Source organism: Erysipelotrichaceae bacterium 66202529, assembly GCA_017161075.1.
Lineage (GTDB): Bacteria > Bacillota_I > Bacilli_A > Erysipelotrichales > Erysipelotrichaceae > Clostridium_AQ.
The window spans coordinates 4,094,675-4,210,017 of record CP046174.1 but is presented as its reverse complement, the minus strand read 5'-3'; the positions used below and the strand labels follow the sequence as shown (position 1 = coordinate 4,210,017).

Below are 115,343 nucleotides of genomic sequence, written 5' to 3'. Positions count from 1 at the left end.
TGAGTGAGCAAAGCCAGCTCTCTTGCATAGGGAATAGCCAGGATATCATCCCTGTGGGAAATCATATTCCAGGTTTGCAGTGTCACATGCCAGCTTCCATCTTTTTCATAAGGGATTGCAGTCACATGCGTACCGATATGGGAAACACCTCCCGTAAGCAGAATCACAATATCATCCCCCATATACTGCATCCTTCTTTTCACATGAATTTTTCTCATATAGCACCTTCTTTCTGTATCGTTCACAGGCTGTTATCTGCATACCTGTTTCCTTTTTCGACGTTTATTAGATTCCTGTATTCGCTGTTCTTTTTATGTACAATAGATGGGAATCCTATGTTGCCCTATATTCCATGTGATAGCTGTAACGCTTACTATTTTGTCTCACAGATTCATACCTTACATATAAACCAAATGCAGGGCTTAAAGCTTAATACGATCCTCCTTTATCTTCTCTATTTTATTTGAGATTCTATACATGAGCAATTCAAGTTATGGTATAATATATTCCAGAATGGAATAGGTGAATTATGCAGATAGAACAACTTCGTTATTTTTGTATGATTGTGGAACAGAAGACATTTTCCGAAGCGGCTTTTCTGCTTCATATCTCCCAGTCTTCGTTATCGAAACAGGTCATGAAGCTGGAGCAGGAGCTGGATACGGTTTTATTTAACCGCAGCAGAAGACAGGTATCCCTGACAAAGGAAGGGCAGCAGGTGTATGAGGATGCGTTACGCCTGCTTGCAGAATATGATACCCTGTGTGCTAATCTGAAGCATATGAAGCAGCAGGCATGTGAGAAGCTTCGTATTGCTATGCTTCCGGTCTTTTCCCAGTACTCCCTTGGGCATTCAATACAAGGCTTTTTGAAACATCATAATGTGCAGGGCAATATTCAGGAAATAGAGGAACGCGATCTTCCTGCAGCGTTGCAGGAACAATTTGATCTGTATATCCTGCGGGGAGAATATGAGGCATTTAAAGAGTATTCTGCATATAGAAGCAGTGAGGATGAGCTTGTTTGCGTTGTCGCAAAGCAGCATCCACTGGCGAGAAAAAGGCAGCTTGCGTTTTCTCAGCTTCAAAACGAAAAGCTTTTGCTGTTTCCCAGTTATACGGTTGTCGCAAAGCTCTGTGTCCGTGCCTGTGAGGATGCTGGGTTTCAGCCGAAAATCGAACGTCATGGCAGGCTGGAAACTCTTTTAGGAGCCGCAAGAGAACAAGAAGGCGTCGTACTTGCTATGAAAGGCTCTCTGGCACAGTATCAGCTTTCCAAGCTTTGCATCATACCGCTGCAGGACACCCTGAAAAGCTGTCTGTATGTATATGTGAATCCTTCCTCAATAAAGAAAGCCGGTCTGCGTGAGCTGCTGGACTATCTGCAGAATGAGGGAGAAATCAAACCTGTGGAAGGCTCATAGAAATGCATTTGCTTTTCATGTCCTATGAGCTATCCGGGAAGTGTAAAGAATAGAAACAGTTTCATATCATTATTTATGGAGGTAAGGTATGCAATATTTTCTAATGAATCTCGCAGTACATGTTGTTTCCTTCATGCTGAGCTTCTGGGCTTTGAGCTGTGTCCGCTTTGAAGCCTTTACGAATGTGAGAAAGCCGGGACAGGTTCGTCTGCTTTTACTGCTGCTGTCCTTGGGGCTTGGCTATCTTGTTGCACAGTTTCTTCTTGCTATTTCTGTATTTAACGGACTGTAGGACGACAAGAGTATGTTAAGGGGAAACAGGAATCTGCTGCGCAGAACGGATATAAAAACAAGGCTGACACTGGCATTTATTTTTGTGCCGCTATGCCTGTTAATTGTGGTTTTCTTTATCTATTATTCCTTCAGTACGAACATGATCAAAGATAAGAATGAACAGACCTCTGCACAGGTTGTCGCGATGTCGGAGGAAATATTTCATTTGAATGCCGACAAGCTGAATAAACAGATTGATAATCTGGCTGCATCCACCTACGTGCGCAATTATCTGTACTATCCCAAAGACGCAGCAATACGCCGTGCCTTTTCTCACAATCTGCATGCAAATGATCTGCTTGTGGAACGCAAGGGCTTGCAGCTGTATGATGCGGCAGGGAAGCTCCTTTATGAAGAGGGAACCTTATTTTCCGCTGATCTGAAGGCATATAAAAAGGAAATTCAGGCACAAAAGCAGGGTGGCTTCTGGCTGTATGATCCGGATACGCATTTGATTATGCTCACCAGAGAAATCCGCAACCTCTACGATCAGCCTCTGGGCTATGTATTTTGCAGCTTTGAAAAGGATTTCTTTAACGAATCCTTAGCACAGTTCACTCAGCCGGGGAATATCATGCTGGTGGCGGATGCAAAGGGACAGGTGCTGTTTGGCAGCAATTCGGAAAGGATTCATGAAGCTGTGGATGTAAAGGCATCTGCTATTACAGTGAACAAGCAATCCTATTATGTGACCAGTAAGAAAATCGAGGGTACCCCCTGGTATGCAGTATACCTGTGCGATGAGGACTACGTGCTGGAGGAAATTCATAATTTCCGTAATATGCTGTTACTATACGGTATTGTTTTCTTTGTATTGCTTGCCCTGATTGCCTACTTTGTATATCACAGCATTTACGATCCTGTGCATAATATCCTGCATTCCATGCGTACACTGGATGAGAATAATCTGGCAATGAACCGGGTGCTGGATGATGGCCGTGATGAAATTCACGAGCTTAGCATGAACTTTAATGATTTGCTGGATCGGGTACAGGAGCTGCTATATACGGTGCATCAGGAGCAGGAACAAAAACGTGAAACCCAGTTTCAGCTGCTTCAGGCACAGATCAATCCGCATTTTTTATTCAATACACTGAATACTCTGCATTATCTGGCAATTCTAAATGAGGATAAGCCGGTAAGCGAGGGAATCACTGCGCTTGCCCGTCTGTTACGCAATACCATCGTGGACAGTAAGGAAGTGGTAACGGTGGAGGAAGAAATAGAAAATCTAAAAAATTATATCATAATACAGAAGCTTCGCTATGGTGATGTATTTGAAACGGTATATAATATAGATGAAAATGTACGTGATTGTGCTATCCTGAAATTTCTGCTGCAGCCGATAGCAGAAAACAGCATCCTGCATGCCTTTGAGGAGGATAAGGAGCATCAGATACTGACAATTCGTGCAAAGGCGGAAGGAAAATATCTGAAAATCGAAATCGGTGATAACGGTAAGGGTTTCGCTTTGGATATACAGGAAAACCGCAATAAAAAGCTCAGCGGTATCGGTATAGGAAATATCCAGGAGCGTATACGACTGATGTATGGTGAGGATTATTCCATGGACATACAAAGCGTGGTGGGGACAGGGACAATCGTGACCCTGCTGCTTCCATATAGAAAAACAGAGGGGAGGTAAGCCTCATGTATAAGGTTCTGATTGCGGATGATGAACGTCTGATTCGAATTACGCTGAAAAATATGATTGACTGGAGAGCGCTTGATTGTGAGGTGATTGCAACTGCGAAGGACGGCGAGGAGGCATTTAACATCTTCATGGATATGCAGCCGGAAATCGTGATAACCGATTTGAAAATGCCGGGTATGGATGGTATTGAGCTTATCGGAAAAATCAAGGAAGTAAATAAAAACACACAGGTCATTGCACTCAGCAATTATTCTGATTTTGAATATGTGCGAGATGCCATGAAGGCAGGTGCCTTTGATTATCTGTTAAAGGTTACACTGGAGAAGGAGGAGCTGCAACGCATCATTGTACAGGTTAAAGAGTCCTGCGTGGAAAGCAGCATGAATGACCACGAGGAATATGAATCTGCATTAAAGGAGCTGCAGCAATGTCTGATTCTTACTAAGAATGAACATATACTGAGCAGGAAGGAATTTCAAAGCGCACTCTCACAGCAAATTTTTGAACCCTATCAAAAGGGCTTCCAGATGGCATATTTTCGTGTGGATAACATCAATCACTTATATCAGACCAAGCTGAAGGATCATGCGGCTCTGCATAAGCATTTGCAGGATCTGATTCGCGAATCTATGCCGCTGGCTGTCCATCATCATCTGATTTTTATGAGTAATCATTCCGGTATCCTGATGTTTGATAGCCGTGAGAAGCTGCGAATTCTAAATTTATGCAACAGCATCATTCGTAATATAACACAGTATCTGAATATCCATATGTCCATCACTCTGTCAGATGTCATACCGACTTTGGATGAATTTTATGACCAGTTTGAGCTGCTTTTAAAATCACATGAGCGTAGGTTTTACGCAGGAGAAGGCAGTCTGATTCAAAGTGAGGAGTACGATGCCTTTCAGGAGCTGGATATGAATGAGGTGAAGTTTCATTTAGAGCTGCTGGAGGCAGTGCGCGGTAAGGATTTTGATACTGTGCATCAGAAGCTGAAGGAAACACTGGAATATATGAGAACGCATGACATTGAACCGCATGCCGTAATTGAATACTTCATTTTTGTGTTTCATAATATTGAAGGCAATGAGATGGAACGGGGAATCCGTCAGGCCTTTCCTTTCGATACGATTACAGCAAAGCTGCGGCTGTGTGAGACTGCAGATAAGCTGGAGGAAATTGCACAGGATTCCTTTGATAAAATAGAAGCGTGGATGAATGACCGCGCCAGCAGACGATACCGTAAGGAGATTCTGGATGCTATGGAATATATTAACGCCAATATGAACCGTAAGGTGACGTTAAAGGAGATTGCGGATAGCATTGGTATGAATGAAAGCTCGTTAAGTCGAATGTTTAAAAGTGAAACCGGGGTTAATCTGAATTATTATATCAATGAAAAGAAGATGAAGAAGGCCATGGAGCTTTTAAGCAGTGAATCCAGTATGATCAAGGATGTTGCGGCAGCCATCGGAATGGATGATCAGTTGTACTTTAATAAGGTTTTCAAGAAATACTATAATGTATCACCAAGTGAATTTAAAAAGAAGCTGCATCCGGATACGGAGGAATAGGACGTTACAGGCATAGGGAATTATAGGACAGTGCGGTACTATTTCAGATGGTATTTTGCAAAGTATAGTATTGTAAATGTATGAAATATCAACGGCTATGCTAGATATGATAAATAAAGAGTACAGCTTTACAGTGCTTTTCGATATTCAATGATTACTGCTTTTGAATAATCCGTGCTATACAATAGAGAATGCTTCTCTGTGATTGTGCTTTTCAATGGAAAGTGCATTCCAATCATCAATGCTTTCCTGCTCAACAATTTCCAAAGAATATAAATTATGCCTGTTGTGCAAAATCACACCTATCTTTTCTATATCTTGCAAATACTGAAACAAAATCGTATAGGAATAAGCACACATCCTCTTTCATACAGTGTAGGGAGGGTGTGATTTTTTTGAAGATAGCTGTGAAGTTTCTCCTTGTACTCTCCATAATTCTTGTCTCTTTTTTTCTCTGGCTGAATATGGGCACATCCTCACCGATTTTATGGAATACAGGTAAAGAATCGGTGCAGGAGCAGAATAAGAAGGAAAAGGATAAAGCAAAGGACAAAGAACAAACCGTACATATTACAAGACAGGACGGCACCAGCCTCAAGCTGCCTCTGGAAACCTATCTGGAGGGTGTGATCGGCTCAGAAATGCCGGCTTCCTTTGACATGGAGGCATTAAAGGCACAATGTGTCGCAGCAAGAACCTTTGTGACAAAGCGCGGATTTGAGGTGGATGATACAACTAGGACACAGGTATATCATGATGATCAGCAGATGCATCAGATCTGGGGTGGCTCCTATGATAAACTGCATGCAAGGGTGGTTCAGGCGTTAAAGGAAACAGAAGGTGAAATCATGACATACAAGGGAGAAGCGATTTCTGCCGTATTTTTCAGTGGTTCCTGTGGAAGGACGGCAAACAGTGAGGAATACTGGAGTGAAAAAACACCTTATTTAAGAAGTGTGGATTCACATTGGGATAAGGATGAGGATGGGTATGAACAGACGACAGTGATTACAGAAGAGGATTTTCATACACTGCTGGGCTTTGAAAATACGGTGAAGGAAATAGGAAAGCCGGTATATTATGATTCCGGTTATGTGAAATCCATAACGATTGATAAAATCACTTTCAGTGGCAGAGTGTTTCGTGAAAAGCTGAACCTTCGCTCCTCGAGCTTTTCTGTCAAGAAAACAAAGGAGGGATATGCGATTACCACAAAGGGCTTTGGACACGGGCTGGGGATGAGTCAGTATGGAGCACAGGGGATGGCACAGGAGGGAAAAACTTACAGGGAGATTCTAAAGCATTATTATACAGGCATACAGATTGTAAAAGAATGATGTATAAAGAAAAAAGGGGCGGGCATAATCATCACTAGAGGTGATGAAATGTATAGCTATACAAAGGAAAAGAAATTTCCGAAACGCAGACTGATTGTTTCCTTGAGCTGTTTGCTGATTGCAGCAGCTGCCTTTCTGACATATGAATATTCCATGAAGAATACTGCGCAGGATACATCCGTTTTCAAGGAAGATGCAACACCGGTGTTGTCACTTCCAAGCTCTGCAGCGGAAGAAAAGGGCATTCAGCCATTCGCTGTGAAAGCAGAGGTCGTCCTCGATTATTTCGATGGAAAGGACAGCAAGGTTGACAGCATGACAAAATTTGAAGGTGTCTACCGTGCCAATCAGGGAATGGATTATTCCTTCAATAAGGAGGCATTTGATGTTCTGGCCAGCTTCAGCGGTGAAGTGAGCGATGTTAAGGAAGATAATATCTTCGGTAAAAGTGTTACGATTACCAGTAAGGATTTGAGTATAACCTACCAGAGCCTGTCCGATATTACTGTGAAAAAGGGCGATAAGGTTACACAGAAGGATCCGATAGCAAAAGCGGGAACAAATATCTACAATAAGGAGCTGGGTAATCATCTGCACATTGTCGTAGAGAAAAACGGCAGGATCATGGATCCGGAGCTGATGTACGGAAAAACAGTCGGTGAGATCAAATAGTACCCTTCGTGGTACTATTTTCATGTATAAAAGCCCAACCATACATATTACGGAATTTTAAGAAAAGGAAAGGCATATTAACACTTTTACATTTTGGATTTTGTGTTATAATGGTAATTGCTTGAAATTGAGTATAAATAGTGTACAGGAACGCTGAATTCTGAGAAATCCTGCGGAAATCAGAAGCCTGTATGGACTACTGTAAAAACATGCGGATTGGATTCTTATATGAAGAGGATCAACGCACGAAAGGAATGAAGGACAATGTTTTCAAAAGAAGTAGGAATCGACTTAGGAACAGCAAACTTACTAATGTATGTAAAAGGTGAAGGCATCGTAATTGACGAGCCTAGTGTAGTTGCGATAGATGCAGAAACAAAGAAATGTCTGGCTGCCGGACAGGATGCAAAGGATATGCTTGGTAGAACACCGGGCAGAGTGCTGGCAATCCGTCCGCTGAAGGATGGAGTTATTGCGGATTTCGAGGTAACGGAAATCATGTTGAACTTTTTCTTCAAGAAGCTGGCAATCAAGGGGATGTTCAAGCGTCCCACTATTTTGATCTGCTGTCCAAGCAACATTACCAGTGTGGAAAGAAATGCTATTCGTGATGCAGCTTACCGTGCCGGGGCAAAGAAAGTGTATATCGAAGAGGAGCCAAAGGTGGCTGCTGTCGGTGCCGGACTGGATATCGGAAAGCCTAGCGGATGTATGGTGCTGGATATCGGAGGCGGTACGACCGATGTTGCGGTAATCTCTTTAGGTGAAATCGTTAGCAGTACCTCTTTGAAGATTGCAGGCGATACACTGGATCGTGATATTATCAAATTTGTTAAGGAAAATAAAAAGCTGCTGATCGGTGATCGTACAGCAGAGGAAGTTAAGAAACAGATTGGTACGGCATGGAAGGGCAGCATGCATGAAACGATTGAAGTAAGCGGACGTGACCTGGTAACCGGTCTGCCGACTACTATCACACTGTCCAGCGAGGAAATTCAGGGCAGCATGGCAGAAAGTCTGCAGGATGTAGTTCGTGCCTGCAAAACTGTTCTGGAACAGACACCTCCTGAGCTGGCAAGTGATATTGTGACAAGAGGTATTGTGCTGACCGGCGGTGGAGCGCTGCTGCATGGTATTGATGAGCTGCTGCGCAATGAGCTGCACATTCCGGTATACGTTGCGGAAAACGCACTTCGCTGTGTAGCGGAGGGAACAGGCATCCTGCTGGAAAATCTGCATCTTGTTCAATAGAAAATAAAAGCGAGGTATCTATATGGATTGGCTGAAATATCTGATTATTCCATTGGCCTTATCCGCACTGATTACTCCTTTTCTGAAAATCGTTGCCTATCGGCTGGATATTTATGCACAGGTAAATGAGCGGACAGTACATAAAGGGAAAATTGCAAGAATCGGCGGTGTTGCCATTTATGTATCGTTTGTTGTGTGCATGGCGGTTTTCATGAAGACGGATATGACCATCAACGGCATTCTGATTGGTGGGTCAATCATGTTCATAGGCGGTTTGATCGATGATATGGTCAATCTGAAACCGAAATATAAGCTTGCATTTGAAGTGGTTGCTGCTATCGTACTGATGACAGTAGGAAAGGTTTCACTCGATGTGATCCGCCTGCCGATGGGGATTTCCATTGATATGGGACTGGTATCCTTTGTTGTGACCTTTGTGTGGATTATTGGAATCACCAACGCGGTGAATCTGATTGATGGACTGGATGGTCTGGCAGGAGGAATCTCTGCAATCATTTTGGTTGTCATTGCATGTCTTTCTGTGATTGAGGGACGTCTGGATATACAGACGATGTCCTTAATTCTGGCAGGGGCGACGATGGGCTTTCTCCTTTATAATTCCCATCCGGCGAGCATTTTCATGGGTGACTGCGGAGCGCTGTTTTTGGGCTTTATCATCTCTGCAATCTCATTGCTCGGATTCAAAAGCTCGACGATTATGACGCTAGCGCTTCCGATTCTTTTGCTGGCAGTGCCGATTGTGGATACCATTGGTGCAATTTTGCGTAGAAAGCTGAGCGGCCACAAGTTTTCAGAGGCTGATAAAAACCATCTGCACCATTTGCTGATGCAGCGCTTTGGACACCGCAACACGGTTATTATTTTATATGTAGTGACAGCTCTGTTCGGATTCACTGCATATATTTATCTCGTGAATAAAGCGACAGGCTTTCTTGTTTTATTTCTTATAGCATTAGTTGTGGAGTTGTTTATTGAGTTTTCCGGAATGATATCCAAGCAGTATCATCCGCTGCTGTCAATTGCGAATACGATTCAGAAGAGGGCCAGAAGGCTATATAAGAAGTTTTCAAAAAGGAGTCCGAATACGAAAAGCTAGGAATCCTGCTGAAGCTACAAGATTGATGTTAATAATAATTCTTATAAGGGAATTCAAAAGTGCTTATAAAAAGCAGAAATTGGATTCCCTTTTTTGTATTGAAGATTGCTGTTTGTAAATACCACTGTACGAAATTATCATAGGTAGTATTAGGTAATCCCCTTGTTATGATTTATAGCACGGTGTGGAAAATTTGATAAATTGTACCTGCACAGTTGCTATTTCAAAAAATTAACAGAAATAAAGGCTTTGCTTTATTAAGCGTTAATCATGCCGCTTTTATCTATTCTTGCTTTACAGGAATTCATAAGGATACACTGAAAAGGACTGAAAATCGTCTCAGTCCTTTTACTTACTATCAATGAATTATTTAGTTACATCAGGAGCATGTCAACGCATCCAAGATAACAGGTCGAATATCAGCTTCCACACCAAGCATATCCATTGCTTTCTCTGCATTGACGCCGGCTGCCAGCATCAGGTTTTTTACATGAAGCAATGTTGAATCTATCTTACCCTGAGCCAGTCCCTGAGCCATGCCCTGTTGTAAACCTTTCATAATGCCTCTTTCTTCAATACCGTCACTTAAGTTGCACATATTCTGAACCTCGCTTTCTATTTCTTTCGTCATTATTATATCATATTTTTGCAGCTGTTCTTCCATATCCTTTACAGGAAGTTTGGCAATAAACAGGATGTTCAACAATTCCAGCAGGCTGTGCAAATGCTCGTCTGTATGATCCTTTTTGTGGTCATATTGTTTTCCCGGATATATCATGATGGCAGTCATGAGATCATATTGCTCTTTAGGGGCATTCCAGGGTTTCATATGACAGCTTTCATGAATGGCATAGGTATTGACTACATCATTCTTATAGTCGGAATGCTGGATGCAGATCCATATGGAATACACCTTCTTTATGTTTTCAAACTCTGAATGCCGGAAGCCATCTGCTGCGTTTTTCTGCTTTGCCACCAATCTGCTGCAGTAATATAACGCTCTGCTCACCAGGGGATATCCCGGATTATCCTTATTTTGTGCTTCCAGATTGATAATCAAACAGACCTTGTTCCCTGCGGATGATGTTGTAGTCTTTTCATTTTTTGTATTTACATCCTGCGGCAGAGCTGCTTCAAACAAGAGGTCATATTTTATCAGCGCTCCCGGTATTGCTTCATCCTCTATATTCCTGCCATTGATATTTTCATTCATGTCTGTATCTGTTACAGAAAAGGCTTCAATGTATTGCGGAATGGCTTCCAGAGCTAAATCAGCGTATTCTGGAACGCATCCCTTTAGAATATAGGCTAGAATCTGCTTGTTTGATAAGATTTTTTTACAATAGGCGTCATAGCTTCGCTTATCCTGATGCTCTGTAAGGATAGAAGCTATCAATGAATTTTCGTTCATAATCATATTCCTTCTTTCTTTAAAAAACATCTTTGTGTAAGAAATATGATAGGGGCGGCCCTCTTTGATAAGCTCTATAAGGAAAACCGAAATCAAATGAGAAAACGCGGTCATGAACAATAGGCTTCTGTCGTACAGGCGGTTCACCATGTCCGGGGATACCCTGGATACATGGATTGCTTATGTAGACTGGTTATGGTACATAATATAAATGTGTGTCTTGTGAAAGTTGAATCAAGAAAAGAAAAGCTGTCTTTAACAGGATAAAGAAACGCAGAGGTACCGGGGCTCTTGCGGATATGAAACGAAGCTGCTTCTGAAATATCTAATATTTGTTACCAAGAAAACCCCTCCTCGTATAATGAATTATCTACAGTGTAGCATAAATGAATATAAAAATACAGAAGGTTGTTTACGTATATATCCTTGTTGATTTGATGCTGAATATATGCGAAATATAGGGATGATAAGGAAAATATCTCGTATTTTTGTAATTTTTTTAAATTAGAAAGGAAAAAAATCCGCAAATACAGGATTTTTTAGGAATCCGCCTTTTTTTTATCGTATGTATATAGTGAGGTGAGAAGAATGGAAGTTAAAAGATTATATGAAATGGTAGATGAAGATCAAAAGGAGGGAGCACTGGGAGAAAAGGCGTATTGGAAGGACTTGTGGAAATGTTATATTGAGGAAAAGAGCATGGATTATGCTGCTTTGAGCGTAAAGGAGGCAATACCCAGACTTGTATCCGAACAGAATTTGAGAGAACGCCGTCATGCGGGAAGCTGTGGAGAGCTTGGGGTGGATATTCGTGTCGGAGATATCTGTTACATAGATTTCGGAGAAGCGTATATTAGTGAAATAGGATACCAGCATTTCGGACTGATTATAACAATTTTTCACAACAAGGCATTTGTTGTTCCTATGAGTGGTAATCATGCAGCGTATCTGCAGGCATATAGTAAAGAAAATCCGAAAGGGAAACGCCATCTGATGCGTCTTGGTAAAATAAAGGGAATGAATAAGGAATCCGTACTGTTTATCAATGATGCAAAATGGATCAATACAGCAAGAATCATAGATGTAAAAGCACATTTAAGAAGGGATAGTGAATTGTTTTGTGAAATCAAGGATCGTGTAAAAAATTGTCTAGACTGATTTGAATGCATCGAGACGGTCTATAAATAATAGGAACATGATCTGCTTGCGATGTTCTGTAAAAATGGAAAAGGAAAGCAATTTTGCATATCAGACAAAATATGACAGAATCCATGCGAATTGTCTTCTACAATAACGCATGAAAGAGGTGGTTTTGTTTGGAAAAGGTGATGAATAAAAGACTGAAGGGGAAATTTTCCATTCATGCGGAAGATTTAGCCTGTGCCGGTATTTCCATTATTCTCGGTACACTGGCTTCTCCGCTTAGCTATACACTTGCATTTTTGTATGTATCCTATTCCTATATGCGTACGATCAGGGAAGCGATGATCAGCGTATTTTTTATTCTGTTGTGCTCTTTATCCAGAGGTGTTCTTCCGGCATACAGCTATGCCCTTGGCTTTGCCTGTTACTTTGTTATCATACATATGGTCAAGGTTATGAATCAGAATTTATATCAGTGGATGCCATATCTGACGACAGTTTTAAGTGCGGCGTTCAGTATTCAGCAGTACGGTCTGCATAATACTGCACTGATTCTTCCGGTTCTCAGCTTTGTACTGATGCAGGAGCTGTTTGCGGATTATACATGGATACAAAAGGGCATGCTGCACAATGCATGTATGCGGGGGATTTTGCTGTTTACGATTGGACTGTTCCTTGTTGAACTGATTCCAGTATATGCACAGGAAGTCGCAATGATAACCATGTTGTTGATTGCATTAGCCTGCAATGCATGGATAACCGTCACATTGGCATTGATGGTTTACTTTCTTCAGGATATCCGTATACTTCCTGCCTTGGTGCTTACTGTGCTGCTGAGTATCTTAAAAAAAGACCGAAAAAGCGCCATGCTGCTGTTGCTGGGGGCATGCTTTCTGTATCCGGATAACATGGAGGATTTGATTTATCTGCTATTGTGTATGAGCGGTGTTTTGCTTGTGCGAACGGAGAACGGCTCTATACATATGAGTAATGAATTGTTAAATGAGCAGGAATACCGTCTGTCTCAGACAAGTATGCTGAAACGACAAATGCAAAACTATGCCAATATTTTTCAATCACTGGCAGAGTATTATGCACAGATCAGTGATGTACAGGCGGAGCTGCTTGCCAATATGTCCAATGCCCTGCAGTATAATGCGGACGCCATACGGAAGATTGACGGATATGAAAAGGATACCGTACGGGTTGCGAAGGCACTGGAAGGCTATCAGTATGATGTGCGTGAGCTGAGCATTGAGGAACCAAAGGAAGGGTGTATCCAGGTTTGTGTGGAAATAGCCAATATCAAACGGGGAGAAATCCGCACAACACTGCTCCCTCTGCTGGAGGTGCTATTGCATCGCAATTTACAGATTGCTGATATCCGCAACCGGAAGTTCATGCGCGGCTATCATTCTATAACGGTATGTGATGATATCCCCTTTGTCATCGATGCCTATGCCGACAGCGTAAAAAATTCATATACATCCAGTGGAGATACGTTTTCCATCTTTAAATTTCGTCAGAGTCTGGTGTGTATGATTTCCGATGGGATGGGAAATGGAGATCGGGCTGCGCAGAGCTCACGGCTGATTACGAATATCTTTCAGCGCATGATGGTAAGCGGAATTCCACAGGACAGTGCAATTAAATGTATCAATAAGCTGATTCAAAGTGACACCTATGCGACACTTGATGTGATCTGCTTTAACCGATCACAGGGTGTTGCTTACATATCAAAATCCGCAGCCTGTCCTACCTTTCTGTTAAGAGATGACCAGATATATGAAATTAACGGAAGTGCGCTTCCTGTAGGAATTATCAGTCAGATGCAGCCGGATTGTTTCCAGGTGGATTTAAAGGCTGGGGATGAATATCTGATGATTTCCGATGGCATTTATATGAATGAGATTTACAAGTGGCTCAATCAAAGGACACAGGCAGGTGTAAAGGAGGATGTAGAAAGCTTTACTGAGCTTCTGAAAAAGACAAGAAGGAAGGATGATTCCACGATTGTACTGGCTAGGGTGGATGAGGTATGATAGGAAAATAAAATAATTATATAAAATTTTGTTTTCTATGTCTTTCATTATGCAATTTTTATGATAGTATGTAAGTAGATAAGGCAAGGGAGTGGATTGAAATGGTTATGATAAACAGCTTATAATAGAAGGTTTGACAGTATCATACAATTTCATATAAATCGAAAGGATGCTATCATGAAAAGCTTATGGAAAAGATCATGTGTAAAGACAACAGACATACGTAATTTTGCAGGCTGTAGTATACATATGAGATTGGGCGTATTGGGGAAGATAATTTTTCTAAAGCACAACGGAGCAATGATGATAATCAAAAATAAAAAACAAAAGAGAATACTTCTTGTTTGTATGTTGTCATTGTGCTGTATAAGCGGATGTATGCATAAGACGGTGGAAAAATATGAAGCTGAGATAAATGATCAAATAGTTTTAGTAGAATCAAAAACAGAGGCACTCTACAAAAATAAAGAGCTGATTTTTACACTCAAACAACCAATTACAGAAGAATACAGTGTTTTATACAAGTGCAGCAGTGTCATAAATGAGCAGGGACTACTGGTATCGGATCAGGGGCTATCCGTCTTTACCTCTATCATGAAGAATGATACTGTTATTGCAAATGATTTGAATCATGTAGGAATCGCCAATATCGACAGTAAGCTGTCAGTAAATGATAAAAATCAGCTGATTCTTCAAACCTCTGTGAATTATGATCATAATGCCGGCGATATTGCATTCCATTATCTGAAATTCATAACAATCGCGCTTATACAGGAAAAGGATACGTATACAATCCGGATAGAAGATGTAAGGGGTGATTGATGCTTTTCTGTAAAGGATAGGTATAACGAATTCAATTTTAATCTGCTGGTGTAAACGTATGTACATATAAAGAGAAGACTTATTGATAGCCGGTGCATTTTATTGTCTGTAATAAGTCTTCTTTTATTTTTCCTAGCCGATACGTTACATACCTTACTTTTATCCTTTCCTAGTTTTTTTAAATAGCAATTTTCTAAATTTGAAATGATATACATTTGTTTACGCTTTGTTGGTATTGGTTTCCAGAATGAAGAAATAGGGATATGATGCTTTAAAATGAAGTCAGGTGTATATGAATAGTCATAGGCTAATCATATACCAGAATGGTGTTTTTTGTAGCCGATATGTTATAATACATTAGAACATGAGCTGATTATATGAAATCTCTGCCAATTGGAATAGATAATTTTAAAAAGCTAATCGACAAAAACTGTTATTATGTAGATAAAACTTTTTTATAAAAGATGTTTTGAAAGAAGAAGTGGCACTATATACAAGACCTCGGCGCTTTCACCGAAATAGTGTCGATACCTTTGGCATCCGACAAGAGGCGCGCTAGTAGCGGGTAAAACATTGAATATGAGTAGGCGGTGCCCGCTCAGGCGTGCTTTACTATTTTTTCTCTATTAAGCAGAAAGAGAATGCCTATATCTTTAATGGTTTGAATATTCTCAATGAAAGAGATGCTTTACAGCATCAAAATCAGTATCCAGTTATATTTATCACGTTAAAGGATATGAAAAATAATTCATTTGAAAAGCAGAAAACGATGTTTTCTATCTTAATACAGGAAATTCTACGTAGTAATCAGGAATTACTAAATAGTAAACAAATAAATGAATTTGATAAAGAACAGATTATAAATCTCTATCGTCGCACGCAAAATGAGGTCGAATTGCAAAATGCCTTAAAATTTATTTCAGAATGTCTAAAGCAGCATTACAATAAAAAAGTTATTATTTTAATCGATGAATAGGCGGTGCCCACCCTTGGTGCGATGTTCCGTTACAAAGTGCTTATCTTAATGGATATTATAATGAAATGGTAGAATTTCTAAATAATACATTCAGTGCAGCATTGAAAACGAATGATGCATTAGAGAGAGGAATACTCACGGGATGTTTAAAAATCGCAAAAGAGTCGACACCACAGGCGGACTTTAGCCTTTTTACAGGGTTAAATAATTTTAATGTTTTTTCAATATATGAAAATTTATCTAGCTCATGTTTTGGGTTTACGTCAGAAGAAACAATGCAATTATTAAAGGATTATGATATACAATCTTATGAAACACGATAAAAGAATGGTAGTCGGTGCCCACCCATGGTGTGACGGTTATCTCTTCGGTGATACTGAAATATATAATCCGTGGAGTGTATTGAAGTATGTCAATAAAAATCGTCATGGAAATGATATACCGGAGTCCTTTTGGGCTAATACAAGTGGAAATGATATAATATATAAGTATGTACAAAAAGGCAATTCACAAATGAGAGATGATTTTGATGTTCTGACATCTGGAGGAGTTATTGAAAAAACGATTAAACGCGATTTAACTTATCGGGAAATGGATCAGGTTAATAATATTTACAGTTTTTTACTATTCACAGGTTATCTTAAAACTGTTAAATGCATTGATGAAGATAAGGCTATTTATCAGCTTATGATACCTAATAAAGAAATCAATAGAATTTATACCACGATATTCAATGAATGGTTTCAAGAACAGGTAATGAGAAAAAGCTCTGAATTCGTAGAAGCGCTACTGAATATGGATGTGGAGACAGCAAATAAGGTTTTGAATGCTGTTTTATTTCAATCAATCAGTTATTTTGATTATGATGAAAAATTTTATCATGGCATTTTGATTGGATTGTTAAGCGATTATCAGACATTATCTAATCAGGAATCTGGTGAGGGATGATATGATGTTGCTGTCCTTCCAATATACAATAAAGATAGAGGGCTGTTATTTGAATTGAAAGTTGCGAAAAGTAATGAAGATATAATAGATACAGCAGAGCTGGCCTGCAAGCAGATTAAGGACATGAAATATTCGAAGGTTTGAATAAAAAGGGCTATACAGATATCGTTGGCTATGGTATTGCCTTCTATAAAAAATCATGTACTATTGTAAAGGCTGATAAGCAGCTGTAGGTATGGAAATGATGACTTTTATTTGGCAGTATAAGAAAAAGAGAATTCAAAAACTGTTGTTATAAACAATAGATTTGGATTCTCTTATTTATTACCGGATTTAAGAAATATTTTTATATAGAAATCCTAAATATTATGAGAAAATAATTATATTTCACTGCTTTTCATATCACAATTATGCACATACTCAATAGTTTAGATTTTGTGTAATATTTATAAATACTATTGTTTCTTATGAAATATACCCTTCCAGTTTATATTCCATGTTGCCTAATTATCAGATTTACCGTATAATAGCCGCATGAAACATATGAAGAAACTGGAAAAAGGAACCTATATCATCGGTGTCAGCGGAGGCCCGGACTCTATGGCACTGCTGGATATGTGCAGAAAAGAAGGATTGCGGCTGGTTGTTGCGCATATGAATTATCAGAAGCGTGATACAGCGAATCGGGATATGGAACTGGTGCGCAGCTACTGTGCACATTTTCATATTCCTTTTGAAGCCAGGCTGCAGACAAAGCCCTGTGTTGGAAACTTTCAGGCATTTGCCAGAGAAGAACGCTACCGTATGTATCAGGAGCTGCTGAAGCAATACGATGCATCTGCTGTTTTACTGGCGCACCATCTGGATGACCATCTGGAAACCTATCTAATGGCGAAGGAGCGCGGCAGTATGAAGGAATATCTCGGCATACAGGAAGAAGCTTTTATTATGGGCTGTAGGATCATCCGTCCGCTTATGGCGTATAGCAAACGTGAACTGGAAGCATACTGTAGAGAGAATGCCGTACCCTTTGGGATTGATGAAAGTAATCTCAGTGATCATTATGCGAGAAACAGAATTCGGCATGAAATAGTAGAGCGCATGTCGGAAAAGGAAAAAGAAACGCTGATGGAAACCATTTCCCGGGAAAACATCCGCATGCAGCAGCTGCGAAAGGATTGCCGTGCTTTTCTGGATGCGTGGGACGGTACTTTGAAAAGCTTACGTATGCTGGACAGCTATTTTCTGGAACAGGTATTGATTACCTGGATTCATGACACCTGTAACTGTTATCTGTCTCTACATGAGATACAGGTGCTGCGGGAACTGATTATGAACAATGCAAACTATTGGACACGGGATATCGGCAGCGGGTATGATATATACAGCGAATATGGAAAGCTGGTTATTGATACATGTGTAGAGGTCAGCTATTCCTATCAATACGAAAAGCCTGTATTTGAAAAAACACCGTACTTTGAAACAGCATCTCAGGGTATGCGTGTGGATGCGGTAACCTTACAGGAGGAAGACTGGCCGATTACTATACGAAATGCACAGCCGCAGGATGCTATACAGCTTCGATTTGGCGTAAAAAAGCTGAATCGCTGGTTCATCGACCGCAAAATTCCCAAAAAGGAACGCAAATTATGGCCGGTTGTTGTGAATGCTGCGGGAAATGTGATTTTGGTGCCTAAAATTGGCTGTGATATTGCACATTTTTCTAACAATCCGACGCTATTTGTGTTAAAATAGTAAATAGCTGTATTAGGAGGATTTTGCATGCACGACGTAGTTGAGAAAGTACTGGTGTCCGAGGAAGACATCGTAAAAAGAAGTATAGAATTAGGTAAGCAGATTAGTGACGATTACCGAAAAACAGGGACGGCACCACTGCTGGTGGCTCTGTTGAAGGGCAGTGTTCCTTTTCTTGCGGAGCTGATTAAGCATATAGATTTGGACATTCAGTTTGACTTCATGGATGTATCAAGCTATGAAGGAACAGAGTCTATTGGAGATATTAAAATTGTGAAGGATCTGGATTGTTCTGTAAAGGGTGTGCCGATTCTGCTTGTGGAGGATATCGTTGATACCGGACGCACGCTGAAGGAAGTGACACGCCTGTTGAAAAACAAGGGGGCAAGCGATGTAAAAGTCGTATCTCTGTTAGATAAACCGGATCGTCGTGTTGTTGATATAACTGCAGATTATGTAGGTTTTGAAATACCCAATGAATTTGTTATAGGGTTTGGTCTTGATTATGACCAGCATTACCGCAATCTGCCTTATATAGGAGTGTTAAAGCCTGAAGTATACAAATAAACGTTAGGAGGACGATTGAATGAACAATAAAAAGTTTATAAGCTTTCTACCTTATATCTTAGTCCTTGGTATCATGCTGCTTCTGATTTCTTATGGATCAGCGGGGGATACAAAAAACTTTAACTATAACGAATTTATGACAAAGGCGGATTCCATGACATTTACCAAAGCAGAGATGTCGATGGGAACGACAGTTATTGATGTAAAAGGATCGTATAGTGAGAAAGGCAAAGATGTAAACTTCACTGTTCGTGTGCCAAATACGGAAAAGAATGTTTCTTATTTGACAGACGTATTCAAAAAAAGCAAGAGTACCAATTTACAGGTAAGCGATCCAAACAGGGAAAGCCTGTTAATGAAATTTTTGATGAACGTATTTCCTTTCCTGCTGATTGCAGGTGTTGCGTTCTTTATGTTTTCAAAAATGAATGCGGGAGGAAACAACAAGGCATTTGAGTTCAGTAAATCCCGCGCGAAGATTGAAGGAAATATCAAAGTCCGCTTTAAGGATGTGGCGGGCTGTGATGAGGAAAAGGAAGAGGTTAAGGAAATCATTGATTACCTGAAGGATCCGAAACGGTTTACGGATATGGGTGCTCGTATTCCGAAGGGTATGTTAATGGTAGGCCCTCCGGGAACCGGTAAAACACTGCTGGCAAAGGCAGTTGCTGGGGAAGCGGATGTACCGTTTTTCTCTATTTCCGGTTCAGATTTCGTTGAAATGTTTGTCGGTACCGGTGCAAGCCGTGTGCGTGACATGTTTAAGAAGGCACAGCAAACCGCGCCATGTATCGTGTTCATTGATGAAATCGATGCCGTCGGAAGACAGCGTGGAGCCGGTATGGGTGGCGGAAACGATGAACGTGAACAGACCCTGAACCAATTACTTGTCGAAATGGATGGTATGGGCGAAAACAAGGGTATTGTTATCATTGCGGCTACCAACCGTCCCGATGTTTTAGACCCTGCATTGCTGCGAAGCGGTCGATTTGATCGTCAGATTACAGTAAATCTGCCGGATAAGCGCGGACGTTATGAGATTTTAAAGGTTCATGCAAGAAATAAAAAGCTGGCGCCGAATGCAAATCTGGAGGGTCTGGCTAAACGAACTCCTGGATTCTCAGGAGCCGATTTGGAAAACGTATTGAACGAGGGTGCTATTCTGGCAGTCCGTGACAAACGAAAAGTGATTACCATGGAGGATCTTGACGAGGCGATTGACCGTGTTATGATGGGGCCTGCTAAGAAATCCAAGAAATACACAGACAGAGAAAAGCGTCTTGTAGCATTCCATGAAGCAGGACATGCAGTTATCGGCTTGAAGCTGGATGATGCTGATAAGGTGGAAAAGGTTACGATTATTCCGCGTGGTGAAGCTGGCGGCTATAATCTGATGACACCGAAGGAAGAGAAAATGATGCCGACGAAAGCAGACTTCATGGCACAGATTACCGGACTGATGGGTGGTCGTGTTGCCGAGGAGGTTATGTTTGACGAGGTATCTGCCGGTGCAAGCAATGATATTCAAAAGGCTACAAAAATTGCCAAGGCTATGGTACGAAGCTGGGGTATGTCTTCATTAGGACCGATTCAGTATGATGATGGTACCGGAAATGTATTCCTGGGCAGAGACTATGGCAGTGGAAGCAATTACTCTGGTGAAATTGCATATGAGATCGATAAGGAAATCCGTAAGATCATCAATGAATGCTATGACCGTGCTAAACAGATTATTGAAGATAACAAGGACCTGTTGACGTTGATTGCAGAGACATTGATCGAGGAAGAAACAATTACCAGTGAACAGATTTACAATCTGATGAATTATGGAAAGCTGGTTTCTCCGGAAGAGGAAGTTCGTGCAGCGGAAGCAAAGGCAAAGGCTGCTGAACAGAAGCTGAAGGATCTTGAGGCAGGAATCACTCCTAAGGAAGACAGTGAGGAAGTACAGAAAGAACCACAGGACACCAAAGAGCCGGATATTGATTTCGACGCAGCTTTAAAAGAGCTGACCAAAAACGATTACGACGAAAGCAAGGAATAGAATAGAGAGTCATGAGAGCGATAATGATAAACGTTCCATGACTTTTTTCTGCTTTCAGGGGCAGACAGGCATGCTCATACGTAGATTCATACAGCAATGTATACACAAGGATAAAGGTATGGAATAGCAAATCTTGAAGGAATTATATGCAAGCATTATCTGAAAATGAAGGAAGATCAAACGCAATGCCGGTATATAACAAGATTTCACTCATATACTCCTTTTTAAATTTCTTAAAAGAAATAATTGATAAAAAATTTCATAAAAATAGTATTCGTGTTAAAAAATATGATATTTTAAACAAAAAACGCTAAAATATAACCGTTTTCAGTGAAACTAATTTCACAAATAAAGGAAAACAGGATACTGCAACCCGAATTACTTGTAAGTGTTTACATTGCGATTTGTACGGGATATACTATACGAGAACTTGATAGGAGGAAAACTTATGAGTAAACATATTGTAGCAATTACAGCCTGCGCGGCAGGTATTGCACATACGTATATGGCAGCGGAATCTCTGGAACAGGCAGGGAAAAAACGCGGTGACAGTGTACGTGTAGAAACACAGGGATCTATCGGGGCGGAAAATATTCTTACCGAACAGGAAATCCGGGAAGCGGATGTTGTCATTGTGGCAGCTGATATTGACATTGATCTGGCACGCTTTGCCGGTAAACGTGTTCTGAAGGTTAGAAGCGTGGATGCAATCAAGGATGCCAATGCATTGATTGAGCGTGCATTAAATGAGGCGACACTGTATGGAGAAAAAGGAAGCAAGGCAGGAAGCATTACCTTGGGAAAAACGGAAAATTCAATCATCAAACATATTATGAGCGGTATCTCTTACATGGTGCCAATGTGTATCGCGGCAGGTCTGCTGTTGGCAATCGCCAACGTCTTTGCCTTTCAGAAGGATGATTTAGGAAGAATCGTAAACTGGGGATTTGATAACAAAACAGCTATGGGATATTTTATGCAGAAGCTGTTCATGGTAGGACAGACAGGCTTTAAGCTGATGATACCGCTGTTCGCAGGCTTTGTGGCAAAATCTATTGCGGACAAGCCGGCGATTGCTCCGGCGATGATTGGTGCCTATATTGCCAATGATCCGGAATTTCTGGGAACGCAAACAGGCGGCGGCTTTCTGTCTGCTATTCTGGTAGCCTTCATTGTTGGTTACTTTGTAAAGGGAATGAAACGCATCCCATGGCCAAAAATTGTACAGCCTCTTACCGGTATCATGATTATACCGTTTGTGACAACACTGTTTATCATGATCGTTGTCCTGTTCCTGATTGGCCAGCCAATCGCTTTCGCAATGGATGCTTTATACAGCGGACTGACAACCTTGAATGAACAATATGCGGCTGCTCCGTTTATCATCGGTGCTATCATCGGAGCCATGGTAGGCTTTGACTTCGGCGGCCCGGTAAATAAAACAGCATTGATTTTTGGTACGGCGGTATTTACTGATACGATGACAAAATATGGTGTACAGGGGGCTAACTTTGTACCGCAGAGTGCTACGCAGGCCGCAATCTCCGTTGCGCCGCTTGGAATCTGGCTGGCATCTGTAATCTTTAAAAACAAATTCTCCAAGACTGAGAAAATATCTGCGACCAGTGCATTCGGTATGGGAATGGTCGGCGTTACAGAAGGGGCAATACCATTCGCAGCAGCTAATCCTTTGCAGATGATAACCGCAAGTGTTGTAGGAAGTGCGCTTGCCGGTGGTCTGGTTGCTTTAACAGGCTGTAAATTTTACGGCGGTATTGGTTCACCGCTGGGAACCTTTATCGGATATATTGAACAGCCGATTCCATTCATTACCTGGATTCTCTGTGTACTGGCGGGTATCGTTGTAACAGCTTTGATTATCGGCTTCTGGCGAAAGCCGGTCGTGGAAGAAACGGAATAACAGGAGGTAAGTATGGATAAGAGCGTATTTGACAGACATCATATTCATTTCGATACAGAAGCAAAAACACAAAAGGAAGCGTTTCGTGTAATTGCACATGAAGCATTTACAGCAGGCTTTGTAAAGGATGAGAATGCATATTATGAAGGTATGTGTGCCAGAGAGGAAGAAGCTACAACAGGATTTCAGGATGGCATTGCCATTCCTCACAGTAAGAATGAAACCTGCATAAAGCCGGGAATCTTCCTGGTGAAATTTAAACATGCCATAGAATGGAATGCCCTTGACGGTAAGCCCGTTCAGGTCGCACTTGGACTGACGATACCAGAGGATGGCGGTGAACAGCATCTTCGCATTCTAAGCAAGCTGGCACGCAAAATGATCAGCGAGGAATTTCGAACAGCATTGAAAACCGGTACGGATGTAGATGCTTTGTATGAGGTAATCGCTGCAGTGGAGCTGTAAGCGGAGGCAATTATGAAGAAAATGCATGTGTATTCTCATACACATTGGGATTATGAATGGTATTTTACCGCAAGTGAATCCATCATACAGCTGATTTATCACATGGATGAGGTGATCTCCGCACTGGAAAGCGGAACGCTGAAGACCTATTTACTGGACTCTCAGGTGAGTATTCTGGAGGAATATCTGGAATTTATGCCAAAGAAGGAGCCTGTGATACGCAAGCTGGTAGAAGAAGGAAGGCTGATGATTGGGCCCTGGTATACCCAGAGTGATGAACTGATTATCAGTGGAGAAAGTCTTGCGCGGAATCTGTGGTATGGGATAAGCTATGCAAGAGAACTGGGTAACTGTATGATGATCGGTTATCTGCCGGACTCCTTCGGACAGGGAAAGGATATGCCCAAGCTGTATAACGGCTTCAATATTCGGGAAGCTCTGTTCTGGAGAGGAGTTCCCAATGATGTATGTAAACAAAGAGAATTTTACTGGCACAGTGCAGATGGAAGTGAAGTGCTGTGCTATCATATCCGGGATGGATATTTCTATGGTGGGAATCTGATTTACACCGATGATGTTGACAAGGTGGAAAAACGGATTTTAAACGGCGCATCCACAACCCATCAGCTGCTACCTTTAGGAGGAGATCAGCGTTATGTGGACTTCAATCTGCAGGAACGGCTTGCGTATTATAATGAGCGCTCCACGCATGATATCCAATATTTTGAAAGTGATTTAAAAAGCTTTTTCAATGAATTGCGAAGTGAGGAAGGACTGCCTCATATTGAGGGAGAGTTTATTGATGCCTCTGTTTCCAAGATTCATCATTCCATCTATTCCTCACGCTATGATCATAAACAGCTGAATGATACGATAGAACGAAGGCTGATCTATCAGCTGGAGCCATTTATGGTCATGCAGCAGCAAATGGGAATCTCACCGAAAACGGAGGTTTTAAAAAAACTGTGGAAAAAAGTGCTGTTAAACCATGCGCATGACAGTGCCTGCGGCTGTAACAGCGATGCCACCAACGATGCCATCCTGCAAAGACTTCAAGACTGTGAACAGATGAGCTCCATGCTTCTTGATTATCAGGTTCGCAAGCTGAGTGAATCCCTTTCCGGTATCCGTGAAAATGATATCGTATTCTACAATACGCTGCCATATACAAGCGATGAAGTAAGGAAAGTGTCCATCACCACGAAGCAGAAGAGCTTTTGCATTTTGGATGAAGCAGGCTGTGAAATCGCATACGATTGTCAGCAAACGCAACGGGTGTACAGCGGCAGTATCCGAAAGGATCCTTCCTCGTATGATGAGGAGCTGTATTATTATCAAAGTGAGATTATGATTCGTCTTTTTATGAAACCGATGAGTATGCGTATTCTTCATATTACGGCATGTGATTCTCATAAACAGCAGGTTCAGAAACTAGCTGCTCTTGAAAATGCATATTATAAAATCACATGGAATAAAGGAATGCTGCAGCTGAAGGATAAGACCACAGGAAGGATACTGGAAGATTTCCTGTATGTGGAGGATGGCGGGGATGAAGGAGATACCTATGACTATTCATGGCCGACAAGGGATCGAATATATAAGCTTCGCTTTCAAAATGCAAAAGCAGAGCTGCAAAGCGGAGATATAGCTGATATTCTCACACTGCGGGGAACCTGGCTGCTTCCACAGTCTTTACAGGAGCGGGAATCGGATCAATGTACACAAGAGCTGTCCTATGAGCTGCAGCTTCAGCTGGATCACAAGGATCTCATACGCTGTGAGCTGCATGTGAACAATACCGCCGCAGAGCATCGTATGCGTGTGATATGCCGAGGTCTTAGCAGCAGTGATTCCAGTATTGCGGATACACCGTTTGGGACTATACGGCGAAAGCATGACCCTAAGCATATGGACGACTGGAGAGAAGCGGGTTACCGGGAAGAACCGTCTCCTATCTATCCATTTCTGCATCATGTATCCAACGGTGATGGTCCAATACTGACCTGCTTTAGCAAAGGAATTAAGGAATATGAAATCCTGCGGCATACGGATATCGCACTGACACTGTTTCGCAGTGTACCTTTGTTAGGCAAACCGGATTTGAACAGACGGCCGGGAATTGCCAGCGGTAACGAATTCAAATATATTCCAACACCGAAATCGGAGCTGCGCCAGCACATGAGCTTTGCGTTTGCACTGTGCTATCGCAGGGAATATCATGCCATGGAGCTTCAGAAGGCATGGCTGTGCTATGCGAACGCTCCTCTGTATTATCAGCTGCAGGAAATGAACCGCTTTGTAAATACGCAGAAATATTTCGTCACACATCCATATCCGCAAGCCATACAGCCACTGAAGGAGGGTCTGCTCAACATGGATGACAGTACAGTTCTGCAATTTTCTTCCCTGTATCCGCTGGATGAAAAGCATGCCGTACTGCGTGTTTACAACAGTTTGAATACCACCGTATCTGTGGATCATTTGCATTGTCATACAAAACATGCGCAGCTGGTGAATATGCTGCATGAAAAAATAGCGGATGTAAGGCTGGAACAGGATGAGCTTACTGTACAAGGTCTGCATCCGGAAGAAATCAGAACCTATAAAATCATCGTGAAATAGAGTATAATACCGGTAGCGATGGAGGTAAGTATATGGAAAAGGAAATCCTTTTGAGAATCAATCTGGCAAAGGTGAATTTCACCTATGTGGAAGAGACGATTGCACAGTATTTCACTGACGGGAAGCCGCCGCTCACGATTCATGAGCTCGCAAGGGAGCTGTCAATTTCCAGCTCCTCCATCACACGGTTCTGTAAAAAAATAGGTCTGAACAATTTTAAAGAGCTGATATATTTGTATGAACAGCATTTGAATATGCAGAATGCCCCGCAGATTTCCAATATATCACTGGATTTACAAAGTGAGTACTTCCGGATTTTCCATCTGGTCGATCAGAAATTTGACGCGAAAGCAATGGAACAGGTGTGTACCTATATTTATGAGCATCGCATTATCAATATCTTTGCATTCGGTTTGAGTGCGACGGCGGCAGAGGATTTTCGTTTTCGCTTTTCAAGACTGGGCAAATTCATTGAGGTCATTCATGACAAGGATGCAATCAAAATGAGCTCACGGGTATTGCTGAAGCAGGATTTGGTATTTATTTTCACATTGCGCGGGAATACATATCTGGAGGAACTGGCCGCAGAGCTGATAGAGCGGGGAATTATCGTGGTAAGTATTCTGGGAAATCAGAATAGCCGACTGACAAAGCTCAGTGATGTTGTTTTGTACACATCCTCTCTTTCCGGAGAAGAATCCACGGGAATGATCTCTGGTCAGATACCGATTCTGATTATGATTGATATGCTCTATTATCATTATGTACGTACCTACAGCGATGCCCTGACAAACTGGGCGAGTACGGAAGAAATTCTAAAGGATCGAAAGGAATAACAGCATCACTATCCGGTTTTCGGATATACATCATTTTATAAATAACACAGGCTCTCTCCCATGGAGAGGGCCTTCCTTACAAGGAGGTAGTATATGATACAGTTTCCAAAGGGGTTTTATTTTGGGAGTGCCACAAGTGCCACACAAAGTGAAGGTGCGGCGTCAATAGATGGGAAAGGAAAAAATATATGGGACTACTGGTATGAATTAGAGCCGGATAAGTTCCATGACCGTATCGGACCGCAGGATGCATCCGGATTTTATAAGCATTATCGAAAGGATATCCGTCTGTTGAAAGAAACGGGACATAATTCCTGTCGAATATCCATCAGCTGGAGCCGTATGTTTCCAAACGGAGATACGGTTGTAAATCCGATCGCCGTCGCTCATTACCATAAGGTGATAGATGCATTTCATGCAGAGGGTATTGAGGTAATGATCAATCTGTTTCATTTCGATATGCCATTGGCTTTGCAGGAGCAGGGCGGCTGGGAGAGTGACCATGTAGTTGATGCCTATGTGCACTATGCACGTACCTGCTTTTCACTGTATGGAAACAAGGTGGCGCGCTGGTTTACATTCAACGAACCGATTGTACATGTGGAATGCGGGTATCTGAACGGCTTTCACTATCCCTGCCGTCATGATATGAAAGCGGCGGTTCAGGTAGCGTACCATACCGCACTTGCCAGTGCGAAAGCAGTACAGGCATTTCATGAATGCTGTGATGGAAAAATTGGTATTATTTTAAATCTTACACCAAACTATCCACGCAGTGTATCGAAGGAAGATCAAAGAGCATCCCGTATTGCGGAGCTGTTTTCCTCCCGAAGCTTCCTGGATCCGGCAGTGCTTGGTGTGTATCCGAAAGAGCTCGTAGAGCTTTTGTGTGAGCATGAGCTGCTTCCCGAATATACGAAGGAGGAGCTTACCGTTATCAAAGAAAATACCGTTGATTTTTTAGGAGTGAATTATTATCAGCCAATCCGTGTAAAAGCAAAAGAAGCACCTGTTGATCCGGAAGCAATGATAACACCGGAAACCTTCTATGATCTGTATGAAATGCCGAATCGGAGAATCAATCCGTATCGTGGATGGGAAATTTATCCAAAGGGTATGTATGATATTGCGACCAATATCCGTACAAAATATCATAACATTGAATGGATGATTACAGAGAACGGTATGGGGGTTGAACATGAAGAACGCTTTATAAAGGATGGCAGGATTGCGGATGATTACCGTATAGCGTTTTATAAGGAGCATCTTACCTGGCTGTATAAGGGAATACAGGAGGGCAGTAACTGTATCGGCTATCATGTCTGGACTGGTATTGACTGCTGGAGCTGGCTGAATGCATATAAAAACCGCTATGGACTCATATCGCTGGATTTGAAAACACAAAAGCGCACAATCAAAAAGAGCGGGTATTGGTTTCGTGAGCTTGCAGAGAGAGGTGGTTTTGAATGAGAGCCTATCTTTGCTTTGATATCGGAGGAAGCTCGCTTAAATGCGGATTAGCGAATGAAGCAGGAGAGCTTTCCTGTAAAGCCTCCTATCCTATGAAAACAGATTTGTCTGCTCTGCTTGCGGATATGAGGGACTATCACCATTCTGTAATTGCTTCCGGCGTACAGCTAAGCGGTGTGGCTGTCAGCTCCTGTGGTGCAGTGGATTGTGAGAGTGGGATTATTTATGGAAGCAGTGCGGTACCTTTTGTACATGGAGTATCATGGAGGCAAATCATGCAGGAGGAATTGCGGCTTCCCTGTGAAATAGAAAACGATGCGAATTGTGCAGCTCTGTCAGAGCTGTATTTTGGAAAAGCCAGAGATATTCAGGGTATGGCATTTCTTGTGATTGGAACCGGTGTCGGCGGTGCTATTGTTAGAAACCGCAGAATCTGTCACGGAGCACACCGTTATGGCGGAGAGTTTGGAATGATGCTCCTCCAACAGCCAGACGGCAGTGTACAAAATTTCAGTCTGTGTGCGTCCACATCCAGCATGGTACGTAAAATGGAAGCATATGATAACGGAATATGGAACGGAGCACGTATTTTTGAAGAAGCACAACAGGGGAATTCCGTATGCAGGGAAGTGATTCAGACCTTTTATGATGAGCTTGCCTTTGGCGTTTTTAATATCCAGCATATGCTGGATCCGGAGATGATTTTATTTGGCGGAGGTATCAGTGCACGAAAGGATTTTACGCAACATATCATGAACTCCTATGAGAAATTGCGAAAGAAGCTTGATTTTGAAACGATAACACCACGTCTGGAGTGCTGCACATACCGACAGGATGCCAATCTGCTGGGAGCACTGGCACATTATTTGAACGCCCGGATTTTCAGCGCATGATGGACGATATGGAAGCCGGAAAAGTAAACTGCATTGTCACGAAAGACCTTTCCCGTTTCGGGCGGGAACATGTGATGATGGATTACTATCTGGAATTTCTGTTCCCGGAAAAACGGGTGCGCTACATCGCCGTTGCGGAGAAAGAGGACACAGAGAAAGGGCTTTCCGATTTTGTCCCGTTCAAAAACCTGTTCAATGAATGGTTTGCGAAAGATACAAGCCGCAAGGTAAAGGCCGCTTTCAAAGCGAAGTTTGCCACAGGACAGCGTATCGGCGCCTATGCTCCCATCGGGTACAGAAAACACCCGGAAATCAAAAACAAGCTGATAATCGACGAGGAAACCCGCTGGATAGTGGAGAAGATTTTTGACCTTGCCATTCATGGCAGAGGGGCGGCCAGTATCACAAGAATACTGATTGCGGAAAAGGTTCCCACGCCGGGATTTATCAACTTCCAGCGTGACGGGACTTTCGCAAACATCTATGCGGGTGCGCCAGAGGAAAAAAGCTACGCATGGACGATAGCGCAGGTCAAGAGCATTATGAAAGACGAAACCTATATCGGTCATACCATCCACTACCGGGAAACGAACATTTCCTTTAAGAACAAGCGGAGGATACGCAAGCCCCAAAGTGAATGGGTGCGGGTGGAGAACACGCAGGAGCCGATTATCAGCGAACAGGTTTTCCGGCAGGTACAGGAGCAGATAGCAAACCGCCGCAGGAAGTGCAAGGATGGTACAACGCAGATTTTTTCCGGATTGGTAAAATGTGCGGATTGCGGCTGGTCGCTGTCCTATGGGGAGAACCGGCAGAACAGTAAGCCCTACGGCCATTACCATTGCAGTAAGTACGGGCAGGGCACACGCCAATGCTCCATGCACTATATCCGCTATGATGTGCTTTACGCCTATGTCCTCTCCCGTCTGCAATACTGGTCTGGACTGGTGCAGAACGGCGAGGGGGAACTGATGAAGCGTCTGCTGAACGCCAGCGACAAGGAACAGGCCGCCGCAAGGAAACGGCAGGCCGCAGAATTGAAGCGGACGGAGAAGCGGAAAGCCGAGGTGGACAAGCTGTTTTCCCGCATGTATGAGGACTGGGTGGCTGGGCGTATCACGGAGTACAACTTCAATATGCTGTCCGGGAAATATCAGACGGAGCAGGCGCAACTGGACGAAAAAATCGGACAGCTTCAAGCCGCTATCGCTGCCGAGAGCCAGACCGTAGCAGACGCGGAAAGCTGGATTGCGCTGATGAAACAGTATGTCAATCCCACGGAACTGACCGCCGAACTTTTGAATACGCTGATTGAAAAAATCCTTGTCCATGAAGCGGTCAAAGGTGAGGACGGAAGCCGGGAACAGGAGGTAGAAATCTTCTACCGCTTTATCGGCAAAATTGATTGAATGATACCAATATCTTTAACTATGTGATACCGGCACTGCCAATCCCGATATGGAGAATCTGAAAACCTTGTCGAGAAGTCTGCAGGTGAGTGTGGATGAGCTGCTTGGAAATAAAATTCCTTTAGAAAAAGAAATCATAAAGGAAAAGGAGGTTATATATGTTCATAACCGCTACCGTTTTGAAAAGCAATACCGCTCCAGTGCTACGCTGTTTGGCATTCCTCTGGTAGATATCAATATTGGCAGAGGGCGTACAAAGGATGGGTACTGGCGTGTTGCGAAGGGAATCATAGCTATCGGAAATGTCTCCATCGGTGTCATCTCGATCGGCCTGCTGAGTGCAGGACTGTTTAGCTTGGGTCTTCTTACCTTGGGACTATTCTTTGGAACAGGGCCACTGGCAATATCCTATTTTGCGATTGGCTGCCTGGCTATTGGATACATCAGTATCGGGGCGATATCCATTGGGGTGTATAGTATAGGTGCGGTTGCGATAGGCTTTAAGCTGTCCATCGGTGCGCTTTCCTATGGGGAAATAGCGCTTGGTCCAAACCCATCAGGGGATATCGTATACCGGCTGCGTTCTTCAAATGCGTGTTTTCTTAATACACAGGACTATGTGCAGTTTCAAAAATATCTGTCCGGAGAATCCATGCCAAAGATTATAGAAATCCTGCTGCGAACGATACCGAAATGCTGATCGTGTTAAGTGGAATCAGAGAGAAGTCAGCGCAGCTTTGATTTTCAAGCAAAAACAGAGAGAAAATAAGGATGTAGCTATTCGCTTTACTTCAAACAGCTACATCTTTTTTTCATATATCCTGATGGTAAAGGCTGTGAATGAAAGCAGTGCATCGTGTTGCCTGTAAGTTTTTGAATTTCATATATAACTAAGGCGAAAAATATGATAGAATAAAGCCTTGTAGATGATACGTGTGAAAGAAAATCATAATTTAAAACAGATGATTTGAAATAACTTTCATTGAAATTTGCGCTTTTGTGAAGTGGAGAAATGAGGTATTTATGAAAAATATGACACAGGGCAATGTCACGAAGCTGATTATGGCATTCGCAATTCCTGTTTTACTCGGCAACGTCTTTCAGCAGTTTTATACGATGGTGGACACCATGATGGTAGGACAGATTCTCGGAGTAAATTCACTGGCAGCTATTGGTGCCAGTGCTTCACTGTCCAATCTGGTGATTGGTCTTTGTACTGGTGTTTCCATGGGGGTATCCATCATGATTGCACAATATTACGGGGCAAGAGACGATGATGGTATGAAGAAGGCGACGGCTGGCTGTATTAAGCTATGTATGATTAGCGTTGTAGTAATATTTGTAACCGCAATTATCTTGAAAAAGCCGCTTCTTTATTTGTTACAGACACCGGCCTCGATCCTGTCAATGGCAGACTCCTATCTGACTATTATTATCATCGGTCTGTTTGTGACGATGGCCTATAATATGATGGCGAGTATGATGCGCTCCATAGGGGACAGTCGTACACCGCTGTATTTTCTGATAATCGCATCTATTCTAAACGTAGCTCTGGATTATTTTTTCATCGCAATCATTCACTTGGGTGTCGCAGGGGCAGCGTATGCGACTGTGATTGCCCAGCTGGTAAGCGTGATTCTCTGCTTCCTTTACATGAGAAAGAAATATCCGATGTTTATCGTAAAGAAAGAGGACTTTCATGTGGAACGTGAAATTCTGCGCAAGCAGCTATCTATGGGCATTTCCATGGGACTGATGAATTCCATCGTATCCCTTGGCTCTGTAATCTTACAAAGTGCTGTAAACAGTCTTGGTGAGGTTACGATTGCCGCTCATATCGCAGCACGTAAGGTTGTGGAAATGTTCATGCAGCCGTTGATCAGTATTGCGATTGCAGACACGACATTTGTTTCACAGAATCTTGGAGCTCAGCGGTTTTCCAGAATCCGTACAGGAATGAAATCTAGTGTGTGGATCAGCTTCCTGTGGGTAGGCATTGTCATATTGCTGTCCTTTACCTGTATAGATTTTTTCATTGGCTTCCTGGTCAACGCAAAACAAACGGAGGTCATTTCCCTGGCGGCATACTATACAAGAATTAGCAGCGTATTCTATTTCATCCTTGCCGTTTTGTTTATCTATCGCAATGCTCTGCAGGGACTGGGGAATGGAAAAGGGCCTATCATTTCCAGCTGCATTGAGATGGCAGTGAAAATCGCCGCAACATTTGCGCTGATTCCTTTTACCGGCTATACCGGAGTCTGTCTTGCAGAGCCGATTGCATGGTCACTTATGGGGCCCTGCTTGATGGTATTTTTCTATCGTGATCTAAAACGTAAGGAACAGCAGGCACAGCTGGAAGCAGATTATAAATAACATAAAAGCATTTGCATAGAACGCAGATGCTTTTTCTTTTGTAGGAAAATGAAGGAATTCAATAGGAATACGAGCAAGGATGCAATGCGTTCGAGGCGTTGTAAAAAACGCGTACAGGCAGCCTGCTCATCACCTTCCATATAATATGTAACGGAATCAGTGAGACTGCAATTATCCTTCCTGACTGTATTTTCTTTCAGGGGAAACAACCTAATGAAGCTCAGAATGCCCTCAGAGATTACGGAAAAGCACTCCTGTATGCATTTGAGACAGCAATTATAATTATTTTAAATACAAGGGAATACAACCGTTTTGAATCTTAGGTTATCCTGAAAGAGTGCAGGAACAGTAGCCTTGTGATCTTCAAAAAATCATAAGCCTCATCGTGGTTTTAGCTTCTAAGCAGTATAAAAAAAGGATTTCAATATGAGGTGTTCAATCGAAATCCTTCTCCAGTGAGGTCTTTAATATTTCTGTAAAATGCTGAAAGCTCGGCTTCTTGAAAAACTTCTGCAGCAGCTCCTCATTGCGCACAAAGGTACTCATATAATACCAGAATTGGAAAGCTTTCGGATTGTTCTTTTCTATGGAAACCAGCATGACAACACGTACCGTATGGTTTTTATCCCAGGCAATCGGTTTTTTCAATACCCCCAGTGAAACGAAGGTCTCATCCGAAAACGGTGTCAGCGGATGCGGAACTGCAATACCATTGCCAAAATAAGAGCTTGTGATCTGTTCTCTCGCCTTAATCACATCCAGAAAATCATCGTCAAGCTTGTACTTCTCAATCGCATTGCGGCAGATGATATCCAATATTTCATCCTTATCCTTAACATCCCCATAAAAATAACAATCTGCACTGAACTTTTCCAGAATAGAAGCGGTATCTGTATACCCGTTGATTGCCAGATTGATTTTCTCAAAATCCTTTTCATCCGGAAAGATGCTGATCAGTGTGATTCCACCCTTATAGCGTTCACTGTTTCGATCCGTTGAGAAAATAGCATCATACTCCTCTGTATCAAAATCCTCACTATCCGGGCCGATAAAGGAAATTTCCGCGATCTGGTTTGGAAACCACGTCAGTATTTTGTGCCGCAGAAGCACAGTCTCTGATTTGCGCAAAGAAGTGATAATCAGAATTTTTTTTGCGGAATTACCCAGATGAATATTTTCCAGTCCGTAATTGAAATAGAGTGACAGAAAGGAAACTTCATCGGCTGAAACACTCAAATGAAACCGTTCCTTCATCAGCAGTGTAAAATACAGGGCTATATCATATGCCAGTGGAAAGGACTGCTTGATCTCCGGAGCCATCATATTGTTTAATTGCGTACCGGATTTGATACGGTAGATTAAAGGAACCAGATGCAGTGCCAGAAACAGCTTCAGACTTTCTGCAGGCTCAAAGTTGACGCAGAACTTATTACGAATATAAAGAAAGGAATCATTGATAAAGTCGTTTACCTCCTTCTGCAGGCGGTCATTCCTGGAATAATCGAGCTTTCCCAGAATAGTCTGTGTCAACAGATTGATTTCATTGAGCATATACTGCCTTTTAATTCTGTAGCGGGTAAGAAAGCGTGTCAGTATTTCCGTTGATATCTGATACTCTGTAGAATCCGGCATATCCTGTTCCATACATTGCTCAATAAGATGCCCTTTTTTCACCCTGCGCAGAGTCAATGCGATATGTGCAGTAATATTTTGAATGGTCTGTTCATTGATCTGATAATGATATTTGAAGAATACATCTGCCACGACATTATATATATCGGATACATCATCGGTTAAGGCAAAATGATCAGTAGAATCATCATTGATTTCATTCTTGGCAATACACATCCGCTTGTCGATTTCCCGGCCTTCGATCTTGTAGCCGAGATTGGTTTTATGAACGAGTCGCAGATCGTACTGCTGTAGTATTTTCTTGATTTCATTCAATGCGTGATACAGCGTGGATTCACTGATATAAAAGGTTTCCGTTAGTGTATATTTCGTTATATATCCGCTGGCATCCATCAGCATTTTCATAACAGAATGCACGCGGTTCTTGGTGTTACAGGATAAATTCAGCGTCTTTTTACGAAGCAGCTCCATTTCCTTATCAAAGCTCTTTTCGTCTGTTACACATAATCTGGTACCCTTACCCGCAAGTGTTTCCAATGTGAATGAGGTATAGGCATCACAAAATTCACGAACGAATTTCAGCTCGTTTTTTACTGTCCGCACGCTGATATCAAACATCTCGGCCAGCTCATTGGAAGAAACATATGTTCCCCTGTTGTCCACATAAAAAGATAATATGGAATATTGTCTCTTTGTCAGCATTTTATCACCTGCAATCCATACCCCCTATGCTTCATTTTCTAGTATAACCCAAACCATTTCAAAAATATTTTAAATATATTGCACGAGTGTTGGTGCAGAATGGAAAAAGTGAAACTCCTGCCGATCTGCACGATTGCTGGTGCAATAAAAGAGAAAATAAAGACTTGCTGCGATGGTAAAGTATGAGTGTAGTTCAAAGGCCGTTGGACATCTGTAAAGGAAGTGAAGTTGTGATAGAGCCGATAACGTATGTGATTCTGAATCATGGAAGATTTGGAGAGGAGCTGATTAAAAGCGCAGAATTGATTGCAGGGAAAACAGAGCATATCCGTGCAGTGTCGCTGCTGTCCGGAATGTCGATTGAGGAATATTATGAGGAAGTGAGGGCCTATATGGCCACATTGAAGGGGGAAATTCTCGTACTGGCTGATTTATATGGCGGTACGCCATCAAACGTAGGAATGATGCTGCAGCGGGAATTTTCACTTCATGTCATTTGCGGAGTTAATCTGCCAATGCTGATAGAGTTGATTCTGAAACGCAGCAATGAAGCCTGCAGTGTTCAGGAGCTGATGGAGGCCGGTCTAGCGGCGGCCAGAGCATCCATTATACAGCCCGATCAGATTGCATTTGAGGAAATGGAGGGAGAAGAGCATGTCAGAAATTAAGTTGATTCGCATTGATTTTCGATTGATGCACGGACAGGTGGTAACGAACTGGATCAAGCAGGTATCCGCAGACTCTATTCTGATTGTGGATGATAAGCTTGCGGCTGATAAATTTTTGGCTCAGGTCTTTCTGATGGCAGCGCCTCCGGGAGTAAAGGTCGCAATACGACCGATAGAAAAAGCGGTGGCAGCCTTTAAGAAGGATGTATTCAAGGATAAAAAGCTGTTGATTCTGTTTAAATCCGTAGAAAATGCTAAGAAAGCATTTGATCTTGGCTTTCCGATGAAGGCCCTGCAGATTGGCGGTCTTGGAAATGGTACGAATAAGGTTATGATTTCCAATGAATTATCACTGAGCTTGCAGGAAGCGGAGATGCTGGAGGCTATGCAGGAAAAGGGTGTCGATATAACCCTGCAGGTAACGCCAAAGGATCCGGCCTTCACGCTGGAGGAAGCATTAAAAGAGGTTCGAGGGAAATAACAGGACAGTAAGCGAAGGCAGATAGAATATTCAGAGGGAAAGAAAGCTGCTTTGCATATGCTTTCAAACATCTGTTTTCGTGAGAGGTCATACTTGAGGGTGTGTATAACAAAAGGAACGAAGACAAAGCGTTCCCAAAATTTTAAATAAAAAGAAAAGGAGAAACTTATGAACATAGGATTAGCCCTTGTATTTGGTGTACTTTACTGGCTGGCAACCAATAAACTCTGGTATGGTACCCTGCATCTTGTCCGTCAGCCACTGGTTCTGGCGGTTCCTATCGGTATTATTATGGGAAATCTGTCAGATGCGATGAAAATTGGCGCATCTTTACAGATGATTTACCTTGGTGCGATTGCACCTGGAGGGACGCTTCCCGCAGATGAGGCACTGGCCTCCTGTATCACCATTCCGGTTGCACTGGCTGCCGGATTGGCACCGGATATCGCTGTAACGATTGCCGTACCGGTTGGCCTGCTTGGCGTTTTACTGGATAATCTGAAACGTACCTATCATTCCTATTTCGTACATCTTGCCGATAAGGCTGCGGAAAAGGGAGATATGAAGGGAATGGGACGAGCTGAATTCTGGTATCCGTTCTTCTGCTCTATACCGTTGCGTGTACTGCCGACAACCCTGGCGCTGTTGTTTGGTACCGATGCGGTATCTGCATTTTTAAATGCGATCCCTGCCTGGGCAATGAATGGTTTAAGTGTGGCAGGCGGACTGCTGCCGGCTCTTGGCTTTGCAGTAACAATTATGGTAATTGGAAAAAAAGAGCTCATTCCATACTTTATACTGGGCTTTGCAATGTATGCCTACACAGGTATGAACACTATCGGTATTGCAGTCATCGCAATCTGTATCGCTATTCTGCAATCGCAGTTTACCTCCGGTACGGCTGCACCTGTTGTCGTTGATGATGACGAAGGAGATTTCTGATATGAGTGAACTAAATCTGAAAAAAAATGAGGTAATCAGAGGCTGGGCAAAATATTATCTTACAGCTGAGGTAAATTCCGGCTTTGAGCGTTTAACCGCACCGGCATTCTCCTATGGTATGAATGCTATCCTTGCCAAGCTGTACAAGGACGATGAGGAGGAATATATCCGTGCATTAAAACGGCATCTGATGTTTTATAATTCTGAGGCAACCTGGGGCTCTGTAATCTTCGGTATGACCTGTGCGCTCGAGGAAGAACGTGCGATTATGCTGAAAGAAGGGGCAGGAAGTGAGGAGCTGGAAGCATCCGCAGATATGATCAGTAACCTGAAGGTTGGTCTGATGGGGCCGTTGGCAGGAATCGGTGATACCATCAATCACGGTATGCTGCGTCCGTTGCTGCTATCCATGTTCATACCGCTGGCTGCTGAGGGAAACTGGCTGGCAGGCATTGGCCCGCTGCTCATATGGGGAGTTGCTATAACATTTCTTGCATATACGCTGGTCACAAAGGGCTATACACTGGGTAGAAAATCAGTAGTTTCCATTCTGAAATCCGGCAAGCTGAATCAGTTTATCAAAACAGCCAGTGTACTTGGTCTGTTTATGATGGGAGCGTTATCTTCTACGTATGTTAAGCTTTCCACGCCGATCTCCTGGGCTAATGCAGTAGGAGAAAAGCAGCTGCTGCAGGATGTGCTGAATAAGATTTTCCCGAATGTACTTCCTTTACTGGTAGTATTCGGTATCTATTTCTATATTAAAAAGAGCGGCCCGAAGTATGTTCGCATTCTGGTATCCATCCTGGTACTGTCAGTTGTGCTTTCATTCTTCGGTATCGTATAAGGAGGTTATACTATGGATAATAAGCAATGGATCGATTTACATGATAAGGTAGTAATCGTCACAGGCGGCGCTATGGGAATTGGCGATGCTATGGTGAAGGATCTGCTGGATTGCAATGCACGAGTCGCAATATTTGATATGGCAGAACCGAAGGATTTTGTTGAAGATGAGCGAAAGCTGTATATAAAGCTGGATATCCGGAATAAAAAAGAAGTGGAGGCAGCCGTGGATGCTGTCGTACAGAAGTTTGGAACCGTGGATGCTTTGGTGAATGATGCCGGAGTAACCAGACCGCGAATTCTGGTGGATTATTATGGAAGTGAACCGCAGTATGAATTAAGCGAAGAGGATTTTGATTTTATGGTCGGTGTGAATCAGAAGGGTACCTTCCTTGTTTCGCAGGCTGTTACGCGTGTTCTGTATGGAAAAAAAGAGGGCGTAATTATCAACCTCTCCTCCTGTGCAGGCTTAATGGGTTCAAGAGGGCATAGCTGTTATGCAGCGACAAAGGCTGCCATTCATGCCTTTACAATATCCTGGGCAAAGGAGCTGGGGCCTTATAATATCCGTGTAGTTGGTGTGGCACCGGATATTCTGGATCGCACCCCTGCCAATAACGATGAGAAATACAGAGCACAGGCATATGGCCGTGGCTGGGATGTGAATACGAAGCCGGAGGAGTTTTTCAAGAATTACAAATCCTCCATTCCTTTAGGAAGACCGGGGCATCTGTATGAGGTCGCTGATTTGATCTGTTATCTGGTATCTGATCATGCAAGCTATATCACAGGCGTAACGATTCCAATTTCAGGAGGTAAAAGCAAGGGATAAAAAGAGGCGGTCTGCATGGCAGGCCGCTTTCCATAGGGGAATATAAGGGCATATAGGGATAACAGGTCGTATTCATCACCTGCAGCGTAGAAGGAAAGCATACTTGTAAAAAGAACACAGGGGATGAGCGTAATGCCTTTATCAGGCATAGAGACGGTATGCATTGTTTTACCATAAGCACCTGTCACACCAACTGTATTATGCAAGGCATTCAGAGTATGCCTGATTAAAAAGTGGTGTAAACAGAAATTCAAAATTAGTAAGCTTTGCGTTATGATTGCACATAGTGTGCATAGAATGGAGGAGACAAATGAAAGAGGCAGTAATTATCGGAGCAGGGCAGACCGGGCGTGGCTTTATCGCTCCTATTATGCAGGCGAATGCCTATCACATTACATTCATCGACAAAAATGAGCAGCTCATTGACAAGCTGAAAAACAAAGGCAGCTATACTGTCCAATACTTCGGTGATGCAAAACCGCCGGTTGAAGTCAGCGGCTATGATGCATATACCACCGCGGAGGATGAAATCGTTAATATTCTTGCTAATGCTGATCTTGTCACTACAAGTGTATTTGCAGGGAATATCAAAGAGCTTGTACCTTTCTTAAACAAGGCAGCACAGCAGGCGGTAAAAAAACCTCTGCGTATTGTCTGCTGTGAAAACGGTGTACATGTAAAGCAGCCGCTTCTGGACGCAAAAATACCTGCCAGTATTGCGGAGGGAATGATTTTCTGTACGACCTTGCAGCCGGATGCCGAAGGCCTGCTCTTGATCAGTGAGGATGTAGCCGAGCTGCCAATAGATGGCAGCGTGGAGGGAATGGATATTCATATACAGGGAATGCCGCTGGAGGCAGATTTTCCGTCTTTGATTCAAAGGAAAATTTATACGTATAATTTCATGAGTGCAATCGTTTCCTATCTGGGTGCTTATCTGGGCTATGAGGTGTATGGAGAAGCGGCACATGATCCGCAAATCAAAAGACTGACAGAGCTTGCTGTCCCTGTTATCAGTGACTGTATCGCCAGGGAATATCACGTTAAAGCGGAAGATCAGCTTGCCTTTACAATGCGGGCAGTGAACAAGTTTCGCAATAAGGAAATTTATGATACCGTTTATCGTAATGCACGACAGGCTGAGCGGAAGCTGAAGCAGGAGGAGCGCCTGTATGAGCCGCTGCGTCTGGCTGTGAAATATCAACAGAAAACAGGCTGTATCATTCTTACGGCAGCTGCGGCAATGCACTATGCTGTGGAAAAGGAAAATGCTGATCTTTCTGCCCTGCTGCATCTGTATGAGCCGCTGCATGTAGTGGAGCAGCTAAAGGAGGTATATGGCATGCTGCAGAATAAGACATCGCTACAGGAAATCATTCATTTTTGTATGGATATTTAACAGCAGAGAAACGGAAACTGCAAACAGATAATATTGATGGCTTCATACTTTCTATTTACATGAGTATATCTATGCGCTATAATAAAGATACAGATTGTGTTGACGCATGACCTGCATTCAAAATTGAATAACAAGTCTTTGTGGCAGGGTGAAATTCCCTACCGATGGTGATAGTCCATGACCCGCGTAATGAGCGGCTGAGCCAGCGAAATTCTGGCACCGACGGTAAAGTCCGGATGAGAAAAGACATTTTCTGTAAACGTACACCTGAAGACGAGTTTTTTCGTAGTCAGGTGTTTTTTTGAAATGGAGGAGATGTGATTTGAAAAACAACATGAGTGCAAAGCGGCTTGCCCTGATTGGTATGCTGGGCGCACTGGGAGCGATACTGATGATGTTTCGCTTTCCTATTCCGTTTATGCCGCCGTTTTTAAGCTTTGATCTGGCTGCCATACCGGAGCTGATTGGAGCCTTCGCCCTTGGACCGGTGGCAGGTGTTTTGATTGTCTTTATCCGTGTCATGGTTCAGATGGTGATTTCCGGCTCCAATTCCATGTTTACCGGGGAATTACAGAGCTTTTTGCTTGGCGTTGCGCTGATTCTGCCTGCCGCCTTGCTTTATCGTCACAAAAAGACACGGAAGGAGGCACTTTTGGGAATGACGGCAGGAACATTGGTCAGTACATTTACTGCCGTACTGACCAATCTGTATTTGATAATTCCATTTTATGTTGCCCTGTATAACATGAATATGGATCAAATTATTTTATCCTGTTCTAAGGTCAATCCGATGATGAATTCAGTCACCACCATGGTTATTCTGGGAATTGTACCGTTTAATCTGATAAAATACGGAATCAACTGCCTGATTACCTTCGCCGTATATAAAAAAATAAGTCCAATGATTCATCGGTTCGCAAATGGTCAGTAAGGAGGAAATGAAAATGACATTTGAAGAAGGAGTAGCTTTATTGTTTCAAAAGCTGGGGGATTCCAAGATTATGGCACTTGGCTCCAGCGTAAATGATTACGTCATGGTACGTAATGTAAGCTGTCTGTTTTACGATGGGAAAATCTATTTTAAGACAGATAAGAATTTTCGCAAAACCCAGCAGCTATACAAAAATCCGCAGGTTGCACTTTGCACAGGCGGTGTACAGGTAGAGGGAATTGCTGTTAATAAAGGGCTTGTCGTAGATGAGCCGGGAAGAAAATTTGAAACTCTATATAAAAAATATCTATGGCAGAGCTATAATGCCTACAGCCATGAGGATACAGAGATACTGATTGAGGTAACACCGAGGTTTGTGGAAATCTGGGATGAGGATGAGAATCGCAATGCATTTCAGACGTTTCTTGACTTTGATAAAAAGACGGTGGAAATCAAGCCGTACGATTAACGAAGGCCGCAGGCAGCAACGGATTCTAAAATGCAGGGGAAAAGAGGTAAGCCTTTTACATGACCTCTTTCAGAACAGGAAAGGGAGTCTTTACAGGCTCTGAGCTAACCACCAGTTGATGGTGGTTTTTCAATATGAGAAAATCCACAGATATGGTGGATATTTATTCCAACACACTCAAATAACAATATCAAATAAATAATTGCTTATTCATGACAGCTATTCATAATGATTGGTTATGCTTATCGTATTCTCATCATATTAAATGAAAAAGTGCAGCTTATGTATTTTATAGATATGCTATATAGCTATAACAAATAATCCTTTATATTACAGATGCACCCATGTCCCTTATTTCTGTGTGATGATGAAAGGAAATCCAGCTAATAACAAAGTCGATTTTCTTCTCATAGTACGGGTTTTATGATATACTACACTTGCCTGTGAGGCAGGGAGTGATACCAATGATGAAAGATTATTTAGTAAAGGCGCTTGCGTGCAATGAGCATGTGAGAATCTATATATGCTCTTCCACCCGTATGGTGGAGGAAGCGAGAAAACGCTTTGATTTATGGCCGACAAGTGCGGCGGCCCTAGGACGTGTACTTACTGTGGGTTCTATGATGGGAAGTATGTTAAAAACGGCACAGGAACAAATCACGATTCGCATCAATGGCGGCGGGCCGATAGGAACCATTCTGGTGGATGCCTACAGTGACGGTCATGTGCGTGGCTTTGTGAGTGATCCGCATATCATGCTGCAATACAACGATACCGGAAAGCTTGCGGTCGGGGCTGCAGTGGGAAAAGACGGTTATCTGGAAGTTGTAAAGGATATGAATATGAAGGAAAACTGGAGCGGTACGGTTGCTTTGCAGAGTGGCGAGATCGGGGATGATTTTGCTTACTACTTTACGGCAAGCGAACAGACACCATCTGCAGTAAGTGTCGGTGTTCTGGTCGATACGGATAATTCCATTCTTTCCGCAGGCGGTATGATTATCCAGATGCTTCCGGATGCGGAGGAAGAGGATATTGTGAAGGTGGAACAGATTGTAGCGAACCTGAAGCATATGTCCACCATGATTCAGGAATATGAAAGCCTGGAGGATATTCTGCGTGATTTATTTGATGATGTAAGAATCCTGACGGGGCAGGATATTGAATTCCGCTGTAAGTGTGACCGTGCAACCATGAAGCGTGTTCTGACAACACTTCCAAAGGAAGACCGCCAACAGATGATTGAAGAGGATCACGGCTGTGAAATTACCTGCAATTTCTGCGGGGAAAAGTATCAGTTTAGTGAAGAAGAGCTACAGGAGCTGGAAAGGTTTATAGAGACACATGCCAAATAACAGCTGGAAAATCAGAGATATTGTGATTCCCAACCGTGTAGTGATCGCACCGATGGCCGGGATTTCCAATCCGGCCTTTCGCGTAATCTGCAAGGAATTCGGCGCAGGGCTTATTTATACGGAGATGGTTTCGGATAAGGCGCTGTATTATGATAATGAAAAAACAGTCGGAATGACGGATGTTGAGGAACAGGAGCATCCGTTGACAATGCAGATTTTCGGACATGATATTGAAACGATGGTATATGCCGCAAAATTTCTCGATGAAAAAACAGCTTGTGATATTATTGATATCAATATGGGCTGCCCTGTCACAAAAATCGTGAAATCCTTTGCCGGAAGTGCCCTGATGAAGGATGTCGATCATGCAGTGGAAATGAGCAAGGCGGTTGTTCAGAGTGTGAAAAAGCCGGTTACCGTAAAAATGCGAATTGGCTGGGATATGGATCAGATTACGTGTGTAGAGCTTGCGAAAGGTTTGGAGGCTATTGGTGTGCAGGCACTTGCTGTACATGGACGTACGAAAAAACAAATGTATGAGGGAAGTGCAGACTGGTCTTATATTCGAAGGGTCAAGGAAGCTGTCTCCATTCCCGTGATGGGGAACGGAGATGTGAGAAGCGGTGAGGACGCGCAGAGGATGTTGGAGGAAACCGGTTGTGATGCAGTGATGATTGGCCGCGGCGTTCTGGGCGATCCATGGCTGATTAAGGATATTGTTCATTATCTGGATACCAAAGAGCATATGCCGGAGGTAACTCTGGAGGAAAAATTCGCAATGGCAAGACTTCATGCGAAGCGTTTATGTAATCTCAAGGGTGAGTTTGTCGGTATCCGTGAAATGCGCGGACATGCCGCCTGGTATGTAAAGGGGCTGCCAAAGAGCCATCAGCTCAAGGATCAGCTGACAAAGATTGAAACCTATGAGGAGCTGCAGGGCATTTTATCCGCATATGAAGAAGAATATGCAAGAATGCAGGAACAGTATAAGCAGGGAAACCGTTGAGTTGGAGGTGTTTCATGAAATGGCAGGATAGAGCCGTTTCTGAAACAAGCATCCGTTCAACGGTTTTTCTTTTTAAGGTTTTTTAAACCTGTGCAGCAGGCATTTCATGAACAATAATTAAGGTGATAACTGCTTCCATATTCCTGTTGTAAATGTATATATAAGGTAACGAATCAAATCCGCATATACTTTCTTTTACAGATTTATACAAATGGTCAATACCGCTTTATATGCTGCGAAGGGATGCATACATATGCGTATGAATACTGTAAATGTAAGAAAGGCTTTTCATTCTATTAGATAAAGGCTACAATTTGCTTCCTTACTGGCATGGAATCGCTGTTTTTCTGTTGTATGGATATCTTTTCAGGAGGAATTTCGGTATAATGATGAATGAGGTGATTGTATGAAATTTAAAGATTATAAATATGAGCGTTACAGCTATGAGGCGTATGCAGAAGCGATGGACAAGGCTGGTAAAAGGTTGAAGGAGGCAAAGGATTACAAAAGCTTTAAGGAGGCCTTCGATGAGGGAAAACGGGCATTTGAGCATCTGGATACAATGTATAATATTTGTTATGTCCGCTATACGATCAATACGAATGATGCCTTTTATCAGGCAGAAAATGATTACTGGGATGAGGCAATGCCAAAGATGAAATCTCTGACAACGGCATTTGACAGGGAAGTGCTGGCTTCTCCATTTGTGGAGGAGTTGAAGAAGGATGTACCAGAAACCTACTTTCTGCTTGCGGAGTTTGCACAAAAGAGCTTTCGTGATGAAATTATTGAAGATTTGCAGGAGGAAAATCGTTTACAGAGCAGCTATCAGAAGCTGATCGCCAGTGCGCAGATTCCCTTTGATGGGGATGTCTATACCTTATCAGAGCTGGGTGTAAAGATGGAGGGCGCTGATCGTGATATCCGTAAACGTGCTACGCAGGCATACTGGGGATGGATGCAGTCACATCAGGATGAGATTGATGATATATATGACCGCATGGTAAAGGTACGCGATTGCATGGCGAAAAAGCTGGGCTATAAGAATTATGTAGAGCTTGCTTATATGCTGCAGTGCCGTTTCGATTATAATCAGGAGGATGTGGCGAATTACCGCAGGCAGGTTCTGGAGGATGTCGTGCCATTATGCAATGCGTTATATGAACGGCAGCGGGAGCGTCTGGGCTATGACAAGCTGCATGTTTACGATGAAAAATATGAGTTTGCGAGCGGCAATCCAACACCGAAATATGGTACACAGGAAATGATTGCACGGGCAAATACAATGTATCATGAGCTGGATGAGCGCTGTGGAAGGTTCTTTGATTTTATGGTGGAGCATGACCTGCTGGATCTTGACAGTAAAAAGGGAAAGGCAGGCGGAGGCTATTGCACTGTGTTTGCGGAGGATCAATCTCCATTTATTTTCAGCAATTTTAATGGGACAAGCCATGATGCAGAGGTTCTTACACATGAAGCCGGACATGCGTTTCAGGTGTTTACGTCTATGGGAATCCGTCCGGTGGAGTGCATTTGGCCAACCTATGAGAGCTGTGAAATTCATTCCATGAGCATGGAGTTCTTCACATGGCCTTGGATGGAAGCCTTCTTTGAAGGGGATGCGGATAAGTATCGGTTCCTGCATCTGGGCGGTGCTGCCAAGTTCATTCCTTACGGAGTTCTGGTGGATCATTTCCAGCATGAGGTGTATGAGCATCCGGAAATGACACCGGTGGAACGGCGACAGACCTGGAGAAGATTGGAAAAGCAGTATCTGCCGCATAAGGATTACACGGACTGTGAATTTCTGGAAAACGGGGGATGGTGGTTCCGCCAGAGCCATATTTTTATGACACCGTTCTATTATATTGATTATACGCTGGCACAGGTTTGCGCATTGCAGTTCTGGTATCGTTTGTATCAAAAGGACGAGAGTGCATTTGAGGATTATTATCGTATTTGCCAGATCGGGGGAACAAAGACCTTCACCCAGATTGTGAAGGCGGCGAATCTGAAGGTACCGTTTGCGGATGGTTGTCTGAAGGAAGTTATGAAGGCTGTGAAGGAGTATCTGGATCAGGTGGATGATAAAGCGCTTTAATGGCGGTAACCGTTAAGAAATGTATTGTTACATATGATGGTGGATGGGTAATAACAGGAGAATTTGTATACATTGTTTATCCTTTTAAGAGGCTTGTTTATTTCCATGGGCTTCATAAACCTGTAATGGCGGCAAGGTATCACAAAGGGCCTTGTTTTATTGGGGGTTTTAAGGAGTTTTCGATTGACAAAGCCCTGGTTTGTCTATATAATCATAATCGTAAATATGGCTGTGATAAGAGAGTACTGTTGGGGAAGCTTTTAGAGAGTATGCACGTTTGGTGAGAGTGCAGCAGTGAAGCCTGCAGGAAATAAAGACTTGGAGCTATCCGATTAGGACGTATCCTTCACGTTACGAAGAGACTTGAAACACAGTCACTAAGGCTGCGCGGGGAAACCTGCCGGCGAATTAGGGTGGTACCACGATGAAGCTCTCGTCCCTATGTTGGAAGAGAGCTTTTTATATGAAACAGCAAAGGAGCAGATTATGGAAAAGTTAACTGAACAGGAAGTTATCCGTCGACAGAAAATGGAGGATCTGCGTGCCATGGGTGTTGACCCGTTTGGACATGCATATCAGAGAACACACAAATCCGGAGAAATCCGTGCAGCGTATGAGAATTGCACGAAGGAAGAGCTGGAGGAAAAGGATTTAACTGTAAAAATTGCAGGACGAATCATGACAAAAAGACGGCAGGGAAAGGCCGGGTTCATGCATATTCAGGATATTGACGGTCAGATTCAGATATATGTCCGCAAGGATGTAATCGGTGAGGAGGCCTACGAGATTTTCAAGAAGTCGGATCTTGGAGATATCGTTGGAATCGAAGGAAAGGTCATGAAGACAAATCATGGTGAGCTTTCGGTAAAGGCTGAGGTGTATACGCATTTGACGAAGGCACTGCGCCCGCTGCCTGAGAAATATCATGGGTTACAGGATGTGGAGGAGCGTTTCCGCCGCCGTTATGTGGATTTGATTACAAATGAAAACAGCAAGCGTATCGCTCTGACAAGACCGAGAATCATCCGTGCAATTCAGAATTATCTGGATGGAGAAGGCTTGGTTGAGGTGGAGACACCGGTGCTGCAGCCTATTTTGGGCGGTGCTAGTGCAAGACCGTTTATTACGCATCACAATACACTGGATATGCCGTTTTATCTGCGAATCGCAACAGAGCTGCCTTTAAAGAGACTGATTGTCGGAGGTCTTGAGGGAGTTTATGAAATCGGCAGATTGTTCCGTAATGAGGGGATGGATGCTACGCATAATCCGGAGTTTACGACAGTGGAGGCTTATGTGGCATATTCTGATCTGAACGGGATGATGGATCTGGTGGAAGGTCTGTTGAATCATGTTGCGGAAAAGGTGTGCGGAACTACGGAGATTGCATGGCAGGATAAGACGATTTCCTTGAAGGCTCCATTTAAGAGATTACATATGGTGGATGGAATCAAGGAAGCATGTGGTGTTGATTTCTGGCAGCAGATGAGCTTTGAGGAAGCGTGTGCGATTGCGAAGGAGCATGATATCGAGGTTGAGAAAAAGCATAACAGCGTCGGGCACATTATCAATTTGTTTTTTGAGAAGTATGTTGAGGAAACTTTGATACAGCCTACTTATGTTTATGGGCATCCGGTTGAAATCAGTCCGCTTGCGAAGAAGAATGCGCAGGATCCTAGATTTGCGGATCGCTATGAGCTGTTTATTGATGGGCATGAGTATGCGAATGCATTCTCTGAGCTGAATGATCCGATTGATCAAAGGGAGCGTTTTGAGAATCAGTTGAAGCTTCGTGATCTGGGGGATGATGAGGCAAATGAGATGGATACGGATTATGTGGAGGCATTGGAGTATGGTTTGCCGCCAACCGGTGGTGTTGGTTTGGGAATTGATCGACTGGTGATGCTATTGACAAATTCACAGACGATAAGGGAAGTGTTGTTGTTCCCGCACATGAAGAATAAGTAATATTAAAAACACAGCATTGTGCTGTGTTTTTATGTCTCTGAGAGGCCAGACTTGACATTATCTATTGTTTCATCGATAGATGAATTATTTAGATCCACTAGCCTCGTGAGAGGCCAGACTAAAATATGTCAATAACTACCCTAAATTTCTAAACATTTAGATCCACTAGCCTCGTGAGAGGCCAGACAGACTCCGGGAAGTCCTTTGATGTATTACTACTATTTAGATCCACTAGCCTCGTGAGAGGCCAGACCTTTGCTAAAAAGTGGTATACTACCCATGTAAGGCAATTTAGATCCACTAGCCTCGTGAGAGGCCAGACATGGAGGGTCAGGATCTGAACGATGAAGAAAAAGAGATTTAGATCCACTAGCCTCGTGAGAGGCCAGACAGCGAAAAATGTTGCATTTAAATACATATGTAATAAAATCTATTGTTTTCATAACTATAGATGCTTATGAAAATAAAGAAACTGTTACAAAATGCAATAAAAATCAATTTTAAGGCGCGAACCTCCCAGGGATTTCATGTGAGCTTGGGGTTCGCGCCAAGAAATTATATTAGCAATACATCTTCTTCAACATTGAAACTGGGTTTAATACCGATGTGCTCAACTTTATTTTTATAATTATTTCCTAGGTAGTAAAATCTCAAACTATCGTGTTCTTTATCAATCAAACTGATAAGCTTATGTTTAACTTCTCTACACTTTGCCTGATCCATAACACATTCAAAAACAGAATTCTGCACTCTTTGACCATAATTAACACACTCTTTTGCAACTTTTCTTAATCTCTTTCTTCCAGCACTGTTTTGCGTATTGACATCATAGGTTATTATAACAAGCATTTACTTTTACTTCCACAAAAATGGAGGATATTCTAACAGGTCACCGCGAATTGTCCTAGCAAGAAGCAATGCTTGAACGTACGGTACCAGTCCCCACTCGATTTTCTGATCAAGAAAAGGGTGTTTTATTATATCCTGCTTTTTCTTTTGCCACGCTGACAACACAGCTTTTCTAGTATCATCGTCCATATGAACAGCACCGCTATCTGTTTTAGTAAAGCCATCTGCGTTTACGATGTTCATATTTATGAGCGATAAAACAAAACGATCTGCTAGAATAGAACGAAGCTCTTCCATGATATCTAATGCCAAAGATGTCCGGCCAGGAAGATCTGTATGAAGAAAGCCAATATACGGATCAAGTCCTACTGCTTCAAGAGCTGATGTAACATCTTTTACCAATAGAGTATATGTGAAGGATAAAAGAGCATTAACATTATCTAGTGGAGGTCTTTTATTTCTTCCGTGAAAATAGAAATCATCTTTTTGTTGAAGAATTAAATCATCAAATATATGAAAATAACAATTTGCTGCATTACCTTCAATTCCTCTTAATGTTTCTGCAGAATCTGCACTTCTTACTTCATAAGCAGAAGATTTTAATTTTGCAGAAGCTTCCTCTAATTTATCCACATTCATTCTTAATGCATAATCTCTTTTGGCTCGCACGATAATGCTTCTCGAATTAATTAACTTTGCAGTTATCATATTTTTTGCATAAGAAAGACGTTTATCAATGGATTCAGAAATACGGAATTGCTCTTTTCTTAATAAAACATTGCCACGGTCTTCACCTATTACTCTTGCTAGAAACCTGCCATTCATCGTCATAAAGGTTAATGATATCCCCATATCTGCACATTTTCCCATAAGCGAGGGACTTGCTCCGGTAAACCCAAATCCAACAATGCCTTCAATATTATGTAAAGGAACGCGTTTAACTGTCTTATCCTCTTTTGTAATAACAACATTTTCTCCATCTAATGATAAATATGATTTTGGTGTTGTTATGTAAAGCGTATTTAAAAGTTTTTTCATGTATTTTTATCTCCTAGATATTTATTGAAATAAGCATCTACAGAAGAATTTTGATTTAGCTTTGGTAGACAGATATCTTTTAATGAACAGGCATTGCATTTTTTACTTATTTTTACCTTAGGTGTATACTGCTTTGCGTACAAATGGTGCATTTCTTCACAATATGCTTTTACTGTTTCCCGCATATCCGGAGAAAACACAACTTCAGTTCTTCGCCGCGTCTCCCCATAATACAGATATCCTTTATCAATATTGCATAAAAGCATTTCTTCCAGACACATTGCCTGTGCACAAAGCTGCAAATCATCTGCCTGATATTGCTTGGGTTCTCCTCTCTTATACTCAATAGGTATTGGTAAATAGCGCTTGCAATCATAGGGGATAGATATTCCTTCTTCTGATGGATGAAATTCAACAACATCACATATTCCACTAATTCCCAGAGTTCTTGAAAAAACAGAAAGACCTCTTCGTATTAGAATACCATTTCTGCTTTCAGAGAATGTATCATTATGCGCATTCTCATGAAAAATTTGACCGTCGATTGTTCGATAATTTTCTGCCCATTGCTGTTCGATATGTATTAAAGCCCATTGGCGCCGACAGAATGCAAAGTGCTGAATACCAGACAGCATAAGGAAATCATCTTCCTCATATTCCGTCATATATTTCTGGTTCTAAACCTTCTAAAGGTGTTAATGTAATATTAATATCCTCAATACAGGTAGGAGTATCTACATCTTCCTTTACCTCAATCTTTAAGGAATTATGCACTTTAGCTGAACTGTACTGTCCTGTTAGACAATTATGCTTCCACCAATAAACTTTGCAAACCTCCATACTACCCTCCGGTCTTGCACTGGAGGCATCATTCATGAATAAAGAGCATAGAGCCTCTTTAATCTTCTCCGCATCCTCTTCACTGAAGCCTGTTTTTTCTGCCAGCTGATGATTGATGCTTCCTTTACATACATATAAACCGAAATCAACACGGTGCTTCATCCCCATGGTATCAGAAGAACGTTTTTCAGATGGTTCACTGTTTACGCTCTTTGTAATCTTCATGTCTGTAGTTACCACAGGATTGATGCTTTCAGCGGTTCTGATGGATACCGGCCCTCTTACACCAACAGAAACACTGTTTGTTTTAAATGCGAATACTTGCCCGAATGCTCTGACATCGGCCCATTCCTTGCAAGCTGCAGAGGCATAAGCCTCGCGATCCTTTGCGGCAGCCTTTAAATCTTTATTATTGCTTGCTCTCTCACTGAGACTCCTGAATCCGTCATTGCTTCTTTCATCAGATTGAACGAAAATATTTTCACCCATATCCTGCAGACGGTTTCTTATTTTTCTTTTAATACATACATCGGATACTTCACCATACCCCTTATAGTCAATTCTAGGCTGATTTCCAGAAAGTGGATCGCCGTTAGGATTTGCCTTATTTACTGTGAAAATTACTGCAAAGTCTACTTTGTTTGTAAATGCTGTCATGATTCAGATTCCTCCTTTTGTTTGTTTTTTTCTTTTCTTTCAGTATTGATTCGTTTGATTTCATTTCGCTGACAATCAAAACCTAATACAAAATATGCATCAAGATTTTGTAGACGCTGGAAATTTTTATCATCTATCTCCGCTAATAATTCTTCCATTAAGTCCTGTTTCATAGTAAGAAGATACTCACATCTTTTACCTAGTTTTTCAACATAAGGTCTTATTTTTTTATCCAGCGTTGAAAGTGTCAAAAACGGATGTTCTTGGAATGGTACATATAAACGCATTGCATTTGTCGGTCGATCTTCTTTTTGAATATTTAATGCATATTGTTCGATTCCATCATATATTGCCAGAATTCTTCCTAATAAATAAGGAATATTCGATTTTGCGAGTTTTTTATTTTCCATCATATTCACGCTCCAATCCTCTCCTTTTTGATCATGGCAGTACTTTTTAAATACTGCACATAATATGCCAATACATTTATTCCAGTTATATTTAGTATTGGTAGACATAGTCTTTACTTGGCTGTTAAGTCTTTCTACAAAATCGGCAGGTACAGGCTTCCCTTCAGAAATACAAGGTAATAAGCGCCCCATCTGTAAGGTCATCATTTTATCATCTGCTTCAAAGAATACACCTCGTAGAGTTCCGTATGCACAAGATATGATTTCCTTAGGAATTGGAGTTCCTACACATCCCATGTATTCTGCTTTTGTATATTGCGGCCAACTGCAGTAAGCAAACCAATTCTGCAGATTTTTATAGTAGGTGGAAGCATCTATTTCATGATAATAGGTGATAGAAAATCTTCCAATTGTAGCAGCGTCCATCGCCATGATTACAATATTGTCGTTATGGTCAGTGATTTCCTGTTCATAACCAGCAATAGCTTTATTCACACGTTGTGCATAATTTTCTTCTGTGTCAACTGTTTCAGTTAAAGTCGGCAGTAAGCAGGATTGTGAGGTTAATGCGCTCATAATGTCATCACAATGTGCATTCCATGTCAATATGGTCTGACCGTCGTATTTATAAGCTTGTTTTTGTATCAACCATCGCAAAGCGTTGTGGATTTTCTGTGATGTTTCATATCCAACTGAAATTGCTTCTTTTTTTGAAACGAATCGTCCGCGATATGTAAATCCATTAGAATCATTCATAGAAATGAGCTTTGCTTTATCCTTACCCTGACGTAGCTTCGCAGGATGTTTATCCGTACAGTACATCATTTTCCCTGTTATATAGCAGAGATCCCGCTCGGTATGGAGACTTGTATAAAACTTGTGGTAAGCATCAAACAACGTCTTATCAAACCAGGGTTCTATAATCTGCTGTTGATTACCTTTGATTTTAAATCTGATAAAAGCATCAGCCTGGTTGATTGTTTTTTGAATTTTATATTTTTTATCCAGTAATTCACCATCCAGTTTTAGAATATTGCAGGCAATCAAATCAGAAATGAGTGTTCCTTGTTCAAGATATTTATAAATTGCAGTAATGCTTGAATGTGTAAAAGGAGAATCTACCCAGGTCTTTAAAAGTCCCTGATGCGCTGCAAATTGTGCTTCGTTATCCTTGTCTGTATACCTTGTATAATCCTTTGCAATATAGATGAGTTTATCATGCAGAGGATGAGCGGTGATACCACTGGATCTGCTTGCAGAATCTTCTGTTACAGGGATGACAGTAATTGCATCTTCATTAGGGATTTCCACAGCATGAATGAAATGACCCTCATCACTTAATATTACTTCTATCTGTGCTTTTGTTGTCAAGTGGCTTAAAGGTAAAAGCATACCGTCTTCGCTTTGCACACCCACTTTAGATTGGCATTTATCATAGGTTTCCAGTAATTTACTAGCCCAGCTCAAGAGTTGCACCTCCTTCCTCTTCATTGTCAATAGGTTTAAAATTGACATCCTTCACAAATCTTTTAATGCCACCGTTTCCAACTACTCGTCTGATTTCACATTGCTCCGGACGAATGAAGGTAATAACACCATTCCTCATTACAGGATTCCAGAAAGTAGCAATCAGTTTATCCTTTTCTTCTTCGTAAACCCATTCATCTGGATAAATAAATCCATGAACCATAGTGCTGAATGGCAATATGTCCTGATTTTCATAAAAGCTTTTTCCTTCACCGAATTCACAGGGCTCCACATACGCCTTACATTCGCTGGTTCCGAGAAAGACATCCCTTCGACCGCCACGCTTTACCATACGCTTTGCAATCAACCAATGCTTGTTTTCATTACGATCCTGTTCCAATTCGTCATGATGAAGATTCCACTCAAAATGTGCTTTGACCTGATATGAAACATCAGTGAGATAGGTATAGTATGAGAGTGTATTACCACCATGATAATCAATCGGACGGATGCCCTGTGTTGTAAACTGAATAGGATTCATAATACGTACCTCATCAATATACCAGCTGATTGTAGGTTTAAAGTAGATGCTTTTCACAACCCCTTTTAATGCCTCATATGTGGGAATCTGATATGAGAATTTTTCTCCTGAAACACGGTTCAAGGGATCGGAGAAGAGCGCATACTTCGCTTTCACACAAAACGTAATTTCATTTCGCTTTTCCATTTTTTCACCTTCTTTCTAGTAAATTTATTTTAATTTTATAATACAATATGATGTATTAAACAACATCATATTGTATTTAAAATCTAAGCAAACTTGAAGAGTATGTAGATAATTGCGACTATTAAAGTATATATGATTTTCATTGTTACATTCATAAAATCTTTGTGAATAATCACATAACGATCATCTTCTCTTCTTTCATCAGTCTCCTTCATGTATTGCAATTTACACCTCCTATCTTTGGGCTCTGTGATCTTATAAACCAATTAGATGTACGCCAACATTGTAAGCTCTTTCACTCACACAATAAGGTTATCACATAAAGTAAAGGTTGTAAAGCACAATGTTTAAACACTTACATCTAACCATTTACATATAAATGAAGAATAAATATGATAGTATTTCAAACATATGATAAGCCTATAAAAATTATTACAGATTTTATTACTTAGCTTTTTTACTCTATTGTAATTTATTCTAATTCTTTCTCTTTGACTAAATGTAGAATATACACTATAATAAATCACGTCAGTGAAATACTGTGGATCTAAATATTTATATGTATTGGTGAATGTACGTTTTAAGAAAGGCTATATGCCTTTTTTATTATACAAACATATCCTCCAACTCTTTTTTTATCTCCAATCCGGTATCTTCCTTATAAAACCCCTCCTTCAGCACCAGCATTCCATTAAACTCAAGCTGAACAAGCATATCTTCCTTCATCATTTCCTTATACTTATTCTCATACACATTCACCATAAACCGCTGTGCCTGATCAAGCAGGGCATATTTCTCTGCATTACTGATTGAACTTTGCAGCTTCGCAATCAACTCGGAACCACCGCCATACGGTACAAGTATACCGATGCTGTCTGAATCTATCATTTCAAATTTATGCCCTGCACTTTTTAAAGCCTGTCCCAGATATGGATGAAATAACGCTTCTGAATTTTTCGTTAGATGACCTCTTTGTGTAAGCAGGTCAAATAGAGTAACCTTTTTTCCATCAACAACGGTTGAATACCCCATATCATGCCTGCGGCTGAAAAAATAGGATTCGTAATATTGTTCAATATATGAAAGAGATAAGAGCTCATCGACATTGCTGCCTTCCTTTGACTTATGCAGTTGAGCTAGTAATATACTTGTTTCATCCTGTCCCTTTTTCACATCTGTCAGCTTATCAATATGTTCTTCACTGGAATTGATCAGATACACTGTTCCTAAATCATCATTTTTCCCATTACGATTACATCTGCCTGCTGCCTGTAAGATACTGTCCAACCCGCAAAGGGAACGAATGACAATATCGCAATCAAGATCAACACCTGCCTCAATTAGATTTGTTGCTATACATAAAACAGTATCCTTTTTGATTACGTGCTCCTCCATTTCTTTTAATTTATCCTGTCGATGTTCTGGACACATTCCTGTTGATAAATGATATAAATACATATCATGTAATTCATGATGCAGCTTACAAGCATGGTATAAATCTAATGCTTCTGCTTTTGTATTGACGATAGCCAATAAACTATTTCCCGGCTTCAGCTTCTGAAATATGAAATCAGATACATCTGTCATCGTGTAACCATCACTACGACAGACATCTTCTATATGTACACGTTTAAAATGCTCATGCAGTTCCTCCGTCTGCCGAACGATTTCTGAATCGGAAGCCAATCGGATAGGATACTTTGTTTTTTCCAGTAAGGGCTGTGTTGCAGTGCACAACACAATGGTAGTATTACAATGACAGGCAAGAAAGTTCATCATTTCATTAAACATGGAAACTGTTTTAACAGGTATCTTCTGTGCCTCATCCAAAATCACTATGGAATCAGCTAACTGATGAAACCTGCGCACATCTGTTGTCCTATCTTTAAATAGAGTATCGAAAAAACGTACTGCTGTAGTTAAAATCACAGGTTTATTCCAGGATGAGCTGTAATAATCATAATCTGTGTATTCTGAAGGAATGATATTGGAATGATGCTCTAAAACAAAGTCTTCTGAAAAAAACTGTTTCATCACTTCAGCATTTTGCTCCAGTATTGTTTTATAAGGCGCAACATAGATGATATGCTTCTTGTGATATACTTGGGCATGCTGTAAAGCATACCGAAGAGACGCCAGTGTCTTGCCGGAGCCGGTAGGGCAGGATAAGCGATAAATTCCAGAAGGCTGACAGCCAAATTCTTTGCATTGATTGGATATATCGGTACGCAGTTTATTGATTTTATTTTTAGTAGACTTTTTCGTTATTTTTACGATATGAGATTCCAGGTTTTCTGATGCTGCTTTCCAAATCGAGTCCTCCTGATAGCTGGCTGTTCGTGTATGCTCCATAAAATTGCGTGTATCCTCACGGTCTCCATGGATTAACAGTGAAAGCATAAGCCGCTGCAAGGCGCCCAGATGAAAAAAGATATCTATATAATCCTTCGTTGTATTCTGTTGGACAATATCTGTAACATACTTGAATAATTCCTGTTGAGCCGCAATGAAAAGTGTTGTTAGCTCCTGTGAATCAGTAACCTTATCGACATAGCTTTTAATATGCTTCATATCCAGTTCTTTCTCCGGATAACAGCGTTTATGCAGCATATTCTCACCACTGACATTGAAAAAGTCGCTTAATCCATGATGAGAGACGATTGTCTGTGCCAGCATGAGCTTCACAAGCGTATCATCGCTAGTAGTATATTGCTGACAGACTTCGAGCAATATCTGTGCGCCAGCTGAGGAATGATTTACCTTAGGGAGAAATATATTTTCCAGGGCTGCTTTTCTTATATACTCCTGAAAGCTCTGCGATGCCTTCCCGCAGTCATGCAAAAAAGCAGTCAGCTTCATGCAATTCGTAAGACCTCTTGCTGCTGCGTACTTTTCAATCGCCGCAAAGGTATTCACACTATGCTCCTGTAATGACTGCTCTTCCTGATTGCTGTTTATATGTGCCAGTATTTTCATATTCCCACCCCTATCTATTAAATAATAGCGTTTACATTTGGCGGTGTCAATATCGATATGTAATTGAATATATCAGTTATTGAGTTATAATGTAAGAGTAAAGGCTGTGGATAAGGAGGTACTTTATTATGCTAATATATGAGGGAACAAAATATGATTTTAGAATGGATATGGATCTTGATAAAATACCCCATCTTTTAGAGGAAAAGCTTTATGAGCATATGCACATTCATACAAGTAAAAAAGAAGTAACCTCGTGGAGAAATTCGCTTCAATATATGTATAAGGTATTAAATGATTCGAATATACCGGATACCTGCGGTGTAGCAATTGAATATAATATTCCTAAAACAAACAAGCGTGTGGATTTTATTATGTCTGGATATAATCATGATGGAAAAGCAAGTGCTATTATCATTGAGCTAAAGCAGTGGGAACGTGTGGAAACGGTATTCAACCGCGATGATTTGATAAATACTGAGGTTATGACGGCACTGGGAAAAGGAGTGCATCGCGTTGTACATCCTTGCTATCAGGCTTGGTCATATGTACAGCATATGAATGATTACATCGAGGAGGTTGGGAAAAAAGATATACAGTTGTATCCCTGTGCATATCTGCATAATTATGATTTAAAGAAAGAACAAAATATCAAAAATCCAATTTATAATGCATGTATTGAAAAATCACCCTTATTCACGCAGGGAGAGATTCCAAGACTACGAGAATTTATTAAAAAGCATTTAAAAGAAGGGGATCATAAGGAGGTACTGTTTCTAATAGAGAATGGCAGAATTAGACCTTCCAAGAGTCTTCAGGACTGCATTTCTTCAATGCTGGATGGAAATCAGGAATTTACTATGCTGGATACACAGAAAGTAGTTTATGAAGAAATTCTTTATATGGCCAGATTGTGTCAAAAGGATAAAAGGAAACGGGTAATGATTGCAAAAGGCGGTTCAGGAACAGGGAAATCTGTGATTGCTGTAAATGCGATGGTAAAGCTACTAAAGGAAGACATGTTCGGGCAATATATAACAAAGAATGCGGCTCCACGCAACGTTTACATAGATAGACTTGCTGGTAAAATGAAGAAAAGCAAAATCAAATCGCTGTTTGCTGCTCCTGATAATTTTTATCAGCAGCAACCGAACGATTATGATTTTTTGATTATAGACGAAGCGCATAGATTAAGAGAAAAATCAGGTATGTTTCAAAAAGGTGAAAACCAGATACAGGAGCTGATAGAATCATCACTCTTTACTGTTTTCTTTATCGATCCCTATCAACGTGTTCATTTTCGTGATTTTGGAAGTATTTCTGAGTTTCAAAAGCAGGCACAACTACTAAATGCGGAGGTTATACAATATGAATTGCATTCACAATTCCGCTGTAATGGATCTGATGGATATCTTGCTTGGATAAGAAATATGCTGCAGTTAGAAGAAACTGCAAATTACAATTTCAAGGATATAAATTTTGATTTTCGTATTATAGATGATCCAAATAAATTAAGGGCTATGATCAATGAAAAAAATGATATATCAGGGAAAGCCAGAATTTTAGCAGGTTATTGCTGGGAGTGGGAAAAAGCTGGCAGAAGTAATCCAAAACATAATGACATTGAGATTGGTGAGTTTAAAATGAGTTGGAATCTGGATGCTAATGATCCATATGCAATAAGCAAAGGATCTATTGATCAGATAGGCTGTATCCATACTACACAGGGGCTTGAATTTGATTATGTAGGAGTTATCATAGGAGAAGATCTTCGATATGAAAATGATGAACTTGTAACTGATTATAGGCGGAGAGCTAAAACTGATTCATCTGTAAAGGGGTTGAAAAAACTGTATCGTGAGGATCCAAGAAAAGCAAAATATATAGAACGACAAATTATCTTAAATACGTATTATACACTGATGACAAGAGGTATGAAAGGATGCTATATTTATTGCTGTGATCCAAAGCTACAAAAATATATCAAGGATTTAATGTCATAGGATGTAATCGAAAGGATGAAATAATCTGGTTCTTTCTCACTTTAAGGTACAGGAGAGGATATGAGATACAAAAGGATTGATAACCATCGATTTTGTAGCTCACGATTCCATATACCTAGAATCGAGAAAGAACCACTTTTTTATCTCCCTCTTTATATTGATATTTTATTTGACCTTCTCCTTTTCCCTTCCTATCAATGTATCCTTTAAACTATACCTGCAATGACCCTCGCGTCCGACTACCGTTTCCGCAGCATCCAGGGAGCTTTGTATCGCCTCCTCACATGCTTCGATGGCTGCACGAAAAACCTTGTCGATTTGCTGTTCGTGAAGAACACTTTGCGAAAGAAAGCTACTCTTTGATTCATGTGGAAATTTATTTGCTGTAGAAAAAGCAATCACAATATCGCCGCTTCCATTTCCCAAATGTGAGCCCAGCCGTGCCAGCGCCACCGGCATGCGCTTGCATAAACGCTTCAGCTGCCTATCGGACATCGGAATATCCGTTGCCAGAACAATGATAATGCTGCCCTGCTCTACCTGTTCATTCAGATATTCACGAAAGGATATAGAATCCGTTATGTAATCACCCTGTAATCCAAAATTGGAAAGCACCAGAGCACCTACCGTATAATCTGATTCATCCAATACGATGACTCTTGATGCAGAACCGATACCTCCCTTCATCTCAAAACAGCTCATACCACGGCCTGCACCAACAGCACCAAGCTCAAAATTCTCCTTAGCATCTTTGATTGCATCATACACATCCTCTTCCTGAATACAGCACGCACGTATATCATTCAGATACCCATCATTACACTCTCCCACAACAACATTCACACTACCGCCTGTCGTACCGATTTCCGGATGATCTCTTAGCATATACTTTACCAGTGCCTGCTGTACGGTACCTACGCTTAGTGTGTTTGTTAATGCAATCGGACTCTCCAGCGTTCCAAGCTCCTCCAGCTGTACCAACCCGCTTGTTTTTCCAAATCCGTTAATAACATGGCATCCCGCTGACAGCTTCTCACGAAAAATATCACCTTCTGTTGGAAGAATCACAGTGACACCGGTTTGTAACGCATCCTCTGCTATTGTTTTATGTCCGACACGAACACCTCTGACATCCGTTATTTTATTTCGTCTTCCCTTTTTCATATAAGCCTCCATTCCACCGCTCTCTTGCGGTATGAATTACCTCATGCTATAAGAATAGCACAAGCTGCTGTCTGTTTTGTATCTAAATTGTAATGAAATAATCAAATCCATACATCCTTATATACAATCTACTCTCCTGATCTATAGGCGAAGAGCAAGAAATATGCTATGATATAACAATATAGGAAGGAGAGATACCGATGCAGGAAAAAGGTATATTACAAGGTAATCTGACGAAAGCGCTGCTGCGCATGGCAGTACCTCTCTTTATACTGAATCTGGTAAACTCTCTCTATAATATTATCGATACCTTCTGGGTAGGACAGATAGGAGAATTACAGGTAGGTGCTGTTTCGCTGGTAGGCCCGATCATGTGGTGTGCACAAAGTGTTGCTATGGGACTCAGCGCAGCCGCTATCGCTTTGATATCCACTCGTCTTGGGGCAAATCAAAAAGAGGATGCCTGCCGTTTCGCAACAGCTCTTTTATATTTTGCGATAGGCTTTGCCATCCTTTTGAGTGCGGGAACTCTGCTTCTGCTGCATCCGATTCTGAACTGGCTGGATACGCCAAAAGAAATCTATGATGACAGCTACTGGTATCTGTTTGGAATTTCCTTTGATTATATCGGTCTGCTGATGCTGAATCTCTATATGGCCATGCGGCAGAGTGCCGGTGACAGCCGTTCCGGCGTAAAGCTGAATACGTGTGCGTCTCTATTCAATGCGGTATTGGATCCAATCTTTATATTTGTGTTTCACTTCGGCATACTTGGGGCAGCCATTGCCACGGTAGTATCCAAGCTGATTATGGTGCCATTTGCCTGGCGACGTCTTCATGATAAGGAATTTCCGGTACATATCGACTTTCGCACATACCCATTTCGTCCTGCAGACGGGAAAATGATACTGAAGCTCTGCATTCCTGCCGCAAGCGGGCAGTTTCTGGAAAATCTGGGCTTTGTCATCATGAATAAATACATTGTTTACTATGGTGCCATCGCCATATCGGCTTACGGTGTCGGTGCGAAACTGGTGACGCTTGCCTATATCCCCGTTACATCCATTGGTACAATTTTAGCTACCTTTGTCGGTCAAAATCTGGGCGCCAATAACCCGGAGCGTGCCCGTAAAGCTTTTCATACAGCAATGAAGCTGTCAACATTGTTCTCATCTGCGCTGACCATCATCGGAATGTTCGCGATAACCCCGTTTATCCATATATTTGTACCGAACGCATCCATCCAGCTTGTGGAGCTGACTCGTGAATATGCGTTATTTGCATTATTATGCGGTGTGTTTATGGGCTGGTATATCAACTTGAACGATGGTGTATTTAACGGCTCCGGTCATACAAACTATACCTTTATCCTATCCATGATGCGGCTATGGGCTTTCCGCATTCCAATGATTCTCCTGTTCCACCGCTTTACTCATCTTGGAATTACCGGAATCTGGTTGGCGATGCTGCTCAGTAATATCTTTGAATGCATACTTGCACAATCCATTTATCTCAGACATACTTGGGAGCAGTCAACAATTCTTACAGAACCAGGGAGGAAACAGAGGTTAGAAGAATCCACAGAAGAACTATAAGGGCTAATGCTGCACAGTCCTTTGGAAAATAGATAAATATCAGCATATGAGAGAACATGATACAATAGGGGCTGTTCCCTTAGCATCATACTCTAATCAATCACAGATACAGCATATCATTAGACCTGGCTGTGCATCATAACCTGTAAAGGGAACCTGTACAAAGCGTACGGGTGCCCAATCTATAGAAACACAGCGAAATATAACTGTGGGAAGTTATCGGATGAAGTTTTCTTCACGATATCCAAGAAACAGGATGCATGCGATAGCTTCTGCAATCTCGATGAATTTTTTCATGGTGGCGTCCCTCCTGTCTTTACACCTATAGTATACCGAAAGCAGATGGCTTCGTCGTGTGAAGTTACTTACACTTTGCTTACAATCCTGTTAGCTGTCTGTCAGCTTTAACAAATAGCATTGCTTTTCGCATATCCTGTATCCTATGAAAAAATGTTATATAAAAAATATCCTGTTACTATGCAACACCATATCACCTATCTGTTCCACATTGAAAAAAGCGCCTCTCAGCGCTTCGTGATAGTTAACAGACGAATGTCAAATCAGAGGTTCAGGCGTGATATCCGAAAAATGCCAAACAGAGTGCAGTGCCAATCCAGCTTAACAGTTTTTTCATCTCCATCTCCTCCTTCTTTCTACCTGCATTATATCGTATGTACATCGGATTGTCGTGTGTTTCAGCTTACAGCAGGATTACAATTTTGTAATATTTCACAGCGTCTGTCTTTGCCTTTCCTCACGTTATCCCGTATAATAGGTAGGAAAGCTGAAACATATAGGTGATAAATTATGAAATTTGAAGATTATAAGCTGGATGCCTCCATCTGTGAGGCACTGCATACACTGGGCTATGAGAGTCCGCTTCCGGTACAGGAAGCTGTCATACCGCTCATGCTGGAAAAGAAGGATATCCTGGTTAAATCAAGAACCGGGAGTGGAAAAACTGCATCATTTGCAATCCCTGTTATACAGGATCTGGTCTGGGATGAACGCTCCCCACAGGCTCTGGTGCTGAGTCCGACCAGAGAGCTCGCTTTGCAAATCAAAGGAGAATTTGACAATATCGGTGCCTACAAGAGAATCAAAACAGCTGCTGTATTCGGCAAACAGCCCTTCCGTTTTCAGGCACAGGATTTAAAGCAGCGGACACATGTTGTCGCAGGGACACCGGGTAGGGTACTGGATCATCTGGAACAGGGAACTTTGCGGACGGATAAGCTGCGCTATATCATTCTGGATGAAGCAGATGAAATGCTGAATATGGGATTCATTGAAACAGTGCAGAAGATATTTTTCCATTTGCCGAAAACTGCTTCTGTCTGTATGTTTTCCGCAACCCTGCCAAATGAGATACAGGAGCTAGCGAATGACTTTCTGAAGCATCCGGAAGCTGTGGAAATCAAGCAGAACACATCGGTTAGTGAACAGATGCATCATTATGCATACCGTATGAAGGAGCATGAAAAGCCGCAGGCATTGTTAAAGCTGCTTTGCAGGGAACAGCCAGAATCCTGTATCATTTTTGCGAAAACACAGGAGCATGTTCGTGAAATCTGTCATATGCTGTATGATAAGGGAATCAGTGTCGATCAGCTGCACGGAGGGATGCTGCAGGAGGATCGATTGGAAAACATGAAGGATTTTCGTCTGGGGAAGCTGCGTATTCTCACAGCGACCGATGTAGCCGCAAGAGGGATTGATATACAGGATGTAACACATATTATCAATTATGATATGCCGAATAAAAAAGAAACCTACATACACCGAATCGGGCGTTCTGCACGGCTTGACCGCAGTGGGATTGCGATATCCTTTGTTTCACAGTATGATGATTTCCGGCTTCAGGAGCTCGAGGAGTATCTTGGAAATGCACTGGAATTTCATGACTGTGCAGAGCTGGATGCTGTGATAGCGGATAGGGAAGCCCTGAAAAAGCTGGGTACTCCGCAGTCACAAAAGGAGGAAAAAGGGAAGGATTTGCGCAAGGATACCATGAAGTTGTACCTTGGCGGTGGAAAGACAAAGAAAATCCGTCCCGGGGATATCGTTGGGGCCATTTGTGAAATTGAAGGTGTCAGCGGGGATGATATCGGTGTTATTCAGGTACAGGATCATCAGTCCTATGTGGATATACTGCATGGAAAGGGAATGCAGGTGCTGCATGCCCTGCGCCGGAAAACCATTAAGGGCAAAAAGCTAAAGGTGGAACGCGCAAAGGAATAGTCATATAGCTGTCACATTTTAGTAAAAAATGTAAAAAAGGTACTTCCGAATCTGATGCTTACAGAGTATACTTATACTGTAAGACACAGGAGGTAAGATTATGCTTGATAAAAAAGTATCCGAATTACTGAATGATCAGATCAATAAGGAGCTGTACTCCGCATATCTGTATCTGGATTTCTCTTTATACTATCAGGAGCAGGGGCTGGATGGCTTCGCAAACTGGTACAGGATTCAGACACAGGAGGAACGTGATCATGCAATGCTGCTTTTGCAGTATCTGCAGAATAACGGGGAGCACATTACTCTGGAGCAGGTGGATAAGCCTGATAAAGTCTGCACAGCCTTAAAGGATCCGTTGGATTTCGCCTTGGAGCATGAGCGCTATGTAACCAGCCTGATCAATACCATTTATGATGCAGCACATCAGGTAAAGGACTACCGCACGATGCAATTCCTTGACTGGTTCGTAAAGGAGCAGGGTGAGGAAGAAAAGAATGCGGAGGATATGGTAAAGAAATTTGAATTATTCGGCAGCGATCCGAAGAGTCTGTATATGCTGGATGCTGAAATGGCAGGCCGTGCCTACAGTGCGCCATCCTTGGTATTATAAAAATGCTATAAAAAAACGATTATCTGTCTGTAAGAGAAATCATCTTTTACAGACAGTTTTCGTATTGGATAACTGTGTATTATAAACGTTAACTAATATCTGCTTCTAAGTGTCTAATATGTGTTTTTTATAAAATTTGTATAAATTTTGTATTTATTATTGACCGTTCCCCTGGGGACTGCTGTACAATAACCTCAAATATGAGGTGATATGGTATGAGGATTCAGGAGGTTGTATGTATAACCGGATTAAGTAGGAAAGCAATCAATTTGTATGAGAAGAAAGGGTTGCTGCATATTGCAAGGGATGAGAGCGGATACCGCTGTTACACACAGGAGCATGTCCGAATGCTGATGCTCATAAAAATATTGCGCAGAATGGATGTGTCACTTGCGGATATGCAGCTGCTGTTACAGGAAAAGAAGCTGCAGCTACTGGATACGCAAAGGGAGCAGCTGGAAAAAAAGCTCGCACAATGTGAGCTGCAAAATTTTTATATGGAAAAAGTTGCAGGACTTTTGGAGGAGAAGAATACAGAGCTTCTCCAGACTGTAGATCAGGAGATGGAAGCAGCGTGGCAAGATATCCAGGAACCACAGTCTGCTAAGTATAGCGTATCTTCCTTTATTGTAGTGGAGGTCATGCTTGCGACACTTTTGCTTGATAATGAATATATGCCATATCCTGTCATTGGATTTCTGCTGCTTGGTCATGTGTTTTATGTCATCGGCAGAGCATCCTCCCGTCTGGAAAGTCCTTTAGACTATTTGTTATTTTTGGGAATTCGAAGACTGCGCAGCCTGTATGAGGAAAGGAGAGGGCAAAATGAAACAGATCACGCTGAATAAGGTATGCTTTGCCTATGATACGGACTGGATTTTGGAGGATTTGAATCTTACCATACAGCAAGGGGATGGCTGCATTCTGCTGACTGGTAAAAACGGAGCCGGTAAAAGTACACTTCTGAATGTGCTTTGCGGATTTCTTCCTTTAGATTATGGCACCATTGAGCGAACAGAAATGACGATTGGCTATCTGCCGTTTTCGCATCCCCTGTATCGGCATCTGACGGTACTGGAAAATCTGCGTTATTTTTACCGTTCCTTTCATGGCAAAAATCTAAACTTACAGGATAAGGCAGTGCAGGAGGTTCTGCAGGCGCTATCCATTGATTATCTGGAGCAACGCATTGATCAGTGCAGCTCCGGGCAAGAACAGAAAGCGGGGATTGCCTGCATTCTGCTCAGTAATGCGGATATGATTATCATGGATGAGCCGTTTGTTGCCATTGATGCGAAAAGCAGTGAATGCCTGTGTGAGCTGATTCGTAAGAAATCTCAGGATACAGTATTCCTGATTACCAGTCACACTGCAGCCGGTATTGTACCGATAGCTGACCGTTTGCTTGTCCTGGATGGTCATCGGCTGATACTAGATACCAAAAACCATATGGAAATCACACAATTCTTCCAGCTGGAGGAGGATGCGGTATGATACGTTATGAGCTTCTGCGTATTTTACGCAGCAGGAAATGGCAGTATCTGGTTCCCTTGGCGCTGCTTTTGTATGTCTATTGCAGCGGTATACAGTCCTACAATGTTACAGTAGGCGATAATAGTGCACGCTTACAGGAGCTTCAGATACAGGCAGCCGCAGTTCTGGCATCCTTTCTGTTTTTAAGCATCTTGTATCTGATTGCATGGGAGGGGGAACCACCGCTTTCCTGGCGTACATTTCTAGCTTATCCGCTCACCTGCCGCAAAGACTTTCTTGCGAAGCTGGCAGTGCTGTTGCTGTTTCAGATTCCTGCTGCTGTGCTTGGTATTGGTGTGTATATTCTGCTGCGAAAAACATACTCATCGCTTATTCTGCCCTTTCTGCTATGTATGCAGCTGCTGTATCTGACAGGCTTTCTCTATGGCTGTTATAAAACCTCACAGGGCTATCTGTCGGCTATGGGAACCATCACGATTGTTAATGTGACCAAACGGCTTGTTCCTGTTTTTCTTATCTTCTGTATTCTGAATGCCAGGGACTGGAGTCCGGCATTTGCCAGTCTGTGGCTGCTGATTCTCTTGTTTTGTATGAGTGTTATCATAGGGCTGTTTCTCTGTCTTCCGGTATGTATGAAGCGCAAGCTGCATCGCGAAATGGTTTTAAGCAGGCTGTTTCCCAACCTTACATTCACACCGGGACAGCTTATGCTTATGCGATATCAGAAGCTGGCAGACCGTTTTCTGCAATTCGTTTTTTGCCACTTTGATACGCACAGAGATACCTACTGGAAAAGGTGTGCCGTTATCGAGGTGAGTATGAAGCTGCATGCCTTCTCCTTTGCATTTTTTCCTTTTTTCCTGCTATGGTTTCTCATAAAACTGGAGATTCTGCTTCTGATTGCTGCGATTGCCTTTCTGCTGCATATGCTGTACTGCCTTCGTTTAGAAAGCAGAACGATACAGGCTGTATATTGTAAGGGCTCATGTACGATGCAGGGAACAAAGAAAAAGCGGTAAGCTGCGAGACTTTTGTATAGGATGGAAATTAAATAGGTTGGAACAGGAATAAGGCTTTAAAGAACAATGCAGTATTCCCTTTAAAATGAATACACATAGCAGTGAAAACGGTAGATCACCAGTACGGTATCTGCTGTTTTCTGTGCGTATACGAAGGCTTCCCATCTCTTTTCATCCCTTCCTGCTATTTCTATGTTGACAAGCACAAGAAATTTGGCTATGATATAGATGGAATTAGTTAAACGTTTACGTAAAAGGAGGTGTAAGCTTGGAGCATCATAAATATAATATTATAGATATCGCACGGCTTGCACAGGTGTCCACCGCAACGGTTTCCCGCGTTCTCCACGAAAAGGGGGGCTATTCCAGGCAAACGGAACTTCGTGTACGCAGGGTGATTGAGGAATATGGCTTTCAACTGAACAAAAATGCTCAGGGGCTTCGGACACAGAGAAGCCGGAACATCGGTGTCATTGTTCCGGATATCACCAATGAATTTTTCGCGAGGATCATCCGCAATCTGGAGCTGTTTTTCCTCAAGCATCAGTATTCTGTTTTGATTTGTGATTCTCATGAGGATATTGAAATTGAACAGCTTCATATCCGCAATCTGATGGAGCAGCAGGTAGAGGGAATCATTTATATCTCAGGACAGAATGCAAATCCGATACAGGAATCCGCATTCTCCATACCCGTCGTTTATATCGACCGAAAGCCGGAGGATGTGCATATCTTTGTCCATTCCGACAATCGTCAGGGCGGATATCTTGCCGCAAGAGAATTGATTCAGAAGCAGTGCAGGCGTATTTTGCTGTTAAGGGATCAAAAGCGGGCGTCAACAATCCGGCAGAGGAGAAGCGGTTATCTGGAAGCTCTGGAAGAGGCTGATATACCATTTCATGAGGATTGGGAAATCATGACAAAAAGTGATTATACCAGTGTATTTACCACTGTCACACAGCTGCTTTCGGACAAAGGCTGTTTCTTTGACGGCGTATTTGCGACCAATGACAATATGGCTCTGGCCTGTCTGAATGCCTTGCATGCACAGAATATCCAGGTTCCAGAGCAGGTAAAAATTGTCGGCTTCGATAATGTATCCATATCGCAGTTCTGCCACCCGGCACTGACGACGATTACACAAAATACAGAGCTGATGGCGGAAGCGGCAGGAGATGCGCTGCTGAAGCGGATTCATCATGCGCTGGAAAAGCAGGAATTTATTATACCGGTATCACTTTGCATAAGAGAATCAACCTGAGCTCACGAAGGTGAGCTTTCAAAAGAACAGCAACGTAAACGTTTACGCAAAAGGAGGAAATGCTTATGAAGCCTATGTTCAGTCCATCGATAATGTGCATGGATCTGTTGAAAATTAAGGAACAGATTCAAATCTTAAATTCACATGCCGATTTCTATCACATTGACATAATGGATGGTCATTTTGTCAAAAACATTACACTTTCTCCGGATTTTGTAGAAGCAATATCCCGCATCAGCAGCGTTCCGTTAGACTGCCATCTGATGGTGACGAATCCGGATGATTATATCGTTACTCTGGCAAAGGCAAAGGCTGCCTATATCTCGCCGCATGCGGAAACCATTAACTCCGACGCCTTCCGTATTCTGCATAAAATTCATGATCTCGGATGCAAAGCCGGTATCGTTTTGAACCCGGCTACTCCCTTATCCTATGTACAGCATTATCTACACCTGGTTGATAAAATCACCATTATGAGCGTTGATCCAGGCTTTGCCGGGCAGGCCTTTATCCGGGAAATGCTGGATAAGATAAAGGAGGCTCGCAAGCTGAAGGTGAAGCATGGATATCATTACCTGATTGAGGTGGATGGCTCCTGTAATGCGACGACCTTCTCAGAATTGCGTGATGCAGGAGTCGAGGTGTTCATCGTAGGCAATTCCGGTTTGTTTCAGCTGGATGAGAATCTGGATACAGCATGGAAAAAGATGCTGGCGCAATTCTATGGGATTCCTTATACTGACGGCCAGTCATTTCAAACAGAAGCGGCCATACGTGTGTAACAGCAATGCGCACTATATCCAAGCAGCCAGCATTACATGCAGGAGCTGTCATTCGTAAATAACGGTTATGTATGCCTTACAATACGATGAGGAAAGCCTCAGCGTTTAAAAAAGAAAAGACTTTTACGATACTGCCACTTGCTCTTATGCAAATATTGATCATATCCAGCAATATGAGCGGTAAAAGGAAGCAAGAATGGAGCTACCTAGTTTATTTTCAGATACACAGTTAAGAAACAAAATGAAGAAGGAAAGATTCCTGTGATTGCCTGGAGTTTTCCTTCTTCTCTCATTTTTTACAGATGTACGATTTGCCCATTGTGACAAATAGATACTCGAAGCTTTTCCTCTATTTCCATTTTTTCGGGCACACTTCCTGAATATAAGCATGGATAAAGCTGCTTTTAATTATTTTATTTCCTGCTGGTTCCTGAGCATAAATATAGGTAAGGCTCAATAATACAGAAGCTTCACTTCTTTGTATTAAAAAATCCGAACCAGCCTCAGTAACGCAGCTTGTATGCTTCTTATCGCTGTGGAAACTGAAAATCCTTCAATGCTGCATTCATGAAATCATGAAATGGCTTCATTCTTTGAAATATAGTTGATGCCAGAGACAGGAATTGTTCACGGTCTTCCACTTCATCATCCGTAAGCGGATATTCCAAACACCAGCTTTTATGACAGAGATATTCAGCCATTGCATGCTCTGGATCATATCCTTTCGGTACACGCTTTAATTTCGTTCCATGGATAGTGAAATGCTTCTGAAAGGAAGGTGCGTTTATGATTGAAGCAAATTCATCCGGTTTTTTGGCAATAGCTTCCCGCATCATGGCAGTTGCGTCCTTAAACATATCCGCAAACAGTCCTCCGCCAAGAAAGCTTTGATTATCCGGCATCAGATGAATATAATAGCCAACCGGAACAGGGAGCTTTCTCTTTGCGGATATATGGGCACGAAATGCTGGTAAATAAGGTGTCTTATCCTTACTGAATCGGGTATCCCGCACCTGCTTAAAGGTCAGCTCTTTCGGTGAGAATCCAATGATGGAGGGATCAAAGCAGGCAATGCGTTCCATCAGCTCCTGAAGTAGCTCCTCAAACTCCGCCTCTGCAGCCTTTCGCAGCTCCTTATGGTTTTGAAACCACTCCCGGTTGTTGTTTTTCTGAAGCTCTTGTAAATATTCCATCATAAGGGACATATTAAGCAGCCTCCTTTGTATTTTGAACTTTTTTCATCAGGTCTGATTCCACAAGCTCCTTCAACAAGCGTTTTGCATCCAGCGTGCAGCGGAAGGCCGGCAGCTGATCAAAGCTGTCCATAATTTCCTCTATTTGTTCCATATGATTACAAAATTCATTTAAAATACGTTTATCCAGTGTCTTCATTCTGCTGTATTCCAGATTCTGCGGTTGAAGACGATGTGTCATCACCGCATAGGGTATCCGTTTGTCACACTGACAGAAGCCATTGGATACAGCTCCGCAATATTCACTTAAAAAAGTAGCCATGCGTTTTCTTGCACGAGATAGCCGCTGGCGATATGCCTCCGGTGTCATATTCAGTATCTCTGCGGCACTTCGACTGTCAATGTGAAACATGGTTCCGAGAATATAAATACAGCGATCCTGAGGTTTCAGGCATTGCAGCATGACATTGGTACAGGAGAGCTTCAGTTCTCTTGCGGCCTCCTCCCTTGTACAGCCTGTCAGGGCTTCTTCTTCATCCGGTACATAGCTTGCACGCAAATCATTTGCATAGAAATCAAAATCCAGAGGATGCTGAGCAAACATCGAGCTTCGTACATCCATTAGATAATTAACAGCAATCCGGTATACCCAGGTCTGAAATTTGCTTTCCTTGCGAAAGGTGGAAATGCTGGTCATGACCTTTATAAGGATTTCCTGTGTGGCATCCTGTGCATCTGCAATCGTTCCCAGCATACGCAGTGACAGATTGAATACCATATCCTGTATTTCTGCCAGCACCTCCTCCAATGCACTGCGGTCTCCCTGAACCGCCTGATCAATTCGTTTGTTTATTTCTTCCTGCTGCATACTATCAGCCTCCTTTGCTTCCTATCTATTAGACTGAAAAATAATCTATATGTGACAGTTTTCTTACTTATAAGTGTATATTTCTTTTGAAAAAAGTCAAAAGAATTAAATATTTTGCAGGGATTTAAAAATTGATTCATAAAATTAGGAAGACATTTGATTTTTTTATATGAATACCATTTCATTTTACTGTACGAATACTTGGTACTTAGAAGTGAAATCTATATAGTAAGAATAATGATTAAAAATGTCTGTTTTGTTTTTATATTGATTATAAAGTTTGTAAACTTAATAATGTCATGATATTATTAAATGAGCATTTTCCAGAATCATAATGGTCATAGCTATAAATGGTGTATACAAGCAATTTGTTCTAGGAAATTGTAGAAATGTGCATAAGGAAAGCTTAATGCTCAATATTTCTTCTAACGAATAAGGAAAAGGATATATAAAATCCTGCTAATTTTGTATGCTATGCAAGATAACAGAAGGAGGCTTTATGCATAAAAAAATATATGTTTTTTTTATAATACTACTATTAGCAGCAGGCTGTAAGCAGGAAAGTTCAAAAGGAATGGTCAAGACATCTGCTTCATCTTTAGATATTATCTATATTGATGATACCGGTAGAAATAATATAATCCCGGTAGATGTAATATCAAAAAACGAAATTAAAGATTTAAGGGTTGAATTAACTTCAAATCTAGGAATCGACTATGATATAGATTATAAAAAAATAAATATGACAGATAAGAAGCCTTGGTTTGTCTGGGCTACTGAAAATGGGTATGATTGGAATAGAGATATATCAGCTTTAGGTGAAAATGACGCAAAGAAAAGACGCGAACACCTGGAAGATCAGGAAAGCTTCAAAAATGAATTTGAAAAAAAAGCAGAAAAGAATGAATTGAAAAACTTTCATATCTATCAAATTGACATAGCACTAACAAATGGATTCATCATGAATTATCAAGAAAATGAAATTACGCAGCTGAAAATACTGGATGGTGACAAAGAATTATATTCACAATCAATTCATATTAAGCTTTTGAATAATAAAAATTATAGAGATGACATTGATGCAATAAATACTTCCTCACTATATGCTAAGACAGTTGCTTCCTACAAACAGAAATTCAGATTTGAATATGCATTCACTATTAAAAAAGATGTTACATTGAAAGAAATAGGGGAATTCAGAGATGACACTACGGTTTCAAATTTAAGTATTCATGTAAGTAATAAAAATGGAGATAAAGATTATAAAGATATCGATCCTAAAAATATTCGTATACAATTACATAAAGGCGATGAAATTATAATAACACCAACGTTTGAATTAAAAAAGGCAAGAGAAAATTTATTATTTACAAGAAACTATATGATGTTGATTACTTATGAAAAGGATGATACATCATATACTGAGTATTTCGATTCAGGTGTTGTTCAGAGTAATATGAATTTTGAAGAGCTATACTATTTTGATGAAGAACTAGATTTTTCATCTTATCTGGATTACCAATGGGAAATCTCACAGCTTCCTTAATGCTCTGTTTTAACTCTCTATGCAGCTATCTGTTTACATAAGAATATAAAGCAGGATATGGTTTTGTATATGACACAATATGCAATGCCTGTCATTACGTTTAATTACAGCAATTCGCATGAAATTCAGAGGAAATAGAATTGCTTAATAGAGAAGAAAGATTGATATAAACAAAATCCTGATTAGAAGACGTATAGCCTTACAATCAGGATTTTTTGCTTATGCGGTCAGCTTATGCTTAGTCACAAAGCTGATCGTCTGAATAATAACCATCAAAGACAAGAAGCTGAACACGGATATCAAGGCATTCTGTGTAATCACACCGGAGGCAATTACTACAGAGCCATCCAGGAAGAACAGAATCACACTGACCTTTAAAAATTTAAAAACATATTGAATCAGCAGTGCTATAACATCGGTACCGCCTGTTGCACAGGCATGGTTTAAGGCGATTCCTATGGCAGAACCAACCAGCAGTCCTCCAAGAATTCCCGCAACCGCTAATTCCAGAAGCGGATGAATATCCAGAAGAAACTGTGTCGTATGAAGGGAAGGTATCAGCTTCATAAACAGCGGTGTTGCCAGGGTGATATACAGCGTTTTGATACCGAAGCTCTTTCCCAGAACAACTGTGGATAAAATGAGCAGCGGTATGGAAATACACAGGGACATGGTTGAAACCGGAATACCGAAAACGGTGGAGCAAACCAGAGAGAGTCCGGTGATTCCTCCCGGTGCCAGCCCGGTGGAGGTGAAGAAGAAATTAACCGCAGCAGCGGTAATGGCAGCAGCGAAGGTGATCCATCCGTAATCCTTTACAAGAGCCAGGATGGAGCTTTCTTTAAAAGAACTCTCAGCGGGAGAGTTCTTCGTATTATTCAAGACCGTATTTTTCTGCTGCGGCATCGATTGCGGCTCTGCATTTCTTCACACCAGCTGCTGCCCCATCTGGATCCTTGAAAATAGCACTGGACAAAACGATGACATCTGGATTGCATTCGATCAGCTTGTCCATATTATCAGCACGCAGACCTCCGTCTACAGCCAGCTCACATTTCGGATTCTTCTCATCAATCATCTTGCGTGCACGCTGTACCAGGTCTATGGCACTCTTTCTCCATCCCCAGTTATCCTTTCCATCTGTCTCATCCACACCGTGTGTAACGATGTGCAGACGGTCGATATCATAAATGCTTTCCTCTACAAAGCATAACGGCGTATAGCATCCCAGGGTCAGACCAACCTTGATCTTACGCTCACGGCACCAGTTGATGATATAGGCAAGCTGTGCACCGATAAAATGCTCGGCAGGGATAATCAGCATATTTGCACCTGCTTCATCGATCTGCTCAATGAACATTTTGTCCATGCTGATCGTATAGATATGACATTCAATAGGTTTATCAGTTTCCGGGCGGATTCCTGCGATGATCTGATGTCCTCCCATCAGCTTCATATTTTGAAGATCGTGCATATCGGCAGCATCTGAATGGATATAATCAACGCCTGCGTCACTGACCTCCTTTACCAGATCGGCAATTCTGCCGTAATTTACATGTGCAAGTCCAGCCGCAATTTTAATATGTTTCATAAGTAAGTTCCTCCTTCTTTTCGCACCCTTATTGTACGCTACTTTGCTAAACTTCCGCAATCGCGGGATGTGGAAACGCCATCCGTATCAATAAGGCAATTTATAAACATTGATGTAAGAAATTACCACATAGAAAAGGCCATGAAATTTACAGTGAAAAGATTGTAATGCGCCATGGAAACAGGTAAGATATAGGAGTAGATAACAGGAAGCTAGGAGGTAGTGACAATGTTTGGCTTTAAGAAAAAAGAAAATAAAGAAAAAGAAAGTAAGCGGGAAGAGCTTCTTTCTGTGGTAGATGGTACCCTGATTCCAATCGAAGAGGTAAAGAATCCGGTGTTTTCCCAGAAAATGATGGGAGACGGCTTTGCGGTGGCATCTACCGGTGATACGATTTATGCCTGTGCGGATGCGACAGTAACGATGCTGTTTCCAAGCAATCATGCAGTGGGACTGACTCTGCCTAACGGTATGGAAATTCTGATTCATGTTGGAATTGATACGGTAAATGAAAACGGAAACGGCTTTACCTGTATGTGCGAACAGGGAAAGACAGTGAAAAAAGGAGAGGCATTGCTGAAAATGGATCGTGAGTATTTGTTATCCAAGGGCTATGATCTGACAGTTATTGTCATTTTCACAAATGCAGAAAGCTATAAGGAATTCCGTAAAGTGGATAATGTGGATATGAAGGGTGGAGAAAGTATAGCTGTAACGTACACAGTATAGAAATAGGAACGGTGATATCGCTTATTTCTTACAGATATGCATAAGAAAGGGAAGCATGATGCTATGGAACACAATCATGACTTCCCGGTTTTCATATGGAGGTAAACGGCTATTCCTGTACTGCTGCTTTAAAATTATAGGGATCATTTTTCACCTTGTAATAATCGCGGATAATATCCTTTAAACGGTGAAGATCATAATCATGAAGCAGGGAATTTACCTGCAGGATTTTGACATCGGTATGCAGGCTGAGCTCCAGGGTACTGATTATCAGATCGACATCACTCACATCACGCTCATAGATGGAGAGAAATGTTTCCTGGGAAATAATGTCGATTTCCGGTATCTGTGCGGTGAGCTTTCTGCGCAGCAGGTTTCCGGCACCAACACCGCCGTGGGCAACCAGCACAGTTTTCAGAGGCTGCTTCATATGTTCCAGAGATGCGGCCAGATGCAGTGCTAAAAAGCCTACCTCATCATCGCTTACCTTGCAGTGGAAATGCTCTTCAATCACAGAAACGCTGGTTCGTGCGACCTGAAAGGTTCGTTCGTACAAGGTATGGATTTCCTGCATCAAAGGATTCTCCTTCGGTATGCCATGTCGGAAGCGAAGGATGGCAGGGCAGAGATGATCGTAAACGGACTGACGCAGCTCCTCATCCTGATCAAAGGGAAGATGCAGCTGTTCACTCCACGATGAAAGCAGTGCATCACTCAGCATGCGTGCTTCCTTCTGTTCCTGTTCACTGAGGTCACTGCTGTTTTGCAGGGCCAGAAAGTAAACCTGCAGATAGCGTATTTCCACATCCGGAATTTGGAGTCGGTAATGATTTGCCAGCCGGTCGCACAGCTCTCTGACTTCCTTATAGAAGGGCTCTTTTTTGAGATCGCTGATAAATGAATCAGAGAGATGGACAATATGATGATCCTGGATACGAAGATAAAGCACAAACATACGCAGAACCACAAGCACCATCGAAGGAAAGGTTAAAGAGCTGATATACGGATTTCCGCAGCGTAAAATACAGTCGGTGAAATCCTTCATTTCATCATCTGTGACCTCAAGTCCCGGATATACATAGGAGCCGTCACATCTGTAGTCATCACGGCGTATGATATCCATAAACATCTGATAGCCGTTATCCCGCAGCATCAGCTCCAGTAGAAAGTTACGGATATTTTTTTCCTTCCCTTCCATGCTGATTCCGTTATTATTCTTGCGATGTAAGGTAATCTTAAAGGTTTCCAGATCCCTGGTAAGCGACAGGATATCCTTGTGAATTGTGGCACGGGAGACAAAAAGCTGTTCACTCAGCTCATAAATACGGCAGCTGTCAAAGGTACTCAGCTGCATCCCGATGAAAATCTTACGGGCCTGCGGAGAATAATCCGCAAGTGTTTTGTTCTTCTCACGAACACTCTCCAGAATATGCAGCTTGTCATTCACCGAGCCCTCAATTCGGATACCGACACCGGTTTTTTTAATCAGTCTGAGGTGGTTTTCCTCCAGATACTGATCCACGATTTGAAGATCATTGCGTATCGTTTTATTGGAAACCGCAAGCTCTTCGGAAATTTTATCAATCGTGATATAGGAATCCTGTTTCAATAGTACATCCACGATTTTCATGATACGTTTATTCATAAGCGTGCACCCTCGCTTTCACCTGCAACTATACGTGTGAAATGCCGTTCTGTCAAGAATGACGACAACAAGAAGCAGGAAGTTATAACCAGCCGATATACGTTCCAGCAACACAATACCGTATGATTTCAAGCACAGGCTTTACATAAGGGTAAAAAAGTGAATATGCATAAAGTTGATAAATCAATCGTTTTTCCTTCTCTGCCTGCACAGGGTCTGATGAAGGATACCAGTCAAGGAGGCATGATACAATGAATTCGATACAAAATATACAACAGAGTGAAGATATAGAGAAATTCCTGGAAGATGTAGGCCGTCTTGTTGCGATACCGTCTGTTCGGGATATGGAAACTGCATCAGCCAAAGCACCGTTTGGTAAGGAAATCCGCAAGGCATTTGATGCATTTATGGAAATTGCACAAAGGATGGGCTTTACCGTTCGCGATTTTGACGGCTATGCATTGGATGCACAGATAGGAGAAGGGGATGATTACATCGGTGTTCTCGGTCATCTGGATGTGGTCGAAGCAGGTGAGCGCTCTTTGTGGAACAGTGATCCCTTTGTTATGCGTCAGGAAAACGGTATGCTGTATGGCCGTGGTGTCAATGATGACAAGGGGCCTTTGCTGGCAGCTTTGTATGCGGCAGCACGTATCAAAAAAGAAAAGCGAAAGCTGCACCACCCAATCCGCATCATTGCTGGAGGTGCGGAGGAGACAACCTGGGAATGTATGGAACATTATTTCAAGCATGCGGTACAGCCGGTTTGCGGCTTTTCACCGGATGGCAATTTTCCTATCGTCAATGGAGAAAAGGGAATTCTTCAGGTACGCTTCCTCATGCAGGCGGATAAGGATATCCGATTGTATTGTAAAGAACGGTTGAATATTGTCTGTGATGATATCCAGGTGCTGCTGCCAAAGGGAAGCGATATCAGCTTTGTGGAGCGTACCAATCTGATTGAGGTACTGCCGGATGGAATCAGGATAACCTATCGCGGGATAAGGGCATTATCACGCAATCCACAGCGTGGGGAGAATGCCATTTATAAGCTTGTAAAGGATTTTCATGGACACCTAGACAGGAACACCTCCTTATATGCCATGGTAAATATGCTGTATGAAAATTTTACAGATGATTTTTATGGTAAGAAAAGCGGCTTATATTTTGAGGATGAGGCAATGGGCTGCGGCTCTGTCTGTCCAATGTCAATGCAGACCCACAATGGTATGCTGGAGCTGTGCTTGGATGTGCGTTATGTAAAAGCAACAAATGAGCAGGAGCTGCTTTCTGTGCTGCGAACGCTTGCTTTGCAATACGGTTGTGACCTTGAGGTTCTTCGTCATAAGCGTTTGCTGTATGTGGAAGAAAACAGTACACTGATTCAGAGTCTGAAAACCGCATACCAGCGTGTAATGGATGAAGAAGCTGCGGTGTTCACAAAGGGAGGCGCATCTTATGCCCGTGTGCTCGATCATGGCGTAGCCTTTGGTGCGACCTTTCCCGATGAGGATCCCCGCCCGCATATGCCGAATGAATGCATGCCGGTGGAATCACTGTTAAAAGCAAGCGATATCTACTATGAGGCACTTGTAGAGCTTGCATGCATAAAAAGGTGATGAAAAATTACCACAATAATAATGCATTACCGTAACTCATTGCATTCTTTTTCAATTTGGCGGACATGCTAAAATGAAAGCGTAAACAAAGGAGGAACAAGCTATGAAAAATATTCAGGCAAAACTTCAGACATTTGCCGGGGCAATGATGGTTCCAATCATCCTGCTTGTACTTGTTGGTTTCTTCGTCGGTATCGGTAGTGCATTTACAAACTACATTCTGCCGGAAGGAAACATCCTGTACAATCTGTTCACTATGATTACCAATTTGGGATTCATGTTCATGAACAATCTGCAGCTATGGTTCGCCGTGGCAATTGCCTTCACTCTTGCCAAGAAGGAGAAGGGATGGGCAGCATTTGCGGGTCTGATCTTATTCTTCTGCTTCATGAGGGGGATCGAAGGATGGGCTGCATTGGAAGGATGGACTGCAGAAACAACTACTGTGGATGCACTGGTAAAAAGCGGTTATTCCCAGCAGGCAGCGCTGAACTTCAACGCATTATGGTCAAGCTCTTTGGGGATCTATTCATACAACATGGGAATCTTCTCCGGTATCGTTACCGGTTTGATTGCCGCAGCACTGCACAACAAATTCGTTGATACAAAGCTGCCGGCGATGTTCGGATTCTTCGCAGGTACAAAATTCGTTATTATCATGGTGGCTCTTGCTTCCATTCCACTGGCTATCGCATTCTACTATGTATGGCCGTATGTCGCAGGTGCTCTGCAGAATATTACAGGCTTTATCCGTACAAGCGGTCTGCTGGGAACCTTCGTGTTCGGTACACTGGATAAGATGCTGCTGCCGTTTGGTATCCACCATCTGATTGCATTCCCGATCGAATATACAAAGGTCGGCGGTACGATGATGATCGACGGTGTGATGTATGAGGGTGTAAAAAACATTATCAACGGGCAGGCTGCAAGCGCAAGTGCAACCGGCTATATCACAAGAAACTTCACAAACGGACGTCTGCTGTTCCAGCTGGCTGGTCTGCCTGGTGCTGCATTTGCAATGTATCGCTGTGCAAAACCGGAAAACAAGAAGAAGGTTGCGGCATTGCTGGTACCATCTGTCTTCACTCTGGCGATGGTTGGTATTTCAGAGCCAATCGAGTATACCTTCCTGTTCGTTGCTCCTGCACTGTACTGGCTGGTATATGCTCCATTATGCGGTCTGTGCTATGTGGCTGCAGAAATCACCAATATTTCCATCAACGGAACAGCGTTATTCTTCATGATTCCAAACCTGTTCCAGCCGCAGAAGGTACATGCTATGAGTGCATTATGGCTGTTGCCTGTAACCTTTATCGTATACTACTTCGCATTCAAATTTGCAATTACAAAATTCAATCTGAAAACACCTGGTCGTGATGATGAGGGTGAAATCAAGCTGATGAGTAAAAAAGAATACAATGAAATTAAAAATAGCGGCAAGGATGGTGCTGTAGCTTCCGATTTACCGGAGGATGCACTGGAAATCCGTATTATTGAGGCTCTTGGGGGAGCAGACAATATTGAAACGGTAACCTGCTGTGCTAGCCGTCTGCGTGTTACAGTTAAAGACGATTCCCTAATCGCACCGGATTCCAGCTGGAAGAACTATCTGGAAGCAATCGGTGTGGTACGCGGTAAGAATTCAGTTCAGGTCATCTATGGTGTCCGTGTAGTAAATATCACAACAAAGGTGAAAGACTATCTGCATTTAGATTAACAAAAGAGGAGATGAGGGTATGGCATCCATGGCAGGAGGAGTCATTATGAAAAAAAGAGACGTTATCAGACAGAAGAATAAGCTTCGGACAACAGGCAGCTTCCGGTATATGCGCTATGCGAAATACGCTTGTGTTGCTATGATTGTACTGTTTCTGGTTTATGTCGGAGGATTATCCAATCTGAGCGGCAAATCTTATGAGGAATTGATCAGCAAGAGTCCGATTGTGATTACCGGCTTTATGATCTGTACCGCTAATCTGTATGTCTGGTACGTGCTGAAAAATTTCCTGAAGGATTTGGAGGTTCCACAGCATGTAGAAAGCGTCCGTGTAAATCTGCTTCTGATGACTGTCGGACAGTTTGTATTGATGAACTTTATCTCTGCTATTCTGATGATTTTGTCACTGCGAAAGTACTTTTCGTGGGAGTCCTTCTCTTTTAAAGGGGCGCTGAAGGAAATCAGGAAGGAAGGTCAGCTATCTGTACTTGTGATTACAGCAGTTGTACTCATACTCTTTATCTCTCTTGTATTTGGAATATATTTCTCTATTCGTTAATCGCAGCGGTTTTCGGTAATGCCGAAAGCTGCTGTTTTTCTGTATAATATCTTTTCCGTAATGATTTTTTTATAAATTCCTTTCTATGATATTTAATAATAGTATGAGATAAAGAAATCGTTATCGTCGCAAATAAAGAAGGTAAATCAGTTTCTTGTGTAGATACAGTGAAGGTACTGGATTTGACAATCCAGGAAATTGAAATTTTGAAGCGGGGCTTTATTTGTACCAACGTTCAGGAAACAGATCTTGCAGGTCATAGTCAGGATGCTAGCTGGTATAAAACTTTGTTGGAAATTGCAGATGAGAAAATCGGAAGGATTATAAAGAAGTTGAATGAACAGGATATTCTCGTTATAATGGCTGATCACGGAAATGATCCTTTAATAGGGCATAATAAGCATACAAGGGAAAATGTACCTCTTTTGATTTATAAAAAAGGCTTACAAGGTAAAACAATTGGGCTTCGTCATACTTTATCTGACGTTGGAGCTACTGTATGTGAGTATTTTTCACAAGATGCTCCACAAAATGGAACAGCTTTTCTCTCACTTCTAAGAAATGGTGATAATTAAGATTTATGAAATTAGATGAAGTATCTCAGCCATTGTATGGATTGTGATATTTTATATTACTCTTATTGCTCAAATTTGTATGAAATATTTATTTTACAGTTAACCAAAATATATAATATGAATAGGTGATAAAGCGTAATGTGTATTCTTTTAGTTCCGGCGTTTCCCTGTAGAGTAAACTGTTGTATAATAGTCATATTGATACGATGAGGAGACGAAGATTATGTCACAGAAAAAAATAACGTATATCAAGCTGCTGCATCAGCTGGAAAAAAAGATGAAAAACAAACGAATGGAAGGGAAAATCGCTATTCAAAGAGAAGAATTTGAAATCCTGCTTTCCGGAATACCTTCCATTTTGAACGGCTATGATCTGGTAAAGCTTGAGGTAGGGGAAAAGATAAACCGTGAGGCTCTGCGCAAGCATTTAAAGGAACAGTTTGAAATCACTGATACAGACAGTGCAATTAAAGCAATCAAAGCCTTTTTGAATGATAATGTACAATGGCAGTATGAGCAGTTTCTGGGCTTCTGGAAGGATGATCCTCAGTTTGATTTAGAGGAGCTGGATGAGAAAGCAAGACTGTTCTTCGAGGGCTGTAAAACATTCGCAAAGCAGTTTTATCCCTTCCTGAAGGAGCAAGGCTTTGCCGCCTTTGATTATGGAGAATGCGTCCGTATGATCCGGGAATGCTATGCGGTCGATATTCTGGATCGGGAAACGGTAGAAATGATGCTGCAGGATATCGGAACCCGGGCATTCCGGCAGTTTGACAGCTGGGAGGAATTTGCAATCAGCTATCTTTGCGGTGGATGCTACTTTATGTTTCGTAGCTCCGGTATGAACAATGATTATGGGAGCATGATGTTTCAGAATGAACTGCAGGCAATCGAAAAGCTCTTTTTTGAAAGCAGAACAAATGTATGGAATCGGTACTCCTGGCTGGAGGGTAAGAAATATTTCCCGGGAATTAAAGAGGGGAAAAAGCTCATTGAAAGCACCCTTGGCTGCTTTGTGACGGATCGTGTCAGCATCGATCAGGATAAAATCTGTTATATGGTACGCGAGGAGCCTTCCAAAGACAATCCGGACAGCGGCTGGAGAATCTTCGCAGGGGATGAAACACAGGAGTATATCGATGACATTGATCACACACAGGTATTCTCTTTGAATACCGTATGCAATTATGATCCGGATATAATTCCCTTTCTCGAAGAACCAATCGGTACGGTAGTTATCCGTAATGCGGAAGGAAAGCTCGTCAAGGAAGAAAAACAGGAAGGATAGAACACCTGCTTCACCATAAAAGGAGGCAGTGCAATTTTATATACTCTACAAGAAAAAGGGATTTGAAAGGATTCCTTTTTTACGTAATATGTGTTTTTACCTATAACAGAACAGGCATATCGTTTTTTCTTATCCGCCTTCTTCATTGTTAAGCTGATAAAACCCCTGTTTTTACTCAAGCAGGGGTTTTCTGTTATTTATCATAGTTTTATAATCTTCGAAAGCTGGCTTCTTTATTCATTTGCCGGATTAACGTGGATCATGATGTGCTTTATCTCAGGGAAATTAAGCTCAACATCCTCATGTACAAGCTCAGCAACCGCATGTGCATCACGCAATGATTTATCGCCGTCTACCGAAATTTCCAAATCAATAAAGACCTTGTTGCCAAACATTCGGGAATGCAGTAAATCTACAGAACGTACATCCTCTTTCTCAGCTATATAGTGAGTTAACTGATTTTCATAAGCTTCACCGCATGAGGTATCCAGCATTTTCATCAATGCGTCCCTTAAGATATCATAGGCAACCTTTAAAATAAACAGACAAATCACTACGCTTGCTACAGAATCCATAACCGGGAAGCCAAGCATGGCGCCGGCGATGCCTATGAAAGAGCCGATGGAGGAAATCGCATCGGAGCGATGGTGCCACGCATCCGCCATGAAGGCAGAGGAATTTATTAGCTTTGCATAATATCTTGTATACCAGAACATAGCTTCCTTTCCAAGGATGGAAACAACTGACGCAGCAAGGGCAATCAATTTGGGTATTGCAAGAGTCTCATAGTTATTTGCTATAATGTTGTCTACTCCGACTCTGCCAACTCCCAGACCTGTTGCCATAAGCACAAGACCTAAAAGCAGAGAAGCGACGCATTCCATACGTTCATGTCCGTAAGGATGTGCCTCATCCGCAGCTTTTTTGGAAACCTTGACACCAATCCAGGCAATCAAGGTAGTTAATACATCTGAAAAAGAATGGATAGCATCGGAAATCATTGCACCGGAATTACCGATAACACCGGCAAACAGCTTAAAGCCGGATAATACCGTATTACCAATCAGGCTAATCAACGACATTTTTCGTATAATCAATGCTTCCCTTCTGTCTGTGATACCAACTGCCATTTCATATGGCTTCTTTTCCGTTGTCATAAAAGAGTCCTCCTAATTTCGTTTTACGAAAATTTTCCATCTCTTATGGCACTTCACTGAGAAAGCAATTCCTCAAATGTATAAAAAAACATCTGTGGAATATACAACTGTCCCACAGATGTGCGTGTAATCATCTGTTGCCGCTTTCGCAGCCCGGCTGCATGACTGCTCTGGTCATTGCCTGCTCAGTTTGTACTGTTTTATCTCGCATTCATAAGAATGTAATGCAGTGCAAAGAGGTATTAAATTTATACCATATGATATGCACTATGTCAAGAAAATGTGCTATCCAGCAAGTAAATCTGTGATTAGACATTAAGACATATATAATAAGGGCTTTTGTTCAATGATATCACTAATTATAAGGGTTATAAAATTAAAAAATGCCCGTATGCAACAGCGACACTATGTAAGTCTGTTGCATCTGCTTTTCTTTGTGTTTTATGGATTTGGATACTGTACAGGGAAGCCTGCTGTAAAGGTCTGCCTGATTACGATTTACCGGAAACACTGTTATGCAAGTGTGAAAAACAGGAAGGATGATAGTAATTCAGTATCATAGGGCAGCAGAAAACTGCAGGACTAATAGTATTTTCTGTTTGTTGCTTTTTATTTATTGTCAGTTCATGCCGCGAAAGTAACTAATTATCCTCCATAACGTTTCATAAAGCTTACAGGTGTATCCTTTTTATATTGACATCTTATGGATATCATGATACTGTATTACTGTAGTTAGTACACTAATACACTGGAGGTGCAGTTGATGTTTGTAATTGACACACAAAGCAAGCTTCCGATATTTGAACAATTAAAAAAGCAAATACTGGAGTTTATCACGATTGGTATTTTATCACCAAACGACAAGCTTCCCTCTGTTCGTGCCATGGCATCACAGATTGGTGTAAATCCCAATACCGTTGCCAAAGCCTATCAGGAGCTGGAAGAGCAAGGATATATCTACTCGGAGAAAGGGAAGGGATGCTTTGTGGCAGACAATGAATCCGATAAGCTGATACGGGAGGATAAACTAAAGGATTTTAAAGGTACAGTTGCCGATATGAAGCAGCATCATATCGAAAGAGAGGAGCTGTACAAGGCGATTGATGCAGTCTATGAGGAGGGAACAGATCATGCTTAAAATCAGGTCACTGACGAAGAAGTTTAGAGATAAGGCCGTGCTGATGGATGTGAATCTGGATATTCAAAGTGGCAGTGTATTCGGTCTGATTGGCCCTAACGGCTCCGGTAAATCCACACTACTGAAAATTATGGCGGGTATCATGAAGCCCGATTTGGGATGTGTTTGTATCGATGATGAAAAGGTGTTCGACAATCCAGAAGTGAAGCGTGATATTCTGCTAATAAGCGATGACCCGTTTTATTTCTTCAATGCAACGCTTAGGGATATGAAAGAATTTTACCGTGTATGGTATCCGGGGCTCAGTGATGAAATTTATGAGAAATACCGTGCCATCTTCAAGCTGGATGAAAATAAGCCGCTGAAAAATTTCTCCAAGGGTATGAAACGGCAATCCTTTATCGTACTTGCGCTTGCCATCTCACCGAAATATCTGTTTCTCGATGAGGCATTCGACGGGCTTGATCCGGTAATGCGCCTTACCTTTAAACGAGCAATCAGTAGAATGATTGAAGAAAAGGAAATGACCGTCATCATATCCAGTCATAACCTTCGGGAGCTGGAGGATATCTGTGATACCTTTGGTATTTTAGAGGATTATAACATTCGGACGGCAGGCTATGTGGATGAAACAAAAGAAAATATCCATAAAATACAGCTTGCGTTTCAGGAAGAAAAAAGTGAGGACGATTTCAAGGCTTTGGATTTGTTGTCGATGCATATCCAGTCACGGGTTGTGAATCTGGTTGTTAAGGGAGATATTGAAAAAATCAAAAACTATCTGAATACGATGAATCCTTTAATGATGGAAGTTCTGAATGTCAATCTGGAGGAAGTCTTTATTTATGAAATGGAAAAGAAGGGGTATGGTGTTTATGATGAATGATTTAAAAGCCTATCTGCGCTATTATATAAATAGCAATAAACGGCAGTTAATACTGGTTTTTATTATTTTGTTTCTGATGATGCCGTTCTTTACCTTTAATTATTTCGGGCTTCCACGCAACCCCTATTCTGAAGATACATTTTATACGGGCTTTATCGCTCTGGGAGCTGCAGCCTGTGCGGGAGGGTGTATCCTGTCCTATCTGTTACCGATTTATAATTTCCGTTATCTGTATAAGAAAAGAAGTCATGAGCTGTACTTCTCCCTGCCAATACAAAGAAAACATCTGTTTTTGTTTAATTATATCAGCGGTTTGATTGTCTTATATGTTCCTCTGCTGATCAACTATCTATTGGGGTATCTGGTTATGCTGGGCTTTGGTTACAGAGCAAGGCTGCTGCATATGGCAATTCCCCTGCTATTTTTCCTGGGGCTGTCCCTGCTGCTTTTGATTCAGTATTCCATCTTCACCTTTCTGAGTGTAAAATGCAATAACCTGATTGACAGTATTCTGGTTAATGGCGCATATGTTGTCATGCCGTTTATTGTCATAGTGGCAGCGGCGATTTTCTTTAGTAATCAGATAACGACAATTCTTGGAAATATTGGTGTATCACCAAATGAATTTATAAACATGGGATTGATTCAGATACTGCTTTCTATGCCGAGTACCATCTATGCTTTTCTATTTACCACGATGCAAGCCTTGGCAACAGACATGTTTCGAGCAGATAACCTGATCAATACCTTTAACTGGCTATACTTTCTATATTGGGGAATCATAGGCGTCCTCTGCTTCTGGTTTGGATGGAAATCCTTTGTGGAAAGAAAGCCAGAGGATGCGGAGCAGCGCACGGTCTCCCTGTTTGGCTACCCGGTGATTATCACTGTAATCACCTTCTGTATGATACTATTTGTTATGAATATCGATGGCGGTGTGATTGTGCCAAGTCTTATCATCCTGGTTGCCTACTTCTGTATGATTTTCTTCTCAAATCGTAAAATACAGATAAAAAAGCTTCATGTAATCGTATTTGCATTGCTCTATATTGGAACCTTCGGCTTTAGCTATTTGTATACACAGACAAAGGGGCTGGGTATGGTAAAGGAATTCCCTTCTCTGGCAGAAGTAAAGGAAATTGAATTCGATGTGCATAATTACATTATAGAGGATGATAACGGCATGCGGTTTCATGATACCAAGAAAAAGGAATATTATGATGGCTATAGTACCGTCATTCAGGATACAGAATCTATGCAGTTTATGCAGGACGTACAAAAGAAAGCAAGCAAGCTGAATGTAGAGGAGTATTATGATGAGTCTTATAATGTTACAATAACCTATATTAAGCAAAATAAATCAAAGGTTTATCGCAGGTACACACTTAAAGTGAATAAAAAGAATAAGGACTATCTCCAAAAGCTGATGGATGAACTGAAACATACAGAAAAGTTCACTGGTTTTAAGAACTGACGGGAAAGCTGAAATTCAAAAATGCCTGTGTGGGAAATCTACATGATTTTACAAAAAACCTATTGCTTTCGCTGAAACTTATTGTTATAATTATATAGCACTTACTTTGAACCCACCTGAGGTTTAAGGCGGAAGGAGAGTTAAAATGAAAAAAGGAATTCATCCAGAGTACCACCGTATTATGGTAAAATGTACTTCTTGTGGAGCTGAATTTGAAACTGGTTCAACAAGCAAAGAGCTGCGTGTTGATACTTGTTCAAACTGCCATCCATTCTATACCGGACGTCAGAGATTTGCTGCTGCACAGGGACGTATTGAAAAATTCAATAAAAAATACGGACTTAAATAACAACAATAACAATGGAAGAGAGGCTGTCGCCTCTTTTCTTTTACAAATCCGTCTATAGCATACACTGAAGATTACCAGAGAATGGATAAAAAATGTTAAAAGGTCAGATTTTAGGATGAAAGAAAATGTAAGCTAAGTAACAGATGTAAATTGTACATACGGGAATCACTTTATGATATAATACAAATCGTAATGTTAGTGAGGAGTGTCGTTATGTATCAGCAGTATAAGGAAGGCTGGCTGGAGGTTATATCCGGCTGTATGTTTGCAGGAAAGACAGAGGAACTGATTCGCCGGATCAAGGTACTGGAATATGCGAAAAAAAAGATTGCCGTATTCAAGCCAAAGATTGACGATCGCTACAGTGAGGATTGTGTTGTGTCACATTGCGGAAGCACAGCGAAAAGCTTTGTGATATCCCGTGCACACGAGATTTTTGATTACATAGATGACAGCTATGATGTGATTGCAATCGACGAGGTACAGTTTTTCGATGAGGAGATTGTAGAAATATGTGATTACTTTGCGGATCATGGTAAGCGTGTTATGGTTGCGGGATTAGATATGGATTTTCGTGGTGAGCCATTCAGTGTCATGCCACAGCTGTTTACACATGCGGAATTCGTGACAAAGCTGACAGCGGTATGTACAAAATGCGGAGCGCCTGCCACAAGAAGCCAGCGTCTGATTGATGGAAGACCTGCCCGTTATGATGATCCGATCATTCTGGTTGGTGCAAGTGAGCAGTACGAAGCCAGATGCCGCCATTGTCATGAGGTTCCGGGGAAGAAAATTATACATGATCATAAGCAGGAGTAACCCCTGCATATAAAAATTTGGAAAGAGACTGGATGCAGCTGTAGAATTCTATAAAGGATTCCGCGATATGGTATTCAGTTTTTTTATTTAATCAGACGAATATCGAGAATTAAGGTAAAAAGGCTTTTGAGGTTGGGCTGTACTTATGATAGTCTTCTTTTTGATTCAAAGAGATCGAAGACATATTTCTTTTTGATTCATACAGGCTGCTATTTCGTTGTTTCATCCTTATACAGGAAATCTGTTATAATGGAGACGGTGATGGTTATGAAGGAAAAGGAACTGAATAAGCAAATATTACATCTTCTATTACAACAAAAAGAATACATGACAAGTGAAAAGCTCGCCGAAGCTCTCGGTGTATCAAGGAAAACAGTGAATAATTATATGCCGATGGTACATCAGGAGGCAGTGAAATACGGACTTGAACTTATTGGAAAAAAAGGGAGAGGTTTTCTTTTGAATGGTGAAGAAAATTATCGCAGAGCCCTTGCAGCGCAGCTTCGTATGGATATGGAACAGCCTGCTTTTCAGAAGGAGCGTCTTCTTTATTTGCTGCATTTACTTTTGAATGAGGGTGATTTGATCCGCATTAGTGAATTACAGGATATCCTGCATCTTTCCCGACCATCTATTTATAAGATTTGTGATGCTGCGGATTCCTGGCTGTCCACATATCAGCTGCATGTATGTAAATCCAGAACAAGAGGTCTGCGTGTCAGTGAAGGAGAGAAGCGTCATCGTCTTGCCATTGTACAATGGATGAGCGAGTGTGAGAGGTTTCTTGCGCAGCAGAATGGAAATCAAGGTTTTCTGGATACTTTGAAATTGCAAAAATGTCTGCAGTATTATGATAAAACAGACTGGTCAGCTGCGATGGATACTTTAATGAATGAGCTGCAGGAGCAATTATCCGTCACATTTCTGAATACAGATACTGTCTTTTTTAAACGCAGTCTGCAAATCATACTGGTTCGCTATCAGGAGGGCTATACGATCCAGCTTCCGGAAAAACGAATTCACTTGATTCAGCTGATCGATCAGCATCACCTTATAGCCTTTCTGCAGGAATACTGTCTACGTGAATTTCATATCCGTTTGCCGGAAAGCGAAGCGATGTATTTTCTTTCTCTGCTTATTGTAAGTGATTCCTGTCAGGAGCATCTGGAGCTGAATTCCCTTTGTATTACAGAACAGGTGGATGATCAGATTTTACAGCAGCTTTACAGCTATCTTCAGGAGCATCTGGCATTGCACGATGAGCATATCGACCAGTTTTTCACACAGCTGATCCATATTATGCAGCGGGAGCTTGTATACCAGATACATGAAAAGCAGCAGGCAGGTCATGACTATTATGTGGAATTCACCTCACATTTTAAGGTGCTTTCCATATTTGCAAAGGAAATGGCGGATTTGATTATCGAGCACTACGATATCTGCTATTACGATAAATTTGTATATCACCTGACGATTTTGCTGGCAGGGATTGTGGAAAAAGAAAAGCGCCCGCTTCGCTGTATTTTGCTGCATGACTGCAACACCATAGAATTGGAATATCTGCAGATTCAGCTGCAGTCCTATCTGTTATCAGCACAGATTATAGATACGGAAGTAATTCGACAGATGGATAATTGCACATGGAGCAGGTATGATCTCGTATTGTCAAGTGTTCCTCTGCCTGCTTTAACGGAATTACCGGTACTGGTGATACCCAAATGTATGAATTACCATGATATCGTATACTGTAATAAGCAGATACATGAATACTTTCAGAAGCTGAATTTCCACAGATTGGTAAAGGATCCGCGTATGCAGTTCCCACAGCTGTGATGTAAAAAATTACTCTTGTTGAAAAGACAATTCCCATACATCCGGGTCATTGTCTTTTTTTTATGCAAAATCTATAATAAATGTGCGTAAGCGCTTACCGTTTTGTGTATCAGTGAAAGAAAAGAGGAGAAGGAACAATGAAAAAATATCTATCCCACTTTACCGGAAGCTTCCAGTATGTTGCGGGCGCAATGATGATTCCCATCATCGTGCTTGTCGTCTGCGGACTTTTGATGGGCTTTGCCAGTCCATTTGTCAATTATATATTCACCGCAGGTACTATTCCGCATACGATTGCGCTGATGTTTATGAAAATCGCAAGTATGATAATGGGAAACCTTCCTTTATGGTTTGTCGCAGGGATATCCTTTGGTTTATCAAAAAATAATAAAGGCTATGCAGCATTTGCCGGTGTATTCATGCTGATGTGTGTGAATACGATTATCTCGGTTAATGCGGGGGCACATGGGTATACACCGGATACTGTCGTACCGGAAGCACTGATGAAAATGGGGATGACATCGGATGCGGCTATCGTATTTTCCAAGCTTTGGACAAATGTCCTTGGCGTATTCACCTATGATATGAGTATCTTCGGGGCGATCATCTGTGGTGCAACAACAGGTATCCTGATGAATAAATGGGGAGATATCAAATTACCGAATCTGTTTTCATTTTTCGCAGGGCCAAAATTTATCATTTTGATTATTCCCTTTTTTGCGGCGCTGGAGGGTACGATAATCTATTACGTGTGGCCGGTTATCAATGATGTTATTCAGTATGTTGCTGTGTTTATCGGAAAGAGTGGTCTTGTAGGAACCTTTGTATATGGTGTTGTAGACAGAGCTCTTCTTCCTTTTGGAATGCATCACTTAGTAACCTTCCCGCTGCAGTATACCGAGCTTGGTGGAAAGATGCTTGTGGATGGACAGATGATTCTTGGTACGAAAAATATCGAAAATGCTGTCATTGGTTCTGCCACAGCAACTCATTATCTGGTTAGAAATTTTACAAGCGGACGTATTGTAATGAATCTGGGCGCATGGCCTGGTGCCGCTGTTGCAATGTATTTCTGTGCAAAAAAAGAAAATCGTAAAAAAGCACTTGCCATACTGGTGCCTGCTGTATTTACTGCATCCGTTGTCGGTGTTACGGAGCCTATGGAATTTACGGTATTGTTCGCAAATCCATTACTGTATTATCTGGTACATGTACCAATGACAGGACTTGCCTTTGTACTGACCGAGGCGACTAAGGTATCCATTCAGGGCTTTGCATTGATTTTTATGATACCAAACGTATTACAGCCTGCTAAGGTTCATGCGATGTCACTGCTGATTTTAATTCCGCTATATTTTGCTTTATACTTTATCATCTTCCGTTGGGCAATTCTGAAATGGGATATAAAAACACCAGGCAGGGGTACCGACAAGCTGATTAGTAAAAAAGAGTTCCAGCAGAAGGCAGGGCTTCTGGATGATGTCACAAAGCAGAATTCCACAGAGGACGATTTCATCGCTGGTATTGTAGAAAGCTTTGGAGGTGCAGCCAATATGCTGAATGTGGAAAATTGTGCGACAAGGTTACGTGTTGAAGTGAAGGACACTAAACTTGTTGCGGATAAACAGTTCTGGCTGGAAAACCGTGAAGCAATCGGTGTGGTTGTAAATGGCAGTAAATATCAGATTATTTATGGGCCAAGAGTAACCAACATCTGTTCACAGGTGAAGCAATATCTTGAGAAAAATGCAAATAAATAAGGAGGCTTTTTATGAAACATATTAAGATTGCGGCTGGAATGGCCGGTACGTTTGATTATGGAGATGTCCGGGGCAATATGAAGGAAGCACTGGATGCCGGCTGTGATTACTGTCACAGTGATGCTGCGGATATGTACGATTTACAAAATCTGCAGCTGATGGGAGGACACCAGATTATTAAGGCAGTCCGCTCGATAACGGATAAAGAAATCGAGTGTCATCTATATGCCAAGGATTGTGATAAAATCTTTATTGAAAAGATCGCTGCTGCAGGTGCTACTATGCTCATACTGCCGGCAGAACACTTTATCGGGGCACCGCTTGCCTACATTATTAACTGGTGTCATGAATTTGGACTGAAAATCGGCTTGACGATTGGCTGTTATACACCGCTGTGCTTCCTGGATGAATCCATTTATGATATCGATCGTCTGCATATTGTTATTCACGGTGCAGGAAAGCCGCCAAAAGGAGAAACTACCTGGGCGTGGAGAAGAAGTGCATTGGAGCTGGTGAAAAATGCCAGAAAGAAAATAGATGCATGCAATCCGGACTGTGAGTTAGCCGTAGACGGTGGTATCCGGGTGGGCAATCTGGATCCAATCGTTGCCTGTAATCCGGATGTCTTAATTTTTTCCACCGCCTTGTATACCGATCCGGATGGAATTCAAGCTGCGGTGAAAAAATGCCGTGCCGCGATAGATGAAGCGGCAGAAAAGGCAGGCTTGTAATATGGAATTCTTGCACTACCAGCCTACCAGGATTCATTTTGGTCCTGGTAAAATAGAAAAAATCGGAGAGATAGCGCGTGCCTACGGTACCTGCTGTCTGCTGGTAACACCGGAGCCGATTGAAGTGCTGAAGCCGTTGTTTACACATGTCCGTGAGTTATTAGAAGCTGAGGGGATAACCGTCAGTGTATATGATAAGGTACAGCCAAATCCGTTAAGCAGTGCGGTAGAGGAAGCAGTGAAAAAAGGCTTTGACCATCATGTGGACTTTGTTGTAGGTCTTGGCGGCGGCTCTGCGATAGATACAGCGAAAATGGTCGCCTATAATGCCGGAAGCAGAACGATAGACTGGGATGAATTTTTCACAGTGCGCACAGGCTTTCAGGATGATTGTTTCACGCATGAGGGAGCGCTGCCGATTCTGGCAATTCCAACAACCAGCGGAACAGGAAGCCAGTGTACACAGGCGGCAGTTATCACCAATGAGGAAACGCACCAGAAAACTACTGTGTTCCGACAGCAGTTTTTCCCAAGAGAAGCAATCATAGATCCTAAGCTGATGGCAACACTTCCTTATGGTATGAGTGCTAGCACTGCATTCGATGCATTTTGTCACCTGAGTGAATCGTATATGATGAAGCGACTTTCCTGCATCAGTGAACCGATGTGTATCACGGGAATGCGGATGATTGTTGATATATTACCGAAGCTGAAGGAGGATGCCAGATTGGAATACCGGGAACAGCTTGCTGCGGCAGATACCATCGCCGGAATCTGCCTTGCGAATGGAGGCGGAACGATTCCACACTTCTTAGGTGAGATTTTAACCAGCTGGAATACCCGTATCAATCATGGCTGCTCTCTGGCTGTTGTTTATCCAAAATTTATCGAGGAATATTTCGAGGATGCGGAATACCATGAACGATTAAGTGCAATTCTGCAGGTAATAGCACCGAAGATTTCCTGTACTACCAAGGAACAGGCACGTTCTGTCGTAGAGGACTTTTTGAAAAGGGTTGATCTACAATTTACCATATCTGACTTTCAGACAAGTCAGGAACAGTATGAGAGCATGCTGAAGACTGTACGCCAACAAACGCGGTTTCAGGAAACAGAGCGTCTGTTATCCATTTTAAAGGCCTGCTATTGATATGCGGCTGATGATAGATACCGCCAGTCTTCAGGAAATCGAGGAGGCGATGACTTGGGGAATTGATGCAGTTACGGCAAATGCAACCATGTATCGTAAGGAAGCAATTACACTTTATGAATTCCTTACACATGTCGAAGCCCTTCCGCACAGCTTTCTCAGTGCTGAGGTGATAGGAAGCTATGAGGAAATGTATAAACAGGCACTTTCTCTGCATGAGCAGTATCCGGATGTCGTGATAAAAATAAATTACAGTGCAGAAGGGTTACGACTCGCGGCTGCATTGAGCAGGAAACAGATCACAACCGCTATGACGCTGATCTTCACGGTGTCACAGGCGGTTCTTGCCGTACAGAGCGTCTGCCGGTATATTTTCTGTTTTGTTGGCAGAAATGATGAAAACGGGCAGGATGGATTACAGGTTTTAAACCGTATTTGTCATGCGACTGTTAATAGTGATGTTTATGTTGTCGGGGCAAGCATTAAAAACCTGCATCAGCTGGAGGCGGCGGCAGTCATGGGCGTAAGCTATGCAGCCCTGTCCTTCCATCTTCTGAAAAAAACAATGGAAAACACCTTGACAATATCCGGAAGCAGGATGTTTGAGGATGACTGGAATCAATTAAAAAACCTGTAGATTGGAGGAAGCTCACCATGAAAAATTATCGTATACTGGTTGTGGCGGATACGCAGGAGCATCATAGAAAAATGCTGGAACAGGCAGCGCCAAATGCACAATTCATATACCGCAGTGCAAAGGCGGTGCAGCAGGAGGATGTGCAGAAGGCGGATATCATAATCGGAAATCCCCGGGCATCGCTGCTGGAAAACTGTGAGCAATTACAGTGGCTGCAATTACAAAGTGCAGGCACAGATGATTATCGCGACTGTACCTTGATAAAAAATAACCGTATCCTGTTCAGTAACGGCAGCGGTGTATACGGTCTTGCCATCAGTGAATTTATGCTTACGACTACACTTATGATGTTTAAAAAAATGAAGGCCTATATGCAGAATCAAAGGGATCATGCATGGAAGAAGGAAGGGACGATTTCTTCTGTCTATGGCTCTACGGTTCTGATACTCGGCTTAGGTGATATCGGATCCAGCTATGGGAAACTGATTCGTTTGCTTGGCGGTTATGTGATTGCGTGTCAGCTGACTGCTGCAGAGCCGAATGAAAGTGCTGATGAAATTCACGCTATGTGTGATCTCAATGCATTGCTTCCCCGTGCCGACCTGGTTGCAGTCTGCCTGCCTGGGAATGATGATACACGGCATTTGTTCCATAAGAATACATTTGCACGAATGAAAAAAAGTGCCTGCTTTTTGAATATCGGACGCGGATTTATTGTAAATACAGATGATTTGCTGGAGGCCTTGCGTAATCATACAATCGCACAGGCGGCTCTGGATGTTATTGAGGGGGAACCGTTACCTCCTGAGCATCCCGCATGGGAGTTGGATAACCTTATTCTGACACCGCATGTGGCAGGCGGAACATATCTTCCGGAAACAAATAACCGGTTCTTTGCCTTTGCGGCAGAAAATCTGAAAGCATATCTGGCAGGAGATAAAATCCGTAACCAGGTGGATTTGGTAAGCGGCTGCCGCAAGGAAAGTCTGAAATAGCTGTACAGGAGGAGTAGGAACATGAAAAGAAAACGGAGTATGGAGTGGAAGCTGTCTCTTCGTATGCTTCAAATAACTGGCTTGTTGACAGGTATCTTGGGTATCGTATTGATATTGTATTGCTGCTTACGGGCTAGTGATCAGGGGATTGCATTGTTTACACTGATTCAAAGGGATGTAGGTTATAATATCTATTTCATGTATGCCATGATTGAGCTCTTGTGTGCCGGTGAAATATTTTTTCTACTAAGGCAGTTTAAGCAACAGGAACAAGTGGAACGCTCTCTGCTGCAGGCTGCTCTTGTCATGCTGGTACAAAGCTTTTTACTGAATCCGGTCACATCCATTCTACTGTTTATCTTTCTATTTCAAAGCCTGCGCCGTAATGCGGTTGGTCTGCATACGCTGATAACTAATATCAGGAAGCCTGGAATACGGGGCATACTTATTGCGAATGCAGCCGGTCTGCTATTTCTTACATCTGTAATATACATGACTCTGTTTACACTTGTCGCATAAGACATAAATGAGAGAAAAATATTTTTAACAAGGCTGAACTTTATACATCTTATAAAAACACGCAAAAAGATGCATAATCGTCCTATACACTGGATTCATATGCATCTTTTCATGTATTTGCAAATCATTACGATTCTATTTAAAAATTATGAAGAATCCTTTTTATATCGCCAAGCATTACCTTGCTCATCTACATGGTAATGAAAAACTACATCATGCTAATGATTACATGCATTCTGATAAAAATCATCCGCAAAGGTTTGTGCACCGCTATCTGTCAGCGGATGCTGTAGGGATTTCATATACAACGCATAAGGAATGGCAGCGTAATCGATCTTCATTGCCGCCAGCTTCTCCAGCTGTGCCAGATTCTTAATGGAAGCTGCTACAGTTTTAACCGAATAGCTTTTAGCCTCTATCATTTCCTGAATATCGTTCAGAATACGCATAGCATCACTTCCGTATTCCTCATTTCTCCCAATAAAGAAAAACAGATAATCCACATGGGCATTGATTGCTGCCACAGCCTGTCCCATAGTAAATAGCAGAGTCATTGCGGTTTTCACTCCGCGCTTATGTAAGGCGTCTGCCAACCGCAATCCATCCTTTGAAAAATTGATTTTAATAACCAGCTTGTTGTGTATTGCAAGCAGCGTCTCTGCCTGCTGCAGCATTTCCTCATAGGTGCCGATAACTTCAGCACTTAGAAAATCTAGATTCTCCTTTGCATATGTTGAAACAAAATCATGTATCCCGATATGATTCTTACGATACATACTGGTATTGGCGGTTACACCTCTTACTCCCAGTGTCAGGGCCTCGCGGATTTCCTGTTCATTCCCACTATCAATCAGATACAGCATACCATCATTCCTCCTCTATTACCTATAGTATACACAAGGAAGCAGGGTATTTTTTCATAGGAAGCAACAAATGCTTCCGTAAGAATGCGGTAATGGTGCGAATGTATTTTTTTCCTTATCGATATGGAAGCACTCTGTATATCCATGTTCTGTACAGCCTGAAAAAAAGCCGTATAATGAACGTGTATAGAGGAGGTATGTACTATGTTTCACTATTATCAGCCAACAAAGATTCATTTTGGTGCCGGACAACTGAGCGAGCTGGGGCACGTATGTAAAAGCTATGGAAAAACCTGTTTTCTAGTTACAACACCGGATGCACCCCTACAGCCGTTATATGAGCGTGTAAAAAAGCTTCTGGATGCAGAAGGAATCCGTGTTATTCATTTTGACAGGGTAGAACCGAATCCAAGTGTGGAAATTGTAGAACAGGGCTTTGCCATGCTGAAGGAACAGCCTGCTGATTTTGTACTGGCAGTTGGGGGAGGAAGCTCCATCGATACTGCGAAAGCCATCGCCTTTGCGAATGGAAAGGACAGCATAGACTGGGATTACCTGTTTAACGAATACAATTCACCGTTTGCATACTATGCATCCTACAGTAAGGAACATCTGCCTCTTTTGAGTGTACCGACCACATCAGGGACAGGATCACAGGTAACTCAGGCAGCCGTTATCACCAGAGGAAAAGAAAAAATCACCTTTTTCCACCCGGATAATTTCTCTCAGGAAACGATTCTTGATCCTGAGCTTATGCTGACACTGCCAAAGCGGATGAGTGCGGCAACCGGATTTGATGCTTTCACACATGCATTTGAAAGCTACATCAACGCCAATGCTTCACATTACAGTGCAATGGATTCTATGGAGGCTATGCGTCTTGTCATAGAAAATCTGCCAAGCGTATTACAGGAGCCGCAGAATCTAAAATATCGTACCAATATGTGTCTTGCTGATACACTGGCAGGACGTGCTCTGGCAAATTCCGGGGCAAGCGCACCGCATCCGCTTTCTGAAATCATTGGTGGAATCGTCCATTTGCCGCATGGAGAAGCACTTGCTGTTGTATTCCCTGCCTTCATTCAGCACATGGCTGAAAAGAACAGGGAACGCTTTGCGGATGTTGCCAAGCTGTTTGGAAGTGAAGATTTATATTCTGCAATGACAAACTTTCTGGAAACGATTGGACTTCATAAAAAGCTGAAGGACTTCGGCGTAAGCGAAGATGAATTTCATGAAATCCTGGCATCTCCTATACTGGATCATCTTCCGTTTGGAAGCAGAGAAGAGCTGGAGGCCATACTGAAAGATTCCTATGCCTGAAATTCGCATGATAGGTCTGGATCTGGATGGAACACTGCTGCGTAGGGATCAAACAGTCAGTGAAGGAAATTTACAGGCCTTACGGAAATGTGTAGAACAGGGCATACAGATATATCTGATCAGCGGCAGACCGTACTGCTTCACAAAAATGATAGCACAGCAGATTCATGAACGAGTAAAAGTGATATCTTCTAATGGCGGTATATATGAAATAGGGACGCGATGTATCGAACAATGGATAGAGCCGTATTGTCTGCATCAGATTATTGAAGTACTGAAAAGGGAGGAGCATGCACACGCCTTTTTCAAGGGGAAATATGAATTTTTTACACATGAGCCTTATGATGAACGCTTTCTGTATGACCATATGAATAATCGGCTGCCTGCTGATGTACAGGTGAAATCATTTACCGATATGAGCTGGGAGGAACTGAGCAGAAACGTCCATGATATCGCAAAAATACTGGTTTATGACATGAACGCACAGCGGCTCTTAAAAGCCAGAGGACAAATAGAATGTATAGAGAATACCACGGTAACAAATTATCAGCCAATCAGCTTTGATATAACTGCCGGAGGTGTTAACAAAGGGAATGCAATAAAAGCTGTATTGCAGGCTCTGCATCTGAAGAAAGAGGAGTTTGTGGCATTTGGTGATGCACAAAATGATCTTCCCATGTTTCAGGAAGCAGGACTTACAGTTGCTATGGCGAATGCAAGTGAGGAAATCCAGGCAGCCTGTGATATCGTGACCTCCGATTTTATGGATGACGGTGTGGCAAAGGCAATACAGCGCTATATATTAAGATGAAAGGGGCTTCTAAGTGAAGCTCTTTTTCGTTTTACCCTGTCAAGCTAAATCTGGAGTACATATTTATGAAAAGGATCAATAGCGTGGAAATTCCGGTATTCTGATGTATAATAATGGTGTCAGGGGAGAATGGAACCATCCCATGGCGGACATCCTTTGTTTACAGATGTCGATGTATCAAGCAGTCTGAACATGATACATGAAGAAGGGACGAAATATGTCCCTTTTTCATTTGAAATGTTTACATATGCTATTGCTGCCTATATAAACAGTATTGCTTCATAGTATCATAGTATGATAAAATTACACTCAGTTTGAGGTGATAGTATGATAGATAAAAAGGTATTTGTGCGGCTTCTTCTCACCATAGGACTGCCAATCGTTTTACAGCAGATCATATCACTGAGTCTGAATATGATTGATACGTTCATGATCGGCAGTATCGGTGTAGGGGAGCTGGCAGCTGTTGGGGCAGCGAACAAGGTTTATTTCATTTTTTCAATTATCTGCTTTGGGATTTACAGCGGCTCCAGTATTTATGTATCTCAATACTGGGGAATCCGGGATGTGAAAAATATTCGTAAGGTCATTGCGATTGAAATGCGAATTGGTTTTTTTCTGGCATTATTTACTGTTGTGCTGGCACTTGCATTTGCGCCGCAGATTTTACAGTTATTTGTAAGGGAACCGGATGTTGTGGCTATTGGGGCATCGTATTTGCGTATCACCTGTTTCACCTATATGATGACGGCGTTTTCCTTTCTTATGAGCTTTAATTCCCGTGCCATTCATAACCTGAAGGTACCGACGCTCGCAAGCGTATTGGCTATCACCATCAATACGGTATTGAATTATGGATTGATATTTGGAAACCTTCATTTACCGCGATTGGGTGTGGAGGGTGCTGCTATAGCGACATTGACCGCCCGTTTCGTGGAAATGCTGTTGATCTTGGGGTATGTATACTTCAGCAACGATCATCCGCTGGCTGTTGATCTTGCCACCATCCGTAAGCTGGATATCCCGTTAATGAAGCGTGTTGTGAAAACCGCCCTTCCTGTAGCCATGAGTGAAAGTGCATGGAGCATCGGAACCACCGTATGCTTTATTGCTTATGGATTATTGGGAACGAGTGCAGTCGCAGTCGTACAGGTGGCGAGTGTTATCAATGATTTATTTCAATGTGTATTTTTTGGTCTTGGCAACGCCTGTGCTGTTATGATTGGCAATGAGCTGGGGAGAAATCATACAAAGCTTGCCTATGCCTATGGAAAAGCTTTTATCGTTATTAACATCGGCTTCTGTCTTGCTATGACCGCAGCACTGCTATTGTTTAAAGGTGCTATTATTGATATTTACAATTATGATCGTGTAACCAGTAGTATGTTGAATCTTACATTGATTGCCTATGCGCTGTATACGACACCGAAAATGATGTCCTATGTACATATATGCGGTATTCTAAGATCGGGAGGAGATACGAAATTTTGTATGTTTTGTGATTTGATCGGTATATGGTGTGTTGCTATTCCTATGTCCTTCCTCGCTGCTGTTGTATGGAAGCTGCCACTGCATTGGGTTGTCGCATTGTCATTCAGCGATGAGCTTGTGAAAGCAATGGTTACCCTGTGGCGGTTCCGTTCGAAAAAATGGATTCATGTACTTGTTCATAAGGATACGCAGAGGGAAGCAGCCTTTATATAAAGAAACGAATACATTCATACTGTATACGACCTTTAAACTACACAGAAGGCTCATAGCAGAGAAAGCGTACGGTTTTACAATATAGCTGTTTTATACAGAAAGTACAGGATAAGGGAACAATATACTGTACGTTTAAGCATATTATATTTCAGAACATGTTAAGCGAAAGAGTATCATATTCTCAAGAGTATATTATACTCGAGAGTAAATATATTCACGGGCATGCTGTAGATTAAGGACGTGCCCTGCCCAATGAGTAAGTACGTGCCGTACCCAAAGAGGGAATATTATATCCAGAAGGCATGCTATACCCATGGGGCATGCTATCCCCTCAGGATATTTTATGGTATGATATAGGTAACACGAAGGGAAAGGGAGAATCATCTATGGATCATTTACCTGAACAGGAAGCTCAGCATGTTATACAGCTACTCAGTGGCTTGTTTATATATGCTTATCAGACAAAGAATAAAAAAACAAGAATCACCATGGATAATATGGAACACATCTGTCATATCGGAAGTACCATACTGTTTCGTAATGAACAGACAAGCAGGAAACTGATTGAGCGCTATCTGAAGCTACATCCTGAGCTGGCAAAGGAGGATGCTGTCTGTATAGAGCGGTTTAAAGGTAGCTGTAAACGCCAGCTCTATGTTATGCGCTATGAACAGGAGTATACCTTTGTTATGGATCGTAAGAATAAGCTGCTTTACGGAGTAAAGGGGATCACCGATTCCCTGAGCTTTCTATTGCGTGAACAGACGCTGCCCTGTATGGTTCAATATGCCATCCTGCCATACAAGGATTTCTTTATTCTCGATAGCATCGGAACTACCAAAGCATTAAAAGACTTTTCATATATCATAGAGCTGTATGAGGACTTTCGCAGTATCGCCAAAGACAAAGGGGCAATGCTTTCAGCGAGTGAAGCTGCATCCTTCCGTGTACTGAACCGGAATATGCAGGAAACAAAGGAAGATTTGTTTTCGGATTTTATAAATCCATTAAGTGGTTATTTGTATCAAAAGGGCTTTGATGAACAGGGGAAAATTCTGGAGGCTGCCCTGGCTGCATGGAATTTGAGCTATGGCAGTGATGAGCAGGCGAAGGAGTATTTTAACAGGGATATGTTCAAAGAATATATAAAGCCGCTGATGGAATATCGCAGAACAGCATTTGCGAATGTCAGGTTTCTGATCGACCGGCTGGAGCCACCACTGGAAGGAGAAACCTTAATGCGGGTGATTGAGAAAAAGGATGTAGAGCAGCTGGAGCTGGAACTGGATATGTGAGTAAGCAAAAAGAAAAGGTTGTGCGAATGGACATGGTGTCACATTTACACAACCTTTTTATACTATTTCTGACGGAATTTTTCCATGAACTGATCAATGCGCTCAATCGCTTCACGGATATGGTCAATGCTGTATGCATAGGATACACGGATAAAGCCTTCTCCTGCATCACCGAATGCCGTACCGGGCACGCAGGCAACCCGTTGCTCCTCCAGCAGTTGAACACAGAATGCATCACTCGTTAATCCGGTTCCTCTGATATCCGGGAAGATATAAAATGCACCATGTGGTAAATGCGTTGGCAATCCAATTCTGTTGAAGCCCTTCGTAATGAAATTCCGCCTTGTCATGTAGGACTCTCGCATTTCTGCGACATGAATATCACCATTGCGCATAGCATCTATGGCACCGTATTGTGCAGCTGTTGGAGCGGACATGATGATATACTGGTGAATTTTATTCATTGCGGCGGTAAAGGTTTTATTCGCTAGAACATACCCCAGGCGCCAGCCGGTCATGGCATAAGCCTTTGAAAAACCGCTGATAATGATGACCTGATCCTTGATCTCATCAAAATTGGCAGGAGAACAGAAGGTGCCATCGTACGTCAGCTCAGCATAAATTTCATCACTGATAACGATGATTTCATGCTCCTTCAGGATTGGTACTAGCTTTGCATAATCCTCTTTCGTCATGACACCGCCGGTTGGATTGCTCGGGAAATTCATCAAAATCGCTTTCGTTTTCGGTGTAATCGCAGCCTTTAGCTTTTCTGGTGTCAGCTTGAACTGATCCTCATGCTCCAGCTTGATATGCACCGGAACGGCTCCTGTAAGCTCGACACTTGGCGTATAGGCCACATAGCTTGGCTCCATCAGAATGACCTCATCACCCGGATTCACAATGGCGCGCATGGCAATATCAATGGCCTCACTGCCGCCGACAGTCACAATCACGTTGTCCACAGGATCATAATCCAGATGAAAGCGGCGTTTCTGATACAGACAGATTTCCTCACGCAGCTCCAGAAGTCCCTGATTCGCGGTATAATGTGTTTTTCCACTCTCTATGGAATAAATTGCAGCCTCACGGATATGCCAGGGTGTATCAAAATCGGGTTCTCCGACACCAAGGGATATAACGCCCTCCATTTCACTGGCAAGATCAAAGTATTTACGGATTCCGCTTGGTTTGATGGTTTGTACGTGCTGACTTAAAAATTTTTCGTACATTATGGCGTCACAACCAGTCTTTCGCTTGGCTTCTCTTCTTCATCCAGAACAATACCGTTGATCTTATACTCCTTCAGCACGAAAAAGGTAGATGTTGAAACGACATTTTCTGTTGTAGCCAGCTTTGCACCGACGAAATTGGATATCTCCTGCATGGTTCTTCCATAAATGATGACGATAAACTCGCTCTTTCCACTCATCAGATACATAGTATCGACTTCCGGATAACGGTAGATATTCTTGGCGACCCGGTCATAGCCGAAATCACGTTCCGGTGTAACATCTACTTCAATCAGGGCCATGACCTTATCTTTGTTGGTCTTTTCCCAGTTGATAATGGTATGGTAGCCACAAATAACCTTTTTCTTTTCCAGGTCATTCATGGTGTGGATGACACTTTCTTCATCCTCCAGCAAAACATCCGCCAAATCTCTGGTAGAGTATCTTGCATTTGTTTCCAGTAATGACAGCAGTAATTCTTTTTTCATCCTTTATCACCTCGTATAATACTTATATTTTAAACCGAGATGCTTATGAAGTAAACAAAAAGGTGAAAAGTTGAAAGGCAGTATAGTGGATAAACAAGAATACATTCAGTGAAAATGGTAGAGACAGATGTATGTGTGATCAAAAGCATGCTTATAAAGGATTGGTGTATGGAAGGCTGTATCAGTAGGAATTTCGTTATAATAAAGACAAAGAAGCGAACAGGAATTTAAAATCAATCTGTTATAATAAGGACAAAGAACAGAAATACATAATTAAAAGAGAGAAGAAATTATGTGGTATACAATTATGTGGCAGGTCATGATTGCAGTGAATGGAATGATTGTATAAATTTTATGAAATATATTTAGGGAAGTAATCGTTTTTAACATGAAGGAGAATATATATGGATGAAAGTGAGCAGGCGCTGTGCAGCAGTCTGGATGAGCTGCTGGAGGTTTATGGTGATACGGTATACCGGATTGCCTTGCAGAATATGGGAAATGTATATGATGCGCAGGATGTATCACAGGATGTTTTTTTACGGATTATGAAGAAGCGCCCGCAATTTACATCAAAGGCACATGAAAAGGCATGGATTCTGCGGGTGACGATCAATGTATGTAAGGACTGCTGGAAATATCAGAAGCTGCGAACGACGGTGGAACTGCAGGAAAATCTGGCAGGGATAAACGTAAAGGCTGATTTTGGGCTTTTATATGAGGTTATGAAGCTGCCGGTAAAGTATCGCAATGTCCTATATCTGTTTTATTATGAGGAGCTTAGTGTCTCTATGATTGCGGAAATTCTGCAGAAAAAAGAAGCAACCATACTAACATGGCTGCACCGTGCAAGAAAGCAGCTGAAAAAAAGACTGGAAGAGGGTGAGTTGTTATGAAGAAATATCGCGATGAGCTGAATCAGATACATATGAGTGAGGAGTTAAAGCAAAACATCAGAAATGCTGTGCAGGATGAGATGCAGCCACGGCAATACCATCGACGGAATCACCGGTATGTATGGGGATGTGTAACGGTATGTGCTATGCTTTTGCTATGTATAGGACTATATATGCTGTTTGATAAGCCCGCAGATGTAGGGGAGGATATGGGGCAGATAGCGAAAAACTCAGGGAATACCATACATGAGGAATCAGTAACGGATTCGCTAAAGGAAACAGAAGGAAAGACAGGCTCTGCACAGGATCGTATTCTTCCGGATGCATCCTATCAGCCGCAGATACAATCCTTTATGGGGGGAATGGGGGCTTCTGAGCAGGTATCTATACAGAAAAAGAAAATCAGGGATATGCCATATGAAAATGCACATTTGAATATCACAGGAGCTCTGCCTGTATATAAGAGCTTATATGGAAATGTAGTGAATACGGAGTCTGTTTCAGAAGCCGTAAGGAAGAAGCGGGAAGAAGAAGCGAAGCATCTGTTAGAGTCTGTAAAGAAAACACCGTCCAGGCTGCTTCGAATCACTGATGCGGTGGCGGATGGTAACGGTGATTTGCGATTTATTATAGAAACAGATTTAAAGGAAGGAACCAGAACACAGCAGCAGAACATCGCAAAGGAACTGTTACATGTATATCCGCAGCTGTTCTCCTTCAAAAGGGCAGATATGCAGACAAGCTGTGATATCCATATGGGAAACGGACTGATGGTTTGCCAAACAGATATCTTCGAGGCAGACGATCATGCGAAAAAGGGATTGTTACATCAGGTGATAGAGGGGGCTGTATTATGTGATGCTGGAAACGGTGTATACTATCTCAGCATTCCGTATAGTAAAAAGTACAAGCTGCTGCAGGAATATACTATTCTGAGCAGTGAGGAAGCAAAAGAGGTTATGTATCAGGGGGGATATTACAGTATCCTTCAGTCTACAGAATATTCTTTAAAGCACCTCGATATTCTTCACGTTGAGCTTACCTATGGAGGCAGAGACTATGGGTATGCCTCCTATCAGCCTTATGTCCTGCCAATTTATCGGTTTTATGCATGGGAAACGGTGAAAAAAAAGCCTGTTATTCTGGAGGTGCCTGCCTTATATCCACAGGATTTAAAGGAATTGAAGGAAAACAAGTGGTATTTTCATGAATGATAAGGTCAAATGAGAACAAAATGAGATCGAATCCTTAAAAACTGAAGGATGTGGACGTAAAAGCAGAAGCAGGGAAGCAGTTTATAAAAAATAAAAGGGACTGGGAATGCAGTCCTTTTCGCAATGGTAAGCTCCTGTACATTTTCGTTGACTTTTATGCATGGGATAAAAAAATTTGAGAGAAATACCTGGTATACAGGGATTGTGGAAAAAATATGAGACGAAATCGGTCAATTATGGAAAAATATGTTGAAAAATTCTCAAAAGGTTGTAAAATTAAATTAGGAATCCCCTTACATTTTTAAGAAATAGGAATAATTCAGCAGATTTGCTTCATATAATGGATATGAGCATACATCTGCATTTCATATAGACATACATAGTTCATTTTATCTTCAAATGTAAAATACGACAGGGAAAGGAGGAGAGAACTATGGCTATTTATGATATTTTATGCGAAGTAAAAGACGTAAGAGAAGCAGATATCGGTATCTGTGAATTTAATGGTTTCCTAGAAGATTATCTTTCCATCATTGAAACGGCAGAAGGAAAAGAGGACGATTACACTATCCTTTCGCAGCTCTTTGAAAAGGATCATAATCTGAAAATCTGCGCAAATCTGAGGCTGAACATTAACAAGGATGCAATCGCCAACCAGATTATACGCTACAAGGATTCATTTAAACTGCCAAAAGGAACAATCAAATGTCCGTATGTGGTATATGGAAGCTTTGATGAACACCAGAAGGCAATTATTCTTACATTGGGAGATAAAGAGGAATATGTGATGGCAAAGGCACTGTACTATGTCATGAGCGAACCGGAGAATGAATATGAAGGAACGCGGAATGAAATCATCGCTTTAAGCGTGAACAGGGAAAGTGTCGATATCCTGCTGGATACTGTAGAAAGCTTCTTTGAACGAAACCGCAAGGCTGGAATCGTACAGCGTGAGCTTGATGCAAAATTATTCCTGAACTATGATGAGATGTATGAGCTGGCTCAGAAGATTGCCAGCTACCAGCTGGTAAACCTGAGAGACATTCTTGCGAAATGCGATGATAAGGAAGAGTGTATTAACAGTATTATCGCAAACTGGTTCCTGTTAAAGAAATTCTCCTATGTTCAGTACATGATGGATAAAAATAATCTGAACAAGGTACATGACGGAAACGTAAAAAAACAGCGTCAGGTGGCAAAAGAGAAATGTGATGCAATCGGCTTTGTTTCCTACAGTGAATTGTGGAAGCTGGTAAAAGAACTGAGATAAGAAACCGCAAGGTTTCTTTCTTTTGTATGTCATAAAAGAACAGGTGTATAATAAGTACGATTGTGAGGTGTATTTATGAATTATTGTTATGAGTGCGGACATAAGCTGGTTATGAAGGATTTGGAGCATGAGGGAAGGATTCCCTTCTGTACCTCCTGCAGGCAGTTTCGTTTTCCTATTTTCAGTACTGCAATTTCCATGGTTACACTGAATCCGAAACGAGATAAGCTCCTTATGATCCAGCAGTATGGAAAGCCGAATAATATTCTTGTCGCAGGCTATGTGAATAAGGAAGAAAGCGCAGAGGATGCGCTGGTGAGGGAAATGCAGGAGGAAATCGGAAGAAAGGTGCTGCAGTACCGTTTTCTGAAAAGCGAGTATTTTCCAAAGACCAATACGCTGATTTTTAACTTTGCAGTGATAATTGACAGCGAATCACTGGAGGATGTCAGTGACTGGGAGGTGGATCAGGCCGCCTGGTTTACATTTGAAGAAGCTAAAGCCGCTGTGAAGCCTGCTTCTCTGGCACAACGCTTTCTCCTGAACTTTTTATCCGTGTATGAAAAGGATCCTGAAAACTTCTTTTCAAATACCTAAAATGTGAAAAAATTATAAAGATGTTAATACGTTTAAGAATTAGAAAATAAATTGTAGAATGGATTGTACATTACGCTAAGCATTTTATTTACGCTATTATGATAAAAGCAAGGCAGGGTATTATTACAGGGAAGAATGGCGCCACACTTACATTCTTTTTTGATTCCTGGCATATGAGAATCGTGAAATACAACAATGCAATGGTTATCAATCCTTTTGTAGCTGCTTTCCTTTTATGTACCTTCAAATGAGAAAGAACTCAGGCTTATATTTTTATTTTTGCTATAAAAGCATATATATTGTAGCTCCTTTTATGTGTTTTCAGGTGAGAAACAGCTCAAGCTTTTATTCTTCTTTTTGTTATAAATCATACATATGCTATCCACTGATATACGAATACGGTGAAAAAAGAAAGAGATGAATCATAGATGTATGATATCGTCTCTTTCATGTATTTATAATGGTAAAACATTACTTTTTATTTTCCTGCTCTGTAGTTACCTGCTTTTCAATATCCTGCATCCGCTTATAAATGATAGGCCCGTCAAATCCAAAGGTTTTCCTGCCATTCATTTCCATAGCTTCCTCTACCTCCAGCTGATCTGCTCCAGTGGTTTCGTGTAGAATGAATTTCAGTACCGGTGTAAACATGCTGATACTGCTTCCAGTGAATACACCATCATGCTCTTCATATACCATCGGTGTGAATTTTTCACTCTTTTTTAGGCTTAGGTAATCCAGCTTTAAATCCGGATTGCTTGCGGTAAAGTCTTCCTTCGTATACTCCTGCGGCATATCATAGGAGGTTAAGGTTACGTTGCCTTCCTCATTCAGTGTAAAGAGAAAAAGGTGAGGCTGTGCATTGGTAGCGCCATTTTGTGTATAATAGCTTTCCTCCAGCAGAAAATAACCGGGGAAATTTGCTGGCAGATGCTGAATACGCTCATTCATCACGGTATTGATATGGTGTGCGTAGGGATGTGTGATCGCTCCTGCATCGTGCTGTTGTTTGATTTGCTCTGCATTATCAAATTCTCCTGTCATGCAGGTAAGAAATCTATGTAAAGTGTTCATGCATATTCCTTCTTTCGCTATAAGATTATACCTGTATAGCGTCAGCGTCAATCCTTTCGCTCAATATCACAATATCTCACACGCTTTTTTTACACTTCAACATCGACAGCGCGTTCCTCCACATAGACCGGAAGATAACGGCCGTTTGTGAGCTCTGATATATCATCATCCAGCGGCTTTCTGCACATCCATAAATACGTTACCTGTTCCCCATAGTCCTTATCCAGTACCGCCACATCGTTCTGTCGGAAATAATGGTCAAGCCTTCCAATCAGCTCATAGCTGAAGGTCATACGGTAAACTAGGCGTTTTTGCTTTTGTGTAATCACTGCCTGATCCAGCGCATGGGAGACACTTTTTGCATATGCGCGGATCAAACCACCTGCCCCCAGCTTAATGCCGCCAAAATACCGTACGGTTACAGCTATCGTATCCTGCATCTTACGGTTGGCAAGACATTCCAGCATAGGAACACCGGCAGTACCCTGCGGCTCTCCGTCATCGTTGCTTCGCTGCAGCTCGTTATGCTCACCAATGATAAACGCATAGCAGTGATGCCGTGCATTGGGATGCAGCTTTTTTATTTTCTGTATAAAATCCTTGGCATCTGCTTCTGAAAAGCTCTTATGTAAATAACAAAGAAAACGGCTTTTTTTGATTTCCAGCTCTGCCATTGTATCGTCTTTTATTCTGTACATGCTAATCACCTATGCCTATTATAGCGGATATGCAAGGGAAAGAAAAGCCCGGAAGTCCATGTATAATATTACAGGCTTTCCGGCTTTAATTGTATAAATTTAACTTCACCCGGATCAAATGCAAGAGGAATGTTCTGGAAGCTGTCCATTTGAATATCATGCATATACGGATCCTTTGTGGAAAAAATCTGTTTTATTGAACGTGGAGCGAACGGAAGCTCACAAATCATATTCTCTGTATGAATATGCAGCTGTACGCTGTCATGTACATTGGTATTGCATACAACAAGCAGCGCTCTGTCCTCACATATGTAGGTAAAGCCGATTCCATAATCTCTGGGGGAATCAAACCAGACAGGAATACATGCATCCGGATTTGTAATAGCCTCCAGATAATTCTGCCGGATCGCACTTGTTTTTTCCAGCAGGGAAGGGAGAACCGGCAAATCACTGCTTCGGTAATTGAACCAGTATTCATCAAGATAAGCCTGCTTATGATGACGTGCATCCTCCTTTGGCAATATATTCAGATATTTAGGATCACCGTATTCACTGAGCTGCATTGGCTGTACCTCAAAGCATTCCACACCATTCATCATAAACGGGATTCCGTTTGGTAAAAACTGATTCATGACGGTGAGCATGATTGTTCCTGTATTACCCTCCACACTGGTGATACGGCGGGAATCGTGGGCTTCACAAGCTGCAAACATCGGACATACATTACCCTTGAGACGATAGCTGAAGCTGTGAAATTTAAAATTCCATAAATCACTTTCCTCATAGGCACCGCTGCCGGATATGGCATCATAGCCCTTATGCAGCCATAACGGACTGTTTTCCGCAGCGGTATCCTCCGCAATCATGGCTAAGGCGCGATTCTGCTTTCTTGCTGTTTTTGCCAGGGCTTTTTGCAGCTTTTCCGGCAACAGATACGGTTTTTCCAGATATATACCGTCAATGCCGAGCGTCTGCTGATACCAGGTGATATTTTCACACAGCATATCCCATAGAGTGCTCATTGGCTTTCTGGCCGGATGCAGGTCGTAGCGTATAACATCCTGCATCAGATACGGCTTTGCACTCTTTCGTATTTCCTTTGGTGTCTGGGCGTGGAAATCCTCATAGAACCGCCATATGGTGGTATCCTGTTCCACAGGAATACCGGCGTTGATCTGATCCACCATCGCAGGTGCAATCGTTGTATGTAGTGCATATTCAATATCCTTCAGGCTCTCATAGGATGCCAGTGCAGCAGGAGCTTCCTGGAATAAAGCGATATGCTTTTGGACATCCTCACTGCGGTAGAAATCCTTTAATGCATAGGAAAAGGGAATCGTGTTCTGCGGCAATGCATTGCACAGCGGCGCATGGTAGGCATTTTGCCTGTCTGCATCATACCAGAAGAACCATTCCGGATGTTCTTGGTAATAGCTGTTTTCTCTGGCAAGCTTACCCGGACAGTATTCAAGAAGTACACGGAATCCCAACAGGTGGCAGGCTTCGATAAAGGCTGCACACTGTTCCTCTGCACACAGCTCAGAAATCAGATTATCCTTTAGTGTATCATCTAGCTTACGGAAATCGGTAACGGCCTCCTTCACCGGATAATCATGTGCATTCTGTGTCTTGCATAAGGGAAAAATCTGATGCAGAAGAATCGTGTTGATTCCCATGCGCTTTAACAGCGGCAGCAGTAGGATACTCTTTAAAAAGGTACCGTTATCATTGAGGTGATACAGATTGTCACTTACAAGACGGTCGTCCCGGTCATGATCCCATGCAGTAGCTGTACGAACCATGAGGGAATATATGCTTGCGTTCTTTAACCATGAGCGATCAGAGGTTTTCCCTGCCGTTTTCTGCGGCTGTTTCCAGTTTCCATCCGCATCCTTTAAAATATGACGAAGCGTAAACAAATAAAATTCATACGGATGGACAAGCAGCTCTTTGCTGCGTATGCTTTTTGCCGGACGGTAGCCGTACAGATTCCAGGATTGCGGAACAGCATAGTTGTAGATTTCATCCGCATGGAGCCCGCATTGGCGTTCCAGCTCTTCATATAAGCGTTTTAAGTAGTTCATGTGAAAACCCCCTTATACGTATAGTATTCTATACGTGGCGAAAAATGTCAATCGTTAATTGAGAAAAGAAAGCGATTTCGACACTTTTTTCAGCAGGGTATTTTTATACTGACTTCACGAGGAGGATGTGTATGAAAAAGCTGCTGTTGTGTGTATTGGTGCTTCTGATGCAGGGGTGCAGCGGTGCTGTTTCTCAGCCCTCAGATATCCATATGGATGGAAACCGTTATGAGATCGAGCAGGATGCCCAGCTGCAAATATATGTACCAAATAAATCCTATGGAAGGGAGCTGGAGCGGCTGTGGGATGAACACTATCCTGCGCATAAGCATGCCTTGCATATCAGCACTACAAAAAAGTCCCTAAACCAGCAGGACATTGTATGGCGAAGTGACTGGGATGCGCTATATGAGACGGTTCAGACCTATCCTCTGACCGGAATTTTGCGACATCTGGAGTATGCATGGCCCTCTGAATTTGAACGAACAGCCTTGCAGAACCGCTTTTTTCCAGTGAGTGGAAAAGGTCTGATCTATGTGCAAAATACATATACTGCCGCCCACCGTGGATTAACTGAGCAGGATTTTGAGGATTTCAAAAATTTGAAAGGGGTAAAGGATGCGTATTACCAGAACCGCGGTCGTGATTATACTCTTCCTTTCTTTTTTGACAAGGAGGATGAAGAGGATGCGGCAATACCGAAAAATGAAGTTATAAAGAATCAGGAATTTCGTGAGCGGCTGCACCGTTACCGTAGCTTTCATGAAGTCCTGCGTCTGCATGATGATACCCTGGATGATGCGGCGTTTTATGAGGATGGACGCTATGTGAGCGGATTGCTTATGAATGATACATCCTTTTCACAATCCAATGCCTATGCCTCCATGCATCTGCGCTTCTCTCCAATGCCCGCTTATGAGGATACCACCCTGCGTCCTGTTCTGGATGTATATGGGTTTATGGTGAACAAAGCGACCCGCTATCCCAATGCTGTATTCGCATTTCTGCAGCTTGTACGCTCACAGGAGGGGATAGAGGCATTGTTAAAGCAGCGTATGTTTCCGCTTGTACAATGTGAGGATGTGGAGCGTATAGGGATTTATGACACGTATGTAAAACAAATCCTATGTGCAATGAATGCATCCCAGCTGCGAAGCTCCTCCTATATAAAGGAAAAGCCATCCATTACATTGATGGAGCTGTATGAAAAAAGCAATCTGCTCTCTCTGTTACAGAACAGTCTCTATACAAAAGAAAAAGACTCTCAGGTACAAAGAGTCATGAATCAGGACATAACACACTGGATACTGACACAGTAATCAGTGTGCTTTTCTTTTTATGCGGATGTAGATGAACAAAAGCAGGGGAATAGCGGTAGGAAGCAGACTGTATATACCGGCGGTTGTATCGTGCATAAAGAAATAGATACAACAAACCGCAGAAAACAAAATGCCCCAGATGCTGCTGATCTGCAATGTTTCCGGTGTATCCTTCGTATGGACAAATAGAAAGGATTTCCTGTAATTTTCACGATATGCCTCACTGATGGAATATTTATGATAATGCGATATCGTATAACCAATCAGCACGATAGCAAGAATGATAACAGAGTTTAAATTAAAGTATACACTGATAATATAAAGCGGCAAATACCATAGCAGCTCCAGCCACGATAGGGAACGTTTCATAAACTACCTCCTATAATACCTGGATATTATAGCACATATGAGCTCCGGTATCCAAATCATAACGGGTGATTACAAATCGTTTCAGCTTCATATCGGGATTTTATTAGTAAATAGCTTTTGTGTTCCGTAATTTCTTAAAAAAGGAATTTCTAAATTACCGTACGAATTAGTGTCCCCTCTAAATTATCATAGGGTATATTATCATAGGGTATATTATCATAGGGTTAAGCTAAAAAGTCGGGCGCATCATAAAAAAACGAACAGAATATGTCCGTTTTCTTTATACGTGTATTACAGACTTCGCAGAGCATCCACCAGCTCGGTTTTCTCTGCCGCCTTTGCATCCTTTTGCTTGATAACGCGTGCCGGACAGCCTGCGACAACAGCATTGGCAGGAACATCCTCAATAACCACAGCACCTGCCGCAACTACAGCATTTTTTCCGATATGCACACCCTCAATCACGACGGCATTTGCACCGATCAATACATCATCCTCAACAATGACAGGTGTTGCACTCGCCGGCTCTATAACGCCCGCAAGGACTGCGCCTGCACCGATATGACAATGATTGCCAACCGTTGCTCTGCCGCCCAGCACGGCGCCCATGTCGATCATGGTTCCTTCTCCGATGATTGCACCGATATTGATGATGGCTCCCATCATGATGACGGCATTATCTTTGATTTCCACCTGATCGCGTATCACAGCCCCTGGCTCAATGCGCGCATTGATGTATTTTTTGTCCAGCAGTGGAACAGCGGAATTGCGGCAATCGTTTTCGATCACAATGTCCTCTATGGCATCCTGATTTGCTTCCAGAATGGGCGCAATTACCTTCCAATCGCCAAATACGACCTTTCCTGCTGCACCGAAAACCTGACAGTCCGGAAAGTCAACAGGCCGTTTTTCCTTGATATACACCTTTACCGGTGTCTTTTTTTCGGCATTTTGTATAAATGCGATGATTTCATTAGCGTTCATGTCTTCCTCCTTATGCGAACAGAATATCTTTCATGGTATACATACCCGGCTTCTGTGCAGCCGCAAAGCGGGCAGCCCGCAATGCTCCGTTAACAAAGATTTTACGGCTGTTGGCAGTATGCTTGATTTCAAAGATTTCATCATCCCCGAAAAAGTAAACATCGTGCTCTCCCGCAACCGTTCCTCCACGGACGGCATGGATACCGATTTCCTTTTGACGTTTTCCCACAAACCCGTTTCGTCCGTGTACCTCCCGGTATGTATGCTCCCTGTTCATGGCAGCTACCAGCATTTTTGCGGTACCACTTGGCGCGTCCTGCTTCTGGTTATGGTGCTTTTCCACAACCTCGATATCAAAGCTTTCCTCCAGCATTGGGGTAATCATTTGCAGAACCTCCTGGAATACGGCGATTCCAAGAGAAAAGTTTGCCTGAAATACAACCGGGGCAACACTGCTCAGCTCTTCTACCTGCCGTCTTTGCAGATCATTATGTCCGGTCGTACCACAGATATATGCACATGGATGGTTCAATACAAACGGCTTGATCCACGTCAGATTATCCGGATGGGAAAAGTCAATGATGATATCCACCTGCTCCTGAAGCGTGGACAGATCGGGATGATTGGTTCCATCCGCAATCATCACAACCCTCATATCATCACTTTGTCCGATGGTATCCACAATCATTTTCCCCATGTTTCCATAGCCGACAACAAGTACATTTAACATAGGCCGGCCTCTTTCATTTGTGTGAGCAGTGCCTGACGGTGATCCTCACTCATTTCACATAAAGGCAGACGATAGCCGCCGA

Annotated in this window: 101 protein-coding genes, 2 pseudogenes, 1 CRISPR repeat array and 1 riboswitch (2 of these 105 running past the window's edge); of the genes and pseudogenes, 76 read left to right on the top strand and 27 right to left on the bottom strand. The window is 42.0% G+C overall.

The window, feature by feature from the left end; all coding sequences use genetic code 11:
* Window positions 1-218 carry the 5' portion of a hypothetical protein gene (locus GKZ87_19855; protein ID QSI27591.1) on the bottom strand. It extends 133 nt beyond the left edge of the window, so the window shows 218 of its 351 coding nt (coding positions 1-218); it begins with the start codon at window positions 216-218; its stop codon lies beyond the left edge, outside the window.
* A 311-nt stretch (window positions 219-529) separates the two neighbouring features.
* Between GKZ87_19855 and GKZ87_19850 the strand changes: the two genes are divergently transcribed.
* The 8 genes from GKZ87_19850 (at window position 530) to GKZ87_19815 (ending at window position 9,364) form a co-directional block, all read left to right on the top strand.
* Window positions 530-1,423 carry a LysR family transcriptional regulator gene (locus tag GKZ87_19850; protein QSI27590.1) on the top strand — a complete coding sequence of 298 codons (894 nt, stop codon included), beginning with the start codon at window positions 530-532 and terminating at the stop codon, window positions 1,421-1,423.
* A gap of 88 nt (window positions 1,424-1,511) precedes the next feature.
* The gene (locus GKZ87_19845; GenBank protein QSI27589.1) at window positions 1,512-1,715 is read left to right on the top strand and encodes a DUF1146 domain-containing protein; all 204 of its coding nucleotides are present in this window, start codon (window positions 1,512-1,514) and stop codon (window positions 1,713-1,715) included.
* Window positions 1,716-1,727: 12 nt separating this feature from the next.
* Entirely contained in the window at window positions 1,728-3,401 is a 1,674-nt protein-coding gene (locus GKZ87_19840) for a HAMP domain-containing protein (GenBank protein QSI27588.1), read from the top strand.
* A gap of 5 nt (window positions 3,402-3,406) precedes the next feature.
* Complete coding sequence (locus GKZ87_19835) at window positions 3,407-4,987, top strand: response regulator (protein ID QSI27587.1); 1,581 nt, start codon at window positions 3,407-3,409, stop codon at window positions 4,985-4,987.
* Between the two features lie 395 nt (window positions 4,988-5,382).
* Complete coding sequence (gene spoIID, locus GKZ87_19830) at window positions 5,383-6,324, top strand: stage II sporulation protein D (protein ID QSI27586.1); 942 nt, start codon at window positions 5,383-5,385, stop codon at window positions 6,322-6,324.
* Window positions 6,325-6,372: 48 nt separating this feature from the next.
* On the top strand, window positions 6,373-6,996 hold the full coding sequence (locus GKZ87_19825; protein ID QSI27585.1) for a peptidoglycan DD-metalloendopeptidase family protein: 624 nt from the start codon (window positions 6,373-6,375) through the stop codon (window positions 6,994-6,996).
* A gap of 264 nt (window positions 6,997-7,260) precedes the next feature.
* Window positions 7,261-8,247, top strand: a complete 987-nt coding sequence (locus GKZ87_19820) for an MreB/Mrl family cell shape determining protein (protein QSI27584.1) — start codon at window positions 7,261-7,263, stop codon at window positions 8,245-8,247.
* Between the two features lie 22 nt (window positions 8,248-8,269).
* Window positions 8,270-9,364: an undecaprenyl/decaprenyl-phosphate alpha-N-acetylglucosaminyl 1-phosphate transferase gene (locus GKZ87_19815; GenBank protein QSI27583.1), complete on the top strand. Its 1,095-nt coding sequence runs from the start codon at window positions 8,270-8,272 to the stop codon at window positions 9,362-9,364.
* Between the two features lie 379 nt (window positions 9,365-9,743).
* Here the strand turns inward: GKZ87_19815 and GKZ87_19810 are convergent, their stop codons facing one another.
* Entirely contained in the window at window positions 9,744-10,781 is a 1,038-nt protein-coding gene (locus GKZ87_19810) for a hypothetical protein (GenBank protein ID QSI27582.1), read from the bottom strand.
* A gap of 582 nt (window positions 10,782-11,363) precedes the next feature.
* On the opposite strand from GKZ87_19810, the gene GKZ87_19805 reads away from it, so the two are divergent.
* The 19 genes and pseudogenes from GKZ87_19805 to GKZ87_19715 all read left to right on the top strand — a co-directional run bounded on the left by GKZ87_19805 (window position 11,364) and on the right by GKZ87_19715 (window position 33,064).
* Window positions 11,364-11,933, top strand: coding sequence for a hypothetical protein (locus GKZ87_19805; protein QSI27581.1), 570 nt, complete (start codon window positions 11,364-11,366; stop codon window positions 11,931-11,933).
* Window positions 11,934-12,103: 170 nt separating this feature from the next.
* Window positions 12,104-13,960, top strand: coding sequence for a SpoIIE family protein phosphatase (locus tag GKZ87_19800; GenBank protein ID QSI27580.1), 1,857 nt, complete (start codon window positions 12,104-12,106; stop codon window positions 13,958-13,960).
* A 378-nt stretch (window positions 13,961-14,338) separates the two neighbouring features.
* A complete protein-coding gene (locus GKZ87_19795) occupies window positions 14,339-14,782 on the top strand; it encodes a hypothetical protein (protein QSI27579.1) in 444 nt (147 codons plus the stop codon).
* Between the two features lie 377 nt (window positions 14,783-15,159).
* Window positions 15,160-15,341 (top strand): annotated as a pseudogene (locus GKZ87_19790) (AAA family ATPase).
* 45 nt (window positions 15,342-15,386) lie between these two features.
* On the top strand, window positions 15,387-15,758 hold the full coding sequence (locus GKZ87_19785; protein QSI27578.1) for an AAA family ATPase: 372 nt from the start codon (window positions 15,387-15,389) through the stop codon (window positions 15,756-15,758).
* A gap of 65 nt (window positions 15,759-15,823) precedes the next feature.
* Window positions 15,824-16,939 (top strand): annotated as a pseudogene (locus tag GKZ87_19780) (AAA family ATPase).
* A 310-nt stretch (window positions 16,940-17,249) separates the two neighbouring features.
* On the top strand, window positions 17,250-18,461 hold the full coding sequence (gene tilS / locus GKZ87_19775) for a tRNA lysidine(34) synthetase TilS (GenBank protein QSI27577.1): 1,212 nt from the start codon (window positions 17,250-17,252) through the stop codon (window positions 18,459-18,461).
* Between the two features lie 27 nt (window positions 18,462-18,488).
* On the top strand, window positions 18,489-19,028 hold the full coding sequence (hpt, locus tag GKZ87_19770) for a hypoxanthine phosphoribosyltransferase (protein QSI27576.1): 540 nt from the start codon (window positions 18,489-18,491) through the stop codon (window positions 19,026-19,028).
* Between the two features lie 19 nt (window positions 19,029-19,047).
* A complete protein-coding gene (gene hflB, locus GKZ87_19765; protein QSI27575.1) occupies window positions 19,048-21,072 on the top strand; it encodes an ATP-dependent zinc metalloprotease FtsH in 2,025 nt (674 codons plus the stop codon).
* A 146-nt stretch (window positions 21,073-21,218) separates the two neighbouring features.
* On the top strand, window positions 21,219-21,386 hold the full coding sequence (locus GKZ87_19760; GenBank protein QSI27574.1) for a hypothetical protein: 168 nt from the start codon (window positions 21,219-21,221) through the stop codon (window positions 21,384-21,386).
* 134 nt (window positions 21,387-21,520) lie between these two features.
* Entirely contained in the window at window positions 21,521-22,993 is a 1,473-nt protein-coding gene (locus GKZ87_19755; protein ID QSI27573.1) for a PTS fructose transporter subunit IIB, read from the top strand.
* 12 nt (window positions 22,994-23,005) lie between these two features.
* Window positions 23,006-23,458: a PTS sugar transporter subunit IIA gene (locus GKZ87_19750; GenBank protein QSI27572.1), complete on the top strand. Its 453-nt coding sequence runs from the start codon at window positions 23,006-23,008 to the stop codon at window positions 23,456-23,458.
* 12 nt (window positions 23,459-23,470) lie between these two features.
* The gene (locus tag GKZ87_19745) at window positions 23,471-26,080 is read left to right on the top strand and encodes a glycosyl hydrolase family 38 (GenBank protein QSI27571.1); all 2,610 of its coding nucleotides are present in this window, start codon (window positions 23,471-23,473) and stop codon (window positions 26,078-26,080) included.
* Window positions 26,081-26,112: 32 nt separating this feature from the next.
* Window positions 26,113-26,916 carry an SIS domain-containing protein gene (locus GKZ87_19740; GenBank protein QSI27570.1) on the top strand — a complete coding sequence of 268 codons (804 nt, stop codon included), beginning with the start codon at window positions 26,113-26,115 and terminating at the stop codon, window positions 26,914-26,916.
* A 93-nt stretch (window positions 26,917-27,009) separates the two neighbouring features.
* The gene (locus GKZ87_19735) at window positions 27,010-28,386 is read left to right on the top strand and encodes a family 1 glycosylhydrolase (GenBank protein ID QSI27569.1); all 1,377 of its coding nucleotides are present in this window, start codon (window positions 27,010-27,012) and stop codon (window positions 28,384-28,386) included.
* Window positions 28,383-29,279, top strand: coding sequence for an ROK family protein (locus tag GKZ87_19730; GenBank protein ID QSI27568.1), 897 nt, complete (start codon window positions 28,383-28,385; stop codon window positions 29,277-29,279). The genes GKZ87_19735 and GKZ87_19730 overlap by 4 nt, the downstream gene beginning before the upstream one ends.
* Entirely contained in the window at window positions 29,276-30,688 is a 1,413-nt protein-coding gene (locus GKZ87_19725; GenBank protein QSI27567.1) for a DUF4368 domain-containing protein, read from the top strand. Before GKZ87_19730 ends, GKZ87_19725 begins: the two co-directional genes overlap by 4 nt.
* A 49-nt stretch (window positions 30,689-30,737) precedes the next feature.
* On the top strand, window positions 30,738-31,388 hold the full coding sequence (locus GKZ87_19720; protein QSI27566.1) for an XRE family transcriptional regulator: 651 nt from the start codon (window positions 30,738-30,740) through the stop codon (window positions 31,386-31,388).
* 323 nt (window positions 31,389-31,711) lie between these two features.
* Window positions 31,712-33,064: an MATE family efflux transporter gene (locus GKZ87_19715; protein QSI27565.1), complete on the top strand. Its 1,353-nt coding sequence runs from the start codon at window positions 31,712-31,714 to the stop codon at window positions 33,062-33,064.
* Window positions 33,065-33,499: 435 nt separating this feature from the next.
* On the opposite strand, the gene GKZ87_19710 is transcribed toward GKZ87_19715, so the two are convergent.
* Window positions 33,500-35,398: a PRD domain-containing protein gene (locus tag GKZ87_19710; protein QSI27564.1), complete on the bottom strand. Its 1,899-nt coding sequence runs from the start codon at window positions 35,396-35,398 to the stop codon at window positions 33,500-33,502.
* 230 nt (window positions 35,399-35,628) lie between these two features.
* Here GKZ87_19710 and GKZ87_19705 point away from each other — a divergent pair, with 230 nt between their 5' ends.
* From GKZ87_19705 to lysS, 12 genes are all read left to right on the top strand, one after another.
* A complete protein-coding gene (locus tag GKZ87_19705; protein ID QSI28025.1) occupies window positions 35,629-36,066 on the top strand; it encodes a PTS sugar transporter subunit IIA in 438 nt (145 codons plus the stop codon).
* A complete protein-coding gene (locus GKZ87_19700; GenBank protein ID QSI27563.1) occupies window positions 36,053-36,547 on the top strand; it encodes a PTS sugar transporter in 495 nt (164 codons plus the stop codon). The genes GKZ87_19705 and GKZ87_19700 overlap by 14 nt, the downstream gene beginning before the upstream one ends.
* A gap of 168 nt (window positions 36,548-36,715) precedes the next feature.
* Entirely contained in the window at window positions 36,716-37,489 is a 774-nt protein-coding gene (locus GKZ87_19695) for a PTS sugar transporter subunit IIC (protein QSI27562.1), read from the top strand.
* 1 nt (window position 37,490) lies between these two features.
* Window positions 37,491-38,336, top strand: a complete 846-nt coding sequence (locus tag GKZ87_19690; protein QSI27561.1) for a PTS system mannose/fructose/sorbose family transporter subunit IID — start codon at window positions 37,491-37,493, stop codon at window positions 38,334-38,336.
* A gap of 12 nt (window positions 38,337-38,348) precedes the next feature.
* Entirely contained in the window at window positions 38,349-39,167 is an 819-nt protein-coding gene (locus GKZ87_19685) for an SDR family NAD(P)-dependent oxidoreductase (protein ID QSI27560.1), read from the top strand.
* 310 nt (window positions 39,168-39,477) lie between these two features.
* On the top strand, window positions 39,478-40,566 hold the full coding sequence (locus tag GKZ87_19680) for a mannitol dehydrogenase (GenBank protein QSI27559.1): 1,089 nt from the start codon (window positions 39,478-39,480) through the stop codon (window positions 40,564-40,566).
* Between the two features lie 130 nt (window positions 40,567-40,696).
* Window positions 40,697-40,818: riboswitch (FMN riboswitch) on the top strand.
* Between the two features lie 70 nt (window positions 40,819-40,888).
* Window positions 40,889-41,497, top strand: coding sequence for an ECF transporter S component (locus GKZ87_19675; protein QSI27558.1), 609 nt, complete (start codon window positions 40,889-40,891; stop codon window positions 41,495-41,497).
* 13 nt (window positions 41,498-41,510) lie between these two features.
* Window positions 41,511-41,966 carry a pyridoxamine 5'-phosphate oxidase family protein gene (locus GKZ87_19670; GenBank protein QSI27557.1) on the top strand — a complete coding sequence of 152 codons (456 nt, stop codon included), beginning with the start codon at window positions 41,511-41,513 and terminating at the stop codon, window positions 41,964-41,966.
* A gap of 464 nt (window positions 41,967-42,430) precedes the next feature.
* The gene (locus tag GKZ87_19665) at window positions 42,431-43,321 is read left to right on the top strand and encodes an Hsp33 family molecular chaperone HslO (GenBank protein QSI27556.1); all 891 of its coding nucleotides are present in this window, start codon (window positions 42,431-42,433) and stop codon (window positions 43,319-43,321) included.
* A complete protein-coding gene (dusB, locus tag GKZ87_19660; GenBank protein QSI27555.1) occupies window positions 43,311-44,327 on the top strand; it encodes a tRNA dihydrouridine synthase DusB in 1,017 nt (338 codons plus the stop codon). The genes GKZ87_19665 and dusB overlap by 11 nt, the downstream gene beginning before the upstream one ends.
* Window positions 44,328-44,733: 406 nt before the next feature.
* Window positions 44,734-46,428, top strand: a complete 1,695-nt coding sequence (locus GKZ87_19655; GenBank protein QSI27554.1) for a M3 family oligoendopeptidase — start codon at window positions 44,734-44,736, stop codon at window positions 46,426-46,428.
* 486 nt (window positions 46,429-46,914) lie between these two features.
* Window positions 46,915-48,396 (top strand): lysine--tRNA ligase, encoded by a 1,482-nt coding sequence (gene lysS / locus GKZ87_19650; GenBank protein ID QSI27553.1) that lies wholly within the window; start codon window positions 46,915-46,917, stop codon window positions 48,394-48,396.
* Between the two features lie 18 nt (window positions 48,397-48,414).
* A CRISPR array of direct repeats spans window positions 48,415-48,787; the repeat unit is 33 nt; unit sequence ATTTAGATCCACTAGCCTCGTGAGAGGCCAGAC.
* A 164-nt stretch (window positions 48,788-48,951) separates the two neighbouring features.
* On the opposite strand, the gene cas2 is transcribed toward lysS, so the two are convergent.
* From cas2 to cas3, 7 genes are all read right to left on the bottom strand, one after another.
* Window positions 48,952-49,245, bottom strand: a complete 294-nt coding sequence (gene cas2, locus GKZ87_19645) for a CRISPR-associated endonuclease Cas2 (protein QSI27552.1) — start codon at window positions 49,243-49,245, stop codon at window positions 48,952-48,954.
* A gap of 6 nt (window positions 49,246-49,251) precedes the next feature.
* The gene (gene cas1c / locus GKZ87_19640) at window positions 49,252-50,283 is read right to left on the bottom strand and encodes a type I-C CRISPR-associated endonuclease Cas1 (GenBank protein ID QSI27551.1); all 1,032 of its coding nucleotides are present in this window, start codon (window positions 50,281-50,283) and stop codon (window positions 49,252-49,254) included.
* Window positions 50,280-50,948 carry a CRISPR-associated protein Cas4 gene (gene cas4 / locus GKZ87_19635; protein ID QSI27550.1) on the bottom strand — a complete coding sequence of 223 codons (669 nt, stop codon included), beginning with the start codon at window positions 50,946-50,948 and terminating at the stop codon, window positions 50,280-50,282. The genes cas1c and cas4 overlap by 4 nt, the downstream gene beginning before the upstream one ends.
* On the bottom strand, window positions 50,935-51,780 hold the full coding sequence (gene cas7c, locus GKZ87_19630; protein QSI27549.1) for a type I-C CRISPR-associated protein Cas7/Csd2: 846 nt from the start codon (window positions 51,778-51,780) through the stop codon (window positions 50,935-50,937). The genes cas4 and cas7c overlap by 14 nt, the downstream gene beginning before the upstream one ends.
* Window positions 51,777-53,657, bottom strand: coding sequence for a type I-C CRISPR-associated protein Cas8c/Csd1 (gene cas8c / locus GKZ87_19625; GenBank protein QSI27548.1), 1,881 nt, complete (start codon window positions 53,655-53,657; stop codon window positions 51,777-51,779). The genes cas7c and cas8c overlap by 4 nt, the downstream gene beginning before the upstream one ends.
* Window positions 53,644-54,384: a type I-C CRISPR-associated protein Cas5 gene (gene cas5c, locus GKZ87_19620; GenBank protein ID QSI27547.1), complete on the bottom strand. Its 741-nt coding sequence runs from the start codon at window positions 54,382-54,384 to the stop codon at window positions 53,644-53,646. The genes cas8c and cas5c overlap by 14 nt, the downstream gene beginning before the upstream one ends.
* A 606-nt stretch (window positions 54,385-54,990) precedes the next feature.
* Window positions 54,991-57,360, bottom strand: coding sequence for a CRISPR-associated helicase Cas3' (gene cas3, locus GKZ87_19615; GenBank protein ID QSI27546.1), 2,370 nt, complete (start codon window positions 57,358-57,360; stop codon window positions 54,991-54,993).
* A gap of 128 nt (window positions 57,361-57,488) precedes the next feature.
* On the opposite strand from cas3, the gene GKZ87_19610 reads away from it, so the two are divergent.
* Window positions 57,489-59,363 (top strand): DUF2075 domain-containing protein, encoded by a 1,875-nt coding sequence (locus GKZ87_19610; protein QSI27545.1) that lies wholly within the window; start codon window positions 57,489-57,491, stop codon window positions 59,361-59,363.
* A 165-nt stretch (window positions 59,364-59,528) separates the two neighbouring features.
* On the opposite strand, the gene GKZ87_19605 is transcribed toward GKZ87_19610, so the two are convergent.
* Window positions 59,529-60,527 (bottom strand): S58 family peptidase, encoded by a 999-nt coding sequence (locus GKZ87_19605; protein QSI27544.1) that lies wholly within the window; start codon window positions 60,525-60,527, stop codon window positions 59,529-59,531.
* 200 nt (window positions 60,528-60,727) lie between these two features.
* Between GKZ87_19605 and GKZ87_19600 the strand changes: the two genes are divergently transcribed.
* From GKZ87_19600 to rpe, 8 genes are all read left to right on the top strand, one after another.
* Complete coding sequence (locus tag GKZ87_19600; GenBank protein QSI27543.1) at window positions 60,728-62,122, top strand: MATE family efflux transporter; 1,395 nt, start codon at window positions 60,728-60,730, stop codon at window positions 62,120-62,122.
* An 807-nt stretch (window positions 62,123-62,929) separates the two neighbouring features.
* Window positions 62,930-64,363, top strand: coding sequence for a DEAD/DEAH box helicase (locus GKZ87_19595; GenBank protein QSI27542.1), 1,434 nt, complete (start codon window positions 62,930-62,932; stop codon window positions 64,361-64,363).
* Window positions 64,364-64,463: 100 nt separating this feature from the next.
* Window positions 64,464-64,976, top strand: coding sequence for a ferritin (locus GKZ87_19590; protein ID QSI27541.1), 513 nt, complete (start codon window positions 64,464-64,466; stop codon window positions 64,974-64,976).
* Window positions 64,977-65,191: 215 nt separating this feature from the next.
* Window positions 65,192-65,824, top strand: coding sequence for a MerR family transcriptional regulator (locus GKZ87_19585; protein ID QSI27540.1), 633 nt, complete (start codon window positions 65,192-65,194; stop codon window positions 65,822-65,824).
* A complete protein-coding gene (locus GKZ87_19580; GenBank protein ID QSI27539.1) occupies window positions 65,802-66,470 on the top strand; it encodes an ATP-binding cassette domain-containing protein in 669 nt (222 codons plus the stop codon). The genes GKZ87_19585 and GKZ87_19580 overlap by 23 nt, the downstream gene beginning before the upstream one ends.
* The gene (locus GKZ87_19575; protein ID QSI27538.1) at window positions 66,467-67,489 is read left to right on the top strand and encodes a hypothetical protein; all 1,023 of its coding nucleotides are present in this window, start codon (window positions 66,467-66,469) and stop codon (window positions 67,487-67,489) included. The genes GKZ87_19580 and GKZ87_19575 overlap by 4 nt, the downstream gene beginning before the upstream one ends.
* Before the next feature lie 268 nt (window positions 67,490-67,757).
* The gene (locus GKZ87_19570; GenBank protein QSI27537.1) at window positions 67,758-68,750 is read left to right on the top strand and encodes a substrate-binding domain-containing protein; all 993 of its coding nucleotides are present in this window, start codon (window positions 67,758-67,760) and stop codon (window positions 68,748-68,750) included.
* Between the two features lie 65 nt (window positions 68,751-68,815).
* Window positions 68,816-69,532, top strand: a complete 717-nt coding sequence (gene rpe, locus GKZ87_19565; protein ID QSI27536.1) for a ribulose-phosphate 3-epimerase — start codon at window positions 68,816-68,818, stop codon at window positions 69,530-69,532.
* Between the two features lie 527 nt (window positions 69,533-70,059).
* Here the strand turns inward: rpe and GKZ87_19560 are convergent.
* Both GKZ87_19560 and GKZ87_19555 read right to left on the bottom strand, forming a co-directional pair.
* Window positions 70,060-70,737, bottom strand: a complete 678-nt coding sequence (locus GKZ87_19560) for a TIGR02453 family protein (GenBank protein ID QSI27535.1) — start codon at window positions 70,735-70,737, stop codon at window positions 70,060-70,062.
* A 1-nt stretch (window position 70,738) separates the two neighbouring features.
* Window positions 70,739-71,593 (bottom strand): sigma-70 family RNA polymerase sigma factor, encoded by an 855-nt coding sequence (locus GKZ87_19555; GenBank protein ID QSI27534.1) that lies wholly within the window; start codon window positions 71,591-71,593, stop codon window positions 70,739-70,741.
* A gap of 499 nt (window positions 71,594-72,092) precedes the next feature.
* Here GKZ87_19555 and GKZ87_19550 point away from each other — a divergent pair, with 499 nt between their 5' ends.
* Complete coding sequence (locus GKZ87_19550) at window positions 72,093-73,139, top strand: hypothetical protein (protein QSI27533.1); 1,047 nt, start codon at window positions 72,093-72,095, stop codon at window positions 73,137-73,139.
* 219 nt (window positions 73,140-73,358) lie between these two features.
* Here GKZ87_19550 and GKZ87_19545 read toward each other — a convergent pair whose 3' ends face one another.
* Together GKZ87_19545 and GKZ87_19540 are read right to left on the bottom strand one after the other, a co-directional pair.
* Window positions 73,359-74,045: a hypothetical protein gene (locus GKZ87_19545; protein ID QSI27532.1), complete on the bottom strand. Its 687-nt coding sequence runs from the start codon at window positions 74,043-74,045 to the stop codon at window positions 73,359-73,361.
* Complete coding sequence (locus tag GKZ87_19540) at window positions 74,014-74,730, bottom strand: pentose-5-phosphate 3-epimerase (GenBank protein QSI27531.1); 717 nt, start codon at window positions 74,728-74,730, stop codon at window positions 74,014-74,016. Before GKZ87_19540 ends, GKZ87_19545 begins: the two co-directional genes overlap by 32 nt.
* Before the next feature lie 228 nt (window positions 74,731-74,958).
* Here GKZ87_19540 and GKZ87_19535 point away from each other — a divergent pair, with 228 nt between their 5' ends.
* Entirely contained in the window at window positions 74,959-75,459 is a 501-nt protein-coding gene (locus tag GKZ87_19535; GenBank protein QSI27530.1) for a PTS glucose transporter subunit IIA, read from the top strand.
* Window positions 75,460-75,568: 109 nt separating this feature from the next.
* On the opposite strand, the gene GKZ87_19530 is transcribed toward GKZ87_19535, so the two are convergent.
* Complete coding sequence (locus tag GKZ87_19530; GenBank protein QSI27529.1) at window positions 75,569-77,104, bottom strand: PRD domain-containing protein; 1,536 nt, start codon at window positions 77,102-77,104, stop codon at window positions 75,569-75,571.
* Between the two features lie 251 nt (window positions 77,105-77,355).
* Here GKZ87_19530 and GKZ87_19525 point away from each other — a divergent pair, with 251 nt between their 5' ends.
* From GKZ87_19525 to GKZ87_19505, 5 genes are all read left to right on the top strand, one after another.
* Window positions 77,356-78,723: a Sapep family Mn(2+)-dependent dipeptidase gene (locus tag GKZ87_19525; GenBank protein ID QSI27528.1), complete on the top strand. Its 1,368-nt coding sequence runs from the start codon at window positions 77,356-77,358 to the stop codon at window positions 78,721-78,723.
* Window positions 78,724-78,826: 103 nt separating this feature from the next.
* Window positions 78,827-80,440: a PTS mannose transporter subunit IIC gene (locus GKZ87_19520; protein ID QSI27527.1), complete on the top strand. Its 1,614-nt coding sequence runs from the start codon at window positions 78,827-78,829 to the stop codon at window positions 80,438-80,440.
* 19 nt (window positions 80,441-80,459) lie between these two features.
* Window positions 80,460-80,999, top strand: coding sequence for a hypothetical protein (locus GKZ87_19515; GenBank protein QSI27526.1), 540 nt, complete (start codon window positions 80,460-80,462; stop codon window positions 80,997-80,999).
* Between the two features lie 116 nt (window positions 81,000-81,115).
* Window positions 81,116-81,574, top strand: a complete 459-nt coding sequence (locus GKZ87_19510; GenBank protein ID QSI27525.1) for a hypothetical protein — start codon at window positions 81,116-81,118, stop codon at window positions 81,572-81,574.
* 223 nt (window positions 81,575-81,797) lie between these two features.
* Window positions 81,798-82,862 (top strand): DUF2185 domain-containing protein, encoded by a 1,065-nt coding sequence (locus GKZ87_19505; GenBank protein ID QSI27524.1) that lies wholly within the window; start codon window positions 81,798-81,800, stop codon window positions 82,860-82,862.
* A 233-nt stretch (window positions 82,863-83,095) separates the two neighbouring features.
* Here GKZ87_19505 and GKZ87_19500 read toward each other — a convergent pair whose 3' ends face one another.
* Entirely contained in the window at window positions 83,096-84,019 is a 924-nt protein-coding gene (locus GKZ87_19500) for a cation diffusion facilitator family transporter (protein QSI27523.1), read from the bottom strand.
* Window positions 84,020-84,782: 763 nt separating this feature from the next.
* On the opposite strand from GKZ87_19500, the gene GKZ87_19495 reads away from it, so the two are divergent.
* The 12 genes from GKZ87_19495 to GKZ87_19440 all read left to right on the top strand — a co-directional run bounded on the left by GKZ87_19495 (window position 84,783) and on the right by GKZ87_19440 (window position 96,310).
* A complete protein-coding gene (locus GKZ87_19495; protein QSI27522.1) occupies window positions 84,783-85,157 on the top strand; it encodes a GntR family transcriptional regulator in 375 nt (124 codons plus the stop codon).
* On the top strand, window positions 85,150-86,043 hold the full coding sequence (locus GKZ87_19490) for an ATP-binding cassette domain-containing protein (GenBank protein QSI27521.1): 894 nt from the start codon (window positions 85,150-85,152) through the stop codon (window positions 86,041-86,043). The genes GKZ87_19495 and GKZ87_19490 overlap by 8 nt, the downstream gene beginning before the upstream one ends.
* Entirely contained in the window at window positions 86,003-87,517 is a 1,515-nt protein-coding gene (locus GKZ87_19485) for a hypothetical protein (protein ID QSI27520.1), read from the top strand. Before GKZ87_19490 ends, GKZ87_19485 begins: the two co-directional genes overlap by 41 nt.
* A gap of 145 nt (window positions 87,518-87,662) precedes the next feature.
* Window positions 87,663-87,866, top strand: a complete 204-nt coding sequence (gene rpmE, locus GKZ87_19480) for a 50S ribosomal protein L31 (GenBank protein ID QSI27519.1) — start codon at window positions 87,663-87,665, stop codon at window positions 87,864-87,866.
* 213 nt (window positions 87,867-88,079) lie between these two features.
* The gene (locus tag GKZ87_19475) at window positions 88,080-88,685 is read left to right on the top strand and encodes a thymidine kinase (GenBank protein QSI27518.1); all 606 of its coding nucleotides are present in this window, start codon (window positions 88,080-88,082) and stop codon (window positions 88,683-88,685) included.
* A 249-nt stretch (window positions 88,686-88,934) separates the two neighbouring features.
* Window positions 88,935-90,518, top strand: coding sequence for an HTH domain-containing protein (locus GKZ87_19470; protein QSI27517.1), 1,584 nt, complete (start codon window positions 88,935-88,937; stop codon window positions 90,516-90,518).
* 137 nt (window positions 90,519-90,655) lie between these two features.
* A complete protein-coding gene (locus tag GKZ87_19465; GenBank protein QSI27516.1) occupies window positions 90,656-92,278 on the top strand; it encodes a PTS mannose transporter subunit IIC in 1,623 nt (540 codons plus the stop codon).
* Between the two features lie 11 nt (window positions 92,279-92,289).
* Entirely contained in the window at window positions 92,290-93,009 is a 720-nt protein-coding gene (locus tag GKZ87_19460; GenBank protein QSI27515.1) for a pentose-5-phosphate 3-epimerase, read from the top strand.
* Entirely contained in the window at window positions 92,981-94,159 is a 1,179-nt protein-coding gene (locus GKZ87_19455) for an iron-containing alcohol dehydrogenase (GenBank protein QSI27514.1), read from the top strand. The genes GKZ87_19460 and GKZ87_19455 overlap by 29 nt, the downstream gene beginning before the upstream one ends.
* 1 nt (window position 94,160) lies before the next feature.
* Entirely contained in the window at window positions 94,161-94,796 is a 636-nt protein-coding gene (locus GKZ87_19450) for a transaldolase (protein QSI27513.1), read from the top strand.
* Between the two features lie 17 nt (window positions 94,797-94,813).
* Entirely contained in the window at window positions 94,814-95,791 is a 978-nt protein-coding gene (locus tag GKZ87_19445; GenBank protein QSI27512.1) for a D-2-hydroxyacid dehydrogenase, read from the top strand.
* Window positions 95,792-95,812: 21 nt separating this feature from the next.
* A complete protein-coding gene (locus GKZ87_19440) occupies window positions 95,813-96,310 on the top strand; it encodes a hypothetical protein (GenBank protein ID QSI27511.1) in 498 nt (165 codons plus the stop codon).
* Between the two features lie 218 nt (window positions 96,311-96,528).
* Here GKZ87_19440 and GKZ87_19435 read toward each other — a convergent pair whose 3' ends face one another.
* A complete protein-coding gene (locus GKZ87_19435; GenBank protein ID QSI27510.1) occupies window positions 96,529-97,173 on the bottom strand; it encodes a transaldolase in 645 nt (214 codons plus the stop codon).
* Window positions 97,174-97,377: 204 nt separating this feature from the next.
* On the opposite strand from GKZ87_19435, the gene GKZ87_19430 reads away from it, so the two are divergent.
* From GKZ87_19430 to GKZ87_19415, 4 genes are all read left to right on the top strand, one after another.
* Entirely contained in the window at window positions 97,378-98,496 is a 1,119-nt protein-coding gene (locus GKZ87_19430; protein ID QSI27509.1) for an iron-containing alcohol dehydrogenase, read from the top strand.
* On the top strand, window positions 98,489-99,307 hold the full coding sequence (locus GKZ87_19425; GenBank protein QSI27508.1) for a Cof-type HAD-IIB family hydrolase: 819 nt from the start codon (window positions 98,489-98,491) through the stop codon (window positions 99,305-99,307). The genes GKZ87_19430 and GKZ87_19425 overlap by 8 nt, the downstream gene beginning before the upstream one ends.
* Before the next feature lie 327 nt (window positions 99,308-99,634).
* On the top strand, window positions 99,635-101,011 hold the full coding sequence (locus tag GKZ87_19420; protein QSI27507.1) for an MATE family efflux transporter: 1,377 nt from the start codon (window positions 99,635-99,637) through the stop codon (window positions 101,009-101,011).
* Window positions 101,012-101,397: 386 nt separating this feature from the next.
* Window positions 101,398-102,306 carry a hypothetical protein gene (locus GKZ87_19415; protein ID QSI27506.1) on the top strand — a complete coding sequence of 303 codons (909 nt, stop codon included), beginning with the start codon at window positions 101,398-101,400 and terminating at the stop codon, window positions 102,304-102,306.
* 62 nt (window positions 102,307-102,368) lie between these two features.
* On the opposite strand, the gene GKZ87_19410 is transcribed toward GKZ87_19415, so the two are convergent.
* Both GKZ87_19410 and GKZ87_19405 read right to left on the bottom strand, forming a co-directional pair.
* The gene (locus GKZ87_19410) at window positions 102,369-103,538 is read right to left on the bottom strand and encodes an aminotransferase class I/II-fold pyridoxal phosphate-dependent enzyme (GenBank protein ID QSI27505.1); all 1,170 of its coding nucleotides are present in this window, start codon (window positions 103,536-103,538) and stop codon (window positions 102,369-102,371) included.
* A complete protein-coding gene (locus GKZ87_19405; protein ID QSI27504.1) occupies window positions 103,538-104,026 on the bottom strand; it encodes an Lrp/AsnC family transcriptional regulator in 489 nt (162 codons plus the stop codon). The genes GKZ87_19410 and GKZ87_19405 overlap by 1 nt, the downstream gene beginning before the upstream one ends.
* A 404-nt stretch (window positions 104,027-104,430) precedes the next feature.
* Here GKZ87_19405 and GKZ87_19400 point away from each other — a divergent pair, with 404 nt between their 5' ends.
* The 4 genes from GKZ87_19400 (at window position 104,431) to GKZ87_19385 (ending at window position 108,003) form a co-directional block, all read left to right on the top strand.
* Window positions 104,431-104,922, top strand: a complete 492-nt coding sequence (locus tag GKZ87_19400; protein ID QSI27503.1) for a sigma-70 family RNA polymerase sigma factor — start codon at window positions 104,431-104,433, stop codon at window positions 104,920-104,922.
* Window positions 104,919-106,136 carry a hypothetical protein gene (locus GKZ87_19395; GenBank protein ID QSI27502.1) on the top strand — a complete coding sequence of 406 codons (1,218 nt, stop codon included), beginning with the start codon at window positions 104,919-104,921 and terminating at the stop codon, window positions 106,134-106,136. Before GKZ87_19400 ends, GKZ87_19395 begins: the two co-directional genes overlap by 4 nt.
* Window positions 106,137-106,569: 433 nt before the next feature.
* Window positions 106,570-107,406, top strand: coding sequence for a hypothetical protein (locus GKZ87_19390; protein ID QSI27501.1), 837 nt, complete (start codon window positions 106,570-106,572; stop codon window positions 107,404-107,406).
* A 75-nt stretch (window positions 107,407-107,481) separates the two neighbouring features.
* A complete protein-coding gene (locus GKZ87_19385; GenBank protein ID QSI27500.1) occupies window positions 107,482-108,003 on the top strand; it encodes an NUDIX domain-containing protein in 522 nt (173 codons plus the stop codon).
* A 471-nt stretch (window positions 108,004-108,474) separates the two neighbouring features.
* Here the strand turns inward: GKZ87_19385 and GKZ87_19380 are convergent, their stop codons facing one another.
* The 3 genes from GKZ87_19380 to GKZ87_19370 form a co-directional block, all read right to left on the bottom strand.
* Window positions 108,475-109,077, bottom strand: coding sequence for a hypothetical protein (locus GKZ87_19380; GenBank protein ID QSI27499.1), 603 nt, complete (start codon window positions 109,075-109,077; stop codon window positions 108,475-108,477).
* A gap of 89 nt (window positions 109,078-109,166) precedes the next feature.
* A complete protein-coding gene (locus GKZ87_19375; protein QSI27498.1) occupies window positions 109,167-109,775 on the bottom strand; it encodes a YigZ family protein in 609 nt (202 codons plus the stop codon).
* Window positions 109,776-109,843: 68 nt separating this feature from the next.
* Window positions 109,844-111,859, bottom strand: coding sequence for a maltodextrin glycosyltransferase (locus GKZ87_19370; protein QSI27497.1), 2,016 nt, complete (start codon window positions 111,857-111,859; stop codon window positions 109,844-109,846).
* A 131-nt stretch (window positions 111,860-111,990) separates the two neighbouring features.
* Between GKZ87_19370 and GKZ87_19365 the strand changes: the two genes are divergently transcribed.
* On the top strand, window positions 111,991-113,178 hold the full coding sequence (locus tag GKZ87_19365; protein QSI27496.1) for a hypothetical protein: 1,188 nt from the start codon (window positions 111,991-111,993) through the stop codon (window positions 113,176-113,178).
* Here GKZ87_19365 and GKZ87_19360 read toward each other — a convergent pair whose 3' ends face one another.
* The 4 genes from GKZ87_19360 to GKZ87_19345 form a co-directional block, all read right to left on the bottom strand.
* Complete coding sequence (locus GKZ87_19360; protein ID QSI27495.1) at window positions 113,179-113,547, bottom strand: hypothetical protein; 369 nt, start codon at window positions 113,545-113,547, stop codon at window positions 113,179-113,181.
* Window positions 113,548-113,838: 291 nt separating this feature from the next.
* Complete coding sequence (gene dapD / locus GKZ87_19355; protein ID QSI27494.1) at window positions 113,839-114,531, bottom strand: 2,3,4,5-tetrahydropyridine-2,6-dicarboxylate N-acetyltransferase; 693 nt, start codon at window positions 114,529-114,531, stop codon at window positions 113,839-113,841.
* A 10-nt stretch (window positions 114,532-114,541) separates the two neighbouring features.
* On the bottom strand, window positions 114,542-115,261 hold the full coding sequence (gene dapB, locus GKZ87_19350) for a 4-hydroxy-tetrahydrodipicolinate reductase (protein ID QSI27493.1): 720 nt from the start codon (window positions 115,259-115,261) through the stop codon (window positions 114,542-114,544).
* A protein-coding gene (locus GKZ87_19345) for a 4-hydroxy-tetrahydrodipicolinate synthase (protein ID QSI27492.1) crosses the window boundary here: on the bottom strand, window positions 115,255-115,343 show its final stretch. It continues 793 nt past the right edge of the window; only the last 89 of its 882 coding nucleotides appear in the window; the start codon falls outside the window, past its right edge — the gene reads right to left on this strand; the stop codon is at window positions 115,255-115,257. Before GKZ87_19345 ends, dapB begins: the two co-directional genes overlap by 7 nt.

What these genes read in the sequence shown, in the direction of transcription:
- GKZ87_19850 (QSI27590.1), top strand. Translation starts at nt 530, where the DNA reads ATGCAGATAGAACAACTTCGTTATTTTTGTATGATTGTGGAACAGAAG.
- GKZ87_19845 (QSI27589.1), top strand. Translation starts at nt 1,512, where the DNA reads ATGCAATATTTTCTAATGAATCTCGCAGTACATGTTGTTTCCTTCATG.
- GKZ87_19840 (QSI27588.1), top strand. Translation starts at nt 1,728, where the DNA reads ATGTTAAGGGGAAACAGGAATCTGCTGCGCAGAACGGATATAAAAACA.
- GKZ87_19835 (QSI27587.1), top strand. Translation starts at nt 3,407, where the DNA reads ATGTATAAGGTTCTGATTGCGGATGATGAACGTCTGATTCGAATTACG.
- GKZ87_19825 (QSI27585.1), top strand. Translation starts at nt 6,373, where the DNA reads ATGTATAGCTATACAAAGGAAAAGAAATTTCCGAAACGCAGACTGATT.
- GKZ87_19820 (QSI27584.1), top strand. Translation starts at nt 7,261, where the DNA reads ATGTTTTCAAAAGAAGTAGGAATCGACTTAGGAACAGCAAACTTACTA.
- GKZ87_19815 (QSI27583.1), top strand. Translation starts at nt 8,270, where the DNA reads ATGGATTGGCTGAAATATCTGATTATTCCATTGGCCTTATCCGCACTG.
- GKZ87_19810 (QSI27582.1), bottom strand. Translation starts at nt 10,781, where the DNA reads ATGATTATGAACGAAAATTCATTGATAGCTTCTATCCTTACAGAGCAT.
- GKZ87_19805 (QSI27581.1), top strand. Translation starts at nt 11,364, where the DNA reads ATGGAAGTTAAAAGATTATATGAAATGGTAGATGAAGATCAAAAGGAG.
- GKZ87_19800 (QSI27580.1), top strand. Translation starts at nt 12,104, where the DNA reads ATGAATAAAAGACTGAAGGGGAAATTTTCCATTCATGCGGAAGATTTA.
- GKZ87_19795 (QSI27579.1), top strand. Translation starts at nt 14,339, where the DNA reads ATGCATAAGACGGTGGAAAAATATGAAGCTGAGATAAATGATCAAATA.
- tilS (QSI27577.1), top strand. Translation starts at nt 17,250, where the DNA reads ATGAAGAAACTGGAAAAAGGAACCTATATCATCGGTGTCAGCGGAGGC.
- hpt (QSI27576.1), top strand. Translation starts at nt 18,489, where the DNA reads ATGCACGACGTAGTTGAGAAAGTACTGGTGTCCGAGGAAGACATCGTA.
- hflB (QSI27575.1), top strand. Translation starts at nt 19,048, where the DNA reads ATGAACAATAAAAAGTTTATAAGCTTTCTACCTTATATCTTAGTCCTT.
- GKZ87_19760 (QSI27574.1), top strand. Translation starts at nt 21,219, where the DNA reads ATGCAAGCATTATCTGAAAATGAAGGAAGATCAAACGCAATGCCGGTA.
- GKZ87_19755 (QSI27573.1), top strand. Translation starts at nt 21,521, where the DNA reads ATGAGTAAACATATTGTAGCAATTACAGCCTGCGCGGCAGGTATTGCA.
- GKZ87_19750 (QSI27572.1), top strand. Translation starts at nt 23,006, where the DNA reads ATGGATAAGAGCGTATTTGACAGACATCATATTCATTTCGATACAGAA.
- GKZ87_19745 (QSI27571.1), top strand. Translation starts at nt 23,471, where the DNA reads ATGAAGAAAATGCATGTGTATTCTCATACACATTGGGATTATGAATGG.
- GKZ87_19740 (QSI27570.1), top strand. Translation starts at nt 26,113, where the DNA reads ATGGAAAAGGAAATCCTTTTGAGAATCAATCTGGCAAAGGTGAATTTC.
- GKZ87_19735 (QSI27569.1), top strand. Translation starts at nt 27,010, where the DNA reads ATGATACAGTTTCCAAAGGGGTTTTATTTTGGGAGTGCCACAAGTGCC.
- GKZ87_19730 (QSI27568.1), top strand. Translation starts at nt 28,383, where the DNA reads ATGAGAGCCTATCTTTGCTTTGATATCGGAGGAAGCTCGCTTAAATGC.
- GKZ87_19725 (QSI27567.1), top strand. Translation starts at nt 29,276, where the DNA reads ATGATGGACGATATGGAAGCCGGAAAAGTAAACTGCATTGTCACGAAA.
- GKZ87_19720 (QSI27566.1), top strand. Translation starts at nt 30,738, where the DNA reads ATGGAGAATCTGAAAACCTTGTCGAGAAGTCTGCAGGTGAGTGTGGAT.
- GKZ87_19715 (QSI27565.1), top strand. Translation starts at nt 31,712, where the DNA reads ATGAAAAATATGACACAGGGCAATGTCACGAAGCTGATTATGGCATTC.
- GKZ87_19710 (QSI27564.1), bottom strand. Translation starts at nt 35,398, where the DNA reads ATGCTGACAAAGAGACAATATTCCATATTATCTTTTTATGTGGACAAC.
- GKZ87_19700 (QSI27563.1), top strand. Translation starts at nt 36,053, where the DNA reads ATGTCAGAAATTAAGTTGATTCGCATTGATTTTCGATTGATGCACGGA.
- GKZ87_19695 (QSI27562.1), top strand. Translation starts at nt 36,716, where the DNA reads ATGAACATAGGATTAGCCCTTGTATTTGGTGTACTTTACTGGCTGGCA.
- GKZ87_19690 (QSI27561.1), top strand. Translation starts at nt 37,491, where the DNA reads ATGAGTGAACTAAATCTGAAAAAAAATGAGGTAATCAGAGGCTGGGCA.
- GKZ87_19685 (QSI27560.1), top strand. Translation starts at nt 38,349, where the DNA reads ATGGATAATAAGCAATGGATCGATTTACATGATAAGGTAGTAATCGTC.
- GKZ87_19680 (QSI27559.1), top strand. Translation starts at nt 39,478, where the DNA reads ATGAAAGAGGCAGTAATTATCGGAGCAGGGCAGACCGGGCGTGGCTTT.
- GKZ87_19670 (QSI27557.1), top strand. Translation starts at nt 41,511, where the DNA reads ATGACATTTGAAGAAGGAGTAGCTTTATTGTTTCAAAAGCTGGGGGAT.
- GKZ87_19665 (QSI27556.1), top strand. Translation starts at nt 42,431, where the DNA reads ATGATGAAAGATTATTTAGTAAAGGCGCTTGCGTGCAATGAGCATGTG.
- dusB (QSI27555.1), top strand. Translation starts at nt 43,311, where the DNA reads ATGCCAAATAACAGCTGGAAAATCAGAGATATTGTGATTCCCAACCGT.
- GKZ87_19655 (QSI27554.1), top strand. Translation starts at nt 44,734, where the DNA reads ATGAAATTTAAAGATTATAAATATGAGCGTTACAGCTATGAGGCGTAT.
- lysS (QSI27553.1), top strand. Translation starts at nt 46,915, where the DNA reads ATGGAAAAGTTAACTGAACAGGAAGTTATCCGTCGACAGAAAATGGAG.
- cas2 (QSI27552.1), bottom strand. Translation starts at nt 49,245, where the DNA reads ATGCTTGTTATAATAACCTATGATGTCAATACGCAAAACAGTGCTGGA.
- cas1c (QSI27551.1), bottom strand. Translation starts at nt 50,283, where the DNA reads ATGAAAAAACTTTTAAATACGCTTTACATAACAACACCAAAATCATAT.
- cas4 (QSI27550.1), bottom strand. Translation starts at nt 50,948, where the DNA reads ATGACGGAATATGAGGAAGATGATTTCCTTATGCTGTCTGGTATTCAG.
- cas7c (QSI27549.1), bottom strand. Translation starts at nt 51,780, where the DNA reads ATGACAGCATTTACAAACAAAGTAGACTTTGCAGTAATTTTCACAGTA.
- cas5c (QSI27547.1), bottom strand. Translation starts at nt 54,384, where the DNA reads ATGGAAAAGCGAAATGAAATTACGTTTTGTGTGAAAGCGAAGTATGCG.
- cas3 (QSI27546.1), bottom strand. Translation starts at nt 57,360, where the DNA reads ATGAAAATACTGGCACATATAAACAGCAATCAGGAAGAGCAGTCATTA.
- GKZ87_19610 (QSI27545.1), top strand. Translation starts at nt 57,489, where the DNA reads ATGCTAATATATGAGGGAACAAAATATGATTTTAGAATGGATATGGAT.
- GKZ87_19605 (QSI27544.1), bottom strand. Translation starts at nt 60,527, where the DNA reads ATGAAAAAGGGAAGACGAAATAAAATAACGGATGTCAGAGGTGTTCGT.
- GKZ87_19600 (QSI27543.1), top strand. Translation starts at nt 60,728, where the DNA reads ATGCAGGAAAAAGGTATATTACAAGGTAATCTGACGAAAGCGCTGCTG.
- GKZ87_19595 (QSI27542.1), top strand. Translation starts at nt 62,930, where the DNA reads ATGAAATTTGAAGATTATAAGCTGGATGCCTCCATCTGTGAGGCACTG.
- GKZ87_19590 (QSI27541.1), top strand. Translation starts at nt 64,464, where the DNA reads ATGCTTGATAAAAAAGTATCCGAATTACTGAATGATCAGATCAATAAG.
- GKZ87_19585 (QSI27540.1), top strand. Translation starts at nt 65,192, where the DNA reads ATGAGGATTCAGGAGGTTGTATGTATAACCGGATTAAGTAGGAAAGCA.
- GKZ87_19580 (QSI27539.1), top strand. Translation starts at nt 65,802, where the DNA reads ATGAAACAGATCACGCTGAATAAGGTATGCTTTGCCTATGATACGGAC.
- GKZ87_19575 (QSI27538.1), top strand. Translation starts at nt 66,467, where the DNA reads ATGATACGTTATGAGCTTCTGCGTATTTTACGCAGCAGGAAATGGCAG.
- rpe (QSI27536.1), top strand. Translation starts at nt 68,816, where the DNA reads ATGAAGCCTATGTTCAGTCCATCGATAATGTGCATGGATCTGTTGAAA.
- GKZ87_19560 (QSI27535.1), bottom strand. Translation starts at nt 70,737, where the DNA reads ATGTCCCTTATGATGGAATATTTACAAGAGCTTCAGAAAAACAACAAC.
- GKZ87_19555 (QSI27534.1), bottom strand. Translation starts at nt 71,593, where the DNA reads ATGCAGCAGGAAGAAATAAACAAACGAATTGATCAGGCGGTTCAGGGA.
- GKZ87_19550 (QSI27533.1), top strand. Translation starts at nt 72,093, where the DNA reads ATGCATAAAAAAATATATGTTTTTTTTATAATACTACTATTAGCAGCA.
- GKZ87_19545 (QSI27532.1), bottom strand. Translation starts at nt 74,045, where the DNA reads ATGCCGCAGCAGAAAAATACGGTCTTGAATAATACGAAGAACTCTCCC.
- GKZ87_19540 (QSI27531.1), bottom strand. Translation starts at nt 74,730, where the DNA reads ATGAAACATATTAAAATTGCGGCTGGACTTGCACATGTAAATTACGGC.
- GKZ87_19535 (QSI27530.1), top strand. Translation starts at nt 74,959, where the DNA reads ATGTTTGGCTTTAAGAAAAAAGAAAATAAAGAAAAAGAAAGTAAGCGG.
- GKZ87_19530 (QSI27529.1), bottom strand. Translation starts at nt 77,104, where the DNA reads ATGAATAAACGTATCATGAAAATCGTGGATGTACTATTGAAACAGGAT.
- GKZ87_19525 (QSI27528.1), top strand. Translation starts at nt 77,356, where the DNA reads ATGAATTCGATACAAAATATACAACAGAGTGAAGATATAGAGAAATTC.
- GKZ87_19520 (QSI27527.1), top strand. Translation starts at nt 78,827, where the DNA reads ATGAAAAATATTCAGGCAAAACTTCAGACATTTGCCGGGGCAATGATG.
- GKZ87_19515 (QSI27526.1), top strand. Translation starts at nt 80,460, where the DNA reads ATGGCATCCATGGCAGGAGGAGTCATTATGAAAAAAAGAGACGTTATC.
- GKZ87_19505 (QSI27524.1), top strand. Translation starts at nt 81,798, where the DNA reads ATGTCACAGAAAAAAATAACGTATATCAAGCTGCTGCATCAGCTGGAA.
- GKZ87_19500 (QSI27523.1), bottom strand. Translation starts at nt 84,019, where the DNA reads ATGACAACGGAAAAGAAGCCATATGAAATGGCAGTTGGTATCACAGAC.
- GKZ87_19495 (QSI27522.1), top strand. Translation starts at nt 84,783, where the DNA reads ATGTTTGTAATTGACACACAAAGCAAGCTTCCGATATTTGAACAATTA.
- GKZ87_19490 (QSI27521.1), top strand. Translation starts at nt 85,150, where the DNA reads ATGCTTAAAATCAGGTCACTGACGAAGAAGTTTAGAGATAAGGCCGTG.
- GKZ87_19485 (QSI27520.1), top strand. Translation starts at nt 86,003, where the DNA reads ATGAAATGGAAAAGAAGGGGTATGGTGTTTATGATGAATGATTTAAAA.
- rpmE (QSI27519.1), top strand. Translation starts at nt 87,663, where the DNA reads ATGAAAAAAGGAATTCATCCAGAGTACCACCGTATTATGGTAAAATGT.
- GKZ87_19475 (QSI27518.1), top strand. Translation starts at nt 88,080, where the DNA reads ATGTATCAGCAGTATAAGGAAGGCTGGCTGGAGGTTATATCCGGCTGT.
- GKZ87_19470 (QSI27517.1), top strand. Translation starts at nt 88,935, where the DNA reads ATGGAGACGGTGATGGTTATGAAGGAAAAGGAACTGAATAAGCAAATA.
- GKZ87_19465 (QSI27516.1), top strand. Translation starts at nt 90,656, where the DNA reads ATGAAAAAATATCTATCCCACTTTACCGGAAGCTTCCAGTATGTTGCG.
- GKZ87_19460 (QSI27515.1), top strand. Translation starts at nt 92,290, where the DNA reads ATGAAACATATTAAGATTGCGGCTGGAATGGCCGGTACGTTTGATTAT.
- GKZ87_19455 (QSI27514.1), top strand. Translation starts at nt 92,981, where the DNA reads ATGAAGCGGCAGAAAAGGCAGGCTTGTAATATGGAATTCTTGCACTAC.
- GKZ87_19450 (QSI27513.1), top strand. Translation starts at nt 94,161, where the DNA reads ATGCGGCTGATGATAGATACCGCCAGTCTTCAGGAAATCGAGGAGGCG.
- GKZ87_19445 (QSI27512.1), top strand. Translation starts at nt 94,814, where the DNA reads ATGAAAAATTATCGTATACTGGTTGTGGCGGATACGCAGGAGCATCAT.
- GKZ87_19440 (QSI27511.1), top strand. Translation starts at nt 95,813, where the DNA reads ATGAAAAGAAAACGGAGTATGGAGTGGAAGCTGTCTCTTCGTATGCTT.
- GKZ87_19435 (QSI27510.1), bottom strand. Translation starts at nt 97,173, where the DNA reads ATGCTGTATCTGATTGATAGTGGGAATGAACAGGAAATCCGCGAGGCC.
- GKZ87_19430 (QSI27509.1), top strand. Translation starts at nt 97,378, where the DNA reads ATGTTTCACTATTATCAGCCAACAAAGATTCATTTTGGTGCCGGACAA.
- GKZ87_19425 (QSI27508.1), top strand. Translation starts at nt 98,489, where the DNA reads ATGCCTGAAATTCGCATGATAGGTCTGGATCTGGATGGAACACTGCTG.
- GKZ87_19420 (QSI27507.1), top strand. Translation starts at nt 99,635, where the DNA reads ATGATAGATAAAAAGGTATTTGTGCGGCTTCTTCTCACCATAGGACTG.
- GKZ87_19415 (QSI27506.1), top strand. Translation starts at nt 101,398, where the DNA reads ATGGATCATTTACCTGAACAGGAAGCTCAGCATGTTATACAGCTACTC.
- GKZ87_19410 (QSI27505.1), bottom strand. Translation starts at nt 103,538, where the DNA reads ATGTACGAAAAATTTTTAAGTCAGCACGTACAAACCATCAAACCAAGC.
- GKZ87_19405 (QSI27504.1), bottom strand. Translation starts at nt 104,026, where the DNA reads ATGAAAAAAGAATTACTGCTGTCATTACTGGAAACAAATGCAAGATAC.
- GKZ87_19400 (QSI27503.1), top strand. Translation starts at nt 104,431, where the DNA reads ATGGATGAAAGTGAGCAGGCGCTGTGCAGCAGTCTGGATGAGCTGCTG.
- GKZ87_19395 (QSI27502.1), top strand. Translation starts at nt 104,919, where the DNA reads ATGAAGAAATATCGCGATGAGCTGAATCAGATACATATGAGTGAGGAG.
- GKZ87_19390 (QSI27501.1), top strand. Translation starts at nt 106,570, where the DNA reads ATGGCTATTTATGATATTTTATGCGAAGTAAAAGACGTAAGAGAAGCA.
- GKZ87_19385 (QSI27500.1), top strand. Translation starts at nt 107,482, where the DNA reads ATGAATTATTGTTATGAGTGCGGACATAAGCTGGTTATGAAGGATTTG.
- GKZ87_19380 (QSI27499.1), bottom strand. Translation starts at nt 109,077, where the DNA reads ATGAACACTTTACATAGATTTCTTACCTGCATGACAGGAGAATTTGAT.
- GKZ87_19375 (QSI27498.1), bottom strand. Translation starts at nt 109,775, where the DNA reads ATGTACAGAATAAAAGACGATACAATGGCAGAGCTGGAAATCAAAAAA.
- GKZ87_19370 (QSI27497.1), bottom strand. Translation starts at nt 111,859, where the DNA reads ATGAACTACTTAAAACGCTTATATGAAGAGCTGGAACGCCAATGCGGG.
- GKZ87_19365 (QSI27496.1), top strand. Translation starts at nt 111,991, where the DNA reads ATGAAAAAGCTGCTGTTGTGTGTATTGGTGCTTCTGATGCAGGGGTGC.
- GKZ87_19360 (QSI27495.1), bottom strand. Translation starts at nt 113,547, where the DNA reads ATGAAACGTTCCCTATCGTGGCTGGAGCTGCTATGGTATTTGCCGCTT.
- dapD (QSI27494.1), bottom strand. Translation starts at nt 114,531, where the DNA reads ATGAACGCTAATGAAATCATCGCATTTATACAAAATGCCGAAAAAAAG.
- dapB (QSI27493.1), bottom strand. Translation starts at nt 115,261, where the DNA reads ATGTTAAATGTACTTGTTGTCGGCTATGGAAACATGGGGAAAATGATT.